This is a genomic window from Curvibacter sp. EU05-FHT14A10, from assembly GCF_058791075.1.
The window spans coordinates 391,110-502,434 of sequence record NZ_JBYTDE010000003.1 but is presented as its reverse complement, the minus strand read 5'-3'; the positions used below and the strand labels follow the sequence as shown (position 1 = coordinate 502,434).

Here is a 111,325-nt window from a genome sequence, read left to right as displayed (position 1 = left end):
CCGATGCTTGCCGACACCATGGGCCGCCTGTTCACAGAGGCACTGCAGAAAGGAAAGAAACAAGGCCGCAAAGAAGGGCGACAAGAAGGACGCGATGAGGGGGTAGCCTGGACGTTGACCCAGCAGATCGAACACCGCTTCGGCCCCATCCCTGAATGGGCCCTCGCCCGCATTCAATCAGCCCAGGCCAATCAACTGGCGAGCTGGGTCTCGCTAATTCTGACAGTGCCCAGCCTTGAGGCGCTGTTCGAGCGCAGCGAGCCAGACCATTGAGGCAAGCAGACCACCAGGGTGGCGCCTACGGCCTCAACCCAAGCGCAACGAGCGCCTCGCCACCACACTTGCCCACCTACCCGATCTGATGGAAGGAACCCCGATGCTTGCCGACACCATGGGCCGCCTGTTCACAGAGGCACTGCAGAAAGGAAAGAAACAAGGCCGCAAAGAAGGACGGCAGGAAGGGCGACAAGAAGGACGCGATGAGGGTCTCAACTCGATGCTGACCCATCTCGTCGAACACCGCTTCGGCCCCATCCCCGACTGGGCTATTACCCGCATTCAATCGGCCCAGGCCGATCAACTGATGCGCTGGGCCCAGTTGATCCTGACGGCACCCAGCCTTGAAGCCCTGTTCGAGCCCAGCGACTCAGCACACTGAGCTCAGCCCCCCCGCAGCCCCTACCCCGCAGGCATCGGCATCGCCAGCAACACCCGCGCCTCATGCGGGCTGCGGTTGATCAGCTGCCGGGCCTCATGGGGCGCCAGCGCCACTGAGTCAAAGGGGTGCAGCTCGGTTTCCAGTGGGTGGCCGCCGGTTTCGGTGATCAGGGTCAGCGTTCCCTGCAGCACCACGTAGTGTTTCTCTAGCGGCGAGGCGTCCAGCGCGGTGTACCCGCCCGGGGCCACGATCGACAGGCCCAGCCACAGCGCGGGCTGGGCCTGCACCTGGCCGGCCTCGTGGCCCTGCAGGCGCAGGCAGCTCATGCCCTCGTGCCGGGGTGGGTGGTAGGCCGGGGCCTGGTTGAAGCGGGTCAGGTTCATTTGGTGCCTTTGAGGGGGGTTGGGCTGCGGCCGATTTCAGGGCTTGAGCACGATGCGCTCGGTGGCCCCGGCCAGCACGCGCAGGTAGGCCGCCTGCGCCTCTTGCAGCGGGTAGCGGGCCTGCTCGCCCACGGCAAAGGGCTGCAGCTCACCGGCCTCAAAGCCCGGGTGCAGTTGGGCCAGGGCTTCGCCGCCGTACTGGCTGCTCAAGGCCAGCGTGTCAATGCCCACATAACGGTGCTGCCCCCGGTAGAACTTAAAGATATCAAAGGGCACGGCGCGCTCCGGGGTGGCAATCAAGATCTGCCAGGCGCCCAGGCCCATGGCCTGGTTGGCAGCGGCAAAGTAGGGGCTGCCAACCGTGTTGAACACCACATCGGCACCGCGGCCCTGGGTGTGCTCCAGCACCGCCTCGGCCAGCTTGTGCGGCTGCAGCACTTGCACGCCCGGCGGCGTCCAGCCGGGCAATGGGCCCTCGGGGCGTTGCACGGCCAGCACGCGGGCGCCGCAGCGCGCCGCAATCTGCACCGCCGCCTGGCCCACCTTGCCATTGGCCCCCAACACCAGCACCACCTGCCCTGGGCCAGGCAAGCCCCCTGCCCGGCTCAGCCCGGTCAGCGCGGTGACAAAGGGCACGCCCACGGCACCGGCTTCATCCATGCTCAGGTGGGCCGGCTTGGCCTGCAACGAGGCCACCGGCACGCTCAGGTAGCGTGCATGGCTGCCATCAACACTCATGCCCAGGTCACCGCCCGAACCCCAAACCTCGGCGCCCACCCAATCGCTGGGGCCATCGACCACCACCCCTGCGTAGTCACGCCCCGGTGTGCGCGGCCAACACACATGCGGCATCAAGCCCAGGGCCGCTTTCACGTCGCTGGGGTTGACGGCCGCGCTGCACACCCGCACCACGGCCCAACCCGAACTGGCTCGCGGCGCCGTGCCCTTGCCAAGCCGAAATTGAAGCAGCTTGGGGTCAGACACCGCGGCCTTCAGCCGCAGCGCCAACTGGTCTTCCTTGAAACCAACCGCCCCCTGAGACGGGGCCGGTGCTGTCGAAGATCGTGTGGAGCTCATGAGAAATTCCTTCGCTTGGATGGGCTGCAGGGCAGCAACGCCCGCAACCGCTGAAAATCGAAACATTGATCAGATAAAAAGCAAACCGCCGGTGCCATGCCTGAGGCGCCGGCGGCGCTTCAGGCACCGCATCTGCCCTAACCCGCCGGCCGCAAGCCCAGGGCCGTGCGCATCTCGGCGGGGCTGGCCAGGCTGCCCCCCAGGTCGCTCACCAACTCGCGGGCCTTTTTCACCAGCTCGGCGTTGCTCAAGGCCAGCTCGCCCTTGGCCAGGTACAGGTTGTCTTCCATCCCCACACGCAGGTGGCCATCCAGCAAGAAAGCCTGGGCCAGCATCGGGTACTCGTGCCGGCCGATCCCGAAGGCCGACCACACCGCCCCGGCGGGCAACAGACTGCGGGCATACATGAGCGTGGCCGGCGTGGCCGCAAAGCCATAGCGCACCCCCAGCACAAACGACCACAGCCCCGGCCCCTGCAGCACGCCGCGGGCGATCAGATCGGTGGCCAGGTGCAGGTCACCCGAATCGAAGATCTCCAGCTCGGGCATCACCCCGCAGGCGCGAATGGCCTCGGCCATCACCTGCACCGTGCGCGGGGTGTTGATCACCACCTCCTGGCCAGAATTCATGGTGTTCAAGTCGAGGGTGCAGATGTCGGGCCGAATCAACTCGATGTGACGCAGCCGCTCCAGCGGCGGCAACAGCGTGGTGCCCGGGCCGGCCTCACGGGGTTGCACCAGGCCGGGCACAAAGCGCCCGCCCGGCCCGGTGGTCAGGTTGATCACCAGGCCTTTGTTCTGCTGCCGTATCAGCTCAACCACCTCTTGGTACAGGCCCACCTCCATCGAGGGTTGGCCGGTGGCCGGGTCGCGCACATGGATGTGCACGGCCGCCGCCCCCGCCTCGGCGGCATCCAGGCTGGCCTCGGCAATCTCGCGCGGCGTGATCGGCAGGTACGGCGATTGGTCGGGCCGGGTCAGGTTGCCGGTGATGGCACAGGTCAGAAAGGTCTTGCGCATGTCAGGTCCTTTGGCTGTCACAGGTGGCGCCCGCCGTCCACCACAATGCGCCCGCCCGTGGTGTAGCGCAGCGTGGTGGCGCAGGCTTCTACGGCGGCCGCCACGTCGTCGGCCGTGCCCACGCGCCGCAAGGGCAGGCTGGCCGCGGCCTTGGCATTGAAGTCGTCGGCCCGCCCCGGCACAAATCCGGTGTCGATCACCCCCGGCGACACCGACACCACCCTGATCCTGGGCGCCAGCGCACGGGCCAGGGCATCACCCACCACATCGATCCCCGCCTTGGCGGCCACATACGCCAGGTTGCTGCCCACCCCCGTGAAGGCAGCAATCGACGAGATGTTGACGATCAGGCCATCGCCCGTGGCCTGAAGCAGCGGCACAAAGGCGCGAATGGTCGCCAGCACGCCCCTGAAGTTCACCCGCAGCATCTCGTCGATCAACTCGTCGCTCAGGGCATTCAGGTCGGCGGTGGGCACGGCCCGGGTGTACCCGGCGCTGTTCACCAGCACATGCACCGGCCCCAGCAAGGCACTCACCTGCTCGGCCGCGGCCAGCAGCGAGGCCGTGTCGGTGATCTGGGCAGGCACCACCCCATGGCCCTGGCCGGGCAAGGCCGCCGCTTGCTGGGCCGCGCGGGCCCGGGCCGGGTCGTCGGCCTCAGTCCGGCCGGGGGTCGGCAGGTACAGCAAAACGCAGCGCGCCCCCAGGCGGCCCAGGCGGGCGGCCGTGGCCAACCCGATCGCACCGGTGCCCCCGGCAATCACCACGTGGCGCCCCTCCAGGCTGCGCATGGGTTTGAATTGAGAATGTTCCATGAAAGGCTTTCAAAAAATAAAAACAAAACAGCGCCACGCCCCCCAGGCCGCCGGGGGGCAGGCCGGCCCTCAAGGGATGGGCGGCGCCGGGAACACCGGCACACCGGGCAGCAGGTGAAAGTCCTGCGCCAGCTCGGCCTGCTCAAGCCCCTGCTGCAACACCGTCTTGAAGTGCCCCACCAGGCCCTCGGTCACGCCAAACACCGGGTCGCTGCCCAAGGTGGCGGCATCGTCGGCAAACACCTGCGACACCAACACCTTGTGGCCCGGGGCCGACACCATGAAGTGCAGGTGCGCCGGCCGATGGGGGTGGCGCTGCTGCAGACGCAACAGCTCGCCGCAAGGCCCATCGGTGGGCACCGGGTAACCCGCGGGCCGCAAACTGCGAAAGTGGTAGCGCCCCTGCGCGTCGGTCAAAAACCGCCCCCGCAGGTTCATGTCGGGCTGGCTCGGGTCTTGGTTCTCGTACAGGCCCACGGGCGAGGCCTGCCACACGTCGACCACCGCCTCGGCCAGCGGCTGCCCATCGGCGCCAAACACCCGCCCACTCACCTGCAGGGGCATGCCCCGTGCCGGATCACGGCTGGCCTCGGGCGCGTCACCCTGGGCCTGGTCGATCGACGTGCCCAGCGGGTAAAACGGCACGTTCGCGCGCCAAAAAGGCCCCAGCAACGCCGCCTCTGAATGCCCCTTGAGCGGGCGGTTGTTGATCAAGGCCACCAGGGTGGACAAACCCAGCAAATCGGCTGCCAGCACCACCTCATTGGTGTTCTGGCCCGTGGCTTGGCCCAGGCGCACCACGAAATCAAGGGCCTGCTCAAACTCGGCCTCGGTCACGGCGTGCGCCAGCACAAAGCGGTGCAGGCACTCGGTCAGGCCCAGCAACAGCGTGCGGGCCCGCGGGTCGGGCGTGCCTTGCATGGCCTGCTGCACCAGCGGCCACAACGATTCGGGGGTAGTGGGCAGCACCAGACCCTGCAGGCCGGCTGCGCCTGTCGGCTTGAGGTCCGGGGCGCTCATGGGGCCACCTCGGCACGGCGGTCACCAATCACCGCCACGGCCTGGATCTCGACCAAAATGCCGGGCTTGGCAAAGTTCGAGACAGTGATCAAGGCACTGCCCGGGTACCGCCCGTCTGGCCACAAGGCCTTGCGCGAGGCCACCACCTTGTCGCCCAGCCGCGGGTCCAGCAGGTACACCGTGATCGTCACCACGTCTTTCAGGCGGCCGCCCTGCAAGGCCAGGGTCTCGTCGATCTGCTCCCACACCCGCTTGAGCTGCGCATCAAACTGGTAGGCGATGTCGTTGCCCTGCGCATCCTTGAGGGCCGACGAGCCCGCCAGCCACACCGTCTTGCCCCCTTCGGTGACCACCCCTGGCGAAAACGCCCGGTCGGTCTGGTAGGCGTTCTTGCGCAGGTGCTCGGCCCCCTGGGCCGTCCCTGCCAGGCCGAAGGCCAACGCCAGCCCCAGTACCTGCCCCAACGTTGGCCCCAACGCAAGCCCCAATCTAGGCCCCATCGGCCGGCGGCCCCGCCGCCCGGCCCGCGCCCACAAGTTGGTCTGGTTTGATTTGAATTGACTCATCACTCGCTCCCTTCAGTACAGCTTGAAAAACACACAACCCCGCCACTCACCTGGCCTGGCGGTTCGGCCCCCGGGTGCCCCGGCACATCACCCCCTGCGGTGCGGCCCCCGGGCGGGGCCTCCAGCTGCAGGGCTTGCCACCAACGCAAATCCACCGGCACCGCGGGCGGGGCCTTGCCAGCCGGGCCGTTGGGCTGCGCCGGCCCGTGCACCTGGCGCAGCTGCTGCACCGCGGCCAGGGCCTGCAGGTCGATGACCATCGAAAAGTTCAGGCCCCCTTGCGGCGCCAGCAGGTCGGCCAGTACCGCAGCCGCATCGGTGGCCAACAGCTCAGCAAAGTGCTGCTGCAACAAGGCCTGCGCCTGCGCCCGGTGGCCCGGCTGCTGCAACCAGTGCAGGCCGTCGCGGTAGGCCCGCAAAAAGCCCATCACGGCCTGCGGGTGGGCCTGGGCCCAGGGCGCCCGCACCACCCCCACCGTGCCCAGGTAATGCGGCGCCACATCGGTGCCCCTGGCCAGCACGCCAAAGCCCTGGCGCTGCGCCAGCCGCTCGTAAGGGGGGCGCAGCAAGGTGGCCTCAAAGCGGCCTTGCACCAGTTGCTGGTAGCGCTGCGCAGTGCCCCCTGCGCTCAGCACCTGCACCTGCTGCGGCCCGGGGCCTACCGCCAGCCCGGCGCGGGCCAGCAGCTCGCGCGCCACAAAGGCAAAGCCGGTGGTCTGGGCATCTACCGCCAGGCGCAGGCCCTGCAGGCCGGCCACGCGGCTCACGCCGGGGCGCGCCACCAGCGACAACAAGCCGTTGTCGCCCGCCATGAAAGCCACCAGATCTGCCCCGGCCCGGGCCTGGGCCGACTCGCCCTGCCCGCCGGCATAGGCCAGCACGTTGTCCACGCTCATCAAGGCCAGCTGGGCCTGCCCGGTGTGCAGTGCCTCCACCACCTGCACCGAGCCCCGGGCCGGCTGCAAGGTGATCTGCAAGCCTTGCGCCGCAAAATAGCCCTGCTTTTGCGCCACCCACAGCGGCAGGTTGAAAGCGCCCTCAAACACCATCACCTTCAGCGCCTCGGGTTCGGCGGGGGGCGCTGTTGCCGTCTGGGGCAATGGGGCAGGCGGGCCGGGCTGGGCCACCGCGCAGGCGACCAGCCCCCAGGCCAGCAGGCCCGCCACGGCCCTCCGGCAGGTTCTCCGCCAGGCCCAGCGGCTTGGGGCCCGCGCGCTCATGGTGCCCCCCCGTGCTCGGCCGCCTGGCGCAGCCTTTGCTGCAGCTCTTCCCGCGTGAGCACGCCGTTCCAGCGGGCAATCACCAGCGTCGCCACGCCATTGCCGATCATGTTGACCAGCGCCCGCGCCTCGCTCATGAAGCGGTCAATCCCCAAAATCAAGGCCATGCCCGCCACCGGGATGCTCGGCACCACCGACAAGGTGCCCACCAGCGCAATGAAGGCCGCCCCCTGCACCCCGCTGGCCCCCTTCGACGTCAGGGCCGCCACCAGAAACAGCGACAACTGCTGCTCAAAGCCCAGCTCCACCCCCATGGCCTGGGCCACAAACAGGGCGGCCAGGGTCATGTAGATGCTGGTGCCGTCGGTGTTGAAGGTGTAGCCCGTGGGCACCACCAGGCCCACCAGTGATTTGGGCAGGCCCAGGGCCTCCAGCTTTTGCATCAGGCTGGGCAGCGCCGCATCTGAAGAACTGGTGCCCAGCACCAGCAAGATCTCTTCTTTGATGTAGCCCAGAAACCTGAAGATGCTGAAACCCACCCACCAGCCAATGCCGCCCAGCACCACCACCACAAACAGCAGCGAGGTCAGGTAAAACGTGCCGATCAGCTTGAGCAGCGGCCCCAGCGAGGCCAGGCCGTAGCGCGCCACCGTGAAGGCAATCGCCCCAAAGGCGCCCAGCGGGGCCAGCTTCATGATCAGGTTGACCAGCGCAAACGCTGCGGCCGACACGCCGTTGATGCCCTGCAGCACCCCATGCCCGCGCTCGCCAATGGCCGACAGCGACACCCCGCACAACACCGCCACCAGCACCACCTGCAAGATGTCGCCCTTGGCAAATGCATCCACCAGGGTGTTGGGGATCACATTCAGCAAAAACTCGACCACGCTTTGCTGTTTGGCCTGCCCGGCGTAGCCCATCACCTCTTTGGCGTTCAGTGTGGCCGGGTCGACATGCAGGCCGGCACCCGGCTGCAGCCAGTTGGCCACCCCCAGGCCGATCAGCAACGCAATGGTCGACACCACCTCAAAGTACAGCATGGCCTTGGCCGCCGTGCGCCCCATGCTCTTGAGGTCTTGCATGCTGGCAATGCCCGACACGATGGTGCAAAAAATGACCACCGCAATCACCATCTTCACCAGCTTGATGAAGCCATCGCCCAGGGGCTTCATCTGCACGCCCCAGCCCGGCATCAGGTGGCCCAGCACAATGCCCAGGGCCATGGCCAGCAACACCTGGATGTACAACACCCGGTACCAGGGCTTGCGGCCTGGCTTGGCGCCCATGCGGGCCCCCATGGTGGCAGCGTGCGGGCTCATGAGGCACCCCCTGCTTGGGCGTGCAACTCGGCATCCAGCCGCTGCGCCGACTGCATGGCCTCGGCCAACACGGCATCGGCGTCCAACTGGGTAAAGCGGCCCTGCCGGCGCAAAAAGCGCCCGCCCACCATCACCGAATCAACATTGCCCGGTGCCCCCGAATAGACCAGCGAGTAGTACGGGTCAAACACCGGGGCAATGTTCATGTCGGTGCGCCGCACCAACAGCACATCCGCCTGCTTGCCCGGTGTCAGCGAGCCCGTGACTGCCCCCAGGCCCAGGGCCTTGGCCCCCTCAAGGGTGGCAATTTCAATGATGCGCCTGGGCGTCAGCTTGACCAGCCTGTCTGTGCGCTGCTTGTGCGCCCACAACAGGCCCCGCAGCAGCACAAAGTAGTCAGCCGTGGCGCTGGCGCTGGCCGAGTCAACCGACAAACTCAGTTGGGCGCCCAGGGCCTCGAGTTCGTCAAACTGGATAGGGCCGTTGCGCGCCACCGAATACGGCAGCTCGATGGCGGGCGACACACTGAAATTGACCCCCGCCTGCACCAGGGCCCGGCGCTCGGGCGGCGTGAAACCCTGCGGGTGGATCAGCAACAGATCGGCCCCCAGCAGCCCGTGCCGCTGCAACAGGCCCACCAGGCCAAAAGCATGCTTGCCATAGTGCAAGGACACCGGCAAACCCAGCTTTTGTGCCCCCTTGAACTGCGCCACAAAGCCCGCCGCGTCGCCCCCTTCGGTCAGCACCTTGGCGGCGGGCAACTGCAGGTTCACCCCCAGCGTCAGCAAAGGCTGGCCGCGCAGCCACTGGGCCTGCACCCGGGCCACGTCGGCCAGGTCAAGCACCGGCGCCTGGGCGGGGGCACCCGGCAAGGCCGCCAACTGAAAAGCCGGCGTACCGTAAGAAAACCGCCCCCGCACGCCCAGGCTCAGCATGGCCTCAATCTCGGCATCGGCATGCGCCGGGCTGGCCGTGTTGTGCGAGTAATTGTTGACGGTGGTCACCCCAGACATCAGCCCCTCAGCCAGGCCAAAGCGCACCGAGCGGTAAGCATCCTGGGGTGTGCACAAGGGGCCAGCCCGGTGGGTCACGGCAAAGTAGCCCCACACCGGGTCATCGCCCCGCACCGAGCCCCGCAAAAAGTTGTTCCAGAGGTGCGAATGCCCATCCACAAAACCCGGCATCACCAGCATCTGGCGGGCATCTACCACCTCAGCCCCAGGCGCCTTCAAGCCTTGCCCCACGGCCTCGATCACCCCGTTGCGCACCAGCACATCGCCCACCGGCATATCGGGCCAGGCCTTGTCCATGGTCAGCACATGGCCACCACGCAGCAGGTAGTGGCCACCGCCGCCCAGGCCTCCGTCTGCCCCGGCCTGCCCCGATGGCGCAGCCCCGGCTGCCGTGTGTTGGGCCAGGCTGTGGCCCGCCAACGGGGCCGCCAACGCCAAAGCAGCCCCCTGCAACCATTGGCGCCGGGCAAAGCCCTGGGGCTTCATAAACACATTGCTCATCACTGTCTCCCTTTGAAAAACCCAAGCTCAAAACGAGTAAGACCAACCCAGCTCAAACCCGGTTGATGCGGCGTTGGCCTGCCCTGGCACCAACGCACTGACCGCCATGCCTGCCCCGCCCTGGTTGCGGATGCGCGCCACCGTGGCGTAAACCTCAAAGCGCTTGGCCAGTGGCAGCACATAGCCCAGCGCCCACTTGCTGACCCGCGGCGTTGGGGCCAGGGGCGCGGTGGGGCCCATGTCAAACACCGCCCGGGCCAAGCTGGCCTTCAAGGCACCGCGCCCCAGGGGCAGCGACGCCCCCACCATCAGCCCCTGGCTGCCGCGGCGGCCATCGGGCAGGCGGTAGCGCTCGTGCAGCAGCTCGCCCATCACCGTGGCCTGCGCCCAAGCCGGCAGGGCGTAACTGCCCGCCAAGGTGACGGTCTGCACCCCGGGGCTGGGCTGGGCCGCGGGGGCACCAGGTGGCGAGCCTTGGGGCCCGCTTTGCGCTGCGGTATGGGCCACCGCCAGCGCTACCGCCGCCCCACCTGCCTCGTAGCCCAGCCGCCCTGCCGCATGCCGGCCCACCGTGGCCTCGCCCGTGGCCAAGTGGTTGGGCAAGGCCACCTGAAAGCGCCCCGACCACCCGCCCAGGCCCGGCGGCAGCAAGTACGTGATGGCGTTGTTGGCCCGGATGAACACCGGGTTGTTGGCGGCAAACCCCGCTGAAATCGGCGCCCGCCCCGGCCCGGTGCCACTGCCGCGCACCTGCAACAGCAGGTTGGTGCCCACCCCGGTGGCATTGAAGGGGTCAAACAGCGCATCGCTCAGGTGCACCGGCGTGAAGTCGCGCCCCAGCCGCAACTCGCCCGCCGGGCCCCCCAGGCTGAGGGTGGAGCGCCGCTCAAACCCAAACGCCCGGCTGTTGCCATTTTCAGCCTCGACAGCGCCCTCCAGCCAAAAACCGGCCCAGGCGCCCTGCCCCAGGTCTTCTTGGCCCTTGAACCCCAGGCGGCTTTTGGCGTGGTTGGAGTTGCCCATGGCGGTGGTGCGCGGCCCGCCCTCGCTCAGGTACTGGCCCACCGACACATCGATCAAGCCAAACAACTGCACCGAGCCCTGGCTGCCGGGGGCCGGCGCCAGAGCCGCTTGCGATACCGGCTGTTGAGCCTGCGCAAATACAGCCAGCGGCCAAAAAACGGCAACAGAAATCCCTACCTCTTGAAAGAAGCGTTTCATAAAAACCTTGATTCACTGGATTGCAAAACAGCCCCGTCAAACGGGGTGCGGAACCCTTTGCGCCTTGGCCGCAACGCATTCAGGTTGGTGCAAGGCCCTGGTCATGGCCGTGCTGAAGCAACAAGCTCTGGCTCAAAAATCCAACGCGGGTTGGACAATCAGCCGCCAGACAAGCAATCCGATTTGCACAACTCAAGTTGGAGGTACGAATGGAAATTGCCGTGGCATTTGGCTTGGCGTTGAAGCAGCGCCGGCAGGCTGCAGGCCTGAGCCAAGAAGCGCTGGGCTTTGAAGCAGGCTTGAGCAAAAACTACATCAGCCTGCTTGAAAACGGCCAACGCCAGCCCACCCTCACCAGCCTGCTCAGCCTGGCCCAGGCCCAGAAGCAGGCGCCGTGTACCCTCATCGACGACCTGCTGGCCCTGCAAGCGCAGGCACGCGCTCAAGGCGGGTAAGGCGAGCGGGCCAAGGCGCAGGGCTTGGCAACAAGAGTTGGGGGATGGGGGGCGGCAGCAGCGCGACTGCTGTGCCGGGGGGGCGCAATAGACATGGTTCAGAGCTCCACTGTGAGACTCAAAACCACCGGCCGCCTTACTACGGGCGTTGGGTGGACGGGATGTTAGTAACACGTACAGAGCCGTGCACCAGGCGTTACCGTTCTGGTCATCCCGTCCGAAAGTGAAGCCTCCGGCAAAACCGAAGACCATGAATTCTGACGTGATTAACCTCGCTTTCGGGGAGGTTGCGCCGCGCTGTACAGGTGTTACTAGCACCAACCCTTTCGGGCTGCAGCGACTATGCGGCACAGAGGCCGAGATATCGGCAACCCTGGGCCCAGTGGAGGATCAGGGGCAAGTCTACATGGGCGAATGGCTGGCCACGGTGTCAACCCAGGCCTTGGCTGCGCGCTGCATCCTTGCCTTCAAACCCTCACACCTCATGGGCGCAAGGCCCTGCGGACGGTGGCAAGGAGTGGGCATGCGCTGCTTTGGCCGGCACTTTTCGCTAAACTGTTGGGAACACTTCACCGGGTTCAAGCCATGCCACCGCGCCCCACCAACGCCCGCAAAAAGCCCAGCATGGCCGCAGTGCGTCGGGCCGTGGCCAGCTCAACCGCCATCGAAACGGGCCAGAACATTCAGAAGCTGGAGCAAAAACTGCAGCAACCCAGCCAGCAGCGGTTTGCCCACATCAAGTTGGCGGCGTAGGGCTTTCGGCCCACAGGTTCAGGGCGGTTCGAACCCAAAACTTCATGGGTTCGTAGTTCATGGCCACCCCGGCATGGATGGCGCTCAAATACCCATTCTGGTGGGTTTCCCAACTGCTGTAGTCCAGCGGGTTGTGCCCCGCTTGCACCGCCATTGCATCGGCCAGCAAGCGTGAAAGCCGGCCGTTGCCCTCACGAAACGGGTGGATCAAGATCAATTCGACATGCGTTACGGCAATGGCTTCGACCAGGCCCGCTGGCGTGAGGCGGTCGCAAGGCGTGTAGCGCCTGAGCACATTCTTTTCAAAGCCCACCAACAAGCGCGGAATCTGCCCCGCCGCCGCAAAGCTGAAGCCCCCCTTGCTCATGTTGACCGAGCGCTCTTGCCCCGCCCAGGCATACACATTGCCAAGCCAGCGCCGGTGCCATCGCTTGATGTCGGCCACCGACAGGGCCTGGTCTGGCAGTTCGTCAACCAGCACGTTTTGATAAAGCTGGGCCAGCAACTGCAGCTCAAGGTCGTTCATGTCGTCAACGGCCGTGATGCCCGCCAGATTGCGCAGCACCAGCCCACCCGAGCCGGGCTGGGCCTCGTTGTCTGCAGCATGTAGCGCGTACCGGCCCATGCGGCCAGTATCAGCAAGCAGTGCAAGCCCCTGCGGGCCCCGGCTTGCCGTACAGGGCTGCATCTGCCCGACGGCGTGTTCTGGGGTAATGTGCGGGGCCTGGGCCTCAGCCCCACGGCCCAAGCCGCAGCCCTTCTTGCCTGCACGATGCCCGCCTTGAGCATTCTCGGGCCGGCACTGCGCCTAAAAATCACATGGCGCTGCACGGTGAACACGCCGGGTGTGTAGTCCAGCTTCTCGCTGACGTCTTCGCCGACGCGTTTGAGTTGGCAGCCACACCCTGGGGTGGTGCACACCGTGGCGCGGGGCTCGTGACTGATGCTGATGCGGGGCAGCTCGGGCGGCAAGGTTAGGCGCTTGGGGATTTGCTTGGGCGCCTGTGCAGCTTGAGGTGCGGCCTTCAACTCGGCCAGTTCTTCTTCCAGCGCCGCGATGTCGGCTTGAACGGCTTCTTCAAACAAGGGGCGTGCTTCGTCTGTTCACCTGTGCCCGACGCTCGCCCACGCCCCATTCCTGGGATTCGTCTCGCTCAACTACAAAAAACTCATAAACAATGAAATTTCATAGGTTAACAAGCCAAGTTAGTTCAAGGACTGGAATTTCATAGGTTAAATCACCATATGCCTGCATAAGCCATGAGATAAACTATTATTTTTCATAGTTTGATCCAGTTTTTTCTAGATAAACCCTGCTATGTCATCACTTGTTGATCTCAATGCTTCTCCAGCCGAGCTCGAAGCTTGGCTTGGTGAGCAGCTCCGGGCTGAGCGGCTGCGCAAGAACATCACGATGGCCGACCTTGCCATTCGCGCCGGGGTATCTGACCAGACCATTCGCGCCTTGGAGGCGGGACGCGGCGGCCGTGTGGAGTCGCTGATCCGGGTGGCTGTTGCGCTAGGGCGCAAAGACTGGCTAACCAGCTTTCGCCCCCCGGTGAAGATCAGTCCCTTGCAGATCGCCCAAGGAACGCCCCGACGTCAACGGGGCTCCCGCAGCGTCCTCACCTCCAGCCAACCGAAGGATCGCTAGATGGCATCGTTCAAACCCGTGGAAGCCGTCAGCGTTGAAATATGGGGCCACAAAGTCGGCGCTGTTGCGTTCAACCCCGAATCAAGGTTCTATGCATTCGAGTATGAGCCCAGGTTTCTTCGCTCGGGCATCGAGCTCGCTCCGCTGCAGATGCCCCTCGCACTGGGTAGCGAACCCTTCGAATTCCTGAGTCTGCCAACGGAAACCTACCACCGCTTACCGGCAATGATCGCCGACGCCTTACCCGACAAATTCGGCAACGCCCTGATCAACGCCTGGATGGCCGACCGTGGCATGAATATCAACAACATCACGGCGTTGGATCGGCTCGCTTACATGGGCCAACGCTCCATGGGTGCCTTGACCTTCAGACCCAATCGCGGGCCATCAAAGACTCAACCCTCGGCACTGCAGATGTCCGCGTTGGTGACCCAGGCCCGCAGTGCCATCAGTGGTGACTTCGACAACAGTGACCATACGAGCGACGTACTGCGCCAGATCATCCAGGTCGGCACCTCGGCCGGTGGAGCCCGAGCCAAGGCAACTATCGCCTGGAATCCTCAAACCCAAGAGGTACGGACGGGCCAGTTCGACATACCCGATGGTTTCCAGGCTTGGCTGCTCAAGTTCGATGGCATGGGGGCCGATGCACAGTTGGGCCTGGGCCGCCATTACGGCCGGATCGAATACGCCTATTCGCTCATGGCCAAAGCTGCGGGCCTTGACATGACCGAGTGCCGTTTGCTTGAGGAAGAAGGCCGGGCACACTTCATGACTCGACGCTTTGACCGCAGCGGCAACGAACGCCACCACATGCAGACGCTGTGCGCCATGGCACATCTGGACTTTAACCAGATCGGCACCCATAGCTATCACCAACTGTTTCAGACAGCCCAGATGTTGGAACTGGATCGGGCATCCATGCAAGAGATCTTGCGCCGCATGATCTTCAATGTGCTGGCGGCCAACCATGATGATCACACCAAGAACTTTTCCTTTCTCTTGCGCCGGGGCCATGCCTGGGAACTGGCTCCCGCCTATGACATCACCTTTGCCTTCAATCCCGAAAATAAGTGGCTCAAGCAGCACCTGATGTCGGTGAATGGCAAGTTCGAGGGCATTACCGAGCTGGATTTTCGAGAGGTCGCAGATCGCTACGAACTGCTGGGTGTCTGCAAGGACACCATTGCGGACATACGCGCAGCGGTGGCGCGATGGCCGCAGTTCGCGAACGAGGCCGGCGTGCCGCCAGCCTTGGCCGAAGAGATAGCTCAGTCGCTTACTGGACGTTGATGTCAGGTTTGCGCACGGTATTGACTCGTGTCCCCAAGGGGGGGTACCAGCACTAAATGTTGGGCTTGCTTATATCGACCCACTGCTCAATCACAGAAGGATTTAGTACCTACGCCCCGGCTGGCCTCGAAGGCCGTGGTCTTGCCTTGCATGATGCGCAGCACCAGCCCACCCGAGCCTGGCTGGGCCTCGTTGTCTGCAGCATGTAGCGCGTACCGGCCCATGCGGCCAGTATCAGCAAGCAGTGCAAGCCCCAGCGGCGTGTTTTGGGGTACTGTGCGGGGCCTGAGCCCCACGGCCCAAGCCGTAGCCCTACTTGCCTGCACGATGCCCGCCTTGAGCATTCTGGTGGTGGCAATGCGCCTAAAAATCAATGCGCGTGCGGGTGGACGTACTGGTGGGCGTGCGGGTGGGCGTGCGGGTGGGCAGGATTTTCAGGGCAACGAATCAAGACCCAAATCAAGCAACCCTTGGCCATTCAACCCCCAATCAAGGGCATTCAAAATGGTCTTGATTCAAGCAAGCATTGAATTGCAAAAACATGGGTTATGAAAACACCGATTCAACCGCTTTTAAACCATTAAATGCGCAGCCCCATGCGTTGATGGGCCCATGCCCGGGTCAGTGGGTTGATCAACAGGTTGTGGCTTTAAAACAAAAACCTTGACGGCCTGGGTTGAAGTTTTGTGAGCACCACTCAAGCAGCCCACGATGAGCCCCCCCGGGCACCGGCGGCCACCAGGCAACGCATTGACTAGCTTGTTTTTAGCGACTTTTGAACTATAAAAATCAATAGGTTTTGTGCACCACCAACTAAAAGCCAGCTTTCTTTGTGGGCCCTCACTGATGATTTCTATGCCACGCCGCCAAGACATTGGCAATAATGACAAAGCGTGAAATATTAAACAAAAATAGGGAAATCAGGGATGAGTTCTAACAACGAACCGTGTATAGGCGCGCCTGCCCACCACCGCACACGGGGCCCGGTGGATGCCCCGCCGTGCCCCTTGCACACTGCCGCCGCCGAGCCTGCCAAGCCAGGCAGCCCCCGCGGCACGGGCCACCACCCCACCTTGCAGCGCCCAAGCCTGGGCCTGCAAGCGCCAGGCAAGCCCTCTACCCGGCCCCGCACCAGGCACAAGCCGTGCTGCCACGCGGGGCGCGCCGGCACCACCCCGGCCCACCACCGCCGAAAATGACAACGGAGAAGACCATGACAACGCACGCCATGTTTTTGCTCTATGTGTTCATTGGGCTGCTGGGTTTTATCATCAATATGGTGCGAGAGGCAAATAACCATATCAGCGAATGGAAACACTCGTCGATTGATCTGCCCGACGATCTTGAAGAAAAAACCGGAAAACTGCTTTTTTGGAAAATACTCAACAAAGTCATTTCGTTGGTGTTTCAGCTTTTGCTTTACATCGGCTTATGGCCTGCGATATTGGTTCTTTATGCCAGGGCCAAGCTGAGATCACCCAAGCAAGAAGCAGAATTTCAAGAAACCAAGTATTTTGAGGAATGACGTTTTAAACCGAGATGGGCTCAGTCCGCTTGGTTTGCAACCCAACCAGAGGGTGGCATTTTCAATCATATTGAATTTCTTCACGGACATCGCAGCCGCAGCAGCCATGTTCTGCCCACCCCCTGTAGCCCCAACGCCAGCTCACAGTACCACCGCCCTGCATTGCCCGCTCAGATCGATCGCGCTGACCCCCGCCTGCCCCACCCCAAACGACTTGAAGCCTTGCACCGCCCAGTGAGCACTCGAATCCAGGGCATCGTGATGGTGACCATGCACGCTCAGGCGCGCGCCCATGGCACGCGCCAAGGTGCTCAGCGCCTCAAAGCCGTGGGGGTGGTAGCCAGGGGCCTCGTGGCTGATCAACACATCGGCCTGCTGCACGGCCAAGCCCGCAATGTCATCGGGGTAGATCGTGGACCAATGCCGCAGCGGCGGCCCATCGCGCCACCGGCTTTGCCGGGGCGTGCGGCTGCCATGCTCCGCAGCGTTGCGGTAACGCGGTGGCCCAGCCCACTCGCCCGGGTCAAAAACAGAATGGCGAAACACCCCGCCCAAGCCGGCCAGGCGGGTGCCATCGGGCAATACCACCACCCGACCATGCACGTTTCTGTCGGCCAGGCGGCTGTCCCACAGGTGTTCAAAATCGGCTGGCGTGTCGGTGTCGTGGTTGCCATGAATGAACCACACCCGGTCTTGAATCGGCTCCAGGGCCAGGTGCAGGGCCTGCGGCGACTGGATGTCGCCCAGCAGCACCACCGCACTGGCGTTTTGGCTTTGGGCGCACGCCACGATGTGCCCCAACTGGCCATGGGGGTCGCCCACATACAGAACCGGCCCGAATGGCATCGAGACTCCTTTGTTGGCACTGGGCCTGCTTGCTGGTGCCAGGCTGAGCCAGGCGTTTTTGCACAAAGCTCCGAGCGGCCTGCACGGAACATCAAAACGCGCCAGGGATGAACGGCCATCAACCCAACGACTTGGTAATAATGCTTGGTTTCAATGCTTCCAACAAACTCGGGTGTGCACGGAATGAGCGCTGACGCGAACCAAGCAAAAATATACGTGGCGGGCCACCGTGGTCTGGTGGGCTCGGCCCTGGTGCGCCGGCTGCAGGCCCAGGGCCAGCCCGTGCTGGCCCGCACCCATGCCGAGCTGGACCTGACCCAGGCTGATCAGGTTGAGGCCTTTTTTGCTGCCGAAAAGCCCACCCAGGTGTACCTGGCGGCGGCCAAGGTGGGCGGCATTGTGGCCAACAACAGCTACCCGGCCGAGTTCATTCGCGACAACCTGGCGATTCAAACCAATGTGATCCATGCGGCCTGGCGCCATGGCGTGCAGCGCCTGCTGTTTTTGGGCAGCAGCTGCATCTACCCGCGCGAGTGCCCGCAGCCCATGCGCGAAGAGCACCTGCTGACCGGCTCGCTAGAGCCCACCAACCGCCCCTACGCCCTGGCCAAGATTGCAGGCATCGAGATGTGCTCGGCCTACAACCGGCAATACGGCACCCGCTTTTTGGCTGCCATGCCCACCAACCTGTATGGCCCCGGCGACAACTACCACCTGCAAAACAGCCATGTGCTGCCGGCGCTGATCCGCAAGTTTCACGAGGCCAAGCAACGTGGCGATGCCACCGTGCCCGCCTGGGGCACCGGCACCCCGCTGCGCGAGTTTTTGTACAGCGACGACATGGCCGACGCCTGCGTGTACCTGATGAACCTGCCCGACGACCGCTTTGACAGCCTGCTGTCGGTGTACCCGCCCCTGGTCAACGTGGGCTGCGGGCACGACCTGAGCATCAAGGCCCTGACCGAGCTGGTGCGCGAGGTGGTGGGCTTTAACGGCGAAGTGGTGTGGGACACCACCAAACCTGATGGCACCCCCCGCAAACTGATGGACGTGGGCCGTCTGACCAGCATGGGCTGGCAACCCACGGTGGATTTGCGCGAAGGCATTGGCCGGGCGTATGCCGACTTTTTGCAACGCCAGGCCGCTGGCGAATTCAACAGCTGAACAATGCAAAGCCCGTGATAACCATCACGGTTGCAAACCCGCCCCACCTGGCAGGCCGCCGTCAAACAGAACGCCGCACCGAAGCACAGCAGCCCCCAGTTTTTTGAATCACAGAGATAGCGAAGAGAGCACAACAAATGGCAAATCAGGGCAACACCGATCGCAAAGTGGCACTTATCACCGGGGTGACCGGCCAAGACGGCTCGTACCTGGCCGAACTGCTGCTTGAAAAGGGCTACGAGGTGCACGGCATCAAACGCCGCAGCAGCCTGTTCAACACCGACCGCATTGACCACCTGTACCAAGACCCACACGTGAAGGGCCGTACTTTCATCTTGCACCATGGTGACCTGACCGACTCGACCAGCCTGATTCGCATCATTCAACAGGTGCAGCCCGACGAGATTTACAACCTGGCCGCCCAAAGCCATGTGGGCGTGAGCTTTGAAGAACCCGAATACACCGCCAATGCCGACGGCATTGGCGCCCTGCGCATTCTGGAAGCCATTCGAATCTTGAAGCTGGAGAAGAAAACCCGCTTTTACCAGGCCAGCACCAGCGAGCTGTATGGCCTGGTGCAAGAGACTCCGCAAAAGGAAAGCACCCCCTTCTACCCCCGCAGCCCCTATGCGGTGGCCAAGCTGTACGCCTACTGGATCACGGTGAACTACCGCGAGGCCTATGGCATTTACGCTTGCAACGGCATTTTGTTCAACCACGAAAGCCCTGTGCGTGGCGAAACCTTTGTCACCCGCAAGATCACCCGCGCCATTGCCCGCATTGCCCTGGGCCTGCAAGACTGCTTGTACCTGGGCAACATGAGCGCCCTGCGCGACTGGGGCCACGCCAAAGACTATGTCGAAATGCAGTGGCTGATGCTGCAGCAAGAGCAAGCCGAAGATTTTGTGATTGCCACCGGCGTGCAATACAGCGTGCGCCAGTTTGTAGAGTTTGCCGCCGCCGAACTGGGCGTAACCCTGCGCTTTGAGGGCGAGGGCGAAGCCGAAGTGGGCGTGGTGACTGCCGTGGCCGGCGACAAGGCCAAATGCAAGGTTGGCGACGTGGTGGTGCGCGTAGACCCCCGCTACTACCGCCCCACCGAAGTCGAAACCCTGCTGGGCGACCCCACCAAGGCGCACGAGAAACTGGGCTGGAAACCCAAGATCACGCTGGCTGAGTTGGTCAAAGAGATGGTGAATTCAGACTATGACTCGGCGCGTAAGGATGAACTCGTCAAGAGGGCTGGGTTCAAGGCGTACGATCGTCATGAGTAAGCGCTTGCCCTGACATGGATGGCGTCTGGGTCAGATTCATTTTGGGCCACGATTTGGGATCGCCGCAGGCTTCTTAGAAGACCCTGCCACACCAAGAACACCAGGCACGCCCTGTACTAAGGGCCTAAAGAATTGGCCCCTATCTGGCAGGCCAAAGAGCAGCGGCCATCATGAGCCTGATCCAGAGCGCCAAACTCAACGGACTTGACCCGTACGAGTACTTGCGCGACGTGCTGACCCGACTGCCCACGCACAAGGCCGGCCGGATTGCGGAGTTACAGCCCCACCAGTGGGCTGGTGTACGCGAAGGCTGAATTCAAGAGAGAAATTGAAGTGGACTCATGTCCGCGCTGATTGGCGTGGACATGAATACGCTATGGCAGGCCAACTGTGAAGATGGATTGCCTGAACGCTTACACTGCACACGCCCGGTTCAGGACAAAGTGGGCCAAGCCAGCAGTACCCGGCAAGCGCAAAAAAGGAACAACGCCCTTCTTGGCAACATCCTCAGCAGCCGCCGCAGATTGTAGTCCTCGGACCTTTGAGGTGGCAGCGGTTCAATCCGTGATCGGCCTTGAGGTGGCCGATGATGGGTCCGATTACATGTCTACGTTTGAGCCGTGCCTTGTCTTGGTTTGCCCAATGTCTTGAACTTACCCGGTACTAAATGCTCAGCCCTGGGTTGTCTTTGTTCACCCCGCGATAACCTAAGTCCATCAAGGCCATTGGCGGCTGGATACCGATGAAGTGCATCACCTCGATGGTTCGAGCCAGCGTTCTTCCGCGCCTTCTTCACCCGGCAGCTCGCAAAACTTGACCAGTTGAGTGGGGTCGCAAGGCCAGCGGTGCTCGAAATACTCGTTGCCCGAAAAGTATTGCCAGGTTGAGGTCTCGCCCCAGCGCTGCACGACCTCTTCGTCACTTTTATTGAAAGCATGCTTGAGGTACAGCAGCGCCACCATCAGCCGGGTGGGCAAACGTGGGCGACCTGCCGCAGCCACACCCGAGCCTACCACTGAGACGCTGCGGCCGAACAAATCCATGTCCTCGATGCGCTTGCCGGCGCGCACCTGGCGTGCAAACCGGTGAGCCAAAGTGGCCTCCAGCTCTTGCCAGGGCACGCGGTTGGCCAGCACCGCCAACGGGTGGCGCAGATCAATCATCTGATCGAGGCGGTTGCAGAAGAAGTCCGCGGTCATGGAGATCGGGTCTCAGGCAAAACTCCCAGGAATTGGGCTGTGGTGAATATTAAATTGGGAGTTCTGGGCTGAGGCAATGTCCTGCGGGGCTAATGTTCACGCGGGTTGCTAGGGTTTGGCAGAGACGCTTATTTACTCCCCCAAAAAAACCAGCACAAAAAATTAATCAAGAGTTAACCAAACAGACCAAACGAAACCTAAACCCAGCCCAACTATCGGCTAAAACTACAATACCCCTCAAAAAAACCAACAGCCGCAGGCTTCATATATAAACATCCCTCAACAAAATTATCCGCACCCAAAATACGAAAGCCAGGATCTATTTTATATATCTCATAAGAACCAGAGAGCGACGATCTAAAAATATTACCACGCAGCAACATATAGCCCTCAACCCCTCCAGAAAGCTCAATAAAAGGAAAATGATCCTGCGTGAAATTATTATTATCAACCCTCACAGCCCTCATATTAATTGACGAGTATGGAGTTTTCGCAATGGATAACAAAAATCCCCGAAAGAAATTTCCGCTAATATTAACATCCTCCCAACACCCACCAAAAACAATGCCATTCCCATCGGAAACACCATAATCACTCGGCATGACAGGATTATTATCATAACCAACATCCACAAAGGCCTCAAATCCAGAGTAATCCTTGAATTTCGCACCAAAAACACCCAAGGATGTTTTTTTAAATATATTACCGAAAATTTGAAATCCACTACTTATATTAGTACAACCATCGGGCACCTTACGAAATTCAGTCGCTGAGGCCGTCGGAATTTTCATTTTATCATTTAGATTTGGCTCTAAATAAGAATACAAAACCAAAGCAGAATTATCCAAATTTGGATAACCGAATAGCTTTGGTTGAACAATATCAGATATCAGATTGCCTGAAATTATCACATCGTGCTGTGGTATATAACCCTCACCTGATTGCCTATCAGCACCAACAAATACACCATACCCCTTTACCCATTGAAGCGTGTTATTAACAATTTTAACCGAACGCGCACCGAGCACTTTAATACCAAAAGCATCGACGATATGAACGCCATCAATCAATAGATTACGATCATATGGCGCAATCTCATTATCAGAGCCTTCAAAATGAGCGGCAACGGCATCATCACCAACATGTTCAATAGCCCCACCGATGATGGAAATATTTCTTGACCCACTCACATTAATACCGTCACGAGCAGTTCTATTTATCTTCACATTTAAAAATGAGACTCTAGAATAAGCAGCAACTCTAATACCAAAAAACTGTGAATCCGAAAAAGTCACATTTGAAATCTCAAGAGACTTACCCCATCTCAGAACAACCAAAGACCTGCTCCGAGCTTGTTTGGGGTCTTTTTTCAGACCACCATAAATTGCAACATCTTTAATTACAAGATGATCATTTATGGACCGTTCATCCTCCCGAATAAATGCTCCCTTTTCGGCATTTATTACCGAATCAGCACCGTCACCATAAATTGAAAAATTTCGTCCAGCAGGAATAATGATTGGAATGGAAATCTTATAGATCCCTCTTGGGATATAAACTGAATCTTGCTCAGTGAATGCCTTATTAAAAGCTGCCGAACTATCAACCATCCCAGAATCATCAGCTCCATAGTCGCGAACACTACAGACAACTGTCGAATGCACACGAGAATCACAAGCGAACGCGGGTGCGATAAAAAAAAAGAAAGAAATGAAAATAAACGAAAATACCTCAACTGCTTGAAGCCAAATCCATGACAGATGACAACGCATTCGAAATACTCCTTTCATATGCAGCTACTGAATACTTATCCAGAATCGAAACAACATCAGATGTCCATGTTGTGTAGTTTTCCTGCACATACTTCAAAGATTGAAATGCAGTCCCCCAAGAATCGACGGAACCCAATTTAACAAATACAGCAGTCTGGCCCAACACCTCCCGCAACACAGGAATATCAGAGGCAATTACAGGACACCCATATGAAATCGCCTCTAATGGTGGTATACCAAACCCCTCCCACTTTGAAGGATAAACAAGTGCTGCAGCACCTTTATAAAGGCGTACCAACTCCTCTTTTGGAATATTTTCCAAAAACTCAACCCGCCCGAACAAATCAAACTTCGCCAACAGGTTATTAATTAATTTCCTATAATCACCAGTACAATTCACCACCACCAACCGGTAGTTCTTGCTCCACAGTTCGTGACGATCAATCAACTCACCAAGATTTTTATGAGGATAACGAGCGCCAACAAATAGCAGATATGGGTTAATCTTATTTAAAGATCGTCGATCAATATTTTCATCATCGGAAAACCGCTCAACATCAATGCAATTGGGTACAACATATATATTTGAATCCTTCAATTTATATTGATTAATCAAATCAACCTTAGTCGTCTCGGACACAGTAAATATCGCACGACACCGCTTCAAAACGCGAGGGAGGGCAAATCTAAAATAAAGATATTGAAAAAAATGCTGCCTGGGAAATTTAAGAGCAATTAAATCGTGTATTGTTATTACATTATTATAACCGCGAGCAATATAATGATGCGTAGGTGAATAGATCAAGTAGCCATCTTCAACCCTCTGCTGATTTGCCCAAAAAAACCGATAAAATGCGCCCTTTAGACCGGATCCGATACCTATTCCATCAGGAACATCACGACATGAATTTAGTTGACCGGAATACTTCTTTGATATGAGAAATTCACAATCACCACTTTTAGAAAGTACTTTCAATGCTCGATTTGCATAAGCATTCAAACCATTAGGAACATCACTCAACATTGCGAAATTTGCTAGTATTTTCATGATTAGGAATTCCTTCGATAGGTCAACACCCACAAATGCAGAGAAAAAGCAGACGCGATTAAAAGCAAAACAACACCAAAAGGCAAGTACAAATAGTTAAACCGGGGATATTCAAGTATTTGAATCGTAAACAGTGGCGCCAACGCCAAACAAGGCAGCGACCGCCAAGCTCCGAAAATAAAAAAAGCACTGATGGTGAATTTCACATAAACCACCACCATAAAAAAATACACTCCAAAATCAGAATAATCCTGAGAAAAGCCTCCGGGATTATTCAATCCGGAAATAAATTTTTTATTATCAAAAAGATCACCAAAGAAAATCAAATCACGTCCTTGATCAATCGCAATTTCAGCTCCAGTAATCTTTCTAATTACCGCATCATACGAAGTAAATGAGTAACTATAATTGTAAAACATCATTTCGTACAGTTTATTCTGAACGTCAGCATAATAGGTCATCAAAGTTTGAAAGACGCCAACATTCTCGACGCCAAGCATGGAGCTATCCAAGTACTCGATTGTTGACAACCTTATTATTTGAACAAGCCAGAAGACAAGAGAAAGAGCAACAACTATTTTAAATAGTGAAGAAAAACTAGGCTTGTATCCAGTTGCCTTTGCACAAAACCAGGCAGATAGGAAAAACTCAAATATTGCAAGTCGTTCACTAAGAACAAACACTCTCAGTAAGATGAGCAATACAAGGAATGCGAGCATACGCTTAAACAAGAGGGATGGTTGACTAATGCAGAAAATAACAGGAAGAGCAAACATGTAGAGTCGCATTGGCACACCAACACCTGAATAACTTTCCTCTCTCGCACCCACAAATCCTCCAGAGGAATACCCAGAAATAATGCTTGGTATAATTAAAATATGCGCGACTATTGATGCATAGAATAAAAGAGAACAAGTGAAATAAATAACTCGCCTAGTTCCCAGCGGGATACGACTAAAATCAGACCCTTGCCCTATAAAAAGGTCCACTAGAATGCGACCTGAGAGCATGGCAACGCAAATAAGCGATATCAGAGCACCTGATACTAAAATATGGTCCCCGATTCCTATTACTCTATCAATGGGAAACAATGAAGTAGGTTCAAAAATTGCATATGGTATTAAAATTAAAAAGAAAAGAAGATAGAAAAATATACTATCTCGCCACAACAAAGAATTAGCCCAACCCTGAAATTTACTCTTGCTCATATCCTTGCGGCCTGATTGCAGGCATATTTAATAAAATTCATAGAAAACCGATAGGGAGATATAACTATGAATACACACCACAACAAAAATGAAAATTTAAAAAGAATACCCCTATCCTGATCACGCATCAGAATGTGCAATAAAGCAGACCAATTTTCAAATAAAATTCGACATCTACCCGAAAAACTTCCAGCGTTTGCGACAGAAACACCAAAATACACTTTAAATGTTGTTAGAGAGTGAAGAACTCTACCTTCAATCTTAGCAATAGAAAATCCCGCATTACTAATAACTTGTTTTAATCGCGTATCTCTAGCGCGAATTTTAACAATCTCATTTTTTTGCGATGCCGAATTTCCGAAAATTAAATTATCGCCTGCAGCCTCCAGTAAGCGGTATGATCCATTGACCTTATCAAGCGATTTAATAGCACCATTAATTGCGGAGAAATTTATCAGAAAAAAATCAGCACCATGCCGATCAAATTCGGAATACGGCAATGGAAATGCGGCTTCTATTGCTGATCGGCGATAAGCATTACCAGATGCAGGTGGAGAGTAATGAAGAATTCCATGATTTAGAAGCCGTTCCGAAAAAAACCCGTCACTCAAAATCCGGGGAACAGATGCATTAATCTCTTTGCCAGCAGCATTAATTAATCTCATTCTCCAATGCACTTTTGACACACGAGGATCTGAAAACGCCTTTTCCAATGATTCAATCAAATCCGGATCTGCAACATCATCAGCATCCAAGAAATATATAATGTCACCCGTTGAGCTCAAGAAGCCATCGTAATATGAGCAGCACTGACCTCTATTGCTCCTTGAAATTACTTTAATATCATCAATACGCATCAGAATACTCTCTGTGTCATCTGACGATCCATCATTAACTACGATTAATTCGTGTGCACTGCGCGATTGGCACTTAATTGAATTAATAGCATCCTCCACATACTTACCATGATTGTAAGAACAAATAATGACGGAAATTTTATTCATTTCTCTTCCCTACGCGATCAAAAGTCAAAAAGAACAGAAATATCGACAACACAACAACTTCGTAAAGAGGCAAAGCTGCTGAATAGTAGGCGAAGGCAATCGGACTCACCAGCAAATACAGCAGCATCAGAAATCCACCGCCCCAATAACCAAAAAACAAAGCCTTTATCATTGATCTGGGGTAAATAAAGAAATATAGCACCGATATTTCCATTGATGAAACAAAAGGATAAAACATCATAACCCTCAGACAATCAACCGCGCCGGGGAATGTTTCACCATATAACGCCTTGATTAAATAATCATCAAAAAGGTATATGAATAATGCCGACCCAAACCCAATAATCATCATCAAAATTAACGGCGCAAATATTGCACGAAAGACACCGTCATGCAGATGATTATCATTATCTTTCCAAAAAATAACCGCACGAGAATAAAATATTTGACCAATAGGCCATATGCACGCGTGTGCAGCTCTAACAATTTTTTCAGCAGATGAATATAGCCCAACTGCAGCAACATCCATTTGATGCTTGATGAAAATCGGCAGCAGTGCCGAAAACGCTATGGAACCCAATCCTCCACCCCAATTTTTTAGAGACAAAAAAAATAGTTTTTTCATCAAAGATGAATCTGGCATAACGAAGCCATGATCTAGTTTTCTTATCGACTCGAAAAATAAAAATATGGCCGAAAGAAATTCCGTCGAAAAAACAATAAAGGCTGCGAGCGCGAAATCATCTTTCGATTTCACGAAGAAATACAAAAAAATAATGCCGATAGTTCTAACTGTTTGAGTGAAGAAATAATAATATCCAACTACGCCATTCGCCTGCATATACCACAAGGGCGAGACTATGGAAGCCATCAGAAATATAATAGAATTAAGAACTGCAATCCTGATAAGTCGGTCATCCTCGTAGGCCAAATATAAAAATATTACAACGACCAACCCCAGGCCCATAATTAATTTATTCAGCAAAACTGTACAAAACACTTTCGCTTTCTCTTTCGGGTTGTCAGCATCAATAAAGCTCTTCGCCCCAGATATAGAATATCCCATATCAATTGCGCTTACTGCAACATTTGCTATTGCTTGACTGTACGCGATGGCGCCAAACCCACCTGCGCCCAGCCTCTCGGAAAGGACTGGGAGGCTCACAAGCTGAATCACCAACCCCCACAAGCGGGATGTGACGAACAGCATCAATTCAAATATTTTTTTTATATTTAATCTCATAGATAATTGGCAATATTTCAAATAGATATGCAGAGGCCTTGGGCAAATGGATGACAGATTATTGCCTTGCAATATCAGAAATTACTTCTAAACTCATCTCCAACGCCCCTCAAGACAATTAAAAATATTTCCCAGACGGTCATCCTGCGTAATTCATGGAATATTCATGATCACAAAATCATATAAATATTCCAACATAGCGTGGTAGCGCTTCGAAATTTTTCCTAATATCTAATGCGGTGGGAAACAGTTGCATGATCATGGTGCAATCTCCTCCTCAAGGTTGTCAGCTAAACATTTAGGGAGCATAAGCAAGCGAGGGACGTGATTGAATCTCAATGGACACGCCTGATAAAACAATCTCGTCTTTCCATTTAAAACACGTCGGCCTGAGCCAAAGGCACACCCTGTGCATCCTTGGCCGACAGACGAGGGGGCTCGCCCAGATCGGGCCACTGAACCCCCAGGGTGGGGTCGTTCCAGGCAATGCAGCGCTCGTATTGCGGCGCATAGTAGTCGGTGGTCTTGTACAGAAAGTCGGCGCTTTCACTGGTCACCACAAAGCCATGGGCAAAGCCGGCCGGCACCCACAGCTGGCGGTGATTGTCCTCACTCAACTCCACGCCCACCCATTGGCCGAAAGTGGGCGAGCTTTTGCGGATGTCCACCGCCACATCGAACACCGAGCCGTGCACCACGCGCACCAGCTTGCCCTGGGCCTGCTGCAACTGGTAATGCAGCCCACGCAACACGCCCTGGGTCGATCGGCTGTGGTTGTCCTGCACAAATTCGACTTGCAGGCCGGTGGCCTCGTTGAAGGCCTTCTGGTTGAAGCTTTCGAAGAAGAAGCCTCGGGCATCGCCAAATACTTTGGGCTCAAGGATCAGGACTTCGGGAATGGCGGTTGGGATGACGTTCATGATGGGGCTTAATCTTTGAGCAGGCGCAGCAGGTATTGGCCGTAGCCGTTCTTGGCCAGGGGCTGGGCCAGGCGCTCAAGCTGTTCACTGGTGATGAACCCGTTGCGCCAGGCAATCTCTTCGGGGCAGGCCACCTTCAGACCCTGGCGGCGCTCCAGCGTGGCGATGAACTGACCCGCCTCCAGCAGGCTGTCGTGGGTGCCGGTGTCGAGCCAGGCGTAGCCACGCTTCATGATCTGCACGTTGAGTTGGCCACGCTGCAGGTAGGTTTCATTGACGGTGGTGATCTCCAGCTCGCCGCGGGCGCTGGGGCGGATGCTCTTGGCAATGTCCACCACCTGCTGGTCATAGAAGTACAAGCCCGTGACCGCGTAATTGCTCTTGGGGACCGGGGGCTTTTCTTCGATGCTGCTGGCCTTGCCACTCTTGTCAAAGGCCACCACGCCGTAACGTTCAGGATCGGTGACGTGGTAGGCGAACACGGTGGCACCGGCCGTCTGCGCATCGGCATTGGCCAACAGGGGGCCAAAGTCATGGCCATAGAAGATGTTGTCGCCCAGCACCAGGGCACTCGGGTGGTTGCCGACAAACTGCTCACCGATGATGAAGGCCTGGGCCAACCCGTCGGGGCTGGGTTGAACGGCGTACTGCAGGTTCAGACCCCATTGGCTGCCGTCGCCCAGCAGTTGCTGGAAGCGGGGGGTGTCTTGCGGGGTGCTGATGAGCAGGATGTCGCGCATGCCCGCCAGCATCAGGGTGCTGAGCGGGTAGTACACCATGGGCTTGTCGTACACCGGCAGCAGCTGCTTGCTGATGGCCAGCGTGGCCGGGTGCAGTCGGGTGCCGGAGCCCCCGGCGAGGATGATGCCTTTGCGTTGCGTGGTCATGATTAAATTCCCCTATAAGAACTATTTCCACTCGGAGGGCAGATCCTTTTGCCAATCACTCAAAGCAGAGTCGAGGTCATAACTATATTTGTACCCATTTGAGACTAAAAAACCTGCGCGCACATTGTTTGATCGCGTGATCTTACGTACACGGACTGGATCAAGCGCCTTCCCAATTTTGGTAAAGCCCAGAACACCATTAATGAAATAGGCAGCCCACAACACTAAAAATGAAGGCACCTTCAATACGAGGGCATTCTTGCGAGTCACACGTTTAATTGCCTCAATATAATCATCAAGCGTAGGACCCGGGTCAAATGTTATATTTGCAATCAATTCTTTATATGACTCACGAGAACCCAGATCAAGCAACCAACAAACGGCACAACAAAGCTCTTTAACGTAAACTCCAGCTTTTCGAACATCTCTACCACCAACCCTTACAAAAAATCCATACCTAGCTACCGCCTTAACCAATCTCGAAACATTTCCACCTTCGCCTGGCCCAAAAATAACTCCCGGCCGAACTATGGTTAGCTGTCGATCTGAATTTTCTTGCTTCCATAGCTTATGGATATATTCTGCGGCTAACTTTGATGAGCCATACGGGGTTTCTGGAGCCGTCAGACTACTTTCAAATATTTCATTTTCGCTAGGCCCATATGGCGAAATGCTGCTGGTAAATACAACATTCAAACAACCAACATCACCAGCGAACTTGGTAACATTTTCGGCACCGCGAATATTGGTTTCAAAATACTCTAACCGAGCATGCCCCGGCTCACGATGAATAGCAGCCAAATTAAATATCAAATCTACGGACTTCCCATTCAAAAAAATGAGATCGATAGGCAAACGAACATCGGCGTTTACATACGTTACCAATCCGGCCTTGCAGTAACGATTAACAAAGACATGAGCGGGATGCCAGTCTATGGGTTTAATATCCAAAAGATAAACATGCTCGGCAATTCCATTGGATAAAAGATGTTGCGTCATGTGAAGGCCAACAAAACCCGTACCACCAAATATCACTACATTTTTGTACATATCCGCCCCTTAAATCCATCCACGAATGATTGAAAAGCTCAGAACCAATCGATCCAAAAATCGCCTACGTCCATTGTTAAAAATCCAAATAGAGTTCCTCAACCGCCCACTCAAAGATGGATTATCAAAAAAATTCTTTTTTACATCATCCAAGCTTGAGCACTGCCCCTTGCTGAGAATTAATATATTAATCAATGAATGCAATTGACTCGAGTACCAACCCACTCTTATTTTTTCAAAGCGCGCAGTAATACCCGAAAGAGAACCACGAGCCCCAGTATCATTTAATGCGTGCTGACGATATTTAAGCATCGGAATAGCATCAAAGAACCAATTCAACGAGTTGTTCCTGGCAAACGCATAGATCAGCCAGTCGTGATAATGTATATTTTTTAAACCATTTTTATTGGCAAGCAAAAACCCAACAAAATCAATGAAGAAATCCTTCTTCAGCACAAAAGTACAGCCCTGCCCCGCACCTTCAAAAATATAATCATACCTTCTGATTTTTGGATTTTGCCTCATCACTTTCTCGCGTCCATCTGGCCAAAAAGCAGTCGTGGCGCACGAGTAGCCCACACAATTCTCATTGTGCAAAAATTGGGCGGCACGACTCAGCTTCTCTGACAACCATATGTCATCTTGATCCGAGAAGGCGACATAATCAAAATCAGAAACATTCACAGCCATCATCAACCGGAAAAAATTAGCTGATGCAGAACCAGCTTTCTGATCAAACGAAATGAGATTGATACGATCGTCTAAAGATCTCATCTCATTAATCAGCTCAACAGTTCGGTCAGATGATGCATCATCAGCAATAAAGACCTTTAATTCAACAGCCACCTGATTGAGTATCGAATTAACCTGTTCAACAAGCCAAGGAGCGCCATTAAAGGTCGCCATCAGAACGCATACACGTGGTGTGTTGGAAATCATTTGCTGTGACTATTAATGAAGATTTTTTATCTCGTCGAGCATGCGGGCCACGCCCTGCTGCCAGTCGGGCAAGGCCAGGTCAAACGCGCTTTGCAGTTTGGCCGTGCTCAGGCGCGAGTTGTTCGGGCGCCGTGCTGGCGTGGGGAAGGCACTGGTGGGCACAGGGGCGATACCGTCTTCTGGCGTCTTGAGGGCCACACCAGCACGGCGTGCATGCTCGATCACAAAGCGGGCATACCCATGCCAGCTGGTCTGGCCTGCGGCCACGGCGTGGTACAGGCCTGAGAGTTCGGGGCGTACTTGCACGGCACGGATGGCGTGGGCACTGAGGTCGGCCAGCAGGTCGGCCCCGGTGGGGGCGCCGAACTGATCATCGATCACGGTCAGGCGTTCGCGCTCGGCCGCCAGGCGCAGCATGGTCTTGGCAAAGTTGCCACCGCGTGCGGCGTACACCCAGCTGGTGCGAAAGATCAGATGGCGGGCACCGCTTTGCTGGATCAGTTGCTCGCCTTCGAGCTTGGTGCGGCCATAGACGCTGAGCGGGCCGGTGGCATCGCCCTCGTGCCAGGGCGCATCGCCGCTGCCGTCAAACACATAGTCGGTGCTGTAGTGGACCAGGGTGGCCCCCAGTTGGGCCGCCTCGCGGGCCAGCGCGCCGGGGGCCAGGGCGTTGAGGGTTCGCGCGAGTTCGGGCTCGCTTTCAGCACGATCGACTGCGGTGTGGGCGGCGGCGTTGACGATGACGTTGGGACGCAAGGCACGCACGGTGGCAGCCAGGTCGTCCAGCCGGCTGAGGTCGCCGCAGTGTTCGGTGCTGTGGCGATCCAGTGCCGTGATCCGGCCCAGCGGGGCCAGGCTGCGTTGCAGCTCCCAGCCCAGTTGTCCGTTTTTGCCCAGCAGCAGGATGTGCAGGCTCATACAGCCCCTTCGCTGGCGTACTGTTTTTGCACCCAGTCGCGGTAGGCGCCGCTTTGCACATGGCTCACCCAGTCCTCATGGCTGAGGTACCACTGCACGGTTTTGCGGATGCCGGACTCAAAGGTCTCTGCCGGCTTCCAGCCCAGTTCACGCTCAAGCTTGCGGGCGTCGATGGCGTAGCGGCGGTCGTGGCCGGGGCGGTCTTTGACGTAGGTGATCTGGTCGCGGTAAGGTTTGCCGTCGCTGCGGGGGCGCAGTTCATCAAGCAGCGCACACACGGTGTGCACGATGTCGAGGTTGGGCTTTTCGTTCCAACCGCCCACGTTGTAGGTCTCGCCCACGCGCCCGCCCTCGAGCACACGCCGGATCGCGCTGCAGTGGTCTTTCACATACAGCCAGTCGCGCACCTGCTGGCCATCACCATAGATGGGCAAGGGCTTGCCCGCCAGCGCGTTGACGACCATCAGCGGGATGAGCTTTTCCGGGAAATGGTAGGGGCCGTAGTTGTTGGAGCAGTTGGTGGTGAGCACCGGCAGCCCGTAGGTGTGATGCCAGGCGCGCACCAGGTGGTCACTGGCAGCCTTGCTGGCCGAGTAGGGGCTGTTGGGCTCGAAGGGGTTGTCTTCAGTGAACGCGGGGTCGGTGGGCGACAGTGACCCATAGACCTCGTCGGTCGAGACGTGCAGAAAACGAAAACTGGCTTTTTGCTCTGCAGCCAGGCCATTCCAGTAGCCGCGCACCGATTCGAGCAGGCGCAAGGTGCCAACAACGTTGGTCTGGATGAAGTCTTCCGGGCCATGGATGGAGCGGTCCACGTGCGATTCGGCCGCAAAGTTGATCACGGCCCGGGGCTGATGCACCCGCAGCAGCTCGTCGACCAAGGCGCTGTCGCCGATGTCACCGTGCGCGAAGTGGTGGCGGCCATCGCCTTCGAGCGAGGCCAGGTTCTCGCGGTTGCCCGCGTAGGTCAGCTTGTCGAGGTTGACCACAGGCTCATCGCTCTGAGCCAGCCAATCGAGCACGAAATTGGCGCCAATGAAGCCTGCGCCGCCGGTTACGAGAATTTTGTCGTTGATCTTCATGCAACTCCCTTCCGATTTTGAATACTTTTAATAAGCGTTTTTATTAAAAAACCCTTTAAAAACCGTCATCAATATGATTTTTAAATCCAGCCATACTGACCAGTTTTCAATGTAAAAAAGATCGGCCTGAACTCGGGCTTCCATCTTGTCAACCGTATCGGTTTCACCGCGCAAGCCATTCACCTGTGCCCAGCCCGTGATACCTGGCTTGACTTTGTGCCGAAGCATGTAGCGGGGGATCAGTTCGCGGTACTGCATATTGTGTGCCACTGCATGGGGGCGCGGGCCCACGATGCTCATGCGGCCTTGCAGCACATTCACAAACTGAGGCAGCTCGTCCATGCTGCTGCGCCTTAAAAAGGCACCTAACGGGGTAATGCGCGAATCGCCCTTTTTAGCCTGGGTGACATGGCCCGTGTGCTCGTTGTGCACCACCATGCTTCTGAACTTGTAGACCTCGATCTCTTCACCGTTCCAGCCATGGCGTTTTTGTTTGAAGATGACAGGGCCCGGCGACGTTACTTTCACGGCAATGGCAACCGCTGCCAAAATGGGCGAGATCAAGACCAAGATCAGGCTGGCCACAATCTTGTCTTCAAGCCACTTAACAATCAGGTTAAAGCCCGACATGGGCGAGCTAGAGATGTCGAGCATGGGCATGCCCAGCACCACACTCAGGCCGTTGTTCACCATTTGAAACGCGCCCATGTCGGGCACCAGGCGAATGTTGGCGGTGCTGTGGCGCAATTCGTTGAGCACGGGCTGGATGCTGCTCATGTCGTTGGCGGGTGGGCAAATCCACACCTCATCAGGGTCCAGTTGGCCCAGTGAGTAATGCAGGGCATCGATATCGTCCATCGACACCACACCCGTCAGGTCGTAACCTGTCCAGGTGCTGGTTTTAACGCGGCGGCGTATGGCGGCCACTGGCCCCCCTCCGCCCACCAGCAACACCCGCATGTGGTTAACCTGGCGGCCGCGCATGTAGCTCATGAACAAAAACACGCCCAAGCGTGCCAGCCACGAGATGACCAAAGATGCGCCGCCCCAGGTCAGCAGCCAGATGCGAGAATATTCAGCACTGCTTTTAGTCAATACCAACCAGGTCATCAGCAAGGCCCAGGTAATGACCCAGCTCACCCCCACGCGCCCCAGCATGGCCTTGAACTGCCCCCCGCGCCAATTGCGGTACACGGCCGACGACACCAGGGTCATCAAGGTGGCCATCTGGATGATCAGCAGCGCATACACCTGGGGCAATGGCAGCACGGCCTCGCCATCAAAACGCCACAAATAGGCGGCCAGCCCCGCGCCTGCAAAGGCAAACCAATCGACCGCATGCACAGCAAAGCGCATGAGCGAAGCTGAACTTCTCATTGAGAACGTAGCCAAAAAATCCCTCCCTCGGTTGTGATCAACCAGATTCACGCTACAAAATAAAAAGGCTGCCCTACTGCAGCCTTGGCATGGGCACTAGGCCTGCCGGCCGTAAACGTCTTGAAACCGAACAATGTCGTCTTCGCCCAGGTAGGTGCCGCTTTGCACCTCGATCATCTCAAGCGGCAGCTTGCCGGGGTTCTCTAGCCGGTGCTTTTCACCCAGGGGTATGTAGGTGCTTTGGTTTTCGCTGACCAAAAACACCTGATCGCCCCGGGTGACCTGGGCTGTGCCTTGCACCACAATCCAGTGTTCGGCACGGTGGTGGTGCATTTGTAGCGACAAGGCCGCACCGGGTTTGACCACAATGCGTTTGACCTGAAAGCGCTCACCCGCGTCCACACTGTCGTACCAGCCCCAGGGGCGGTGCACCTTGCGGCTGCTGCCGGCCTCGGTGCGGCCCGTAGCCTTGAGGTGGTTAACCACGTCTTTTACTTTTTGAATGTGGCTGCGGCTGGCCACCAGCACGGCGTCGGGGGTTTCGATTACCACCGCATCGTCCAAACCCACACAGGCCACCAGGCGCGATTGCGCCATCACCAGGGTGTTGCGGGTGTCAATGGCCAGGGCGTCACCTTGCAGGGCGTTGCCGTTGGCGTCTTTGGCGCTGATGTCCCACACCGCGTTCCAGGCGCCCACATCTGACCAATTGGCGGCCAGGGGCACCACCACCACCTCACCGGTGTTGTGCTGGGCGCTGGCCAGCTTCTCCATCACCGCGTAGTCAATCGAGTCTGACGGGCAGGCCGCAAAGGCAGCCTTGTCGGGGCGGATAAAGTCGGCATCGGCCTTGCGGGCCTCAAAGGCCTGCTGGCAGGCTTGCAACATGGCGGGTTGCAGGCTTTGCATTTTGGCCAACCACACAGAGGCCTTGATCACAAAAATGCCGCCGTTCCAATAAAACTGGCCGCTGGCCAGGTATTGCTGCGCGGTGGCAGCATTGGGCTTTTCTACAAACTCGGCCACGCCGTAGGCACCTGCGCTTTCGGCCAGTGCAGCGCCCTTGCGAATGTAGCCATAGCCGGTTTCGGGGGCCGTGGCCTCAATGCCAAAGGTCACCAGTTTGCCGGCCTGGGCCAGGGGCACACCCTGCAGCACGGCGGCCTTGAAGGCTGCCTGGTCTTGAATCACATGATCGGCCGGCATGACCACCAGCACCGGGTCTTGCCCGTTGGCCGTGGCGGCCAGGGCGCCCAGGGTCAAGGCCGGGGCGGTGTTGCGACCCATGGGCTCTAGCACCAGGGCCGCCGGCTCAATGCCCACCTGGCGCACCTGCTCGCCCAGCAAAAAACGATATTCGTCGTTGCCCACCAGCACCGGCGCAGCCAGGGCCAGCGCCCCGCCCTGCTGCAGCGGGCCCAGGCGCAGGGCCGTGTCTTGCAGCAGGCTGTTGCTGCCCACCAGTTTGAGCAATTGCTTGGGGTATTGCTCGCGCGACAAAGGCCACAGGCGGGTGCCCGAGCCACCGCACAAGATCAAGGGTTGAACCAAAGTTGTCACAACTATCCTCCGCTTTTTATGTCTGCTGGGTGCCACCAGCACCATCCACACCCACCGGCTTACCCCGGCCAATGCCGTGGTATTCAAGCCCCGCGGCAGCCACGGCCTCAGGGTCGTACTGGTTGCGGCCGTCAAACACGATGGGCTGGCGCAGGCTTTGGCGCATCTGCTGCAAATCAAAGCCCCTGAACTCTTTCCACTCGGTCACCAGCAACAGGGCATCGGCCTGTTGCAGTGCATCTGCCGCGGCGTCTACAAAAGCCACGCGGGGCAGCAACTCGGGCACGCCTGCAAAGTCAAGCGCAATGCTGCGCTGGGCCTCGGCCTTGGCCACGGGGTCGTAAGCGCGCACACTGGCGCCGCGGTTCAGCAACTCTTTGATGATGTGGCGGCTGGGGGCCTGGCGCATGTCGTCGGTGTTGGGTTTGAAGGCCAGGCCCCAGATGGCAAAGGTTTTGCCACGCAGGTCGTCGCCCAGGCGGGCGCGCAGCTTGCGCACCAGCACATCAAACTGGTGCTGGTTGGCCTCTTCTACCGCCTCTAGCACGCGCATGGGGTGCCCCCACTCGGCAGCGGTGCGGCGCAAGGCCTGCACATCTTTCGGAAAGCACGAGCCACCATAGCCCGTGCCCGCGTACAAAAAGCTGTAGCCAATGCGGCTGTCGCTGCCAATACCAATACGCACTTGCTCGATATCGGCGCCCACCTCGTCGGCCAGGTTGGCCAGTTCGTTCATAAAGCTGATGCGCGTGGCCAGCATGGCGTTGGCAGCGTATTTGGTCAGCTCGGCGCTGTGGATGCTCATGCGCATCAGCCGGTCGTGGTTGCGGTTGATGGGGGCATACAGCTTGCGCATCACCTCAAACGCCTGGTCGCCCAAGGGGCCCTCTGCCGCGCCCACCACAATGCGGTCGGGGCGCATGAAGTCGTCAATGGCCGCGCCCTCTTTCAAAAACTCGGGGTTTGACACCACGGCAAAATCAACCGCCACGCCACGCTCTTGCAGCACCTGGGCTACCGCAGCGGTCACTTTGCCAGCCGTGCCCACCGGCACTGTGGATTTGTTCACGATCACCGTGAATTCGTTCATGTGCTGGGCAACGCTGCGGCCTGCGGCCAACACATACTGCAAATCTGCAGCCCCGTCTTCATCGGGCGGTGTACCCACAGCAATGAACTGCAGCGGCGCATGGGCCACGCCCTCGGCCATGCTGGTTGAAAACTTCAGGCGGCCTGCCGCCCGATTGCGGGCAATCAAGGCGTCCAAGCCAGGCTCGTAAATGGGCACACCGCCCTTATTCAACAAATCGACCTTGGCTGCATCCACATCCACGCACATCACATGGTGGCCCAAGTCTGCAAAACACACGCCGCTTACCAAGCCCACGTAGCCTGCGCCAATTACTGTTACGTTCATTTTAATAAACCTCCGTGTAGGAGGATAAGTTCAAATAATGACCTACCCTTGACTGCAAGCGCCTGGCGCCAGTGCACACAGACTTAACCCACCACCGGCACACATGCCTGTGCCCATCAGTGGCACCTGCTTGCCACCAATTCATTCGGTAATGCAACCCCGGCGGCGGTGTAGGCAACGGCTCGGCAATCCCAAAAATGCCCTTTGGCCTGCAAATCGGGCTGGGCACTGAGCTTGGCGGCCAAGCCAGCGTTCTGCGCAAAATCGGGCGACATGGGCCGCAAAATGGCTGCCTGGCTGAAGTTGGTGTAGGCCTGCTGGTAAAAATCACGTGCCAAATCAGGGGCCCCTTTGGCTTGCAAGGCATAGGTGCCATACAGGTAGCCCATCAGGTCGTGCAGTTGGGCATCGCTGGGCGTCAGGGCAATTCCAGCAATCAAGTCAGCCCGCCAGGTGCCCCATTCTTTGAGCGGCACGGGCCGTGGGTGGGTGCGCCACTGCTCAACACCCGCACGGGCGCGGACAGTGCCCAAGTCGGCCTGGGCTGCAGGCCACAGGGTGCGAGCGGCGGCTACCAACAACAGCAAGCCTGCCAGCAACAACGCCCACTGTAGGTATTGGCGGGGGTGCGGCTTGATCATGTCAGCCCAGCCCCAAAATACTGGCCGCTGTGGCCCTGAACAGGCGATCGGCCCGGCGGGCACCGTATTCGTCTTCAACCGCTTGGCGGGCCGCCGCCAAATGCGGGGGACGGCTGTCCAGGTTGTGGGCATCGCTGGCCACAACAGCCACGGCGTCTTGATCCATCAGGGCCCAAGCGGCCTTCTCGGAGGTTTTGCCAAAATCACCCAGCAGCGACCCGCCGGTCACCTGCAGCCAGCAGCCCGCCGCAATGTAGGGCTGAATGCGGTCTACATCGGCCATCACATGCTTGTTACGCTCGGGGTGGGCAATCAAAGGGCGAATGCCCTGCTCCAGCAGCTTGTACACAAAGCCCAAGCCCCAAACAGGCAGGCCCTGGTGTGGAAACTCAAGCAACAACACCTTCATGCCCTTGTGCTCGCCCAAAAACGGCACCTCGTGGTCGGCCAGTTGCTGCAGCGATTCATCAGACGCACGCAACTCGGCCCCCGGGTACACCGCCAGCGGAATGCCCTGCTCGTTCAGCACCTGCTGAAAAGCCTGCACATGCATGGCAATGACAGACTTTTGGTTGGGGTAGCGGCCGGGGTGGATGTGCGGCGTCATGGCGCTGGCCGTGATGCCATCGGCCACCGCAGCCCGGGCCAAATCGAGCGACTCGGCCAGGTTGCGGGCACCGTCGTCTATGCCATGCAAAAAATGGCAGTGCAGATCGATGATGCCAGTGGGTTCAGTCATAAATCAGCTGGTTACAAAAGGTACGGTGCAAGGGCATGCAACTTAGGCCGCCTTCTTTTTGCCAGTATTGGCTTCGGGTTCGCTGCCATAAGCCTCGCCGTAGCCACCCTTGCCATAACCGTATTTGCCATAGCCCGAGTATTCGCCGTAGTACTTTTCGGCCTGCTTGAAGTCGAAGCGGTTCAGCACCACGCCCATGATCTCACCCTCGGCACGCCGAATGCGTTGCAGGCCCTTGCGTGCCAGCGGGTACGGGGTGTCTGCAGCTTTAACCGCATAAATCACACCGGTGGCATGCGCGCTGATCACCAGCGCATCGCTCACCAACTCTACTGGGGGCGAATCGATCACGATGATGTCGTAAATGGCAGCCAACTCGTCTAACGTGGCCTTGAACTTTTGCGACAGCAACAGTTCCAGCGGGTTGGGCGGGATTCGGCCCGAGCCCAGCACGCTCAAGGTACTGCCAGGCACAGCCTGCAAGCATTCATCCAACACCGCAGTACCCGCCACCAATTCAGACAGGCCCTTGGCGGCAGGTGCCAAATCCAACCCCTTGGTAATGGCAGGCCGACGCATGTCGGCATCAATCAGCAGCGTGCGCTTGGTTTGCGAATGTGCCAACGCCAGGTTGATCGAGAAGGTAGTTTTACCCTCACCCGGCAGGCTTGATGTCACCAACAAAATGCGGTTGGGCACATCAATGGCCGACAGCAGTACCCCGGTACGCGCCGTGCGAATCGCCTCCGAGTAGATGGATTTAGGGTTATCCAAAAACAGGCGAGCACTGGCCACCCGGTCAGTATCGCCCTTGTCAAGCAGTGGCAAAGTGGTCAACAACGGGGCTTTGAGCTTGGATTCGACGTCTTCTGTGGTCTTGATGGTGTTGTCCAAACGATCAAGCAACAACGACACCAACACGCCAATGAACAAGCCCAGCACAAAAGCAATGCCGATGATTTGGGGCTTTTGCGGTTTAACGGGTTTGATGGGCACTACCGCAGGGTCTACCACCCGCGCTACTGCACTTTGCAAGTCACCCGACACATTGGTCTCTTTGGCCCGGGTCATGAACATGTCGTAGATCTGGCGGTTCGAATCCACCTCACGCTCCAACACGCCCAATTCAAACTCTTTGCGGTTCAAGTTTTGGATGCTGCCACGGGCACTGTTAAGTGTGCCCTCCAAAGCGCGCTCGGTGCCCACAGCCACTTCGTACTCGCGGGTGACGCTGCCGACAACAGATTCAACCTGGCGTTTGACGTTATCACGCGAACTTTTAAGCGTGGCTTCCGCAGCGACGTACTTCGGGTGCTCGAAACCATAGCGCTGGGCCACCTCCGACATGGTTCGCTCGGCCTCAGCCTGAGCCTTTAACGCCTCTGAAACATTACTGTTGCGCACCACAGCGGGCAAGCTGCTGTAGTCACCATTTTTACCCACTGACTTGATTTGGTTGTAGGCATTTTCTGCCTCAGCACGCCGCAAACGTGTCTCTACCAAGCGCTGGGTTACTTCTTCAATCTGCTTGCCGGCACCACTTTGGGCTGCACTCTTCACATCCACAATGCCGGCCTTCTCGCGATAATTCTGCAGATTGCGCTCTGACTCGTCGAGCTTGGTCTTGAGACTAGACAAACGCTCTTGCAACCAGCCGCTGGCCTGCTTGGTCATTTTGTAGCGAGCATCCAAATCGTTTTCGATGTAGGTGTTTGCGATGGTGTTGGCAACCAATGCAGCCAATGCGGGGCTACTTGATTCAAAACTAATTCTGGCAAGTTGACTCAAGCGAACAGGCTCAATCGTCAGCCTCTTACTAAACTTCAAAAAAACAGCATCGGCCAAGGATGTGTCTGTCCAATCCTTGCCCTCGACCTCGTCACTGACACCCAGCTTCTCTGACCATTCTTGCAGTTGGCTTTTCTCTTTAGCACGGGGATCAAACTCTGGATAATCCCAAAGCTTCAGCACCTGGATGGTACGAATGGCGACTTCGCGCGATTTGATGATTTCAACCTGGGTTTGAAAATATTCACGATTCTGGCTGATACCGCTGTACACGTCTTCAATCGAAACCACCTTGTTTTTGTTGGCTTCGATCAGTACAGTCGACGTGCCCCGATAAACGGGGGTAAGCGCAAAAACAATCACACCCGCCAGCAAGGCCACGACTAACCCAAAGGCCAAGATAGCCCACTTGCGCTTAGTGATACTGCGCCAGTATTCCACCAGGTCAAGCTTGCCGGCTTCGTCATCCGGGTCGTGCAATGAAATCTGCTTGTGCTTATGGGGCAACTCGGCAGACGGCTGTGTAATCAAAGACATGTGTGACAGACTCAATTCAGGCAACCTCACCCATGGGCATGAGGCCATATTTATCAATTACAGATACAAGCAGAGCCTTCACAAAAGGCTCAAGCATCTGTGACGCAGGCTTAAAGCTGGCTTAGAAAAAGCTTTCTTCGACCGTTACGATATCGCCCGGCCCAATATAAGTATTCAAATCAACCTTCTGGGCTTTCTGGGTAGGATCGTCTTCGCGAATGACATAAATTTTATTCACCGAGGCTCTCTCCTTGAAACCACCAGCCAATGATGCGGCTTTACGCACCGTCAAACCTGGTTGAAAAGGGTAGCCTCCGGGTTTTTCAACCATGCCATTGACATAAAAGGGTCGATATTCCTCAATTTGCACTGAAACCTTGGGGTTGACCAGAATCCGCCCTTTCAAGCCAGCCACGATGATGGCCTCCAGATCCCCGACGGTGCGACCCAGAACTTTGATTTCACCAATCGCCGGGAAACTAACGGTACCCGCATCAGTCAAACGGATCTTTTCACGGGTGAAGTCATCTTCACCCAAAACCCGAATAGTGATCACGTCACCCGCCGCCAATTTGTAGCTAGACAAGGCAGACACACGAGCACCAGTTTGCGGGTTGAGAGCATAGTCACCGGCTTGGTTCGCAGAAACATCCGCCGCAATGGCTAGCCCCGCACAACCCAGCATCAGGGCACCGGCCACCGCCGCTTTGATTGAGCACAAAAATCGAAACAAAGTCACAGGCCGTGCCCCTTCAAGAATTACAGAGTGCCTTGCAGCGAGAGGAAGGTAGAGTTACGGTTGAACTCGTTAATGACTTGGTTCGATTTGCGCTTGGTGTAAGCCCATTGCGCACCAGCGCGCCAGTTGCGGCCCACCTCGTAAAACACGCCAATCGAAGCGTTGTCGATGTTGTCTGTACGGCCCGCGCCATCGTACTCAGACTTCAGCGTGCCCAGACTGGCCGTGCTGGTCAGGTTGCTGCGCCATTTGTGGTTCCAGTTGACCAAGTTACCCGTGTTGATCAGGTAATTGCCCAAGCCTGTCGAATCTGCCAAGGTGCGGCTGCTGACCAACTCAAAGTTAGAGTAGGTCAAAGGTGACCACTTCACTGAGCCCTCCCAGGCCGTGCCGGTGGCCTTGCCAAAGCCACCATCAGTGAATGTTTTTTGGGCAGAGCCAATCTTGAAGGCGCCCGATGTCTTGGCCGTAGCGTCCCACACCACACCCACATAAACGCGGCGATCGTTGTTGCTATAGCCTGTGTTGTTAACGTAATTGGCATGCACCTGATTCAGCTCAACCATCATGCTGGTGCGGGGTGCCACACGATAGTAAAAACGACCGGCGATACCCGTCTTGTCGTTATTCAAAACCGACGTGACGGTCAGGTTATTTTGGTATCGCTTAGAGATGTAGTTACCCTCAACCTCAATGCGGCCTTGTGCCTCTTTGGCACCGTAAGCGTAAATGGCACGGGCTGTTGGTGCATTCCAACGATTGGGGGTAGACGTGGCGGTGGTGTTGGTGGTGCCACGGGCATCAGATGTTTCGATATACCCAACATCCCAACCCAGGCTGGATCGGCTGCTGAAATAATTATCACCCGCTAAATCAAAATTATGGTGATTAAAATTATCAGCAGAGCTGGCGGTGTATTTGGTGTAATTACCCTGATAACGCAGGGTATAACGGTCACCACGGGTTTTAAGCTCGCCCACAATATCAGGCTGCAGAGAATAGAAATTAGATGCCACGCCACCGCTGGTAGCCGCATTCACGTTGCTGTTGTGACCAAAGCCTGCAAGGGCCGATGCATACACAAAAATGCCGTTGTTGAAACGAACTGGCAGACCATTGACGGGCGAGGTCAAGATGGTGGTTTGCGTGCTGTCGCGGCGGCCAATGCCGGCCAACTCGTACGAGGGGGTGGCGGCCAACTGGCCCAAGCTGCCCGTGGTGCCGGGGGCACTGAACATACCACCCATGAAGCCTGCATCACCCGCCGGCGCCGAAGGCGCCGTGGGGGTGGCGGCACTGCTGTCTGCAGTGGCGCTGGCCTTGCTGGCAGCATCGTTGGTAGATTGGGCTTGGGCCGAGATGCAGAAGCAAAGGGTTGCAACCGCAAGGGCCAGAGGGTGGGTGTGATGTTTGTTCATGTCCGTGGCACTCTACAAAAGTGTTGATAGATGTCGCGGTGTTGCCGCGCCTCGCCTGCACGCACTCACCAAGGGAAGTGTCAATGGCAAATGTGTGAAGATGTTAACACGGGCCCTTTTTTTTCCAGTACTAACCCTAATAATGAGTTCAGAAACTTTGTAACGCCTTGTCCGGTGCTGAGCATTCGAACTTGACGTTACCCAATCTGTACCATCAAACGGGGCCTCCACCCTTCCCCCATTTGGGTGAGGGGCGCGCTTTTTAGCGATGTTCACGATTCCGCTGGGCATTAAAAATCAAAATGATCAAATATGAGAGCATTAATTGAAAAATATGATTTCAATTTGTTTCAAATCAAGTCGAAACCACGGGGGTAGCCTTGCTGGCATTGGGGGTTGATCGCGGGCGGCCATGGCGCTGACATCGTTGTCTTGTGCGCATAGCGACCAAAATGGGCTGGGCGGGGCTGCCAAATGGCCACCGTAGATGTATCAGCCATGCAACACAATTTGCCTTCGTGGCCCGCCCAGGGCCCAGGCTTGGGGTCGGTTTTTGCGGCACTGCACACAAACCGCCCCGCACCAGAGCACAGACGCTACCATTTCAACCCGATGCACCAGCCCACCCTTACAGCCCCACCCCGCCGTGCCCAGGCCGGCGACAGGCAAGGTGCCTTTGAGTGGGCGGGCAGGCTGCGTGCCTTGCGCTGGCCCCAACGCATGGTGGGCTTGTTGTGCCTGGCCCTTGCGCTGGCGGCAAGCCAAAGCCAGGCCGAGTTGGTTGAGTTTTCGCGCAACCTGCTCAGTTGGGCCGAGCAACGCTGGGGCGCGGGGGCGCCAAGCCGCATGCTGACCTGGCAACGCCTGGTGCGCGATGCCCAGGCCCAGGTGGCGGCCAACAAGCTGGACGCCCCGCAGTTGCTGCTGCGCTCAAACGACTTTTTCAACCAGATCCCGTACATGACTGATGCGCGGCATTGGGGGGTGGAAGATTACTGGGCCACACCGGTTGAGTCGCTGGGCAGCCTGGCGGCCGATTGCGAAGACTACGCGATTGCCAAGTACCTGACGCTGAAAGAGCTGGGCATACCGATTGACCGCTTGCGCATCACCTATGTGCGCGCCTTGCGCCTGAACGAGGCGCACATGGTGCTGGCTTACTACCCCAGCCCAGATGCCGAGCCCCTGATTCTGGACAACCTGAACCCCGTGATTCGCCCCGCATCGCAGCGCACCGACCTGGAGCCGGTGTACAGCTTCAATGACGACGATCTGTGGTTGCCCAATGGCTCGACGCGCAAGGGGGGCTCAAGCCAGGTGCGTTTGTGGAAAGAGCTGCAGGCCAAGCTGCAGCGCGAGCAGCAGATGTAAACCACCGCGGGTGGCAGCGCAGCCACCGGGTGGCCAAACCAGCCCCAGCCAGGGGCGGGGCGCCATAGGCGGCCTTGGCCTTTTTAGGCAGGCCGTGGCACAGGCCCAAACCAGGGCCAGCCCAGATCAACCTGGGCAGAGCCCCGGCCGGGTTGATGCCTCAGCGGCGGCGCAGCAGCATGGGCACCACCCAGCTGGCCAGGCGCAGCAGCCGCGCGGGGCCCACCATCAGCAAAACACCCGCAGCCCCAGCCACCAGAGCAGGTTGGCTGGTGATCAGGCGCAATGTCTTGCTGCGCGGAAACCCGGTGTCGTCAGCCGATGCGCCCTGCCCTTTGGCGTGCAGCCGGGCGATGGCGGCCTGGATGCTGCGGGTTTGCCGCAGCAGGCGTTGGCGCTCGATGCGCTCGACCAGTTGGGCCTTGCGTTCGGCCAGGCTGAGGGATTGATCAGACACATCGGTGATGGGCATGGCGCTGGCAAGCTCGTCTGAAGATGCCACGGCCTCGGCAGCCGGGTGGGGGTGGCCACGGCGCGGGCGATTTTGAGGGCGACCGTGGGGGTGATCGTGGGTGCGGCGAGGTGTCACAGCCCCTCCTTGAGGTCGGCCCAGTCGCGGCCCAGCTCGCGCCGGGTCAGGGCAAAGGCTTGCTGGCCCTGGCGGGCCACCCGTACAAGGGCCACCAGCACCCCACCCCAGGCCAGGGCCCAGGCTGCGGCAACGCCCCACGCGGCGCCAAGGCGCCAGGGGGTGTCCCAGAACTGCACCAGCACCGCAGCCGACAGCACGATGAACAGCACCACGGTGAGTGCCGCCGCAGCCACGGCCAGCACCAGCAGGCGGCGCAGGCGCTGCTTTTCTTCGGCCCACTCGATGCTCAGCAGCTCAACCCGGTCTTCGGCCGCCAGGGCGGTCTCGGTGACGGTGCCGCGCAGGCGTTGCAGCGGGGCCTCAAGCCCCAGCAGCGACAACCACCTGAAGCGGCCCGCCGGGCGAGCGCCGGGCTGCGCATCAGCCATCAGCGGCGGCCCAGCAAATAGCCCACCAAGGCGCCCACGGCCAGGGCGGCACCTGCTACACGCCAGGGTTCGTCGTGGGCGTAATCGTTGGCCACGCGTGCGGCTTCGCGGGCCTGGCGGGCGGCCTCTTGGGCGGCGCGCACGGCGCTGTCGCGCACGCTTTCAATGCCCGACTCCATGCGCTCGCGCAGGGCACGGATTTCTGGCACCGAATCAAGCTCTTTGCGGCCGATCAGGCTGCGCAGATCGGCGACCAGGTTCTCAAGTTCGGTCTGGGTGGAGTTGCCGGTAGATTCGTGTGTGCTGGAAGACATGTTCTCTCTCCTGGGGACAGGCTCCGGTCGGGCCATATGCCAACCGACGAGCATGTGCACATATTAAGCACAGTCGGTGGCATGGCATTGAGCGGGGTCAATTAGAAAGGCGCTACCGACCCGTGGTTCGTTAACAGATGTAAGTATGCCGAACGGCAGGGCCAAGGCTCTGGGGCGCAGCGCAGGCCTGCGACAGCAAGCTGGGCAGCCAAGGCAGGCAGGCATGGCGCATAAGGCATCACGACACCACCCGATACAAATGGGGTGCGACACAGGCTGCACCGAATGCGGCCCAGCACAGGCCCCGAGGGGCCAGAAAACGGCGTTGCACGGCACGGCGCGCGGCCCAACGATGGCAGCCACAGCACCCGATGCCGCACGCAGCACGGCCAAAATCAACGCAACGCCCCAAGCCACCAACCTGAGCGCCCAGGGTGGTTGCAACAGGGCCGACCCGCCCACTGCCACAGATTTGCCGCAGATCTGCCGCCCCGAAGGGCATGGCCCCAGCACAGGGGTCGGCCGACGATCTTCAGTACTTCAGGTTTCTTTTTCTGCCCGTTCCGCGCTGGGTATTCAACAAACCCCCGAAGACCTGCATGTACACCGCCGCACAGTAGTCACACTCATGTCGTTTTGAACCCGGGATCAATCGCATCCACAAAGGTCTTTTCATGCGGGATAGCCCGCTGCCGCACTGCCGGCATACCAAATGGTATTTGCTGCTGTTTTCGAAATTCATAAAACTTTCACACCGATTGAAGTCAAAGAAAACTGGCTTTGCGGGTGCCCACCAGGCGTTTAAAGGCCTGGCGAGCACGCACCAAAATAAAACAAACCAGGGGTTGGGAGTTATTTGCGAGAGGTGTTAAATACCCAGAGAGTTGGTTGCAGGTTTTGGCTACTCATGTCTCCTGCCTCTCTACCGCGATGTGACTTCTGGCCACCTGGGGGCTTAAAGCCTGATTATTTTTTGCTTGGCTTGATGAATATTGATGGGCCTGCGAGGTACGCGCAAAAGGCGATATCCTCTGAAAATCATTCAGGCCCGGCAGTGATTGCGCCATCATCACTCCGACAATGGGCAGATGACTGACATCGGTGAAAAGCAATAGGCTGCCATATTTAACAGAGCCCAGTTCGCACCGAACGACCTGCATCAATCGTTTTTCAGGCAGGCTTATCTTGAAAACACAGCTGTAATTTTTGTTTTGTGCGGGTTTGTTGAATATGTCCATCGACAGATAGCTGATCTGAGGAAAGTCGCCCTCCAGATCGCAGGCCAGGCTGATGGTGGCCAACACCTCTTCCGGTGAACACCCGCGCACGTCTTCTTCCTTCAAGCCAAACTGAGAGAAAAACATCCGATTGACTTTGGTGGCATGGTCAAGGTGGTCAAAAAGAATCCAGCCGTCATGGGCGTTCTTTCTGGAGCGCACGTACTTGAGCAGGCGCTCGGCCAGTTCTTTCTCTGAGGGCGGCACATCACCGGCAATGAATGGGCCGGAGGGTGGAAACCCACTTTCAGAGGTGTGCAAATGCGCGGCGTGATCAGCATGGGCCCTCGATGGCTGGCCCGTATTGCGGCCCAGGCGCGCCCAAAAATGAGACAGCCACCCTGCCCCGGGAAGCCGTTGCACCCATCTGGTGATGCCACCGGCACTGCGAACAGACCCCGAGCGCGGCGCTGCATTCAAACGTGACGTTGGATCGGGCTTGTCCACAAAGCGGTTCTCCGTAAATAGTTTTTTGCGCACTATCAGTCTTTTTTTATCACTGATGATGTTGATGACATTTCGTTATCGTTTATATATTTTAGAATTAAATAGTAACAGAAACACCAAATGTTGTCTTCTTGTGCAAAACTTCACGTAAATGTAAAGATTTTCCATTTCTAGGCTGTGACGCCATGAGAAGGATTAGCAAAGGCCCAAAACCCACAAGTTCGGGGGGGGCAGAGCCTGAAAAGCACGTGCCACGCTGGCGCACGGTGTGGCTCTGAAGGTGGCTTGGGTAGAACTGGCGCCAACTGCGCTGAGTGCGCCGCATGCGCTGAATGCGCCAGTGCATGAGCCAGCCGGGTGCTGAGGCAGCTAGGCCAGGTGTGCACGGCTTACAGAAGGGGCTTGGCACGACGGTGTGGCGTCGTGCGCGGTGATACACCCCCGGCCAGGCTGGGGGGGCGGATCGTGCTGGTGTCAGCGTTTCAGTGCTTGCCGTGGCATGGCCGCTCGATGGCGCAGGAGGCGGCCTGGGTTGAAGCGGGCAAGGCCCGCTTCATTCAATGAATGGCTTGCGACCGGCGACGGCGACGCAGGCCCAGCATGGCAAGCCATCCCAGCCCGCCAGACAAGCCCAAGGTGGCCCATTCGGACAAGGTGGGCACGCTGTTGAGCGAGTTGTCGATGGCGGGGCCACCAGGATCGGTGATGACGCCGTCCAGCGTACCGTCGTCGTCACCCTGACCACCGTCGACCAAAGGCAGCGTGATGGTGTTGGTGCCGATCTGGGCCGCCGTGAAGCGGTACCAATGCGCCGTGTCGGTGGGCGAGGTTTTGCCGTACTTCATGTAGACCGTGCCCGTTGGCAGTGGGTTTGAGAAGGTCAGCACCAGTGTGGTCGAACCGCCTTGAGGGCCCGTCAAAGTGACGTCAAACAAGCCCTGCGGAAAGGTGTAACCAGCAGGAGGTGCCACCAAGGGCGATTTGGCATGACCGGTGACTGGAATGAAGCCCGCCGAGTTGGGGGTATCAATCGCCCACCCGTTGCTCACCGACTGCGTGGCTCGGCCCGTGGTGGTGCCTGTGACCGACGAATTGGGTGCCGAACAGGTGGGTGAGCTGCTGCCACCATTGCTGCCTTGGCAGGTCCAGGTCCAGGGAGACCCCACATTGACGACCGAAGCCGCGCCAGGGGTCAGGCAAAGCCCTGCCCCAGTAGGCATGAAGGGTGTGGCAGCCACCGTGCCGCACTGCCCGTTGATGGCGGCGGCCAGCACTGCGGCAGAGGCGGTCGAACAGGCTTGCACCCCTGTGGTGGTGCCAGCCGATGCCACCGGGGTGACGCAGAAGAACAAGTATTTGCCCACATCGCCAGCCACTGGCGTGTAGTTGAGGCCTGTGGCCAGGTTGATGGCGGTCTTGCCCGAGCCATTGCTGTTGGCCCCCACGTACCAGGCGTACTGGCTGGTGCCCTCGGCGTTGCTCTCTGCGTCGCTGTAGGTGTAGGTGCCTGTGAGTTGCACGCCCACCTGTGCGGTGCCGGTGATGCCCACGGTGCTGGCCACCGGCACCGCATTCAAGGTTGGCAGCGTGAAGTTGACGACACTGGCCGCAGCATTGCCGGCCTTGTCCACCACGTTGGCGGCGGTGATCGCCAAGGTGTCGCTGTTGGCTACCGTGGTGCCGCTGCCCAACGTCAGCAAGTAGCTGGTGGCGTAGCCATTGCTGGCCGATATCGGGGTCAGCGACGGTGTAGCGCCCAACGATTTGCCGCTGACCGACAGGTTGCCGACGGCCAGGCTGGCCGTGGCCACCGGCTCGCTGAAGGTCAGGGTCAGGGTGTCAGCCACTGTGTAGCTGCCCGTGGCATCGGCATCATTGGCGGTGATGGCGCCACTGCTGGCTTTGTCGGGTACGGTGGTGTCCACCAGCACCCCGCTCAAGGTGGGCGGGGTGAAGGTCAGGGTCGGCGTTTGGGAGTAGGCGTCTTGAATGGTGCCGCCGTTCAGTTGCACCGGGCTGCTGATGCTGATGCCTGAGGCCGCGGTGTCGCCACTTTGCACGGTGTAGCTGAAACTCAAGGCGCTGGTACCGCTGCCCGAGGCGTAGTTGGCATACACGGTCGAGCCCCCCAGGTTGACGGCAATGCGCGGCGTGCCTGTGACCGTGACAGCCGCCCCCAGGTTGACCGTGAAGGTCAAGGTTGTGCCGGCCTTGTAATAGCCGTTGCTGGGCGAGTTGATGCTGCTGATGCTGGTGGCGGCAGGCGCTGCCACCTGGCTGCTGGCAGCGCTGCAGTCCTCAGCCCCCGTCGTGATGCCCGTGTTGGCGACCGGCGTCACGCAGTAGAACAGGTACTTGCCCACATCGCCGGCCACCAGGGTGTAGGTCTGGTTGGTGCCCAAGGTGAAGCCGCTGCTGACCGCAGTGTTGTCGCCGGTGGTGGCCACGCTGTTGTCCGTGGAGCGCACCCAGCGGTAGCTGGTGCCGCTGCCGCTGGTGTTCTGCGTGTCGCTGTTGGCATCGCTGTAGCTGTAGCTGCCAGTCAGCGCATTGCCCGCCGTGGTGGTGCCGCTCAGGCTGACCGAACTGGCGGTGGGGGCCGTGTTGAAGACTGGCAAGGTGAAATTGACGGCCGCCGAAGCCGTATTGCCGGCCCGGTCTACCACGTTGGCGGCCGCAATGGTCAGGGTGTCGCCAGAGGCGACGCTGGTGCCGGTGCCCAGGGTCAGCACGTAGGTGGTGGCATAGCCGGCGTTGGGTGACTGCGCGCTCACCGCCGCGCCTGTGCCCAGGCTCTTGCTGCTGACCGACAGGTTGGCCGCCGTCACGCTGCTCACCAGGACGAGCTCGCTGAAGGTGAGGGTGATGGTGTCGTTGAGGCTGTAACCGCCGCTGCTGTCGACGTCGCTGGCGGTGATGGCGCCGCTACTGGCTTTGTCGGGCGCGGTGGTGTCGATCACCAGGCCGCTGTAGGTGCCTGTCAAGCTGGTGTTCGCGACGCTGTTGGAAGTGCCGTTCTTGATGGAGCCGCCGTTGAGGTCCAAATTGGCCGAGGCGCTGACCGTGCCGTTGGCCCCGGCCGAAGGGGTGTACCGGAAGGTCAGGGTGGTTGAGCCGGTTCCCGACAGGTAGTTGGCGTAGTAGCTGGGGGTGCCACCCACCTGCAAGACCACGCGGGGCGATCCCGAAACCGTCACAGCCGCCGAGAAGGAGACCGTGAAGTCGACATTTTGGCCCGCCTTGTAGTAGGTGCTGCTGGGGCCAGCGAAAGTGCCGACGGTAGGTGTCGCTGGTGCTGGTGCTGGTGCTGGTGAACATTGCGCCGGCGCACTACAAGGGCTCCCGGCATTGGTGCCACTGCTGCATGAGATGCCATTACAACCTGCCGAGGCCACTTTGAGGCTGCCCAGCAAGGCCCCCTGACGCCGGGAATGGGCCGTGAACAAGCCCAGGTCACCGCTGGCACGGCCAGATCGGCTTGGAACCGCCTCATCCTGTGTTGAAACCGGGGCGCCTGATGAGGTGGAGGACTGGCCGGTCCGCACCTGGGCCATCAGGCGTTGGGCCGTGTTCAGGCGGGTGCGCTGGATGGCTTCGGCCCCAGGGCTGTCGTCGAGCGCGAATGAGTCGGCGGAGGTCCCTTCGGCCAAAGGGGCCGGGGCGGGTGCAGGTTGGATCTGGGCCTGGCGCCGCGAGGCTGATGAATGCGAGCGCACAGCCAGACCCGCCCCGACCAGGGCACCAGCGACAGCCGCGCTGGGCAAGGCCACCTTCACAAGGGCCGCTGCGAGTTTGTTGGAGTTGTTCATGTTGGGGGATCCGTGCTGGGTTTTCAGACAGTGAGCGGTGGAAAATGAAAACGATGGCCAAAGTCTTCGTCGGACCAGGCCATGACATGGGGAAAGCGAGCCTGCTCGATCAAGGCCAGGTCGTAGATCTGGTCGATGTCGCCGGTGAAGATCAGCCAGCCTTGTTCATCGAGCTTTTCGAGGTCGATCACCCAGAAGCCGCTGACGGTGGTGGGATGGCTCGCCAGCAGGGGCATGGGGGGGGCGTTCTCGGAGAACCGCACCCGCGACAGACCGACGAACAGCAGCGAACCAAGATGGGCAAGCCCACGGGTGTAACCAGGCAACTCGGCCACCAAGGTGGATTCGCTGCCGTCTTCGCGGCAACGCCAGACCCGGCCATGGCCCGATTCGCAGTAGTACACCCAGCCATCGATCCAGCGTGGGGAATGCGGAAAAGACAAGCCCTCGGCAAGCACTTTGCCCTCGGGCACCGTCATCAGCATGCCTTCGCTGCGGAAGCTCTTCCAGCCCAAAGGGGTGTCGTCGCGCGAAAAGGCGGTCACAAAGGCCGGCCGACCGCCGCGCATCGCCATGCCATTGAGGTGGCAGCGATCTTCATGCGCCAGGCTGCTGATGAAGTGGGGTTTCCAGCGGGGGACGAAGTGGTAGGCAGGGTCGAGGGTGGCCAGGCATGAGAAGGCCGTGTTGACCATCCAAAGCGTGCCGTCATGGCCCCTGGCGATGTCATGGATGTTGATGTCGCCGGTGACACGCGTCGCATGCGGCACGTAGCTGGCATCGACCGGGCAGCCCGGCTCGACGCTGGCATTGAGTGCATCATGCCGGCGGTACTCCAGCACCTGGGCCCAACTGCCCAGCAGCATCTGTTGCGGCTCGATGAGCAGGCCCATGGGCCGGGGCACCTCGCGGAACAGGACGTCCACCGTGGCGCCTTCGCTGCGCACCAGCATCAGACGGTTGGCCTGAAACGAGGTCAGGGCCACACTGACATCCAGGCGCTGAAGCAGGGCCGGCAGGGTGTCGGAGTGCAGCGTGCCCGGGTCGAACGGGGCATCAAGGTCGCGACTGGCGTGTTGTGTCATGTCAGGGTGGGGTTTGCAAAGCCAATGCCAGGGCTTGATCGGCGCGCACCGCACCGTGGCCTTGCTGCTCATTGCGGCCACCGGGCCAGCGCAGCGCCGGGTCGCGGTAGGCACTGCGGGCCAGCCATTGACGGACCTGGGCCAGGGTTGATTGCGGCCGTGCTGCCAACAGCAGAGCGCTGATGCCACTCACCACGGCCGCTGCCGCCGAGGTGCTGCCCAGGGTCTGGTAGTCAGCACCGAGCCCCGGGCTCAACAGATCGCCCGGGGCCGTGAGAAAAACATCCTTGCCCGAGGCCGTCCAACCGGTACGGCCCTGGTGGTCAGAAGCCGTGACGGACAGGACGGCGGGGTGGTTGGCCAGGCTTTGGCGGCCGTTCAGGCTCTCGGCCAGATTGCCGGCCGCCACCACCACCACGGCCCCCTTGCCCTGCCGGCCCTCGCGGGCCAGCGCATCGATCAGCAAGGCCACGGGATCGGGCAGCCAAGGCAGCTGGAAGCTGCAGTTGATGACATCGGCCTGGGCCTGATGGGCCATGCCCAAGGCCATGACGAGGCTCGATGTCCAGCCGCTTTGCAGGCGGATGTCGATCAGGCCGGCCTCAGGGGCAATCCCCTCGAAGGTGCCGCCATCGGGTCGGGCCACGGCACGACCCAGGATCAGTCCGGCCACGCCGCTGGCATGCGCTTCCATGCCTGAGGGCGAATACCCAGGCTCGAGGTCGGCATCGGCATCGAACCGTGCCAAGGGCTGCAGGCCCTGCAAAGCGGCGGCTCGCAGGTCCACCCCCGAATCGATCACCGCGACCCGCACCCCCTGCCCCCGGCTGATGGCCCGGCTGGCACGCACGCCGGTGGTGGCCAGCACGTCAAAGACACCGGGTTGCCAGAACCCGCTGCGAGGCATGGTGCGCGCCATTTCCCGGATCTGCTGCCTGGCCCGCTGGGCCGGTACCGAGCCCGTGGGCCAAGGCAGGTTCTGGCTGATATCGACTTGAACCGACAACACGCCAAGCTGGCGCTGCAGTTGAGGAAGCCAACGCAGAGTGGTGTCGATGTCGGGCGACTCCAGGGCGTCGACCTGCAGGTCGCCCACACGGGCCAGTGACAACAGCGGCAGCGGCGTGGCCACCCCAGGCAGGGACGGCGCTGGGAACGTGGCCCTGCGCGCAATGAGCAAGCGATGGGTCAGGCCCCACAACTGCCCCTCGGGCCCTTCCACGTATCGCAGCTCGAGGGATTGCGGCAGCGCGCCCAGCTCATGGGGCGCCACGGTGCGCAGACTGAGGACTCGGCCTTGGTTATGGATGCTCACGCGGGCGGGCTCGGCCTGCCCCCCCGAGGCCCGGCCGACAAGGGCCAGGGCTGCCCCGATCAACAGCCACCGCCCCAGGGATCTGCGACCTGGGCTCAAAACCGGCCTCCGGCAGCTTGCTGATCAACACTGAACAGCCCACTCAGGGCCTGCAGCACCTGGTCAATGCAGTGCGCCGGGGAAGCGCTGGACGTGTCAAGCACCAACTCGGGCTGAAGCGGTGCCTCGTAGGGCGAAGTGATGCCCGTGAACTCGGTCACCTGACCAGCTCGCACACGGCGGTAAAGCCCCTTGGGGTCACGCGCCTCGCACACGCTCAGCGGGGTGTTGCAGTAGACCTCGACAAATGGCCTTGGCGCCACGCGTTGACGGGCACGCAGGCGTCCATCAGCAAAAGGCGCAATCAGCGCCACCAAGACCAGCAGGCCGGCCTCAGCCATCAGGGCGGCCACCTCGGCAGTCCGGCGCACGTTCTCGACACGGTCGGCTGCCGAAAACCCCAGGTCGGCACACAGGCCCGTTCGCAGCAGATCGCCATCGAGCACGGTGCTGGCCAGGCGCTGCTCACGCAGGCGCGCATGCACGCCCTGGGCCAAGGTGGATTTGCCGGCACCCGAAAGACCGGTGAACCAGACCACGGCACCCCCGTGGCGCCCCCCCGCGGGCCCGGGTACGGACGGATCCAGCGACGGAAAGACGATGGGGGAAGCGGGGTGGGAGGAGGCGGACACCTTTGAATTTTCTCAGCATTCCTTCACAAAAAATTGCAAAAGAAGACAAATGAGACATGATGATTTCCCCACCCCCGAGGCTGCAAACACCGACCGGTACGCGCATGTTCTGTCATAGAAACAGCGGTCAATAGCCCCGCAAATCCCGTATCCGATGCAGCAAGCCACCCCCGCAAATCGTCTGCAAAGTACTGGTCAATAATGGAATGTCGTTGTCAAAGCAGCCGTGGCTGGCGGGCTGCCTGAGGTCGGGCAAGGCCGTCAGCACCTTGTCGTCGTGCAGCACCTGCAGGCGGTTCAGCAGCTGGCTGTCGGCCACGGCGCGGTGCCAGGCGCGCAGGGTTTCGCCGGTGGCGGCGGCGCCGTCCCAGGCGTGTTCGTCTTGCTCGGTATCGAACACGCGCTGCAGGCCCAGGATGGGCGTGCGGCGGTCGGCCTCCAGGGCGTTCGACACGAGGTACAGCAACGACTTGCGGTACACCAGCGCGGTGTTGTCGGCGCGCTCCAGGGGGTCGCTCAACAGCGCCAGGTGGGTGCGGGGCAGGATGTCAGTGGCCGCGTAGTGCTGGTTGGCAAAGGCCACCGTGCAGGCCGGGGCGTAAAGGTGCACGCTGGGCACGGCATCGAGGGCCGGCCGGCCGGTGGCTGCGCGGGTGGCCTGCAGGGCCGAGATCAGGTGGCCCAGCCACAGGCTGCCGGCCGAGTGGCCCACCAGGTGGATTTGCAGTTGATCGCCCCACAGCTGGATCAAATCGACCAGCGCGTGCACCAGTTGGTCGCCCGCCCGGTGGCTTTGCCAGGCCAGTTGGGCGTTTTCTTTGATCTCTGACCAGATGGGGCGGGCCAGGGGGCGGCCCACAGTGGATTCGATCAGGGCATCGGTTTGCGCCCACAAAGCCTGGCCCCAGCCGGTGGCGGCGGGCTGGCGTTGGCGCCATTGGCTGAACAGGTCGCCCAGGCTTTCGAGCAGGCCGGTTTTCCAGACCACAAACAGGGGGTAGCAGCCATTGCGCTCAAACACCTGGCCCAGGGCTTTGCAGCGCTTGAGGCCGTCGGCCTCGCTGTTGAGGCCCCCGTGCACATAGATCAGCAAGCGTTTGGGGCTGTCGGCCGGCTGGGCCCGAAACCAGCGGTCGGGCAGCACGGTGGCCTGGTAGGCCAGGCTGCGGCTGCGCTCGTCGGGGGTGAGGTAGCGGCTCATGCGGCCGTCGTTGCCCACCATCAGGGCGTGTTCGGCCAATTGGGCGCTGTTCCAGGGTGGGCTGCCGGCGCCCTGCCCCGATCCGCTGTTGGCACTGTGGTGGGGCCGGCGCTGGGCTGCCGCACCGCCGGCCACCAGGCCGGGCACCCCCAGCGCCACCACCCAGGCGTCCATGCCGTGGGCCAGCCAGTCTTCGTAGCTGATCACGGCAAAGCCATGGGCGCCCCAGTCGGCACCCCACGAGTTTTGCAGCACAAAGCCGCGTTCGTTGAAGCCCACCAGGGCACAGGCGTGGCCGGCGTCGCGGCGCACCACGCCGTCGAAGGCGATCACGGGCAGGTCGTGGTGGCCTTGGGGCAATTGGGTGATGGCGGGCAGATGGGCCCAGCCCTCGTGCACAAAGCACGACGCATACACCGCACCCACGGTCTGGATGGCCGCCTGCAGGTCGGTGATGGCACCAATCTGCACCCGGTAGAACACGCCCAGCGTGTGTTGCTGGGCCTGCTGGGCATAGCCGAAGCGGGGCGAGCCCTGGTCCAGTGCCTGATAGGGCCACTGTGAATCAAGGCACACACCGTGGTTGAACCAGCCGGTGATGGCGCTGCGGCAACTGGCCCCCTGGTTGTTGTCGCCACTGTTTTCGTCGTAGCGGCGGGCCATGTTGTAGAGCATGCGGGGGCTGACCGACTCGAACTGCGCGGGGTAGCCGGCCTGGGCCCAGCGCAGGTAATTGACCACGCCAGCCAGGCCAAAGCCGGTGCAGGCGCCTTCGTGGCCCTGGTTCAGGACCAGGCCGGCCTGGGCATACACGGGCAGCAGGCGCTGCACGTCGGCCTGGGCGGGCCATTGGGCCAGCAGATTGACGGGGGGCGGGGTGTAGGGGCGGTCGTTGAGGTCGGGGGTGTCGGGGCGGGCATTCAGGCGACGGCGGGCATGGTGATGGTGGTGCGGGCTGGGCTTGGACGTGCCGGCAGGGCCGGTGCCCGGTATGGAGGGCCCGGTGGCGGTGGCGGTGCCTGCGGGGGTGCTGGCCAACGCTGCTGCCCCAGCGGGCCCGGCCCCCCAATCGTTGGCCTGCGCCAGGGCAAAGACACTGCTGAAGCGGTCCAGCCCATGGGTACCGCCATTGACCAGCCGACGGGCGGCAGCGTAGTTGCCCTGGGCCAGGGCCTGCTCCAGGGCGGTACGGTGGCGTTGCAGAAACAGCGCCAACAGCAGGGCCGCCACCTCGGGGGCGTTGGCCAGGTCGGGCTGGGCCAGCAGATCAAGGCCCAGCGCGCGGCCATAGCTGTCGTAGTTGCTGCGCCCCGTGAGCTGCACAAAGCCCCGCCCCTTGTACAAGGCGCCCTCGCCCCGGCGGTTGCCCAGGCGCCCGTCGTACAGGCCGAAGGGGGGGCCACCCGGGGCGGTGTTGTACTTGGACGGAAACTCTGAAATGGGCACAAAGCCCGAGGTCTCGGCCCGGATGGTGCCCAGCGTGGCCAGCACCAGGGTGCGCGAGCACAAGCCCGTGGCCCGCAGTGCGGCCAGCACGTAAGGCAGAAAACACGACACCGCCGCAGCCTTGGCGCCCGGAAAAAGGGCCTGAGCCGCGGTGGCCTGAAGTTCAAGATCAAGCCGGGGCTGGCCCGGGGGCGCAAGGCCCAGTGCCTGCAGGTTGCGCGGGCCCACGATGCCGTCGGCGATCAACCCGCGCCCGGCCTGCCAGCAGCGCAGCGCGCCCCCCAGGGGAGCATCGAACAGCTCGCCCCCGGTGGCCAGGCCGGCATAGGGGGCTGCGGCCGGGCCCAGGGCCTGGCACAGGGTGGTTCGAAGCGCCGCCACGCTGGGGTGGGTGCAGCCTTGCTGAAGCAAAACCAGGGACATGGTGGGGCCCTTTGTGCCGAGGGGTGAGACAAAACCGAAGGCATTATTGGCAAGCCCGGCCCCATGTCGGCGCCCGCTGCCGCAACGCAGGGGCAGCAGCATCAGCGGCTGCCACCGTTGGCCCAAGACAACGGACCGCGCAGCCGCTGAGGCGGTGGGCCAGCAGGGCGATCAAGTGCCTGATCTGATCGGTTTGCTCGCCAAAGGCCGACCGCGTGCGCTGGGCGGCCAAATCTGCCCGCCGATGTGGGCAAGTGCAAGACCCACGACACTTTGTGGTGGCAGCGACCAACGCGCCGGCTGGCGCACTGACTGGGCACTGACTGGGCGCTGATTGGGCCCTGGCTGGGCCGGGGCTGAAACACGGCCTGAGGTGTTTGCTGAAGTGCTACCTGAGGCGCCGGCCAAGTTCAGTTGCGGGCATGCGAGAGCTGAAAGCGCCCGATGTCGGCGTGGTTCTGGAGCGCGTTTGCCAACGTGGGCAGGGCCACCCCGGCGTCGCGATTGATGGCCACGGCCACAAAGCTCCATTCGAACTGCTGGCCGCTGGCCACGATGGCGATCGATTTTTCGGCCAGCGCGTAGCCGTTTTGCCGGAGCAGTTCTGCCACGTGGGCCTGGGTGGGCTGGCAGCCAGCCACAAAATGCAGGTTGACGCCGATCGCATGGCGCGAGGGCAGCCGCGCCTCCAGGGTGGCGCCCCAGAGCATCAGGCTGGACGACAGCAGCGTGAGCGAGATGGCTGCGCCATAAAAGCCGATGCCCACCAGCACCCCGATGGCCGACGAGGCCCAGATCGATGCCGCGGTGGTGAGGCCGCTGATGTTGAGGCCTTCTTTCATGATGACGCCGGCGCCCAGAAAGCCGATGCCGGTGACGATGCCCTGCACCACCCGGGTGGGGTCGACGCTGGCCGCATGCAGGCCATGGCCGGCATACCAATATTCGGGGTAGCCCACAAACACGGTCAGGGCCGCCGAGGCCATGCACACCATGCCGTAGGTGCGCATGCCGGCGGCGCGGCCGTGATACGAGCGCTCATACCCCACGAGCAGGCCCAGCAGCAGGGCCCCAAAGATGTTGCAAAAGATGACGAGATTGGCGCGCAGCTCGCTGATGGACCAATAGGCATCCAGCCACTCTTTTGACATCAGGTCCATGTTTGATCTTTGTTGTTGTTCTGGCGCGGTGCGCCGAGGAGTGCCATGGCCGGGCCTGAAACGGACCGAATCAAACCATGACACGCCTTGTCACAAATTTATAACATGGCGCTGGCGGGCGGGATTCAAGCCCCTGGCACGGGCCCGAAATCACCCTCGACCCAGGCGCTGGCGCTGCGCTGATTCAGCTTGAAGTCGGGGCGCACGCGGCGCTGGGCCACGGGCTCGCTGTAGGGGGGCAGATCGGGGTGGGCGTAGGCGGCCAGGGTGGCGTAGGGCTCGAACTCGTCGGGCACGATGTCGAGGGTGACCTGCCAGCGGGCGTCGCCCAGGTTCAGGTCCACACTTTTGTGCAGCTGGGCGCGCAGCTGCTGTTCGTGGCGGCGCAGCACCTCGCTGGCGGTCTTGACCAGGGTGTTGAAGGCGTTGGTGTCGAGCGGCTTGGGGTTTTTCTTGTCGCGCCCCATGGTCCAGGGGCCAACCAGGGCGGGCTCGGGTTCGCGGCCTTTGTACATGGCGACGGCCCAGCCGTCGTCGTCGTCATTTTTGATGACGCGGGCCGTCCAGCCGTTGTCAGCCCACAGACGGGGCTCTTTTACCACCGGAGTGTCATCGGGGGCGTCGGGGTCTTGGAGGTCGGGGTCGTGCGGGTCAGAGAGGGACAAAACAAAAGCCAGGGCAAACAGGGAAAGCGCTGCATCTTACGCGCTGCACCGCCCCCCTGCCCCGGCAAGCCGGTGTCGCCCAACCGGTATTGCGCAACGGGTGTCGCCCCACCGGTATCGCCCAACGGGTCTAGCCCAGCAGGCCGGCCACCCGCTCGCCGATGGCCAGCGAGCTGGTCAGGCCGGGTGACTCGATGCCGAACAGGTTGACCAGGCCAGGCACCCCATGCACGGCAGGCCCCTGGATGACGAAGTCGGGTGCGGGCTGGCCCGGGGGCGCGATCTTGGGGCGCATGCCGGCATAGCCCGGTTGCAGGGCGCCGTCGGGCAGCTCGGGCCAGTACTGGCGCACCTCGGCATAAAAGGCGTCGCCCCGGGCGGGGTCGACCACCAGGTCGTCGGGTGAATCGACCCACTGCACATCGGGGCCGAACTTGGCCTGCCCACCCAGGTCGAGCGTGAGGTGCACCCCCAGGCCGGCGGCCTGGGGCACGGGGTAGATCAGGCGGCTGAAGGGCGCGCGCCCGGCCAGGGTGAAATAGTTGCCCTTGGCGTAATAGGCCTGGGGCACATGGGCTGCGTCAAGCCCGGCAAAGCGGCGCGCCAGATCGGGGGCGGCCAGGCCGGCGGCATTGACCACGCTGCGGGCACACAGGGTGGTGCCGTCGGCCGCCTGAAGCAGCAGCCCTTGCGGCGTGACCTGGGCACTTTGCAGGGCCGACTGCACGGCCAGGGTGCCGCCTGCGTTTTCAAGATCACCCAGCAGGGCCAGCATCAGGCCGTGGCTGTCGATGATGCCGGTGCTGGGCGAGTGCAGTGCCGCCAGGCACTGCAGGCGCGGCTCCAGGGCCTGGGCCTGCTCACGGCTGAGCCAGGCCAGGTCGGTGACGCCATTGGCGGCCGCCTTGTCGACAATGCCCTGCAACTGACCGAGTTGTTCGGGCTGGGTGGCTACCAGCAGCTTGCCGCAGCGTTGGTGGGCGATGCCGCGCTGCTGGCAATAGGCGTACAGCAGCTCGCGCCCGCGCACGCAAAGTTGGGCCTTGAGCGAGCCCTGCGGGTAATAGATGCCGGCGTGGATGACCTCGCTGTTGCGTGCGCTGGTGCCGGTGCCAAAGGTTTCGGCGCTTTCCAGCACCAGCACCTCGCGCCCTTGCAGGGCCAGGGCACGCGCCACGGCCAGCCCCACCACACCGGCCCCGATCACAACGCAGTCGACGGTCTCCATCACAGGGCCCGGGGGTCGACCGTCAACAGGCGCTGCACCAGGCCTTGCAGATGGCCGCGCAACTCGCCAAAGCCCGCGGTCGGGGCCAGGGTGGCCTCGTCCATGTAGAGCTTGCGGTTGATCTCCAGCTGAAGGCTGTGGCGATGGCTGCTGGGGTGGCTGTAGCGGCGCACCAGCTCCACGCCCTTGTAGGGGTGATTCAGGGCCACGCTGTAGCCCAGGGCGCGCAGGTGTTCGCAGATCAGTTCGGCCAGCGCGGGGCTGCTGGTGCTGTGGTCGCGGTTGCCCACCACAAAATCGGCGTGGGCCTCGCCCGGGAACTCGGTGGCGTGGCTGGAGGCCACGGCGGGCATGGAGTGGCAATTGATGTGAAGGCTGTAGCCATGGCGCGCGTGGGCGGCGTCGATGGCCTGGGCCACGGCCGCGTGGTAGGGCACCCAGCAGCGCTCGATGCGGTCTTGCACCTCGCCCACGCTCAGGCGGCGTTGGTAGATGGGCTCGCCGCCATCGGTGCTGCGCCAGATCAGGCCTTTGCCCAGGCGCACCTTGCTGAGCACCTTGGGGTCGGTGGCCACCGGGCCGGGCCAGGGCGTGTCGAACAGGGTGGTGTCGATCTCGGTGGTGTCGCGGTTGGCATCGAGGTAGCTGCGCGGAAACAGGGCCTCGACCCAGGCCACGCCAAGGCCCGGAGCAAAGTCGTACAGCTTCTCGACATGGGTGTCTTCGGCCTGCCGCAGGATGGGCAGAGGCACGGCATGCTGAAAGTCGTCCGGGTAGAAAGTGCCGCTGTGAGGCGAATCGAGCACCAGTGCGGTGGTGCCCTCCAGGGTACGGATCAGGTCTGCAGTCATGCCTGGATTGTCTCGCAGCCAGAGGGCCCTGCCCAGGGGCCCAGACACGGTTCTTGAATTCACCGCTGAACCGCACCGGGCTGCATTTAAACTTCGGGCCATGCAATGGCTTCGCACCTCCCGCTCACTGACTCACCTGGCATTGGTGTGGTTTGTGCTGGCTTTCGGGGCGGCTGTGGCCTCGCCTTTGCTCAAGCCTGAGGCGCTGACCCTGGTGTGCTCGGCCAATGGCGGTATGAAGCTGCTGGCCAACAGCCCCGATGGCGACGATCAGCCGACCAGCCAGAGCGGGCACGCGCTGGATTGCCCGTTGTGCCTGGCGCTGGATGTGCCGCTGGTGTTCGCCAGTCTGTTTGCGCCTTTTGAATCGCCGCTGGCCCCTCAATTGCAGCCTGCGCTGGTGGCCCACCTGGCGGTGGTGGCCGGCGCCCCTTTGCCGCCACGCGGCCCGCCAACTCAGGCCTGAGCCTGGCATCGGGGGCGTTGCGCCCTCTTCGCCCCTTCCCTGTTCTTGTTGCTAGCCCCTGGGCACCGGCTTGGCCGTGCCGGGGCCGCCTTGTCTTTTGATCTGTTTGCCGAGGGCTCTGGCCCTTGCGGCGGACGGTCTTGCACCGACCATGCCCTGAGCATGGACGGCTGCATTTTTGCGAATGCTTTGAAATGACCCCTCTTGAAAATCGAAACTTGCGCCGCCCCGTGGCGCTGGCAGCGTTGCTGGCCCTGAGCACAAGCCCTGGCCTGAGCGCCTGGGCCCAGACCCACCCCGACAGCGCCGCCGGGGAATCCACCCTGACGCTGGGCACGGTGCAGATCACGGACAAGGCCCAGGGCCCGCTGACCAGCCGCAACGTGCTGACGTCGGTGGACGTACTGGGCGGCACCGCGGTGCAGGACACCTCGGTGGATTACAGCTGGGTGCTGCTGCAGCGCGCCCCGGGGGTGCTGGTGACGCCGTTTCGGCAGGGCACGGATGCCGGGCGGTTTTCGTTCCGAGGCTTCAATGGCGAAGGCCGGGTGAATGCGGTCAAGCTGCTGATCGATGGCATCCCCTCCAACGACAACGCGGGGGGCATGCCGTTTCTGGACGCAGTGTTTCCGCTCGACATCGAGAGCATCGAAGTGGTGCGCGGAACCAACGACCCGCGCTATGGCCTGAACAACATTGCTGGCAACGCCAATGTGATCACCCGCACGGGTGGCAACGAGACCCAGATCAACACCACGCTGGGCAGTTTCAACACCCGCGAGGTGCAGGTGGCCAAGGGCATTGAGAACGCCAACTGGACGCAGAACTACTTTGTAGCCTCGCGCGACTCAGACGGCTACCGGGACCACGCGAATGCCCGCAAGCTGGCCCTGGCAGGCAAGTGGTTCTACACCACCGATGATGGCCGCTACCGCACTGGGCTGAGCCTGCGCCACTTCGAGAACGATGCGCTCGAATCGGGCTACCTGAGCGCATCGGCCGCGGCCAGCAGCCCGCGCTCATCGCCCAGCTATGCCTCGGCAGACCGCAGCACACGCCACACCAACCAGGTGGCCGTTTTCCATGACGAGCAACTCGGTGATCACCTGTCGTGGAGCACCCGCGCGTACCGCAACACCTACACCAACCAGCGCTGGGTTCGATTCACCCAGGCGGGGGTGCAGCAAGAGCGCGATTCGGACGAGAACCAGGACGGCGCCATCAGCACCCTGACCTGGCGCCCGAAGGTGAGCTGGGCGCATGAGTTCGTGTTGGAAGGCGGGGTGGACTACCAGCGCCAGAGCAATCTGAGTGATCGTTACCGCACGATCGAGCGGGTGCGCACCTCGCAGATCCGCGGCTGGGACTACACGCTCAGCAACCAGGGAGCCTATGTGCAGGCCATGATCCGTCCGGTGCCCGAGCTGAAGATCGTGCCGGCCCTGCGGGTGGACCATTTCAGCGGGCATCTGGTGGACCAACTGGCAGGCACCACCCTGCCGCTGAACGCCTACGGCACGGTACCCCAGCCCAAGCTGAGCGTGGTGTACGCCCCTTGGGAGCAGGCCAGCGTGTACGCCAACCTGGGGCGCACGTTCCAGATCGGCACGGGCATCGACGCCTACCGCGCCAGCACACAGAAGAGCGACCTGTCGGCCTCACTGAACGATGGCTGGGAACTGGGTGTGAAGTTCTCGCCGCTCGAAGGCCTGGATGGCCGGGTAGCCTACTGGGAGCAGCGTGCCAGCGGCGAAGTGGCGCGCAAGCTGGGCGTGGACGGCCTGGTGGACAGCGGCGGCCAGGCGAACGTCGCCCGCACCCTGCGCAAGGGCTACGACCTGCAACTGAACTTGCGGCCCACCGGCAAGGTGTCGGGCTGGGTGAGCTACTCGCACCAGCAGGCCCTCATCACCGCGCCGGACCCCAGTGCGCCGACCACCCTGGGCAAGGAGATCGAGAACGTGCCGCACTATGTCGCCTCTCTGGGCGCCGACTACCAGCTCAGCAGCGACTGGAAGCTTTCGGCTTGGGGCACGGCCCAGGGCAGTTACTACGTGGAGCGCACCAACACGCTGGGCAAGTTTGGCGGCAACGTGCTGCTGAACCTGTCGGCGCAATGGCGCATCCAGCCCGATCTGACGCTGCAGTTGCAGGTGCGCAACCTGACCAACCGCTTTTATGAATACGTGTGGTACGACAGCGGCTCGTGGGGGCACTCGCCCGGTGATGGCCGCGCCTTTTACGCCACGCTGGCCTGGAAGTTCAGATGAGCGTGGCGACCGCTGCGCCCCCCGCCGAAACGGGCGCGCCCGAGCCACGGGCCGGCCTGCTGTACCGCTTGCTGTGGCGTTGGCATTTTTATGCCGGTTTGCTGGTTTGGCCGTTTGTGCTGTTGCTGTCACTGACGGGGGGGCTGTACCTGTTCCACGACCAGGTGGACGTGTGGTGGCATCGCGAACTGCTGACCGTACCCTGGCACCCGCGTGAGGCAGGCGGTGACTTGCCGCCCGAGCGCCTGCTGGCCGCTGCCCAGCAGGCCGTGCCCGGGCAATTGCTGCACTGGAACCCGCCCGAATCGCCGGGGCGATCGGCCCGCATCGACCTGCTCACCCCGCAAGGGAAGCGCGTGTGGGTGTACCTGAGCCCGGCGGATGGCCGGGTGCTGGGCCAATTGCCCGAGCGCGGCACCCTGGGTTGGACGCTGAGGCACCTGCACAGCCTGAAGATCGTGGGGCCATGGGCACGGGCGCTGATCGAGATCGCCGCGGGCTGGACAGGTCTGCTGGTGCTGAGCGGCGTGTACCTTTGGTGGCCCAGGGGTCGCAGGCAAGGTGTTTGGAGCCTGCGCCGCTGGCACCCCGGTCAACGCGTCTTCTGGCGCGACCTGCATGCCGTGGGGGGCGTGGCTGTCGGCGGAGTGCTGCTGTTTCTGGCGCTCACCGGCATGCCCTGGTCGGGGGTGTGGGGCGCTTGGGTGAACCAGTGGGCCAATGGCGCCCATTGGGGCTACCCGGCGGGCCTGCGGGTGCAGTTGCCGATGTCGGGCCAGCGCCTGGCCGACCACACAGACACGAATTGGTCGCTGGCCCAGGCGCGGTTGCCGCAATCCACCCCCACGGGTGAGCATGCCGGGCACGCTGCGGCGCCCGGGGCAGCCCCCCAGGCGCCAGGCCAAGACGAGGGCCACCTGCCACCGATGCTCGGTCTGGACCCGATCTGGACTCGGGTACAGGCGCTGGATCTGGCACCTGGCCTGAGCTTGAGCGCTCCGGTGGGCCCCCGCGGCGTGTGGACTGCCTCGGTCTACCCGGCCGACCTGAGCCGTCAGCGCGTGGTGCATCTCGATGCCTACAGCGGCGAGGTGCTGCTGGACATGGCCTGGCGCGACTACGGCCCGGCAGGCCGATGGATGGAGTGGGGCATCAACGTGCACCTGGGCCAGGAGTGGGGTTGGGCCAACCGCTGGGGCCTGCTGCTGGTGTGTGGCGTGGTAGCGCTGTTGTGCCTGGCGGCCCCACTGATGTGGTGGCAACGCCGGCCAGCGGGACAACTGGGCGTGCCCCGGTTGCGGGCTACCTCGCCGCTGTACTGGCGCATGCTGGCCTGTTTGCTACCAGGCTGCCTGTTGTTTCCACTGGCCGGTGGCGCCTTGCTGGCGGTGCTGCTGGTGGATGCGGCAGTGCTGAACCTGACGGAGCGGACCCCGCGGGCAATTCCGCACTGATGCTTTTTTAAGCAGCGTAACAATTGCCCTTATGAATCAATCACTTGACGCAGTGCTCCTGCCTCGGCACACGGCTTGTCCACAGGCTTGTCCAGAAAAGGCGGGGATATCCAACAGCTCGCGCGGCGGGGTCAGGCCGCGTCAGGCCCTTGCGCCAGGTAGTGCAGAAAGTCATCGAGCGTCATGGGCCGGGCAAAGTGGTAGCCCTGCCCATAGCGTGCCCCCATCTCCAGCAGTTGCCGGGCCTGCAGGTCGGTTTCGATGCCCTCGGCGATCACCTCGCTGCCGATGGCTTTGGCGATGGCAATGATCTCGGGGATCAGGGTGGACCGGATGGTGGCGTCGGCCATCTCGAAGACAAAGGACTTGTCAATCTTCAGGTAGTCGGGCGCGACGCGCTTGACGATGCCCAGATTGGAGTAGCCGGTGCCAAAGTCGTCGATCGAGATGGCAAAGCCATCGGCCTTGAGGCGGGCCAGCTCGGGCACCAGGGCACTGGAGAAGTCGTACTCGGTGACCTCCAGTTCGATGCGCAGGTCGCTGCGCCCGCTGTCGTGCTGCGCCGCCTTCAGGTGGGGCAGGATCAGGTCGCGGCGCAGGTTTTGCGGAAAGAAATTGAGCGCCACCGAAAAGTGGGTCTGGGGCGGCAGTGCCGCGCCCAGCTCAAGCAAGGCGTGGCGGCTGACGGCCGCATCAAAGCGCCAGCCCAGTTGCTGCTGGGTGAGCGCCGGGATGAATTGATCAGGGTACAGCAGGTTCTGGCCGTCTTGCAGCCGGGCCAGCACCTCGCAGCCCATCACGCGGCCCGTGCCCAGCTCAAGAATCGGCTGGTAGTGACACACCACGTTGGCCGGCTGGCAAAGGTGGCGAATGAGGAACTGCATCGAGCTGAGGTAACGGCCCATTCGAACCAGCGCCGCGCCGGCCAACCAGCCCAGCACGATGCAAAGCACCACATAGCCGGCCGCCATCCAGGGGTGCCGCTGCAGCAGGTCCCCCAGACCCAGCACCGATTGCACCGAGATCGGACTGACCCCAGGCACGGAGTTGGTCACCCGCCACACGCGCTGCGGCCAATCGAAGCTGAGGTGCGGGGTGTCGAGCGAGGCCATGGCGTCGGTCTGCGCACCGCGGGCCCCGACAAAGGCCCGGCGCCGCTGGTGGATGTTGCCGGCCCACACGCCGTCGGCGTACTGGGTGAACACCTCCTGGGTGGGGTTGTCGTCGATCATCACTTGAAAACGCCCCCGCTCGATCACGGTGCCACACAGCTCGGCCGGCGCCTGGGGCGAGTACGCCCGCAGCGGTGTGTTCAACAGGTAACGCCCCACCGACCCATCGATCCCTTGGGTGCTGCGCGGCCAGGGCTGGGGCAGCAGACCCGAGACCGTGCTGCAGTACAGGCGGCCCTGGTCGTCCAGCAGGCCGATCTGGCGCACGTCGCGATTTTTGAGCAGCAGCACCCGCAACTGGCTGAGGTTGTCGGGCGTGCATTCAGCACTGTGTGACGCGTTGAGCACGTCCAGCATGTGCCGCACGTTGTCTTGCAGGACATGCATGCGTTGCAGCACTTTGGCGTGGCCCTGGTCAATGGCCTGTACTCGAACCTGCAAGGCACCCCAGGCGATCAGAGCGGCCACGGCACCGGCCAGCAGACCGCCCCCCAACCAGCCGACCAGGGCCGCGTGGCGCCCCAGCCAACGGCAGACGGGGACAAGCAGGCTGCGCCTGGCAGGGGAGAGGGTCATGTTGAGGCGGATAGGGAGTTCCGCAGTATATGAGAGAGCACAACGTGCTACCGGGCGCCACAAAGGGTGAAAACCCGGACGCCAAGGGCGCCGTGGTCAGTCTAACGTGATCTTGGCGTAGGCGCTGACGCGCTGCATCTTCTCGATCTCGGACTTGATCTCGGCCCCGAACTCTTCAGGGCTGGTACCGGTGGCAAACAGGCCCTGGGCGGCGAGACGCTCGCGCACGGCGGGCTCTTTCAGGGCCCGCACCACGGCCTCTTGCACGCGCACGATGGCAGCCTTGGGCGTGCCCGCCGGGGCCACCAGACCGAACCAGGAGGGCTCGTTGCACACGTTGAGGCCCAGCTCGCCATAGGTGGGCACATTGGGCAGCACCTCCAGGCGCTTGTTCCAGGACACGGCCAGGGCACGCAGCTTGCCCGACTGGATGTGGGGCAGCGAGGCGGCCACCTGGTCAAAGTAAACCATCACCTGCCCGCCCACCACGTCATTGAGCGCGGGGCCGGCCCCGCGGTAGGGGATGTGCAGCATGAAGGTGCCAGTGGCACTCTTGAACAACTCGCCCCACATGTGGCCGATGGTGCCCGTGCCTGGGGTGGCGTAAGAAAGCTTGCCTGGGTTGGCCTTGAGGTAGCGCAGGAACTCGGCGTAGTCTTTGACAGGCAGGCCGGCATTGACCACCAGCACCCCAGGCGCCTTGACCAGTTCGGTGACAGGGGCAAAGTCTTTGATGGGGTCGTAAGGCAGCTTCTTGTAGACCGCGGGGTTGACCCCGTGGGTGGACACGGTAGCCACTGCCAGGGTGAGCCCATCCGGGGTGGCACGGGCCACTTCGGCCATGCCGATCGAGCCCCCTGCCCCCCCTTTGTTGTCGACCACCACGGCTTGGCCCAGCAGGCGGGCCAAAGGCTCGCTGATGGCGCGCCCCGTGATGTCGGTGGCCCCACCGGGCGGGAAAGGCACGACCAGACGAAGCGGCCGGGTGTCGGCAAAGGCGGGGGCCTGGCTGGCGGCAGCCGCGGCTGCCAGGGTGAGCAGATGACGTCGTTGCATGGGAGGCGGAATCCTTGATGAGGGCTGTCAGTGACAGGCCTTACGCAAAATGCGAGCCAGATGAGTATGCCGCGTGACAGGCCATGGCGCCCGATCTTCAGAAGCGGGCCGCATTCTTGCTACATTCTGTTGCTAACGCACCATGAACCCACGTCCTGCTGCCACGGGCCACCCCGCCTTGACCCGACTCCACCAGTCCTTGTGGACCACGGGGGTGATGGCGCTGCTTTTCATGGGGCTGTTCGCTTACTACGTGCGGGCCGAGAAGGCGATCGACCAGGCCAACGAAGAGCGCCTGCAGTCACTGGGCCTGGCCACCGAGTTGCGGCAATCGTCGGACGACCTGACCCGCATGGTGCGCACCTATGTGGCCACGGGCAATCTGGTTTACCAAAAATACTACCTGGAGATTCTGGCCATCCGCGATGGTCAGAGCCCCCGACCGCTCGACTACCGCAATGTGTACTGGGATCTGGTGCTGGAGGATGGCCGCCGCCCACGGGCCTTTGGCCCGGCAGTGCCACTGCTGACGCTGATGGAGCAGGCCCACTTCACGCAGCCCGAGTTCGCCAAGCTGGCCGAGGCCAAGGCCCAGTCGGACGCATTGACCGGCACCGAGTTTGCGGCGATGGTGCTGGTCGAAGCCTCCGGCGGCGATGTGGCGGCTCGCCGCTTGCAGGCCATCACCATGCTGCATGACACGGCCTACCACCAGGCCAAGGCCCGCATCATGCGCCCGATCGCCGAGTTTCAGCAGATGGTGGAACTGCGCACCACGGCGGCGGTGCAGAACGCCGCGCACTATGCCGTGGTGGTGCGGTGGGTGTTTGCAGGGGTGGGCCTGCTGCTGGCCATGACGCTTTGGCAGACCTACCGGGCGCTGCACCACACACTGGGCGGCAAGCTGGAGGAGATTCACCGCCAGATCGAACGGTTGGGACGGGGCGATTTCGCTGACCCCATCGCTGTGGCGCCCACGTTGCAGCACAGCGTGCTGGGCTGGCTGGCCGAAATGCAGCGTCAGTTGCAGGTCGCCGACACCGAACACCAGCGCTCGGCGGCGCAGATCAACAACCTGGCTTTCTTTGACCAGCTCACCGGCCTGCCCAACCGCGTGCTGCTGCTGGACCGGCTGCGTCAGACGCAAGCCATCAGCCAGCGCACCGGCCAGTACGCCGCCCTGCTGTTCATCGACCTGGACCACTTCAAGACCTTGAATGACACCCAGGGCCACGACATGGGGGACCTGCTGCTGCAGCAGGTGGCCGACCGACTGCGGCAAGGGGTGCACCCCGATGACACGGTGGCACGCATCGGTGGCGATGAGTTTGTGATGGTGCTGGGCGGGCTGGGCGAGACACCGCGCGATGCGGCCAGCGCCACCGAGGCGATTGCCGAGCGCCTGCTGCGCTCGCTCACCCAGGCCTACACCCTGAAGGGCTTCGTGCACCACAGCAGTGCCAGCCTGGGGGCCACGCTGTTCCTGGGCAAGGGCACTTCGATGGACGAGCTGATGAAGCAGGCCGACCTGGCCATGTACCGCGCCAAGGATGCCGGGCGGCAGGCCCTGCGCTTTTTTGATCCGGCCATGGAAGCGGTGGTGAAGTACCGCGCAGAAGTCGAGAACGACCTGCGCCAGGCCTTGGAGCAGCATCAGCTGGTGCTGCATTTCCAGCCGCAGGTGAACAGCGACAGCGAACTGCTCAGTGCCGAAGTGCTGGTGCGCTGGCAACACCCCGAACGGGGGCTGGTGCCACCGGGCGAATTCATCGGCCTGGCGGAGGACACCGGGCTGATCGTGCCACTGGGGCGCTGGGTGCTGCAGGCCGCCTGCGAGCAGTTGGCCCGCTGGGCCGGCCGCCCGGGCCTGGGTCAGTTGAGCCTGGCGGTGAACATGAGCGCCAGGCAGTTTCGCGACCCCGGGTTTGTGGCCATGGTGCTGGAGGTGGTGCAGCACACCGGGGCCGACCCGCGTCGCCTCAAGCTGGAGCTGACCGAAAGCCTGCTGGTGCACGATGTGGACGAGATCATTGCCACCATGCATACGCTGCAAGGGCATGGCATCGGGTTCTCGCTGGATGATTTCGGCACCGGCTACTCGTCACTGACCTACCTGAAGCGCCTGCCGCTGAACCAGCTGAAGATCGACCAATCGTTTGTGCGTGACCTGCTGCATGACGCGCACGATGCCGCGATTGCCAAGACCATCGTCACCCTGGCCCAGAGCCTGGGTCTGCCCGTGATTGCCGAAGGCGTGGAGACAATGGCTCAGCAGCGGTTTTTGCAACAGATCGGCTGCCACGCCTACCAGGGGTTTCTGTTCAGCCGGCCGGTGCCGCTGAGCGTGTTCGAACCGCTGGCGCTGGCGGGCCGCCTGGGCCCGGCTCACGAGGGGCCCGGCTGAGCTTACTTGCCGATCTGCTTGCTGACGGCGTTTTCCTGCTGGTTGAGGGCGTGCTGTTCGGCCTTGGTGATGTGCCCGCCGTTTTGCGAAGCCATCACGCGCTCTTCCTGCCGGATCTGGTGGTCTTCGTGGTGCAGTGCTGAGGCCTGCTGGGGGGTGATTTCGCCGCTCTTGACCTCATGGTGGATGCGCGCGTTCTGGCGATCCAGGCGGGCATTGACCTCGGCCCGCCGCGGGTGGCTGGCTTTCCAGCTCTGAGCGGGTGTCTGGGCTGCTGCGGCGCCGCAGAGAACGAACAGGGACAAGACGGTGACCAGGGATTTGTTTGACATGCATTGCTCCTCGAAGGGTTGGGTTTCAGACGGCTCCCGAGGATGACAACGGCACATGGCCGGGCCTTGTTGACGACGACTTTGTAGCGGCGATGTAAAGACGGCTGGGGTGTCGCGCCCTCTCCCCCCACGGGCAGCGTCGGGCCATTTGGGGCGGGTTCAGGGCGAAGCGCCCTCACGCGCCAGCGAGCTGGACCGCCAGCGCGCCAGGTTGGCCTTGATGATCTCGTCGAGCACGCCGCTTTTTTTGAGCTGCACCAGCTTGGCGTCGATGGCCTCCAGTTTGTCAGCACACGCCCCCTTCAGCGTGAGCGCCAGGTAGTTGGGGGTGTCGGCCAGGTAGGTTGACGGCACCACGAAGCTGCTTTCGTCGCTGCGCTTGAGCAGGTAGGCCATGCCGACAAAGTAGCCGGTGAGAAAGTAATCGATGCGCCCGACCTTGAGCTTGTTGAAATTGCTTTCCGGGGTGTCGGCCTCTTCGATGTCGAGCGATGCCTTGGCGAAGTCGTCCACATCGGCCCCGAAGCGGTTGCCGCGGGTGATGCCGCCGCGGTGACCGACCAGGTCTTGTCGCGCGTGAAAGGCGAAGGCGCGGTCGCGGGCCTGGAACACCGCCACCGGGTTGGACAGCGCCATCGCCTTGGGGAACAGCAGAAACTGCTCGCGCTCGGGGGTTTTCTTGAGCGTGGCCACCATGTCGATCTCGCCACGCTCGGCCAGTTTCATGATGCGGGTGAAGGGCCCCTGGTAGCGGATCTCGTAGGCAATGTGCAGTTCGTCGAGCACGCGCCTGGCGATATCGACGCTGGCGCCCAGCATCTGGTGGCCGTCGTACCAGTGCAAGGGGGGGTAGGCCGGGTCGGCGCCGATGCGCATGCGGGTGCAGGCCGCCTGGGCCGGCACGAGCAGGGCCGGGGCAAGCAGCCAGGCCAGCGCCAGCACCCACGGGGGCCGGCCCCTGGTGAAGTGGTGAACACCATGCCGTGCACCGGGTTGCGGCTGGGTCTGATGGTTTTTCATGTGGTCCCCCTTGTCAGAAAGCGGCCCCTTCAATTCATCTCGGCATAGCGGTTGTAGATGCGCTCCAGGGTGCCGTTGCGCTTGAGTTTGACCAGGGCCCCATCCAGACGCTTGACCAGGGCGGGCTCGAGGTGCCGACCCGCCCAGAAGTGGCTGGGCGTTTCGCCCATCACCCCAGGCACCAGGCGCAAATCAGGGCTCATCTGCCCGGCCCTGATGTAGTAGACGCAGGTGAGTTCGCTGCCGTAGTAGTAGCGCACCCGGTGCCTCACGATGTTGCGCAAGGCCGTCACCGTGTCGGTTTCGTCGACGGCCACGCCATGGTGGCGCAGCTTGTCGGCATAACTGGCGCCGGCCTGGGTGGCCACCAGCCCGCCAGAGCGGGCCAGGTCGTCGAAGCCTGTGGGGCTGAACGCGTCGTCGCGCAAAGCCACCAGCCGTTCGCGCACGGCGTACACCGGGGTGGAGAGGCGGTGGGCGATCTGGTGGCGCCTGGGGGTTTCGAGCAAGGCACAAAGCACGTCCAGCCGCCCCTCTTGAAGGGATTTCTCGATGCGCCGAAGGGGGGTGGGTTTGAGGTCGACCTCGAAGTGGATCTCGGGCTCAACCCCCTCGATGGCCCGCAGGATATCGGGGCACAGGCCGCGCCCCGCCGCCGCACTGGAGCCGAGCAGGTATTTGGGGGCCGAGCCCTCCTGAGCCGCCGTGCGCAGCACCCAGCGCGCCGTCGAAGGGCTTGTTGCGGCTGCGTTTGAAGTGGCTGTCGCGACCTCATTCGCGGCCACATTTGCAGCCCTGCCTGTGCCGCCCAGTAAAAGCAGCAGTGCCAGAGAAGTCGCGATGAAGTTCATGGCGGGGTCGGGTGTGTCTGACAGGATCTGCCCGGGCCCATGCGGTGGCAATGGGCATCCGATGGCTTGTTCATTCAACGCCGCCGCGGCGCATTTGACAAGCAGGGGCAAACGCCAAGGCGGCCCCGTTTGATCGACGTCATCTCTGCGAAACGGCCCCTGGCAACACCGATTGACCGCACCGGGCCTGAGGGCAACAATTTGCCGATGTGTCTTCTACAGACCCTGGTCCCGGACTGGCACCCCATGGTGGGGGGCATCCGCGCGCGCCGGTCAGGCCCAACTGGTCATGAATGATCGGCCCCCCCTGGACCCGGCCCGGCCCCCTGCCGCCGCCCCCAACAAAAGCCTGCGCCGCCCCTTGTTCGTGGTGCTGCTGCTGGCCTTGTTGATTCCGGCCGCGCTGGCCACGCTGATCCTGCTCGACCTGAATCTGCAAAAAGCGGTGGACGTGAACGCGCGGGCCCGGGCCGAACAATTTGCCGATCTGCTCAAGGCCGGCCTGGTGCTGCCACTGTGGAACGTGGCGATCGATACCGGCCGCCCTCTGGTGAACGCCGTGGTGGCCGACGCCTCGATCGTATCGGTCGAGGTGCGTGATGCCGATGGTGAGTCGCTGCTGTCGTTTAGCCGCACCCAACCCAGGCGGGGCAGCCGGATCGAGATCAGCCGCAGCATCGACAAGGAGGGAGAACACCTGGGCGAGGTCAGCCTGTCCTATGCCACCACCTTGGCCCAGGACGAGGTCTGGAACTCGGCCTGGGTGCTGGCCGGGGTGGTGGGCTGCCAGCTGGTGGCCTCGTCGCTGCTGATCGGGCTGTGGCTGCACCGGCGGGTGCTGCGCCCCCTGTCCCGGCTGGGCAACAGCGCGGCCAGGATTTCGGCCGGTGATTTGCAGACGGCCTTGCCAAAGTTGCGGCCTGACGAGTTTGGGGTGCTGGCCCAGCAACTCGACTTCATGCGGGCCTCTCTGGGCCATTCGGTTGAAAAGCTGGAAGAGCGCGTGAACAACCGCACCGCCGAGGTGCGCCAGGCCCACGCCGAGCTGCAAGGCGCGATGGACCACCTGCGTCAGACCCAGGAGCGGCTGGTACAGACCGAGAAACTGGCCTCGCTGGGCGCCCTGGTGGCCGGGGTGGCCCATGAGCTCAATACCCCCATCGGCAACGGCGTGCTGGTGCTGAGCACCATGGCCGACCAAAGCCGCGCATTCAAGAGCGACCTGGCCAAGGGCCTGACGCGTGCCCAGCTCGATCAGTTTGTAGGCCACCTGGACGAAGGCCTGGCCATCGCCTTGGGCAGCCTGAACCGGGCGGCCGAACTGGTGCAGGATTTCAAGCAGATGGCGGTGGACCAGACCAGCCTGCGCCGGCGCAGCTTTGATCTGCGCGAGCTGGTGAGCGAGACAATGACCACGATCTCGGTGGTGCACAAGCATGGGCCGGCCCGCTACGCCATCGACATACCCACCGGCATCCGCATGGAAAGCCACCCGGGTGCGATCAGCCAGATCGTGAGCAACCTGTATGAAAACGCCATGATCCACGCCTTTGGCGAACGCGGCGGCCTGCTGACCCTGTGGGCCCGGCAAGACGGCGCAGAGGTGCTGCTCAAGGTGAGCGATGACGGGGCCGGCGTGGCCCCTGAGAACCTGGCCCGGATCTTTGACCCGTTCTTCACCACGCGCCTGGGCCAGGGCGGCTCGGGGCTGGGCCTGAGCATTGTCTATGGCCTGGTTTCTGGCCTGCTGGGTGGGCAGGTGGAGGTGAGTTCACAACGGGGCCAGGGCACGTGTTTCAGCTTTCGGCTGCCCCTGACCGCCCCGCCGCGGGCCGAGGGCGAGCCCGACGCGCCCGCCAGCCAGATCTGAGCAGGTCCGCATCGCGCGGGCTTGACTCAATATGTTGCTTTTGGCAACATGGTCATGCCTTAAGCATCAAAACCATGACCAACCACCCAGACATCCTTCCAGACCGCATCGTGGCGGTGCGCCAGTTCAACCGCTTTCACACACGCCTGGTGGGCGCACTTGGGGATCGGGTGCTGCACTCGGACTACAGCCTGCCGCAGCTGCGCCTGCTGTACGAGATGGCCCACGCGCCCGCGCAGGCGCCGGCCTCGGCGGCGCAGCTGGGGCGTGATCTGGGCATGGACCCGGGTTACCTGAGCCGGCTCATCAACAGCCTGGAAGAGCGCGGCCTGGTGCAGCGAGAGGCCTCGCCCGACCATGGCAAACGCCTGGCCCTGCGCCTGACCGACGAAGGCCGTCGCGTGTTTGCCGAGCTGGAGGCGGCGTCTGCCGCCGAGGTGGCGGCCCTGCTGCAGCCGCTGAGCGAGTCCGATCAAACCCGCCTGGTGGGCGCCATGGCCCAGGTGCGGCGCCTGTTGGGTGACGCCGATGCAGCCCCCAAGGCCTTCATCCTGCGCGACCCGCGCCCAGGCGACTTGGGCATCGTGATCCAGAAACAGGCCGAGTTGTACGCGCATGAATATGGCTGGGACTGGACCTTTGAGGGCCTGCTGGCCGAGATCGTGGGCCAGTATGTGAAGACCTTCGACCCCCGACGCGAGCGCTGCTGGATTGCCGAGAGCGAGGGCGAGGTGGTGGGCTCGGTGTTCGTGGTGCAACAAGACGAACAAACCGCCAAGCTGCGCATGCTGTACGTGGATGCCAGTGCCCGCGGCCTGGGCCTGGGCCGCCGCCTGGTAGACGAATGCCTGCACTTTGCACGGGCCCAAGGCTACCGCCGCATGGTGCTGTGGACCAACGACATCCTGGTGTCGGCCCGCCGCATCTACCAGGCCGCCGGCTTCGAGTTGATCGAAGAGGACAAGCACCACAGCTTTGGCAAAGACCTGGTGGGCCAGGTGTGGGCGCGGGATCTTTGATCAGGCCGCGGCCGGGACCGAGCGCGCCACCAAGCGCACGATGGCCTCGCCCGTGGGCGCAGCGACCATGTCGGCCAGGGTGTATTGATTGAGGCTGGCAAAAAAGGCCTGCTGGGCCTGGTCGAGCATGCCCTTGAGCTGGCAACGCCCGGCCAGGGCGCAAGGCGGGTCGGCGCAATCGATCATCTGGGTGACGCCCTCCAGGCTCTGGATCACGTCGCCCAGGCGGTACTCAAGCAGCGGGCGGGCCAGGGCCAGGCCCCCGCCCTTGCCCCGGGTGGTGGCCAGCCATTGGTTTTGGCCCATGAAGTGCACCACCTTGACCAGGTGGTGGCGCGACACGGCAAACTGCTCGGCAATTTCGGAGATGGTGGCGGGCGTGTCGCGCTTCTGATGTGTGAGGTACATCAGAACGCGCAGACCCAGGTCGGTGAAGTGCGTGAGCTGCATGGTGTGGCTGAGGGCTCAGATCACCGCAGCATAACGCCTTTCACTCAAACGCCACCCGTGCCGAAGGCCTCGGCGTGGATGTGTGCATCGGGCACGCCCGCGGCCTGCAGGGCCTGGCGTTGCGCCTGCATGAAGCCGCGCGGGCCGCACAGGTAGAACTGCGAGCCGGTGCCCAGGGCGTTGACCTGTTCGGCCGACAGCTCGATGCGGCCCGCCTGATCGTAGTGCTGGCCCAATTGATCCTGGGCCCGTGGGTGTTCGTAGTGGATGCGGGCCTTGAGGGCCCGATGACGGCCTGCCAGTTCACGCACCCGGGCGCCAAAGGCGTGGGCGCCACCGTGGCGGGCCGCATGCAAGAAGTGCACGGGGCGCTGCGGGGCGCGCTGCACCAAGTGCTCCAGCATGGCCATCATGGGGGTGATGCCCACGCCGGCACTGATCAACACGGCAGGCGCCTCGGCCTGGGTGTCCAACACGAAATCTCCCATGGGCGGGGCCACGTCGATCAGGTCGCCCTCTTGCACCTGGCTGTGCAGCACGTTCGAGACCATGCCGGCCGGGGCGATGGCCGCAGCGCCCTGCCCGGCTTCGCGCTTGACCGAAATGCGCAGGGCCTGCTCGCCCGGCGCGGCCGACAGGCTGTACTGGCGCGGTTGATGCAGGCCCAGCTCAGGCACAGGCACGCGCACGCTCACATACTGGCCCGGCTGGAAGCCCGGCACCGGGCCACCGTCGGCAGGCACCAGGTAGAAAGAGGTGATCTCTTCGCTCTCGGCCACCTTGCGTTGCACACGAAAGCCGCGCCAGCCCGTCCAGCCGCCGGCCTGGGTGGCCGCGGCCTGGTACAGGCCCTCTTCCATGCCGATCAGCAGATCGGCCAGTTGCCCGTAGGCGGCCGCCCAGGCAGCGATCAATTCATCGGTGGCGGCTTCGGCCCCCAGCACCTCGCGGATCGAGGCCAACAGGTGCTTGCCGACGATGGCGTAGTGCTCGCGGCGAATGCCCAGGCTGACGTGCTTGTGCGCAATCAGCTGCAGCACCGGTGCCAGCACGCCCGGGTTGTCGATGTGTTCGGCATAGGCCGCCACGGCCATGGCCAGGGCCTGTTGCTGGGCGCCCGAGCGCTGGTGGCCCTGGTTGAAGATGGCCTTCAGCTCAGGGTTGTGCTCGAACATGCGGGCATAGAAGTGACGGGTCAGGGCCACGCCGTGCTCCTTGAGCACGGGGGCGGTGGCTTTGACGAGGGTGCGGGTCTGGCTGTCGAGCATGGGGCTTCCTTTTTAAGATGCATTTATTTTATATCTTCAAATGCTCACGTTGAAGATGACCCCAAGCGATCTGAGGGCACTGCGTCTCAGGGTTTCCACCTTTTTTGAAATTACGCATTGCGGACTATAGTTACGCTATTCAAAATACCCACGGCGCCATGACCACCCCCCAAGACACCCCGGCCCCCGCCGCCCGCTGCCCCATAGACCATGCCGCGCTGACGGGCCAGCGCGCGCCCACCGGCTGCCCGGTGAGCCCCGCCGCCGCGGCCTTCGACCCGTTTTCAGACGGCTACCAGCAGGACCCGCCCGAGTACGTGCGCTGGGCCCGCGAGCAAGAGCCGGTGTTCTACAGCCCGCAACTGGGCTACTGGGTGGTGACGCGCTACGACGACATCAAGGCGGTGTTCCGCGACAACCTGACCTTCAGCCCGTCGATCGCGCTGGAAAAGATCACCCCCACGGGTGACGAAGCCAACGCGGTGCTGGCCCAGTACGGCTATGCCATGAACCGCACCCTGGTGAACGAAGACGAGCCCGCCCACATGGCACGCCGCCGTGTGCTGATGGAGCCCTTCACACCCGAGGCCTTGAAGCACCATGAGCCGCTGGTGCGCCGCGTGACGCGCGAGTACATCGACCGCTTCGTCAACGATGGGCGCGCCGATCTGGTCGATCAGATGCTGTGGGAGGTGCCGCTGACCATCGCCCTGCACTTTCTGGGCGTGCCCGAGGAAGACATGGACCAGTTGCGCCAGTACTCGATCGCCCACACCGTGAACACCTGGGGCCGCCCGCGCCCTGAAGAGCAGGTGAAGGTGGCCCATGCGGTGGGCAATTTCTGGCAACTGGCCGGCAAGATCCTGGACAAGATGCGGCAAGACCCCAGCGGGCCGGGCTGGATGAAATACGGCATCCGCAAGCAGGCTGAGTACCCCGATGTGGTGACCGACTCTTACCTGCACTCGATGATGATGGCAGGCATCGTGGCGGCCCATGAGACCACCGCCAACGCCACCGCCAACGCCCTGAAGCTGCTGCTGCAACACCCCAGCGCCTGGCGCGAGTTGTGCGAAGACCGCAGCCTGATCCCGAGCGCGGTGGAAGAGTGCCTGCGCCACAACGGCTCGGTGGCGGCCTGGCGGCGCCTGGCCACGCGCGATGTGCAGGTGGGCGGGGTGGACATTCCGGCCGGCAGCAAACTGCTGATCGTGATGGCTTCAGCCAACCACGACGAGCGCCGCTTTGCCGATGCCGACCTGTTCGACATCCGGCGCGATGATGCGAGCGAGCACCTGACTTTCGGCTACGGCGCCCACCAGTGCATGGGCAAGAACCTGGCCCGCATGGAGCTGCAGATCTTCATCGACGAGTTTGCCCGCCGCCTGCCCCACATGCGGCTGGCCGAGCAGACCTTCAGCTACGTGGCCAACACCTCGTTCCGCGGCCCCGAGCACCTGTGGGTGGAGTGGGATCCGGCCGCCAACCCCGAACACCACCGACCCGAGCTGCACGAGGCCCTGCAGCCTGTGCGCATTGGCGAGCCCTCGCGCCACGCCACGGCGCGCCCGGTGCTGGTGGACAGCCTCACGCCCCTGAGCGCCGACACCTTGCGCCTGCGCCTGCGCTCGGTGGACGGCCAGCCTCTGCCACGCTGGACGCCCGGCGCGCACATCGATGTGGCCTGCGGCAGCACGGGCCTGTCGCGCCAGTACTCGCTGTGTGGAGACCCGGCCGATGCGTCGGTTTACGAGATTGCGGTGCTGCGCGACCCCGCCAGCCGGGGCGGCTCGGCCTGGCTGCACGAACACTTGCGTGTGGGCGAGCGCCTGCGGATCCGCGGCCCGCGCAACCACTTCCGGTTCGACGAAGCGGCCCAGCGCGTGATGCTGCTGGCCGGGGGCATCGGCATCACGCCGATCCGCGCCATGGCCCGGCGCGCCGCCGCCTTGGGGATCGATTACCAGGTGCACTACTGCGGGCGTTCTCGCGCCAGCATGGCCTACCTGGCCGAGATGGTGGCCGACCATGGCGCGCGCCTGCACGTGCATGCCAGCGACGAAGGGCAGCGCCTGGACCTGGGCGCCCTGCTGCACGCCCCCCAGGCCGGTACCCAGCTGTATGCCTGCGGCCCCGAGCGCTTGCTGCAGGCCCTGGCCGAGGCCGGCGCCCACTGGCCCGAGGACAGCCTGCACACCGAGCACTTTCACGCCCAGCCCACTGAGCTGGACCCGAGCCGCGAACACGCCTTCGAAGTGGTGCTGAAGGATTCGGGCCTGACGCTGCCGGTGCCGGCCGACCAAACCGTGCTGTCGGTGCTGCGCGCGGCCAACATCGATGTGCAAAGCGATTGTGGCGAGGGCCTGTGCGGCTCTTGCGAGGTGCGGGTGCTGGGCGGCCAGGTCGACCACCGTGACGTGGTGCTGACCCGCGGCGAGCGCGAGGCCCACAACCGCATGATGGTGTGCTGCTCACGCGCCTGTGGCGGGCAGCTGGTGCTGGAACTCTAAGCCCCTCCCCCCCTGCCAAGGCCCTTCGTTGAAGGGCTTTTTTTCTTTCAACGCTTTATCAACGCTTGATCTGAACAATGCAGATGTGCTCAGGGAGAAGAGTGCAGCTGTCGGCCCCATTTTGGGGGCCGACAGCAGGCGCTGATGCCGCAAGGCCTTTGTTGAGCCCATCTTTGAATTGTTGATTTGCGAGGATTTTCATGGCGGGTGTTTCCATCGTCTACAGTGCTCTGGCCGGCAGCACTGCAGCCAGTGTTCCCACATTGGGCACGCTGGCCACCATCGGGCTGTCCGTGTTCACAGCGGCGGCTGGTGCCTACGCAGTGCGCGGCAAAGGCCAGCGCATGCTGGCCGTGGCAGCCTGCGCCGGCACCTTGACGATCTTGCTGGCCAGCGGCACAGGCCAGTCCGCCTGGGCCAGTGTGCGTGACTATTTTTCTGACCCCGCCGGCGCCACCCTGATCTATGACTCTGACGACAACCCGGCCGACACCTTGACTTCGCTGGGCACGCTGCCCGGCTCGGGTGGCACGATCTGCGCCGCCACCACAGGGGCATTGCTCAACGGCACCAGCGCCACCCTGAGCATCGACTCCGTCACCGCCGTGCCGCTGCTGGGTGACTACAGCGTGCACACCAACGACACGAACTACAACTCGAGTTTCACAGGCTCAACCGCAGGCCGCTGCAAACCCGGGGTCACCCGCCTGCTGCCAGGCCAATCGTGCCAGGTGATTCTGGAGACCTCGGTCTGCTGATGGCAGACTTGGAGGGGACTGACAAAACACAAGAGATGCAGAAAGGGGCATCGGGCCGGCACTGACTATTGCAATAATCGGCGGGTTTTGCATTTGTTTACCAAACACCATGCCGCACCGCCTCTTCCAGCGCCTACTCCCGGCGCTGCTGGCCGCCCTGCTCGGCGCCTGCTCCGCCCCTCGCTACACCGTGGACGACGGCCGCAAGGTCGACGAGGCATTGCTGGGCCGCATCCGGGATTTCGGCGCCGGCGAGCAGGCCTTGCGGCCCGCCATCGCCCAATCGGCCGCCCTCAAGAACCCTGACTGCGACAAGCAATGGGAGCTGCCCTTCTCGGTGGCCACCAGCGACGGCCTGAGCGCCGACGACCGCGTGGCCTGGGTGCGCGGGCTGGGCGTGGACGAGCGCCTGACTGTGATCGGCGCCGCCCCTGGCAGCCCCTTGCAGATCCGGGACAAAATCAAGCAGATCGCTGGCTACAGCCGCGAAGACACGGTGAAGATGCTGGAGGCCCTGTCGGAAAGACGCGATGCAGGCCGCCCCTTCGACATCACCCTGAGCATGGGCAAGACCGTGAAGGTGAGCCCTTTCGAGGTCTGTCGGGGCTACACCCGCCTGGCCTCACCCGCCACACCGCAGGCCCAGGACTACCACTGGCTGATGAGCCTGCACCCTTTGCAAGTAGCCCAGGCCGATTTGAGCGAAGACGAGGCCCTTTGGGTGGTGCTGTGGACGCAAGGGCTGTCTGAAGAAGGCGGCGCCCGCATGAAGCTCTACCACTACTCGGTCAAGACGGCGAGCGCGGCCTACAACCTGTTCACGCTGGTGTCGGGCATCAAGGGGGCCGCGCTGGCAGCAGAGTCGGCCATCCGCACCGCCCAGAGTGCGGCAGCCAGCGCGGCCACCGAGGTGTTGCGCCAGCAGGCGCTGAGCCTGGCCAGCCAGGCCGCGCAGGACAAGATCCGCGACACCCTGAGCAGCGCCGGCCAGAAACTCACGCAGCAACAGATCTTGAATGAAATGCAGTTGGCCGCCGCCAACCGGGGCAGCCTGAGCGGGGTGGCCCGCATTGCCGGCACGGTGTTCGACAAGGCCGATCTGTGGGCCTACGAGGCCGCCCGCAAGCTGGGCGCCAACCCCTTGGCCGGCTTCACGCTGCACCAGAAGCTGCTCGAGCGCCAGTACACCGCCAATGCGCTGATGCTTGACCCCGAGCGCCTGCCCTTGCTGAACCAGCGCGCCGAACGCGATGGCCGCGCAGACGAGGTGGTGGCCATTCTGGACGGCCTGCGCCCCAGCGAGCTGGATCTGGCCCTGGGCGAGATGCCGCTGGCCTCGGCCCACACAGGCTTCAGCTACGAAAGCACCGATGACGCCCGCAGCAGCGCCGACCCGTTCGCCAACGGCCTGATCGAAGGGCTGTTGACCATGCCCATGGAAACCAGCCGCTGAACCTCGGCAACACCGCCGCCCCGCCCACCCCGCCAACCGATCACTCCATGCCTGCCCTGACGACAAAGCCACTGCCTGCGCTGTTCACCCTGACCACCCTGACATGGGCCCTGCTGGCCGGCCCCACCTGCCTGGCCCAGAGCGCCGCGCCCGAGCCCGCCCTGGCAGCGACGCCGGACGATTGCAGGGCCCTGAGCGACAAGGCCATGGCGGCCGACGTCGCGGCGGCAGGGGCCCTGTCGCGCAAGCAGGAGCCGGCCAGCCTGGTGCCGCTTTACGAACAGACCATCACGCTGTGGGCCCAGGCTGTGCCGCACTGCCAGGGCCGGGCGCGTGAACGCGCCGAACGCAATCTGGTGGAGGCCCAGCGCGTGCGCCAACGCCTGAGCGCCGATCTGGGCGACAGCAGCGACTGCCAGAACGGGCGCAAGGAGGCCGAGGCCATGCAGGAGTTGGCACGCCAGGCGCTGGGAGAGCGCCGCTGGGCCGATTCAGCCACCTTGTTTCACAAGGCCGAAGACCTGTGGGATGTGGCCAGCGAACGCTGTACCGGGCCGCAGCGCCAATTGGCCGAGAGCCGACGTGATCAGACCGCGGTGGACGGACACAACGCAGAGCACTGCGCACCGCTGTTTGAAAAAGCGCGCCACCAGACCCAGCAGTTTCGCAGCCGCGCGGCGGGCATGGCCCGCACCGAACGGCAGGAGGCCTCGCTGGAGGCCGAGGGCCTTTGGCGTCAGGCCCAGGACCAATGCCGCGGCAGCGTGACCGATCTGGCGCGCAACAACGCCCAAGCCCTGGCCAAGGAACGGGGCACCCCCTGGGCCGCCAAACCAGGGACCGATGGCGCCCCCAAGATCGCCCATGCAGCAGCTGCGCCCGGCGTGGCGGCTGCGGCGGCTGCAACCACCGCCCCAATGGCCCGCCCTGGTCAAGCACCCGCCCCCTCTTCGGATCCCCAGGCCGAACCCCAACAGGCCGAGTTCACGGTGGATGGCACGGTCTTCAAGGGCCAATGGGTGCGCGATGCGGGGCGCACCAGCCTGTCCGGCCAGGGCCTGGTGCGCTGGGCCAATGGCGACAGTTTTGAAGGCACCCTGGTGAAGGGCCTGCGCCATGGCCACGGCACTTTTCAGTGGGCCAATGGCCAACGCTACGAAGGCGACTGGCTGAACGACCAGCCGATCGGGCAGGCCAAGGTGCACTTTGCCAACGGCAACGACTACGACGGCGCGGTGCAGGCCGGCCTGCCCCAGGGCCAGGGCCGCATGCGCTATGCCTCGGGCGACCTGTACACCGGGCAGTTCAAGGCGGGCGTGCCTGAAGGCCGAGGTCTGTACCTGTGGAAAAACGGCCAGCAGTTCGAAGGCGACTGGAAAAACGAACAACCCCATGGCGAGGGGCGGCTGCAATTTGCTTCGGGTGCGATTTACACCGGGCCGGTGCAGGGCGGCGTGCCGCACGGGCGCGGTCGTTACACCTGGCCTTCGGGCGATCGCTACGAAGGCGATTGGCAAGCCGGTCTCAAGCACGGCCAGGGCACCTTCTTTTGGGCCAACGGCGACCGCTTTGAAGGCCGATTCGAAAACGACGCGCAAGGTGAGGGCCAGTTGATCCGGGCCGAACCCCGGGCCGAGACCAGCACGGCCGCCCGCTGAAGCCGACGCGGCCGCAGCAGCCGCCTCACCCCACCGGCATGGCCCCCAGGCTCACGCTGATGGCGGCGGCCTCGCGCAGCACCAGCGGTGCAATCGGGCCCGCCAGGCCTGGGTCAAAGCCGCCGCTCGCGCCCAAAGCGGTCAGCACGGCCACCACCCGCCCGCTGTAGTCGGTGATGGGCGCCGCCACCGCGCTGATACCCGGCAGCAGCGAATCGCGGGCGATGGCGCAGCCCTGCGCCCGCACCTGGTCGCGCAACTGCTCCAGGCTGTGCACGCCCAGGTGGGCGCGCTGCTGCGGGCTGGCCTGGGCCAGTTCGTCTTGCAGGCGGCGCCATTGGGCCGCGTCGTCCAGCGTACTCAGAAACACCTGCCCGGTGGCCGACCACAGGGCCGGCAACACCGAACCGGCGCGCACATTGATGGTGACGGGCAACAGCGGCTCTTCGAAACGCATGATGGTGGGGCCCAGATTGCCCATGATGGCCAGGAAACAGGTCACCCCCAGTTCATCGCGCAGGCGGATCAGGGCGGGCTCGCTGCGCCGCACCGGGTCGTTTTGGCGCATCGCCGCCAGGCCGATCTGGATCGCCTCGGGCCCCAGGCGGTAGTGCTGGGTGCTGCTGTCCTGCACCACCAGGTCTTCCTGGATCAGGCTGGCCAGGTAGCGATGCACCTTGGCGGTGCTTTCGTCAACCGCCGTGGCCACGGCCGTCAAGCTGGCCGTGCCGCCCAGGCGCGCCAGGGCTTTGAGGATGCCCATGCCCATTTCAGCCGATTGCACGCGTTGGCGTCGCTCGGGGGTGCGGGGTGGGCTGGGGTCTTCGCTCATGTAGGGGTTCCTGGCCAGGGGGCGGCGTTGCAAATCAACATTATGGGCAGACCCCGGCCCGGACCCGCGCCCGCCATCGCCTTGGTGAAAGCCCTAGCGGCAAATTACGCATTGCGCAGTAATCTTACGCATTAACCATTGATAACCCACAAACCGCCTTCCGGAGCCTTCCTGTGAAAAAATTCGTCCGTGCCTGCCTGCTGGCCCTGCCTGTTTTGCTGAGCCTTCACGCCGCGCCCACCCTGGCCCAGGCCAACTACCCGAACAAACCCGTGCGCTGGATCGTGCCCTATCCGGCCGGCGGTGGCTCCGACTTTCTGGCCCGCACCATCAGCCAGGCCTGGTCGACCAGCAGTGGCCAGACCGTGGTGATCGACAACAAGCCCGGCGGCAACACCGCCATCGGAGCGGTCGAGACCGTGCGCTCGGCGCCCGATGGCTACACCGTTCTGTCGGCCGACAACGGCACCATGGTGTTCAACCCGGCGCTGTACTCCAAACTGTCGTACGACCCGGTCAAGGACCTGGCCCCGGTGACGCTGATGGGACGCTTCCCGATGATCCTGGTGGTGGGGCCGGGCTCGGACGCGAAGGACGCCAAAGATTTCATTGCCAAGGCCAAGGCTCGCCCCGGCAGCGTCAACTACGGCTCGGCCGGCGCCGGCAGCCCGCACCACCTGGCCATGGAAATGCTCAAGGTCGAGGCCAAGCTGCACTTGGTGCACATCCCCTACCGCGGTGCGGCGCCAGCCCTGGCCGATCTGGTGGGCGGGCAGATTCCCGCCATGATGGTCGACATGGCCGCAGGCGCAGGCTTCATCAAGGCCGGCAAGGTGCGCCCGCTGGCAGTGGCCAACCCCACCCGCCTGCCGCAACTGCCTGATGTCCCCACCTTTGCCGAAATCGGCCTGAAAAACGTCGAGGCCGCCGCCCTGGTGGGCCTGGTGGCCCCGGCCGGCACCCCGACCGAGGTGGTGAACTCGCTGCAGAAACAGATCGCGGCCGCCATCGCCCAGCCAGCGGTCAAGCAGCGGCTGATCGATTTCGGTGTGGAACCGGTGGGCAACACCCCGCGCGAATACACTGAATTGCTGCGCAAGGAAACCGTGCGCTGGCACCGCATCATCAAGGACCAGGGCATCTCGCTCGATTGAGCCGGCCATGCCGCCAGCGCGCTGTGGCCGGGATCCCGGCACGGCGATTGCTTAAATGCGGCATGCCGACCCTGGTGGCTGGTGTGCGCCAGCCGCCCCATGCAGCGGCCAGACCGTCCCCGGACGATCTGGTCGTTTTTCATTCCAATCCCAGACCCTGCACGATGTTCACCACCCGCCTGTCGATCGCCAAAAAGCTGGCCTCTCTGCTCTGCCTCATTCTTGCGCTGTTTCTATGCAGCGGGCTGTATGGCATCTTCAAGCTGCGCGCCATCACGCAGGAGATGAACACCATGTTCGATCAATCGCTGGCCATCGAGCGCATTGCCAGCGACTGGTACCGCAACTTCACCAATGCCGTGCAACGCACGACCGCCACGGTGAAAAGCAGCGACCCGGCCCTGGCCACGCTGTTCAGCGCGATTGCCATCGAAGGCAGCAAGCAGTCCAGCGTGCAGCAGCAACAGATCAAGGAACGACTGGTTGACGAAGGCGACAAGCAGCTGTTTGCCGAGATCGGCGAGCACCGCAAGGTCTTTCTGGCCGTGCGCGACGAGATCAACAAGCTCAAGGCCTCGGGCGACGCCGCGGGTGCCGAGCAGATGTTCAACGACAAGTACCTGCCGGTGTCCACGGCCACTGACGGCAAGATCAAGGAGTTGCTGTCGCGCCAGCGCCAGCGGCTGGACGACGCGGGCGAGCGCATCCGTTCAGCCAGCACCCAGGCCACCACCTTGCTCACCGCGCTGTGTGCCGGTTCGATCCTGCTGGCGGCACTGCTGGCCTGGCGCATTTCGCTGAGCATCACCCGCCCGCTGCAGGACGCCCGTGAAGTGGCCCACAAAATCGGCAACATGGACCTGTCCGGCAACGTGATCCAGGTGCACAGCGGCGACGAGACCGGCGAACTGCTGCAGGCCCTGTCGAGCATGCGCACGGCACTGGAAACCACCCTGCTCGATGTGCGTCAGGTGGCCGACCACATCGCCACCGCCACGGGCGAGATCGCCTCGGGCAACGCCGACCTGAGCCACCGCACCGAGGACACGGCCACCCACTTGCAATCGACCGCCAGTGCCATGGAGCAACTGAGCGCCACGGTGCACCAGTCGGCCGATGCCGCCAGCACGGCCAACCAGTTGGCCAGTACTGCGGCCTCCGTGGCGGCGCGGGGCGGTGAGGTGGTGTCCAAGGTGGTCTCGACCATGGACGAGATCAACCAAAGCTCACGCAAGATCAACGACATCATCGGCGTGATCGACGGGATTGCCTTCCAGACCAACATCCTGGCGCTGAATGCGGCTGTGGAAGCGGCCCGTGCCGGCGAACAAGGTCGGGGCTTTGCCGTGGTGGCGGGCGAGGTGCGCAACCTGGCCCAGCGCAGTGCCCAGGCAGCGCGCGAGATCAAGGGCTTGATCAGCACCTCGGTCGAGAAGGTCAGCGACGGAACCCGCCTGGTCCAGGAGGCTGGCAGCACCATGCAGGACATCGTCAACAGCGTGCAGCGGGTGAGCGACATCATTGGCGAGATCACCGCCGCTTCGGTGGAGCAATCCAATGGCATCCGCCAGGTCAGCACCTCGGTCACGCAGCTCGATCAGATGACCCAGCAGAACGCAGCGCTGGTGGAAGAATCCGCCGCAGCGGCGCAAAGCCTGCGCGAGCAGGCGGCCCGGCTGGCCGACACGGTGGGCCGTTTCCGGCTGCGCCAGGGCGCCCCGGCGCTGGCCCAGGGCTCGCACCAGCGCCCGCTGCTGCGCTGACGCCCGGCGCCGGACTGTTCGAGTCCGGTCGGGTTCAGTCGGGCTTGGACGCCTGGGTGTCGGCCGCCCCCGGCGACCCGGATGAGGCCTGATCATGCTGCCGGCGATGCAGAGACAGGGCCTTGAAGTCGCCCAGCTTGAGCCCCTTGGGCAGCCCCTGCAGCACGGGCAGGCGCCACTTGCCCTGCCCCACCCGCTGCGAGCGGTAGATACCGGTGTGGCCGGAGAACAGATAGGCCATCACGCAGGCCAGCAGCGCATAGACGCCGATGTCGGCGCCAAAAAGCTCCATGGCCATGAAGGTGCAGGCCAACGGCGTGTTGGCCGCGCCGGCAAAGACGGCCACGAAGCCCAGCGCCGCCACAAAGCCCAGCGGCAACTGCAGCAGCGGCGCCAGCGCATTGCCCAAGGTGGCACCGATGTAGAACAGCGGCGTCACCTCCCCGCCCTTGAAGCCACTGCCCAAAGAGACGATGGTGAAGGCCATCTTGGCGGCGAAATCCCACGGGGCCAGGGGGTGCTGAAAGGCCTCGACGATCACCGGAATGCCCAAGCCCGCATAGCGCCAGGCATCCAGCCACCACAGTGCCGCGGCCACCAGCAGGCCGCCCACCAGGGGGCGCAGCGGTGCATAGGCCACGTGCCTGCGGAACAGGCCCGACAGCGCATGAGTGCCATTGGCAAACAGCATGCCCACCAGCCCGAAAAGCCCCCCCGCCAGCAACACCGCAGCCAGGCTCCAGCCCCCCAGGGCCGGGATCAGGCCCGCCGCGTAATGGGTGTGGTGAACGCCCCACAGCGTGGTGACCTGATCGCCCACCACGGCGGCCAGCGCGCAGGCCAGCAGGGCATCGTGGCGCAGCCGGCCGATGGCCAGCACCTCGAGTGCGAACACGGCCCCCGCCAACGGGGTCCCGAAAACCGAGGCAAAGCCCGCGCTGATGCCCGCCATCAGCACGATACGGCGCTCGGTGGCCTGCAGCTTCAACAGGCGGGTGATCTGGTCAGCCAGCGAGCCTCCCATCTGCACGGCGGTGCCCTCACGCCCGACCGAGGCACCAAACAGGTGCGAGATGACGGTGCTCAGGAGGATCAGCGGCGCCATGCGCAAGGGCACCACCTGGCGGGGATCATGGATCTCGTCGATCAACAGGTTGTTGCCCGCCTCAACGGGCTGACCCACGCGCAGATAGACCCAGCCCACGGCAAAACCCGCCAGCGGCAGGCCCCAGACGATCCAGCGATGGGCTTCACGCCATTGGGTGGCGGCCTCCAGCAAGACCAGAAACAAGGCCGAGGCCGAGCCCGCCAGCAAGCCCACCACGCAAGCCAGCAACAGCCAGCGCAGGGTGAGCGGAAAGAGTGCAAATTGCTCGTTCATCGTGGAAGGCTTCGGTGAGCGGAAGGAGGGTCGGGGCTCGCAAGCCGGCGCCGCCGGATCTTAGCAAAGGGCCCGGGCAAATCCATAGCGCCGGCAGGGCTTGCTTCGCTCGGAACGGTCAAAGTGCAGTGTAGGATGGAGGAAACACTTAATTACAGTTTGCGAAGAGGCCGAGCCCTGAAAGCCCCCACGACCTTGACCGCATCCGACAGCCCACCCACCCCGGGTCTGACCGAACCGCCCGCCCAACCCAGACGCCAGCACGGATTAGGCAAGACCTGGATTGCCTTCATGGTGTTGCTGCTGGCCTGCGCCGTTTACTGGGTGCAGTTGTTGCACGAACAGTCAGAGCAACTGGACAACGCACAGGCCCAGACCCGCCTGCGCGCTGCCCAACTGTCCAGCGCCATGGCAACCCAGGTGGCAACGCAGGTGGCTGGCCTGGACTACCTGGCCCGGACGTTGGCCCAGTTGGAGGGCGAACCCGACCCGGGCCACACCCGGCGCATGCAGGCCGTGCAATCGGCGATGCAGAGCTTCCCCGAGGGCAGCCTGGTGCAGATCGCGGTGGCAGACGCCACAGGCCAGGTGGTGTATTCCACCCAGAGCCAAGGCACGCCTCGCCCGGCGGTCTCGATCGCGGATCGCGAACATTTCCGCGCCCACACCCGAGGCGCCCCACCCGCGCTGTTCATCAGCCATCCGGTGCTGGGCCGCATCTCGGGGCGTTGGACCTTGCAGTTCACCTACCCGGTGCTGCGCCAGGGCAAATTCAACGGCGTGGTCGTGTTGTCCGTGCCCCCCAGCTACCTGTCTGCCAAGCTGCGCGAGGCCCTGACCGGCGGCAACGATGTGGCCCTGCTGGCCCATCGGGATGGGGCCTACCTGGCCCGCTCGCGCCAGGAAGATCTGAGCATGACGCGCAGCGTGCCAGCCGACCGCGCTTTCATGACTCACCCGGAGCTGAGCCATGGCGAATACCAGATCACCTCGGGTATCGACAACGTCGAGCGCTTCTATGCCTGGCAGCGTCTGCGCGACTATCCGATGCTGGTAAGCGTGGGGCTGGAACGTGAGAGCGCCCTGGCCGGGGTGGACCGCAACATCCGCGACAGCCGTCTGCGCAACGGCCTGGCCACGGCCTTGCTGCTGGCCAGTGCCGCGTGGATTGCCTGGTTGTTTGCCCGGATCCACCGAGAGCAGCATGCACTGCAGCTGCAACACCAGCGCTATGAATTGGCACTGGAGGGAGGCGCCCTCGGGGCGTGGGCGCTGGACGTGAAGACTGGCGCACTGTGCCTGGACGCTCGCCTGGGTGGCACCCTGGGCCTGGAACCCGGTGAACTCGAACCCAGCCTGGAGGGCCTGTCGCGCCAGGCCGATGCACTCGAGTGGAGCCGCTTTCGGGCCGCCCTGGAGGCCCATCTCAGCGGCAGCAACGAGCGCTTTGAACACGTGATCCGCATGCGGGGCCGGCATGGCATGGCGTGCTGGATCCAGTGGCGGGGCCGATGCACCCAACGCGATGCCGACGGAACGCCACAGCACGTGCACGGCACACTGCAGGACATCACGGCCCAGCGCGACACCGAAGCGGCGCGCAACGAACTGCAAAAACGCCTCAGCAAGCTGATGGCCCAGGTGCCCGGGGTGGTGTACCAATATCGGCTGGACCCGCAACAACGCGCCAGCATCCCGTACGCGAGTCCAGGCATCGAACGCCTGTTCGGCCTCAGCGCCGAGGCAGTGCTTTACGACGCCAGCCCCCTGTCCAGACGGATTCACCCGGCAGACCAGAAGGCCATGGTGCAGGCGATTGCCCAGTCGGCACGGGATCTGACGCCCTGGCACGGAGAGTACAGGCTGCTGCTGGAAAACGGCGGTATCCGGTGGCTGGCCGGCAGCGCCAACCCCGAGCGCGAGGCCGATGGCGGCACCTTGTGGCACGGGTACAGCCAGGATGTGACCGAACGCCATGAGGTGCTGGAGGCCCTGCGCCAGAGCGAAGCGCGCCTGCGCCTGACGGTGGCTGCGGTGCGCGATGGCCTGTGGAGCTGGGACAGCGTGAAAAATCACGTCCAGCTTGACGCACGGTGCATGGAGATCCTGGACCACCCGGCCCAGGGCCACCGCATCCGGTTCGATGCCTGGGCAGACCAGCTGCACCCGGAGGATCGCGAACGCGTGATCGGCCAGCTGCAGCACCAGATGGCGCTGGGCGAGGTCTTCGGCTTGGAGCTGCGCATGCGCACCGCGGGCGGAGACTGGCGCTGGGTGGAGCTGCGTGGCCGGGTCGCACAAGGTGGGCGCCAGCCAGCCACCCTGGTGATTGGCACCCTGAGCGACATCAGCCAGCGCACGGCCGACGCCCAGTTGCGCCAGGCCTTGCTCGACAACGCCGGGGCCATCCTGTTCATCGTGGGCCCGGATCGCCGGATCCAGCTTTGCAACCAGCGGGCAGTCGACACCTTCTCAGACGGTGGCTTGCCCTTGGTGGGGCGCGATATCCGCTTCATCCACCCCGACGAAGCCTCGTATGACGCGTTCGGCCTGCAGTACCCCGCGGTACGCACCGGCCAAGAGGTGCAGGTGGACAGCCCACTGCGCGTGGCCGGCGGTGGATTGCGCTGGTTCTCGATCCGCGGCACCTTGCTGAACCCACTGCAACCCGATGGCGCGCTGATCTGGACCCTGGTGGACACCACCGAGCAGCGCCAGGCCGAGCAGGCCCTGGGGGCGGCCCGCACCCACCTGCTGGAGGTGATCCGACACTTCCCCGGCGGCGTGCTGGTGCAAGACGCCGACGGTTCGGTGCTGACCGTGAACCCGGCACTGTGCGAACTGATCGGCGACGGTTGCACGCCTGAGGAACTGATCGGCCTGTCGCGGGTGGATGTTCGTCGGCGCGTCGGGCGCTGCGTGCTGCGCAGCCGGCCGCTGCGGCAGACACTGGAAGGCTCGCTCAATGGGCAGGAGCTGGAGTTGCCTGATGGCCGCACGATGAGCATCGAGCAGATCCGCCTGGGCCATGAAAGCGCGGAACAAGGCTGGCTTTGGATTGTTCACGACATCACCCGGCACCGGCGCCGGGAGCGGGATCTGCGCCGGCTCGCCGCCACAGACTCCCTGACCGGGCTGAGCAACCGCGGCAGTTTCGTCGAGCAGATGGAGCGGGCCGTGGCCGCGGTGACCCAAGGAGGCGATGGGGGCTGCTTCCTGATGCTCGACCTGGACCATTTCAAGCTCATCAACGACAGCCGAGGCCATGCCGCGGGCGATGCGGTGCTGGTCCACTTTGGGCGCTTGCTCCAGCACCATCTGTTGCGCGAAGGTGACCTGGCCGGCCGGCTTGGAGGCGAGGAGTTCGGCGTGCTGCTGCCCCAGACCACCGCCGAACAGGGTCTGGCCATTGCCGAGCGCCTGCGGGCCGCGGTGGCCGACAGCCCGGTCGACGTGGGCTCGGCCGTGCCGGTGCGGCTGACCGTGAGCATCGGGCTGACCCTGCTGCACCAGGATTCGGCCCACGTGCTGGCCCTGGCCGACAACGCGCTCTACCAGGCCAAGCACCAGGGACGCAACCAGGTGGCGTTCGAGGCCCCACACTGAGCCCGGGGGACGCCCGCCCAGGCACGCCATGGGCCCCGCGGCACGGTGTCCGGCGGCACCGTGTTCGAATGCCGGTCAGGCCGGTCAGACCCGTCAGCGCGGCAGCACCAGGGTGGACGCCGTGTCGGCACGCAGGCCCGCGTCACCGAGATCAGGCTCGGACCGCAACTCAAAGCGGATCGGCACGATCTGGCCCGCCAGCGACAAGGCCTGGGCTGAGGCCATGCGCACCCGCACCGACTGGGTCTGGGCACCGGCAGGCGCCAGCAGCACCGGCTCGGCATCGAGCAGGGTCAAGCCCTGGGCCCCGCTGACGTGCAGCATCACGCGTTGGGGCTGGCCGCTGGCGTTCATCAGTTGCAGCCGGTACAGGTTCTCCACCTCGCCCTGCCCCACCTGGCGCGTCATCACGCTGCGGTCGCGCATGGCGTTCAGGCGCAGGGTCGGGCGCTGCAGCCAGCCCCACACCAGGGCCACGCCCACCAGACTCAGCAGCCCGCCATAGACCCAGACCCGCGGGCGAGCCAGGGACCGCCACCGCGGGGCGCCCGGTGGGCTGACCCGGTCGCCTTCCAGGCTGCGCGGCGTGCTCAGGCGGATCAGGCCACGCGGGGCCTTCAACTGGTCCATCACGCGGTTGCAGGCGTCGATGCAGGCCCCGCAGGCGATGCAGGCGGCCTGCAGGCCCTGGCGGATGTCAATGCCCACCGGGCAGACCTGCACGCACAGGGTGCAATCGACGCAGGCACCCTGGTTCAGCACCCGGGCATCGGTCCCGCGCGGGCGCGAGCCTCGCGGTTCGCCACGGGGGCGGTCGTAGGCCACGATCAGGGTGTCGCGGTCCATCAAGGCGGCCTGAAAGCGCCCGTAGGGGCACATGTGCTGGCACACCTTCTCGCGCAGCACGCCGGCATGCAGGTAGGTGGCGGCCCCATAGAACAGCACCCAGAAGGCCTCCCAGGGGCCCAGCGTGGCCTGGACCACGGCGGGCAACAGGCTTCGGATGGGCGTGAAATACCCCACCAGGGTGATGCCCGTCCACAGGCCGATCAGCGCCCAGACACCGTGCTTGCCGCCACGCCGCAGCAGCTTGCGCGGGCCCCAGGCGGTGGCATCCAGCCTCAGGCGGGCCTGGCGGTCGCCCTCGGTGTGGTGCTCAACCCATTGGAAGATCTCGGTGTACACGGTTTGCGGACAGCTGAAACCACACCACACCCGCCCGGCCAGGGTGGTGGCCAGGAACAGCAACAAGGCACTGAACACCAGCAAGCCGGTGAGGTAGATCAGATCTTGCGGAAACAGCACCGCCCCCAGCAGATGGAAACGGCGACCGTCCAGATCAAACCAGACCGCGGGCTGCCCCTCCCAGAGCACCCAGGGCAAGCCGTAGAACAACAGTTGGGTGGCCCACACAAAGGCCCAGCGCCAGCGCGTGAAGGCCCCCTGAACCGAGCGCGCCTGGATGCGCAGGCCGTCGGCCAGACCGGGGATTTCGGGGGGCAAGCCGGGGCCGGCAGAACGGGCCAGGTGCAGGGTATGAGCAGGCAGATGAGACAGATCAGACATGCCCCTGATGGTGTAACGTCTTCATCTGATCCTTAAGATGCAGATTTATTGAAATTCAACAAGATCAGATTGGAATGCCCCATGCGCGAGTTGCACCGCTACGAACAACTGGCCGAAGCGTTGGCCGAAGGCATTCGCAGCGGTGTGCTGCGCGCGGGCGAGCGACTGCCCTCGGTGCGCGAAACCTGCCAGCGCCGCGGCGTGAGCCCGTCCACCGTGTTCCAGGCCTACGCGCTGCTGGAGTCGCGGGGCCTGGTCGAGACCCGCCCACGCTCGGGCTTTTTCGTGCGGGCCCAGGCCCGGGCGGCCCGTGCCATGCCCCTGACGGCAGCACCCCAGGCCGAAGCACAGCCGGTGGCCGTGAGCGAACTCGCGTTTGCCCTGCTGGGCAGCACGCGCGACGCCGAGGTGGTGCCCCTGGGCTCTGCCTTTCCAGCGCCCCACCTGTTTCCTTTTGACAGCCTGGCGCGCTGCGGCGCGCGGGCGATGCGCCGGGTCAAACCGGTGCAGATCACCAACGCCCTGACCGCGGGCGATGAGGGGCTGCGCCAGGCCCTGCTGCGGCGCTACACCTTGCAGGGCATTGCGCTGGCCGAAGACGAGCTGGTCATCACCAACGGTGCCATGGAGGCCTTGAACCTGTGCCTGCAGGCCGTGACGCAGCCCGGCGACGTGGTGGTGGTGGAGTCGCCCACGTTCTATGCGGCCCTGCAGGCGCTGGAGCGGCTGAACCTGCGCGCGGTCGAAGTGGCGACCGACCCGCAACACGGCGTGGACCTGACCGCACTGGAGGAACTGCTGCAGCGCCAGAAAGTGGCGGCCTGCTGGTTCATGCCCAATTTCCAGAACCCGCTGGGGGCCCTGATGCCGACGGATCGCAAGCAGGCCCTGGTGGACCTGCTGGCGCGGCACCACGTCGCCCTGATCGAAGACGATGTGTACGGTGAGCTGCACACCGGGGTGCAGCGCCCGCTGCCCGCCAAGGCCTTCGACCGCCAGGGGCTGGTACTGCACTGCTCATCGTTCTCGAAGTGCCTGGCCCCCGGTTACCGGGTGGGCTGGGCCGCTGCCGGCCGCCACGGGGCCGCCGTGCAAAGGCTGAAGATGATGAGTTCGCTGGCCACCTCGCTGCCACCTCAGCGTGCCCTGGCCGAGTACCTGGCGCAGGGCGGCTACGACCGCCACCTGCGCCACCTGCGCGCGGCGCTGGCGGCCCAGCACGCCCACGCCCTGGCCTTGATCGACCAGAGCTTTCCAGTGGGCACGCGGGTCACACGCCCGGCCGGCGGCTATTTTCTTTGGCTTGAGTTGCCGCCTCAGGTCGATGCCCTGCGTCTGCACGAGCTGGCCCGCCTGCAGGGCATCAGTTGCGCGCCCGGCGTGCTGTTCTCGGCCGACCGCCGTTTCAGCCACCACCTGCGCCTGAACATCGGCCACCCCGGAGACGCGCGCTTTGACGGCGCGCTGCGCACCCTGGGGCACCTGGCCACGGGGCTGTGCCGCGCCCTACCCGGGGCTGCAGGTGCGGCATCGCCGGCGAGCTGATCAGGGCCCCAGCCGCTCGATGCCCAAGGCCTTGAGCATGTACTTCTCGTACACCGGCTCGGAGCTGCCGGTTTTCATTTTGTACAGAAAATATTTCTCGAACGCGATCTTGGCCAGGTGCACCCACTTGCCCTTCTTGAACCAGTTGACGTTGCGCGGCGGAATCTGCGGCAGAGCGACGAATGCGGCCCCGGTATCGCCCATGTCGGCCAGGCAGATGGCGTTCCAGCTGCCTTTGGCCTGGGCAGGCTGGCCAGCCAGCTCAGCGGCGATGTTGTGCACGATGGCGGTCACCATGGTCTCGATCATGTAGCCGGTCTTGGGCGCGCCCGTGGGGACCGGCGTGACTTCGACAGGAGGAATGGCCACGCACACGCCGGCCGAGAAAATATTGCGGTAGCGTTTGCTGCGCTGGTGTTCGTCGATCAGGACGAAGCCGCGCGGATTGCACAGGCCTTCGACGGCGGCCACCGCCTCAACACCTTTGAAGGCCGGCAGCATCATGCTGAAGGCAAAAGGCAATTCGTGCTCTTTCTTGACCTGCCCCGCATCGTCAAGCTCAGTGACAAACATGCGCCCGGCGTCGACCCGGGTGACCTTGGCATTGGTGATCCATTTGATGTCGTTGTTGCGCAGCTCGCTTTCAAGCATCGATTTGGAATCGCCCACCCCGCCCAGCCCCAGGTGGCCGATATAGGGCTCGCTGGTGACATAGGTCATGGGCACCTTGTGGCGCAGGCGACGCTTGCGCAGGTCCCGGTTCAGGATGAACGCAAACTCGTAAGCTGGTCCGAAGCAGGACGCGCCCGGCATGGCACCGACCACCACCGGCCCAGGGGCTTCGAGAAAGCGCTGATAGTCCCCCCAGGTCTGCTCGGCGTGATCGACGCTGCAGATGGAGCGGGTATGGCCCTCCGGGCCGGAGCCGGGTACCTCGTCGAAGGAGAGCTTCGGCCCCGTGGTGATGACCAGGTAGTCATAGGCCAGGCTGGCGCCATCGGCCAGGGTCAGGCTGTTGCCCTCGGCATCGATGCGGGTGACCTGCTGGGCCACGAAATCGATGCCCTTTTTTTCAAGGTAGGGCCGAATCGGGAAGGTGATGGCTGCGCGCTCACGCCAGCCCACCGCCACCCAGGGGTTGGAGGGCACGAACTGGAAATAGTCCAGCGCATTGATCACCGTGATGCGGTGTTCGGATGGAAGTTTTTCGCGCAGCTCATAGGCCGCCGGCATGCCGCCGGTCCCTGCGCCAAGAATCACGATATGGGCCATGGTTTGTCTCCTGAGGTTGCTTGCACAGGCCTGTGCACGGACTGGGCTGCAGCTCTGTGGCTGCTGATCCCTGATGACGACTGATTGCTTACGTAGCCATTTGCTTGATCAATTAAATAAAAGACAGCAAAAAGGCACCCAGGGGTGCCTTCAGTTCAAGGGTCAGCCGAATGCAGGTGACGCCGGCTTGTTGACCGGCTTGCCGGCCGCAGCCCAGGCGTCAAAGCCACCGGCAATCGACTGGACATGGACATAGCCCATGTCCAGCAGCGAGGCGGCCGCCAGTGCGGCACGCCCGCTGGTCTTGCAATACAGCACGATCTGCAGGTCGCGGCGCTGCAGCGAAGGGTCGGCGGCCAGCTTGAACTCCAGCATGCCACGCGAAAAATGCACGGCGCCCGGAATGTGGCCGGCGGCAAACTCGTCGGCTTCGCGCACGTCGATCAACACGTCAGCGTCACGCAGAGCCTGATCGGCCGTGTCGACGCTGATTTCGGTGATGCGGGCCTTGGCGGCCTGGACCAGATCCAGAGGGGTTTTCATGAGAAGCTCCGTTGAGAAAAGCAGGCAGGGATCACTTGAGGCGCTGGCCATCGGCGTCCAGCACCTCCACCGTGATGGGAATGGCGGCCCGCACGCTTTGCGTGACGGTGCAGAAGGATTCGAACTGGTCCAGCACCCGATCGAGGTGCTGAAGCTGTGACTGAGGGACGCCGAGCTGCAAGGTGGCCTGCATGCGCAGCACGCGCAGGCGGCCATCAGGCGAGCGGCCGATTTCGGCCTGCACACGGCTTTGGATGGGCTCAGGCGCCTGCTTGAACTTGCGCAAGGCAAACAGCAGCGAATCGCTCAGGCAGTTGCCGACGGCCGCCGCCAGCAACTGCGCCGGCGTGGGGCCGGCGCCCTGCCCCAGGGGCGGAGGTTCGTCGCCCAGCAGCGGCGGTAGGGCAGGCCCGAAATGGATCTGGAACTGGTAATCGCTTTGCTGCCGCAGTTCGACGGTGGTCAAGGTGTTTTCAGACATGGGCACTCGCAAAAAATGGACGGGGGATTCAGTTGCGAACGATGGGCCTTTGCAGCCTGAGGGCCACAGCACCGGGGCTGCGCCCATTGAAGAGCCCGGTGTACCCGCAGCTTTGCAGGTACTGGCGGGCGCTTTCCGAGCGCATGCCCGATTGGCAGTAAAGCACCAGAGGCCGGCCCTTGTCGGGCAACTGTGAGCCTGCCAGTCTAGGCAGCTCATTGAGGGGCAGGTTCAGGGCCCCCTCGACATGGCCCGACTGGAATTCGCCAGGGCTGCGCACATCGACGATCAGGGCCTCTTCGGGCCAGGGTTCAGCGGCCGCACGGTCTCCGCCACCGAGTATTTTCGAAAACCAGTTCATGGCAAGACACTCCGTCAAAGATCAGGGTTGAGGGCCAGCCGGGCGTTCAATCGGGCGAGGCTGCCCTCGTCGAGGCGGCCCAGCAGGGCGTCCAGCGCCAGGCTCTGCTGCAACACTTCGATGCGCCCTTGCATCAGGCCCAACTCGGCCGCCATGTGGTCATTTTCGGCATTCAGCAGATCCAACGTGGTGCGGTCGCCCACGCTGCGCCCCAGCCGTGTGGCCGCCAGGCGGGCATTGGCGGCCTTGAGACTGGCCTGCAGAGCGGCCAGGCGTGCCGGCGCGGTGCTCAAGGTCAGCCAGGCCGAGCGGCTTTGCTGGCTGATCTGCAGGCGGGCCTGATCCAGCTCCGCGCGGGCCTGCTCCACGCCGCGCAAGGCCTCTTGCTGGCGGGCATCACGCCAGCCACCGGTGTACAGGGGCACCCGCAGTTGCAGGCCGATCATCTGCTGGCGGGCATCGTTGCTGGCCTGGCCATAGTCACCCGACCCCGTCAGGTGCTGACGCGTGGCCTGGGCCACGAGGTCCAGCGAGGCCGAGGCGCTTGCGTCAAGGCTGCGCACCTCGGCCTCGGCCACGGCCACGCGGGCCTGCAGCAAAGCCAGGCCCGGGTGGCCGGCCAAGGCCTGATCGCGGACCTGCTCCAGCGCTGCCGGCGGCACCGGGAGGTCGGCCGCCGAGGGCTGGGCCAGGGGCAGTTGCAGGCCGGGAAGCCCGCTGGACTCACGCAGCGCGGCCAGCGCCACCTGCAAGGCGTTGTCGGCCTCCAGGGCCTGGGCCTGCAGGCCTTGGGCCCGGGCCTCGGCCTCGTGGATGTCGGTGACCGGGGCATCGCCCAGGCGAAAGCGGTCTTGGGCCTCGGTCAGCATGCGCTGCACGGCCTGCTGCTGCTTTTGCAACAGCCTCAGGCGCCGGGCCGCCAGCACGGCGTCGAAGTAGCGCTGGCTGGTGTGGAGCATCAGGTCCTGACGCGTGAGGCGGGCCTCCAGTTCGGCGGCCTCGGCGGCCTGCTCCAACTGGGTGCTGCGGGCAGCGCGCTCGCCGTTGATCAGGGGTTGGCGCAGGCCCAGCGTCCATTGACTGGCCCGGCCACCGTTCACCGAGGTACCGAACGCGACCCCGGTGGACTGGCCAAAGCCGGGGGCCGAAAAGCTCGCACCGTTCATGGCCGAACTGGCCGTCATCAGGCCGGCGCCACCCGTGACTTCAACCCCAGGTCGCCACAGTGCCCGTGCCTGCTCACGCCGGGGCGCGGCCTGCCCGCCCTGGGCCAGCGCCCGGGCCGCTTCGGGATCGTTCTGGCTGGCGGCGCGCCAGACCTCCAGCAGATCGGCAGCCGGGGTGGACAGCGAGGCCAACAGGGCCGCCGCTGCCAGCAGGGTTTTGGCCGTTCGCATGGCTCAGCAGCCGCCCGGCACACCCAGCTTGCGCAGGATGCTTTCCATCAGACACCAGCGGGTGATGGCGCTTTGCAGCAGGTTGAGGCCCACGAAGGCGGTGAATGCCAGCCACCACGTGCTGAGGAACAAGGGGCTGCCAGGCACCCCCAGGGCCAGTGACAGCAGGATGAAGGTGCCGGCGACCAGGCGCACGATTTGCCACGATTTCATGAGAAAGCTCCTTGGATTCAGGTCGAAGGTCAGGTCGAGGTTCAGCTCGAAGAAGGCGCTGCGAAACGCCGCCGGTAGGCCGCGTAGTACAGCGTGGGAATGAGCACCAGGGTCAGCAGCGTGGAAACGCCGATGCCGAAGATCAGCGAGATGGCCAGGCCGTTGAAGATGGGGTCATCGAGGATGAAAAACGCACCCAGCATCGCGGCCAGCCCGGTCAACAAAATGGGCTGGGCCCGGGTGACAGCCGAGTGGACGATGGCTTGCTTGAAAGGCACGCCCTCGCCCACTTGCAGGTGGATGAAATCGACCAGCAAGATCGAGTTGCGCACGATGATGCCGGCCAGCGCGATCATGCCGATCATGCTGGTGGCGGTGTACTGGGCCCCCAGCAAGGCATGCCCGGGCATCACGCCGATGATGGTGAGCGGGATCGGCGCCATGATGATCAAGGGCGTGAGGTAGGAGCCAAACTGGGCCACCACCAGCAGGTAGATCAGGATCAGGCCCACGCCATAGGCGGCACCCATGTCGCGGAAGGTCTCGTAGGTGATCTGCCACTCGCCATCCCATTTGAGGGCGTAGTCGCGCTGCGACTCGGCTGGGGCCTGGATGAAGTACTCCTGCAAGGCACCGCCGCCGGGTGACACCAGGGCCCGGATGTCACGGCGCATCTTGAACAGACCATACAAGGGGCTGTCGATGCGGCCGGCCATGTCACCGGTGACGAAGTTCACGGGCTGCAGATCCTTGTGATAGACCGGCTGCTCACGCTGGCTGTCGCTCAGGCGGACCAGCTCGCGGATGGCCACCGCCCGGCCCGAAGGGCCGCGCACCTGCAACTGCAGCAGGGCCTCAAGATCGCCCTGACGCTCGGGGGGCAGGCGCAGCAGCACCGGCGTGGGGTACTTGCTGGCATCGCGCAGGTAGGTGGCGGCTTCGCCACTGAGGCCAGCGCGCAAGGTGGCCACGATGGCGGCCTGCGGGATGCCCGCGGCGGCGGCCTTTGGCCGGTCGATCAGCACCAGCTTGCGCGGGGCCGCGGCGATGGAAGAGTCGTCGACATCGACCACCGATTCGGTCTGGCTGAAGATGGCTCGCACCTGCCGTGCCAGGCTGAGCCGGCCTTCAGCCGTGGGGCCATAGATCTCGGCCACCAGCGGAGCCAGCACCGGGGGGCCCGGGGGCACTTCGACCACCTTGACGTTGGCACCGAAGCGTTGGCCGATCTGCTGCAGCGCCGGACGCAGGCGGCTGGCAATCGCATGGCTTTGCTCGCTGCGGTGGTGCTTGTCGACCAGGTTGACCTGCAGATCGCCCAGCTCGCTGCTGGCGCGCAGGTCGTACTGGCGCACCAGGCCATTGAAGTTGATCGGGGCCGCGGTGCCGGCATAGGCCTGGTAGTCGGTGACCTCGGGTTGCTGGGCCAGAAAGACCCCCAGCTCGTGCAACACGGCCGCCGTCTGCTCAACCGGCGTGCCAGCGGGCAGGTCGACCACGACCTGGAACTCGGACTTGTTGTCAAAGGGCAGCATCTTGAGCACCACCAGGCCCGCGACCGGCAAGGCCACCGACACGGCGATCAGGCCGGCCACCGCCAAGCCCAGCAGGCGGCGGTTGCGGGCGCCCCGCTGCTCGTCGAGCAAAGGGGTGAAGACGCGATGAAAGCCCTGCTCCAGGCGCGATGCGAGGCCGGTGGCGGAACCCTGTGCGCTGGCCGCCCCGGTGCTTGAGGCATGGGGCTTCATCCACAGGCGCGACAACCACGGCGTGACGATGAAGGCGATCAGCAGCGACAGCAGCATGCCCATGCTGGCATTGATGGGGATGGGGCTCATGTAGGGGCCCATCAGGCCGCTGACAAAGGCCATGGGCAGCAGCGCGGCGATCACGGTGAAAGTGGCCAGGATGGTGGGCCCCCCCACTTCATCCACCGCGCCAGGAATGAGTTCGGCCAGGGTCTTGCCGGGGTGCAGCAGTTGGTGGCGGTGGATGTTCTCGACCACCACGATGGCGTCATCGACCAGGATGCCGATGGAGAAGATCAGCGCGAACAGCGACACCCGGTTGAGGGTGAAGCCCCAGGCCCAGGAAGCGAACAGGGTGACGGTGAGGGTGAGGATCACGGCGCTGCCGACGATGGCCGCCTCGCGCCGGCCCAACGCGACGAACACCAGGGCCACCACCGAGGCGGTGGCGAACAGCAGCTTCTGGATCAGCTTTTGTGCCTTGTCGTTGGCGGTGGCGCCGTAGTTGCGGGTTTCAGCCACCTGCACGGCCTCGGGGATGAGGGTGTTGCGCAGCTGGGCCACGCGGGCCATGACGCCGTTGGCCACGTCGATGGCGTTTTCGCCAGGCTTCTTGGTGATGGCCAGCGTGACAGCAGGGTATTCGCTGCCGACCGCCTTGGCGTCAGTGCCCTGCCCTGCGCCCAAGCCATGCCACACCAGGCTTGTGGCCGCCGGGGCGCCATCGCGCACCTCAGCCACATCGCGCAGGAACACAGGCCGGCCTTCTCGCACCGCCACCACCAGATCGGCCACTTCACGGGCACTGCCCAGGTAAGGGCCGGCTTCGATCGCCAGCGCTTGGTTGGCCTGCAGCAGATCACCCAGAGGAGCGCCCTGGTTGGCCCCTTGAAGGGCCCGGCGCAGGTCGTCCAGGGTGATGCCCAGGGCGGCCATGCGCGCCACGTCCAATTGCACCTGCACGGCATGACCCGGCCCCCCCAGGGTGCGCACCTCGCGGGTGCCAGGCACGCGCTTGAGTTCCAGCTCCAGGCTGTGGGCGACACGCTCCAGGTCGTAGGCACCGATGGCAGGATCGGGGCTGTACAGGGTCAGGCTCACGATGGGCACATCGTCGATGCCTTTGGGTTTGATCAGGGGTTCGAGCACGCCCAATCCGGGCGGCAGCCAGTCGTTGTGGCTGCGCACGGTGTCGTGCAGGCGCACCAGCGCCTCGGTGCGCGACACGCCCACCTTGAATTGAACGGTGACCACGGCCAGGCCGGGGCGCGACACCGAGGTGACGTGCTCGGTGCCGGCCATCTGCGCCAGCACTTGCTCAGCCGGCGTGGCCACCATCTGCTCGACATCGGCCACGCTGGCCCCCGGGAAGGGAATCAGCACGTTGGCCATGGTGACGTTGATCTGGGGTTCTTCCTCGCGCGGGGTGACCAGCACGGCGAACAGGCCCAGCAGCAAGGCCACCAGGGCCAGAAGGGGGGTGATCTGAGCGCTCTGGAACAACGCTGCGGTGCGGCCCGCCAGACCCAGGCGGGGGGTGTCATGCTTGGGGTGTTTCATGTCAGCGCACCTGGGCCGCAGCCTGGGGATCGAGGGCCACGGATTCGCCCTCGCGCAGGCCTGACAACACTTCCACCTGATCGCCGCGGGCTTCGCCCAGGCGCACCTGACGCAGCACCGGGCGACCCTGCGCCGCGAGGACATACACCGCCTGCAACTCTGCCCGCCGCAGCACGGCCGTTTGCGGCACATACAGCCTGGCAGGTGCCGCACCGGCCCCTGCGACTGGCAGCCAGACGCGGGCAAAGCGGCCCGGGGCCAGCGCGCCAGACCGGTCGGCAGGCAGGGTCAGGCGCAGCGTGCGGGTGTGGCTGACCGGATCGACTGCGGGCAACCACTGCCATTGCGGCGCCACAAACGCCGGCACGCCGTCCACCAGCACCCTGATCTGCCCCTGCAAAGCGCTGGAAGCGGTCAGGCCGGAGGCGAGCGACTCGGGCACCTGCACGCTGATGCGCAGTGAGGCCGGTTCGAACAGGGTGAGCAAAGGTCGCCCTGGCGAGGCCAGGTCGCCAAGGGACAGGGGGAGCTCGCTGATCACGCCCGCATAGGGTGCGCTCACGCTGTAGTAGCCTGACTGGGTGTGCGCGGCCGCAGTCTGTGCAGAGGTGGCACGCACCTGGGCCTCGGCCGCCTGCAGGGCGGCCTGGCTGCGCTCCAGGGCGGCCTGGCTGACGTATTGCTGCTCGAACAAGGCTTTCTGCCGCTGGTGTTCACGCAGGGCCTGGGCGGCCAGGGCCTTGGCCGCTTCCAGCTGGGCCTGGCTCACGTCCACCCCCGATTGGGCGCCCCGAGCGTCCAGGCGCATCAGCAACTGACCGGTCTTGACGGTGTCACCCGCCTTCACCGGCAAAGCCACGATGGCCCCCTGGACCTGGGCGGCAATCACGGTCTGGCGCCCGGCCTCCACCACCGCATCAAGGGCCGTGGCCTGGGCCGCGCCGTTCACCGCCGCGACCGGCACCGACCGCAGTGCCACCCGCTCAGCCGCCCCCAGCGGAAGGGTGGCAAGCAGGCCCAGAGAGAGCGCCAAAGTGGCAAGGGGTCGGAGTTTCATGGACAAAGGCTTTCGACGAAGAGAGGCATGGCGATGCGCTTTATTCATTATTTAGCTATTCAGTTAAATAAGCAAGTGATAGTATTCAAAACCAGTGAAGCTGGCCGCCATGGCCGGCTGCTGGTCATGGAAGAACTGACGATGGAAAACATGCCGCAAGAGGCCCTGGAAGAGGTCGCCGCCTACTTTCAGGTGCTGTCGGAACCGACCCGCTTGCAACTGCTGAACCTGCTGCGCGGTGGTGAGCACAATGTGGGCGACCTGGCCCAGGCCTGCGGCTTCACGCCGGCCAACATCTCGCGCCACCTGAGCCACCTGACCAAGCACGGCCTGGTCAGCCGCGAGGCGCGCGGCACCAGCGTTTACTACCGCATTGCGGATGAATCGGTCTACCAACTGTGCGATCTGGTGTGCGGCAGCATCGCGCGCCAATACGAGCGGGCCCAGAAGCGACACACCGTGTTCGCGCGCGACGCCGATTGAGCCCCTGTGCACCCCGGGTCACATTGAAGCCGATACCAACGGCAGGCAAAATGGTGCGCGCCCGAAGCGGCGCGGAGAAACACCATGGAAAAAAGAGACTTCATGACCCTGGCCGGCCTGACCGGCCTGGCCCTCGGCACCCTGAACGCACCGGCCCGGGCCCAGCCTGCGGCCAACGCAGAGCCCGTGCTGCTGACCGTGACAGGTGCGGTGGGCAAGCCCAACCGGGGTGCCCTCGACCACGCGTTGGACCAAATGATGGCCAAGCAAGGCATCGAGTTCAAACAGGCCACCACCTTCACCGCCAGCAGCCTGGCCCGGCTGCCAGCGATCAGCATCCGGCCCCGCCTGGAATACGACAGCAAACCCCATGAGCTGAGCGGCCCGCTGCTGACCACGGTGCTGGAAGCCGCCGGTGTGACCTTGCAGGCCAACCGCCCGATCGAACTGCGGGCCGTGGACGGCTACAACGTGACGCTGACGGTGGCCGAGATCCGCGACCGCCAGATGATCGTGGCCACCCACCTGGATGGCAAGCCGATGGGCCTGGGTGGGCTGGGACCGCAATGGGCGGTGTACGACCCCGAAAACATCCCTTCACTCAAGGGCAAGCCGCTGAACGAAGGCTTTGCCAAGTGCCCTTGGGGCCTTTACCACATCGGCGTCAAGCCTGCGTGAACGATGGCTCGCGGGCGCTGGGTTTAGCGCCCGCTGGGCAGATGGGTGGCAGGATGGCGCAATAATGCCGGATGGGGCTCAGCCCTCCAACCTGTCGGCTTCATCGTTCCCATGACCCTGTTTTCGTTGCCGCCTGTGCATCTGGCCCACCGGGCCGCCCTGCCCCTGATCCTGCTGCTGGCCTTGTCGGGCTGCAGCCTGTTGAGCGGCAGCAAACCTGCGCCGGGCCACTCGGCCTACCAGGCAGAGCAGTTTCAGCCCAACGAGAATTTCTCGCGCCTGTTTGATGCCAGTGCGGAGACCACCTGCGAAGCGGCTCGCCGCGCCTTGTTGAGCCAGGGCTATGTGATCACCCAGGCCAAACCGACCAGCATCAATGGGCAGAAAAGCTTTCAGCCCGATGGCGACACCCATCTGGAGATCACCTTCACCATCGTTTGCGTGCCAGACGGACGCGACAAGAACATCGCCACCGCCTATGTGACGGCGCAACAAGACCGCTATGCGGTGAAGAAAAGCAGCTCGGCCACCAGCGTGGGGGTGAGCGCGATCGGCTCCATTTCACTGCCGCTGTCGTCAACCCAGGACTCGATGGTGAAGGTGGGCTCGGAGACGATCCTGGCGGCCACGTTTTACGACCGGTTTTTTGGACTGGTGAGCCGCGAGGTCAAGGACCTGCGATGAAGCCCGCGGCCGGCAAGGCCGGGCCCGGCAGTTCGGCAAGCCCCGGGGTACCGACCACCGGCGCGTGCAAGGGCAGATCGATGCAGAAGCAGGTGCCCTGCTCCAACTCACTTTGCACGGTGATGTTGCCCCCCAGCACACGGGTCACCAGGGTCTGGCAGATGGCCAGCCCCAGGCCGGTGCCGCCCCGCCCCAGGCGGGTGGTGTAGAACGGATCGAAGATGCGCCGCAGGGTGTCGGCCGACATGCCCCGACCCTGGTCGCGCACCTCCAGGCGCACCCGGCCCTGCGGCAGGCTCCAGGCCCGGATCTGCACCTGCCCAGGGGGGCGGTCTTCGTAGGCATGCTCAATGGCATTGCTGAGCAGATTGAGCAAGACCTGCCCCAAAGGCCCCGGGTAGCTGTCGAACTGCAGATCGCCAGGCACCTGGGCCACCACCTGCAGACCGCCGCGGCGCAGCGTGGGCTGGTGCATTTGCAGGATCTCGCGCACCACCTCATCCAACATGAAATGGCGCCGCTGCAGGCTGGTCTGGTCGGCCGCCACCTGCTTGAAGGTGGCAATCAGATCCGCGGCGCGGCTGAGGTTCTTGAGCAGCATGCCCACCGCTTCGTGGGTCTGGCTGACGTGAAGGGCCAGGCCGCTTCGGGTGAGCCCCTGGCTGGCCACACGCCCGAATTGCTCGACCTCGGAGCGCAGCGTGGTGGCGACCAAGACACTGTTGCCGATCGGGGTGTTGAGCTCATGGGCCACCCCAGCCACCATGCGCCCCAGGGCCGCATGCTTTTCCGATCGCAGCAATTCGTCCTGGGTGCTGTGCAGCGAAGCCAGTGCCTCGGTCAGCTCGTGGTTGGCTTGGGTGAGGGCCTGGGTGCGTTGGGTGACCGCGGCCTCCAGAAGGTGGTTCATCTGCTCCATCTGTTGACGGGCTCGGCGTTGGTCGGTGATGTCCACAATGCCGAACAGGTAGCTGCGCTGGCCTTCAAGATCGAGGGTGCGGCCGGAGGCCACACAGTCGAGGACCTCGCCATTGCTGCGCCGAAGGGCAATCTCCAATTCGTCAACTGCGCCGTCACGGCGCAAGGTTTCATACAGACGGTCACGGTCCAGCGCCGAGACAAACAGACCGAACTCGGTGGAACCATGGCCGACCACCTGTTCGGGCGCATAGCCAAACAGGCGCAGCCAGCTGCGGTTGACGTCGAGGTAGAGCCCGCTGTCGCCGATCACGGCCAGGGCGGCCGGGGAATCCTGGAACAGCAGTGCCAGGCGTCGCTCGCTGGCTTGCAGCGAGGCCTGGGCCATTTTTTCTTCGACGATGCTGCGGTTGACCCCCAACAGGCCGGTGAGCTCGCCGGACTCATCGAACAACGGGATCTTGACGCTGTGGAACGGCACCATGGCGCCATCGGGTCCGGCCAGCTCAGCCTCAGGCTGCACCAAGGTCTGCCGGTGTTGATAGACCCAATCATCGTCGTCGAGTGATTTGCTGCGCACCCGCTGGGCCACAGGCAGGGCATTGGTGTGCTGCAGCAATTGTTGCTTGGTGCTGCCCATGAAGTTGGCCATCCACTGGTTGACCAGCAGGTAGTTGGACTCGGTGTCCTTGACGAAGATGCCCATGGGGATGGCGTCGACCACGCGCTCCAGCAAGCGCCGGCTGTTGCGCAGCTCTTCTTCGGCCCGTTTGCGCTCGGTGATGTCCACCAGTTGGCTTTGCCACGCCGCCTGCCCTTGCCAGGACACGGGCTGCATGTAGGTGAGCACGGTGCGAACCTCACCCGAAGGGTGGCGCAGGTCCATTTCAAGCCCTTCGATCCGCCCTTCGCGTTGCAGGCGCTGCAGCAAGCGGTCTCGCGCCGGTGTGTCCGCATGCAGGTTCAGGTCACGGATGTTGTGGCTGAGCAATTGCTCGCGGGAGTGCCCCACCAGGCGGCACAGGGCGTCGTTGCAAGCCAGCGTGTGCCCGAAATCGAGGGTGGAGAAAATGCGGGCCGGCGTGGGGCTGCCATAGAAGGCCGATTCAAAGCCTTGCTGCAGCGCACGCAAGGCTTCTTCGGCCCGATGCCGCTCGGTGATGTCGATGCCCATGCACACCAGACGCACCTGGCCATCGAACTCGGGCAGGCGAAACAGCGAACACAGCTGCCAGCGAGGCTCACCGTCGGGGGTGGTGATGCCCAACTCAAAACTCTGCGCCGGGCCTTCGTGGCACAGCTGCTGGAAAGCCTGCTGCCATTGGACGCGGCCGGCCGAGCTGGCGTCGGCCCAACCCGGCACCAGGTCTGGCAGGGTCTGCCCCAGGGCCCTGGGATTGGCGATCCCATAGAACTGCTCGGAGGCACTGTTCCAATACAGCACACGGCCTTGCAGGTCGTACTGTTGCACCGCCACCGCGGGCGTGTTGTCCAACAAGGCCTGCAGCCGGGTTTCACTGAGCACCAGGGCCTCTCGCGCCAACTCTGCAGCCGTGATGTTCTGCCACACGCCTACCATGCGCGCCCCATCCGGGTCACGAACAACCTGGGCCCTGACCAATGCCCACTGAAGGTCACCCGTGGGTGCAAGAAGGCGGTACTGGGTGTTCAGAAGACCACTGATCCAGGCCTCTTCGACCGCCCGTGCAACGGCGGGCTGGTCATCGGGGTGGATGAACTGGCGAGAGAACTCAGACCAATTCCAGGGCGACACCAGGCTGGCCAACGGGCTGTGGCTCATGCGCAGGGGTTGCTCGTCATCGGCGCCCCAGCGCACCAGATCGGTGGCACGGTCCAGCTCCCAATAGATCAGGCCGGCCACTTCAACGGCCAGCCGCCAGCGTTGGCGGCTTTCAAGCACCAGTTGGGCCTGACGGTGCTGCCGCGTGATGTCGCGCATCTGGCCGAACCAGCCGATCACGGCGCCTGGGACCTGAGCTGGCTCCCCCTCGCCTGCCGCCTGAGGGAGGGAACCCGCACGCTCGGGCACCAGATGCAACAGGATGGTTCGGGGTGACTGCCCCCCCCAGGACACGACGATTTCCTCACGCACGTCCTCGCCACGCAGCACGCGCTCGATCAAGGGACGCATCGTGTCGCAGATGTCTGCATCCCACAGATCTTGCATGCGGCAGCCCACCAGCTCTGTCGGATGCCGGCCCAGGGCCTTGGCATAGCGCTGGTTGACCCACCGGCAGCGCCCGTCCTGACCCCAGTGCGAGAGCATGGAGGGCACGTGTTCGGCGATGTTCTCGAAGTGACGGCTGCGCGCCTCGTAGCGTTGACGGGCCAGGGCCAGACCGATCAGTTGCTGTTCGCCATCGCGAAACACCTGGTAGAAAAGATAGGCGCACAGGCCAAACGCAAGCACCCAGCCGGACAAGGTGCGCTGCAAGGTCAATAGGGGCAACTCAGCAAAAGAGCCCAAGCCTTGCAGCTCGAACGCCAGCATGGCCCCCAGGGACAGCAGCATTGACGCCAGCATGGTCCGACGGCCCAGCATCCAGCCACTCAGGGCTCCGATCATGATGTAGGCGCCGGCCAGCAAAGAGCGATCCAGCGCGGTGAACACGGCGGCACACGCCATCCACGCCATGACCCCCACCCATAGGCACCAAGCTGCAGCACGCCAGGCTGCGGCGCGCAAGCACAACAGCGTGCCAGCGGCGCCCAACAGGGCTGCCAGCAGGCCGGGCGCCGCCAAGGACAACGGTACTTGCGCAATCCACTGGCTCAAGCCCATCAGCAGAGCGCTGCCGGACACCAGCCAGGCCAGGCGCCGCAAATGACGCTCCGCCAAGTCTGCGCGCAGCAAGGCCATGGCGGCACCGGCATCGGACATCAAAGCTTCTTCGTGAGCCATTACACCGTTCCAGGAGAGGGGCCCGGCCCCGAACACATGAAAACAAAGCCGCCCGACAGCAACCCAGGCCCTCAGGCGCAACCTGTCTGAGGGCAGGCAAGCAGATGATAGGTGGCCGAAGACCCCTGAGGGGCCCGGCACAACCCGAATGCAGGGCCGGCGCAGGAAAATGAGGCAGAAAACAAAAAACCCCGAGAAGTCGTTTAGACTTTCGGGGTTTCTGCGCTGACTGCATCGGCATGCAATCAGCAGTGTTGGTGGGCGATACATGGATCGAACATGTGACCCCTGCAGTGTGAATGCAGTGCTCTACCGCTGAGCTAATCGCCCTTGCCGCTTATCGTGTTGCGCTTTACTTATCGTTTAGTGCTTCACCGCGTCAAGAACTCTATTATGGCACAGTTTTTTAGCTGTTTTCGAAAGTTCGCCAAATTGTTTTGCCGCCACTCGATTTATCGAGCTGGGCCATGACATCGGCGTGCGCCGCCAGCTCTTGCTCGCTGGCGTCCAGCACCGGCAGCTCGATGCCGCTCAGATCGAAAGCCACCATCTGGGTCTGGGTTTCCTCCTCGGAGCCGGCATCGATCAGCAAGGCATCCTGGCCTCGCGTCATGTAGACGTACACATCCGCCAGCAGCTCGGCATCGAGCAAGGCGCCGTGCAGGGTACGACCGGTGTTGTCGACCCCCAGACGCTCACACAATCCATTCAGCGAATTGCGCTTGCCTGGGTACATCTCCTTGGCAAGGGCCAGGGTGTCGATCACGCCCGAGACATAACTCTTCAAAGGAGGGCGGCCCAGCAGCTCCAGCTCTTTGTTGAGGAAGCCGACGTCAAAGGCTGCGTTGTGGATGATCAGCTCGGAGCCTTGGATGTAATCCAGGAACTCGTCGACCACCGCCGCGAACTTGGGTTTGTCACGCAGAAACTCGGTGGTCAGGCCGTGGATGCGCAACGCATCCTCATGG

93 protein-coding genes, 1 tRNA gene and 4 pseudogenes (1 of these 98 running past the window's edge) are annotated in these 111,325 nt (G+C 62.8%); 29 read left to right on the top strand and 69 right to left on the bottom strand.

The annotated features are described in order from the left end of the window. Both AC3WUT_RS08330 and AC3WUT_RS08325 read left to right on the top strand, forming a co-directional pair. A pseudogene (locus tag AC3WUT_RS08330) lies at positions 1 to 273 on the top strand (Rpn family recombination-promoting nuclease/putative transposase); the annotation flags it as partial. Between the two features lie 103 nt (positions 274 to 376). After that, positions 377 to 658, top strand: coding sequence for a hypothetical protein (locus AC3WUT_RS08325; RefSeq protein WP_492346601.1), 282 nt, complete (start codon positions 377 to 379; stop codon positions 656 to 658). A gap of 20 nt (positions 659 to 678) precedes the next feature. Here the strand turns inward: AC3WUT_RS08325 and AC3WUT_RS08320 are convergent, their stop codons facing one another. The 10 genes from AC3WUT_RS08320 to AC3WUT_RS08275 all read right to left on the bottom strand — a co-directional run bounded on the left by AC3WUT_RS08320 (position 679) and on the right by AC3WUT_RS08275 (position 10,812). Further along, positions 679 to 1,041, bottom strand: coding sequence for a cupin domain-containing protein (locus AC3WUT_RS08320; protein WP_492346600.1), 363 nt, complete (start codon positions 1,039 to 1,041; stop codon positions 679 to 681). A gap of 36 nt (positions 1,042 to 1,077) precedes the next feature. Next, positions 1,078 to 2,118, bottom strand: coding sequence for a quinone oxidoreductase family protein (locus AC3WUT_RS08315; protein WP_492346599.1), 1,041 nt, complete (start codon positions 2,116 to 2,118; stop codon positions 1,078 to 1,080). A 137-nt stretch (positions 2,119 to 2,255) separates the two neighbouring features. Beyond that, on the bottom strand, positions 2,256 to 3,137 hold the full coding sequence (locus tag AC3WUT_RS08310; RefSeq protein WP_492346598.1) for a beta-keto acid cleavage family enzyme: 882 nt from the start codon (positions 3,135 to 3,137) through the stop codon (positions 2,256 to 2,258). Between the two features lie 17 nt (positions 3,138 to 3,154). Beyond that, complete coding sequence (locus tag AC3WUT_RS08305) at positions 3,155 to 3,952, bottom strand: SDR family NAD(P)-dependent oxidoreductase (protein WP_492346597.1); 798 nt, start codon at positions 3,950 to 3,952, stop codon at positions 3,155 to 3,157. 69 nt (positions 3,953 to 4,021) lie between these two features. Further along, on the bottom strand, positions 4,022 to 4,972 hold the full coding sequence (locus tag AC3WUT_RS08300) for a dioxygenase family protein (RefSeq protein WP_492346596.1): 951 nt from the start codon (positions 4,970 to 4,972) through the stop codon (positions 4,022 to 4,024). After that, entirely contained in the window at positions 4,969 to 5,436 is a 468-nt protein-coding gene (locus AC3WUT_RS08295) for a RidA family protein (protein WP_492346595.1), read from the bottom strand. Before AC3WUT_RS08295 ends, AC3WUT_RS08300 begins: the two co-directional genes overlap by 4 nt. Positions 5,437 to 5,537: 101 nt before the next feature. Then, positions 5,538 to 6,704 (bottom strand): ABC transporter substrate-binding protein, encoded by a 1,167-nt coding sequence (locus AC3WUT_RS08290; RefSeq protein ID WP_492346594.1) that lies wholly within the window; start codon positions 6,702 to 6,704, stop codon positions 5,538 to 5,540. Positions 6,705 to 6,754: 50 nt separating this feature from the next. Next, positions 6,755 to 8,044: a dicarboxylate/amino acid:cation symporter gene (locus AC3WUT_RS08285; RefSeq protein ID WP_492346670.1), complete on the bottom strand. Its 1,290-nt coding sequence runs from the start codon at positions 8,042 to 8,044 to the stop codon at positions 6,755 to 6,757. Between the two features lie 29 nt (positions 8,045 to 8,073). Continuing rightward, positions 8,074 to 9,591 carry an amidohydrolase family protein gene (locus AC3WUT_RS08280; RefSeq protein WP_492346593.1) on the bottom strand — a complete coding sequence of 506 codons (1,518 nt, stop codon included), beginning with the start codon at positions 9,589 to 9,591 and terminating at the stop codon, positions 8,074 to 8,076. 27 nt (positions 9,592 to 9,618) lie between these two features. Beyond that, the gene (locus AC3WUT_RS08275; protein WP_492346592.1) at positions 9,619 to 10,812 is read right to left on the bottom strand and encodes a porin; all 1,194 of its coding nucleotides are present in this window, start codon (positions 10,810 to 10,812) and stop codon (positions 9,619 to 9,621) included. A 209-nt stretch (positions 10,813 to 11,021) separates the two neighbouring features. Here AC3WUT_RS08275 and AC3WUT_RS08270 point away from each other — a divergent pair, with 209 nt between their 5' ends. Together AC3WUT_RS08270 and AC3WUT_RS08265 are read left to right on the top strand one after the other, a co-directional pair. Next, on the top strand, positions 11,022 to 11,267 hold the full coding sequence (locus tag AC3WUT_RS08270; RefSeq protein ID WP_492346591.1) for a helix-turn-helix domain-containing protein: 246 nt from the start codon (positions 11,022 to 11,024) through the stop codon (positions 11,265 to 11,267). A gap of 585 nt (positions 11,268 to 11,852) precedes the next feature. After that, positions 11,853 to 12,020, top strand: a complete 168-nt coding sequence (locus AC3WUT_RS08265; RefSeq protein ID WP_492346590.1) for a hypothetical protein — start codon at positions 11,853 to 11,855, stop codon at positions 12,018 to 12,020. Here AC3WUT_RS08265 and AC3WUT_RS08260 read toward each other — a convergent pair. Together AC3WUT_RS08260 and AC3WUT_RS08255 are read right to left on the bottom strand one after the other, a co-directional pair. Then, positions 12,004 to 12,645, bottom strand: coding sequence for a Fic/DOC family protein (locus tag AC3WUT_RS08260; protein ID WP_492346589.1), 642 nt, complete (start codon positions 12,643 to 12,645; stop codon positions 12,004 to 12,006). The two genes, AC3WUT_RS08265 and AC3WUT_RS08260, sit on opposite strands and share 17 nt — an antisense overlap. Before the next feature lie 191 nt (positions 12,646 to 12,836). Beyond that, a pseudogene (locus tag AC3WUT_RS08255) lies at positions 12,837 to 13,082 on the bottom strand (IS66 family transposase zinc-finger binding domain-containing protein); the annotation flags it as partial. A 256-nt stretch (positions 13,083 to 13,338) separates the two neighbouring features. On the opposite strand from AC3WUT_RS08255, the gene AC3WUT_RS08250 reads away from it, so the two are divergent. Further along, a complete protein-coding gene (locus AC3WUT_RS08250; protein ID WP_492346588.1) occupies positions 13,339 to 13,674 on the top strand; it encodes a helix-turn-helix transcriptional regulator in 336 nt (111 codons plus the stop codon). Next, positions 13,675 to 14,967: a type II toxin-antitoxin system HipA family toxin gene (locus AC3WUT_RS08245; protein WP_492346587.1), complete on the top strand. Its 1,293-nt coding sequence runs from the start codon at positions 13,675 to 13,677 to the stop codon at positions 14,965 to 14,967. Positions 14,968 to 15,053: 86 nt separating this feature from the next. On the opposite strand, the gene AC3WUT_RS08240 is transcribed toward AC3WUT_RS08245, so the two are convergent. Beyond that, a complete protein-coding gene (locus AC3WUT_RS08240; protein WP_492346586.1) occupies positions 15,054 to 15,191 on the bottom strand; it encodes a hypothetical protein in 138 nt (45 codons plus the stop codon). A gap of 112 nt (positions 15,192 to 15,303) precedes the next feature. Between AC3WUT_RS08240 and AC3WUT_RS08235 the strand changes: the two genes are divergently transcribed. Both AC3WUT_RS08235 and AC3WUT_RS08230 read left to right on the top strand, forming a co-directional pair. Beyond that, entirely contained in the window at positions 15,304 to 15,519 is a 216-nt protein-coding gene (locus AC3WUT_RS08235) for a hypothetical protein (protein ID WP_492346585.1), read from the top strand. 661 nt (positions 15,520 to 16,180) lie between these two features. After that, positions 16,181 to 16,492 (top strand): hypothetical protein, encoded by a 312-nt coding sequence (locus tag AC3WUT_RS08230; RefSeq protein WP_492346584.1) that lies wholly within the window; start codon positions 16,181 to 16,183, stop codon positions 16,490 to 16,492. Between the two features lie 141 nt (positions 16,493 to 16,633). Here AC3WUT_RS08230 and AC3WUT_RS08225 read toward each other — a convergent pair whose 3' ends face one another. Continuing rightward, entirely contained in the window at positions 16,634 to 17,338 is a 705-nt protein-coding gene (locus AC3WUT_RS08225) for a metallophosphoesterase family protein (RefSeq protein WP_492346583.1), read from the bottom strand. A gap of 183 nt (positions 17,339 to 17,521) precedes the next feature. On the opposite strand from AC3WUT_RS08225, the gene AC3WUT_RS08220 reads away from it, so the two are divergent. From AC3WUT_RS08220 to AC3WUT_RS08210, 3 genes and pseudogenes are all read left to right on the top strand, one after another. Continuing rightward, on the top strand, positions 17,522 to 18,502 hold the full coding sequence (locus AC3WUT_RS08220) for a GDP-L-fucose synthase family protein (RefSeq protein WP_492346582.1): 981 nt from the start codon (positions 17,522 to 17,524) through the stop codon (positions 18,500 to 18,502). 137 nt (positions 18,503 to 18,639) lie between these two features. Beyond that, positions 18,640 to 19,776 (top strand): GDP-mannose 4,6-dehydratase, encoded by a 1,137-nt coding sequence (gmd, locus tag AC3WUT_RS08215; protein WP_492346581.1) that lies wholly within the window; start codon positions 18,640 to 18,642, stop codon positions 19,774 to 19,776. A 134-nt stretch (positions 19,777 to 19,910) separates the two neighbouring features. Further along, positions 19,911 to 20,090: pseudogene (locus AC3WUT_RS08210) on the top strand (transposase domain-containing protein); the annotation flags it as partial. A gap of 462 nt (positions 20,091 to 20,552) precedes the next feature. On the opposite strand, the pseudogene AC3WUT_RS08205 reads toward AC3WUT_RS08210, so the two are convergent. The 20 genes and pseudogenes from AC3WUT_RS08205 to AC3WUT_RS08110 form a co-directional block, all read right to left on the bottom strand. Continuing rightward, positions 20,553 to 20,975, bottom strand: a pseudogene (locus tag AC3WUT_RS08205) (transposase); the annotation flags it as partial. A gap of 212 nt (positions 20,976 to 21,187) precedes the next feature. Beyond that, complete coding sequence (locus AC3WUT_RS08200; RefSeq protein WP_492346580.1) at positions 21,188 to 22,747, bottom strand: glycosyl hydrolase family 28-related protein; 1,560 nt, start codon at positions 22,745 to 22,747, stop codon at positions 21,188 to 21,190. After that, positions 22,707 to 23,795 carry a glycosyltransferase family 4 protein gene (locus AC3WUT_RS08195; protein WP_492346579.1) on the bottom strand — a complete coding sequence of 363 codons (1,089 nt, stop codon included), beginning with the start codon at positions 23,793 to 23,795 and terminating at the stop codon, positions 22,707 to 22,709. Before AC3WUT_RS08195 ends, AC3WUT_RS08200 begins: the two co-directional genes overlap by 41 nt. Positions 23,796 to 23,797: 2 nt before the next feature. Then, positions 23,798 to 25,003, bottom strand: a complete 1,206-nt coding sequence (locus AC3WUT_RS08190) for a hypothetical protein (protein WP_492346578.1) — start codon at positions 25,001 to 25,003, stop codon at positions 23,798 to 23,800. Then, positions 25,000 to 26,007, bottom strand: coding sequence for a glycosyltransferase family 2 protein (locus tag AC3WUT_RS08185; protein WP_492346577.1), 1,008 nt, complete (start codon positions 26,005 to 26,007; stop codon positions 25,000 to 25,002). Before AC3WUT_RS08185 ends, AC3WUT_RS08190 begins: the two co-directional genes overlap by 4 nt. Continuing rightward, positions 26,000 to 27,217 (bottom strand): oligosaccharide flippase family protein, encoded by a 1,218-nt coding sequence (locus AC3WUT_RS08180; RefSeq protein WP_492346576.1) that lies wholly within the window; start codon positions 27,215 to 27,217, stop codon positions 26,000 to 26,002. Before AC3WUT_RS08180 ends, AC3WUT_RS08185 begins: the two co-directional genes overlap by 8 nt. Positions 27,218 to 27,624: 407 nt before the next feature. Beyond that, positions 27,625 to 28,170 (bottom strand): dTDP-4-dehydrorhamnose 3,5-epimerase, encoded by a 546-nt coding sequence (gene rfbC, locus AC3WUT_RS08175; RefSeq protein WP_492346575.1) that lies wholly within the window; start codon positions 28,168 to 28,170, stop codon positions 27,625 to 27,627. An 8-nt stretch (positions 28,171 to 28,178) separates the two neighbouring features. Continuing rightward, positions 28,179 to 29,057, bottom strand: coding sequence for a glucose-1-phosphate thymidylyltransferase RfbA (gene rfbA, locus AC3WUT_RS08170; RefSeq protein ID WP_492346574.1), 879 nt, complete (start codon positions 29,055 to 29,057; stop codon positions 28,179 to 28,181). A gap of 21 nt (positions 29,058 to 29,078) precedes the next feature. Further along, complete coding sequence (locus AC3WUT_RS08165; RefSeq protein ID WP_492346573.1) at positions 29,079 to 30,107, bottom strand: NAD-dependent epimerase/dehydratase family protein; 1,029 nt, start codon at positions 30,105 to 30,107, stop codon at positions 29,079 to 29,081. Positions 30,108 to 30,116: 9 nt separating this feature from the next. Next, a complete protein-coding gene (locus AC3WUT_RS08160) occupies positions 30,117 to 31,046 on the bottom strand; it encodes a glycosyltransferase (protein WP_492346572.1) in 930 nt (309 codons plus the stop codon). A gap of 12 nt (positions 31,047 to 31,058) precedes the next feature. Further along, entirely contained in the window at positions 31,059 to 31,958 is a 900-nt protein-coding gene (gene rfbD / locus AC3WUT_RS08155) for a dTDP-4-dehydrorhamnose reductase (protein WP_492346669.1), read from the bottom strand. A 2-nt stretch (positions 31,959 to 31,960) separates the two neighbouring features. After that, positions 31,961 to 33,046 carry a dTDP-glucose 4,6-dehydratase gene (gene rfbB, locus AC3WUT_RS08150; protein ID WP_492346571.1) on the bottom strand — a complete coding sequence of 362 codons (1,086 nt, stop codon included), beginning with the start codon at positions 33,044 to 33,046 and terminating at the stop codon, positions 31,961 to 31,963. Positions 33,047 to 33,073: 27 nt separating this feature from the next. Beyond that, on the bottom strand, positions 33,074 to 34,402 hold the full coding sequence (locus AC3WUT_RS08145) for an undecaprenyl-phosphate glucose phosphotransferase (protein WP_492346570.1): 1,329 nt from the start codon (positions 34,400 to 34,402) through the stop codon (positions 33,074 to 33,076). 117 nt (positions 34,403 to 34,519) lie between these two features. Further along, the gene (locus AC3WUT_RS08140) at positions 34,520 to 35,983 is read right to left on the bottom strand and encodes a mannose-1-phosphate guanylyltransferase/mannose-6-phosphate isomerase (RefSeq protein WP_492346569.1); all 1,464 of its coding nucleotides are present in this window, start codon (positions 35,981 to 35,983) and stop codon (positions 34,520 to 34,522) included. A gap of 16 nt (positions 35,984 to 35,999) precedes the next feature. Next, on the bottom strand, positions 36,000 to 37,400 hold the full coding sequence (locus tag AC3WUT_RS08135) for a UDP-glucose dehydrogenase family protein (RefSeq protein WP_492346568.1): 1,401 nt from the start codon (positions 37,398 to 37,400) through the stop codon (positions 36,000 to 36,002). 116 nt (positions 37,401 to 37,516) lie between these two features. Continuing rightward, a complete protein-coding gene (locus AC3WUT_RS08130) occupies positions 37,517 to 38,041 on the bottom strand; it encodes a hypothetical protein (protein WP_492346567.1) in 525 nt (174 codons plus the stop codon). A gap of 1 nt (position 38,042) precedes the next feature. Continuing rightward, entirely contained in the window at positions 38,043 to 38,780 is a 738-nt protein-coding gene (locus AC3WUT_RS08125) for a tyrosine-protein phosphatase (RefSeq protein ID WP_492346566.1), read from the bottom strand. A 42-nt stretch (positions 38,781 to 38,822) separates the two neighbouring features. Continuing rightward, positions 38,823 to 41,105: a GumC family protein gene (locus tag AC3WUT_RS08120; RefSeq protein WP_492346565.1), complete on the bottom strand. Its 2,283-nt coding sequence runs from the start codon at positions 41,103 to 41,105 to the stop codon at positions 38,823 to 38,825. A 121-nt stretch (positions 41,106 to 41,226) separates the two neighbouring features. Then, entirely contained in the window at positions 41,227 to 41,844 is a 618-nt protein-coding gene (locus AC3WUT_RS08115; RefSeq protein ID WP_492346564.1) for a polysaccharide biosynthesis/export family protein, read from the bottom strand. Positions 41,845 to 41,864: 20 nt separating this feature from the next. After that, on the bottom strand, positions 41,865 to 43,262 hold the full coding sequence (locus AC3WUT_RS08110) for an outer membrane beta-barrel protein (RefSeq protein ID WP_492346563.1): 1,398 nt from the start codon (positions 43,260 to 43,262) through the stop codon (positions 41,865 to 41,867). 702 nt (positions 43,263 to 43,964) lie between these two features. Here AC3WUT_RS08110 and AC3WUT_RS08105 point away from each other — a divergent pair. After that, positions 43,965 to 44,633, top strand: a complete 669-nt coding sequence (locus AC3WUT_RS08105) for a transglutaminase-like cysteine peptidase (protein WP_492346562.1) — start codon at positions 43,965 to 43,967, stop codon at positions 44,631 to 44,633. A gap of 160 nt (positions 44,634 to 44,793) precedes the next feature. Here AC3WUT_RS08105 and AC3WUT_RS08100 read toward each other — a convergent pair whose 3' ends face one another. The 13 genes from AC3WUT_RS08100 to AC3WUT_RS08040 all read right to left on the bottom strand — a co-directional run bounded on the left by AC3WUT_RS08100 (position 44,794) and on the right by AC3WUT_RS08040 (position 61,605). Next, entirely contained in the window at positions 44,794 to 45,135 is a 342-nt protein-coding gene (locus AC3WUT_RS08100) for a hypothetical protein (protein ID WP_492346561.1), read from the bottom strand. Positions 45,136 to 45,218: 83 nt separating this feature from the next. Beyond that, complete coding sequence (locus tag AC3WUT_RS08095) at positions 45,219 to 45,653, bottom strand: phage holin family protein (protein WP_492346560.1); 435 nt, start codon at positions 45,651 to 45,653, stop codon at positions 45,219 to 45,221. Then, positions 45,653 to 45,967 (bottom strand): DUF883 family protein, encoded by a 315-nt coding sequence (locus tag AC3WUT_RS08090; RefSeq protein ID WP_492346559.1) that lies wholly within the window; start codon positions 45,965 to 45,967, stop codon positions 45,653 to 45,655. Before AC3WUT_RS08090 ends, AC3WUT_RS08095 begins: the two co-directional genes overlap by 1 nt. A 905-nt stretch (positions 45,968 to 46,872) precedes the next feature. Then, positions 46,873 to 47,724 (bottom strand): hypothetical protein, encoded by an 852-nt coding sequence (locus AC3WUT_RS08085; protein ID WP_492346558.1) that lies wholly within the window; start codon positions 47,722 to 47,724, stop codon positions 46,873 to 46,875. A 524-nt stretch (positions 47,725 to 48,248) separates the two neighbouring features. Beyond that, complete coding sequence (locus AC3WUT_RS08080) at positions 48,249 to 51,500, bottom strand: beta strand repeat-containing protein (RefSeq protein WP_492346557.1); 3,252 nt, start codon at positions 51,498 to 51,500, stop codon at positions 48,249 to 48,251. A gap of 23 nt (positions 51,501 to 51,523) precedes the next feature. Further along, the gene (locus AC3WUT_RS08075) at positions 51,524 to 52,585 is read right to left on the bottom strand and encodes a TIGR03032 family protein (protein WP_492346556.1); all 1,062 of its coding nucleotides are present in this window, start codon (positions 52,583 to 52,585) and stop codon (positions 51,524 to 51,526) included. Position 52,586: 1 nt separating this feature from the next. Further along, entirely contained in the window at positions 52,587 to 53,900 is a 1,314-nt protein-coding gene (locus AC3WUT_RS08070; RefSeq protein WP_492346555.1) for a S8 family peptidase, read from the bottom strand. A 95-nt stretch (positions 53,901 to 53,995) separates the two neighbouring features. After that, positions 53,996 to 54,631: an adenylyl-sulfate kinase gene (gene cysC, locus AC3WUT_RS08065; RefSeq protein WP_492346554.1), complete on the bottom strand. Its 636-nt coding sequence runs from the start codon at positions 54,629 to 54,631 to the stop codon at positions 53,996 to 53,998. Between the two features lie 127 nt (positions 54,632 to 54,758). Then, on the bottom strand, positions 54,759 to 57,701 hold the full coding sequence (locus AC3WUT_RS08060; protein WP_492346553.1) for a C1 family peptidase: 2,943 nt from the start codon (positions 57,699 to 57,701) through the stop codon (positions 54,759 to 54,761). 410 nt (positions 57,702 to 58,111) lie between these two features. Continuing rightward, positions 58,112 to 58,861: an MgtC/SapB family protein gene (locus tag AC3WUT_RS08055; protein WP_492346552.1), complete on the bottom strand. Its 750-nt coding sequence runs from the start codon at positions 58,859 to 58,861 to the stop codon at positions 58,112 to 58,114. A 125-nt stretch (positions 58,862 to 58,986) separates the two neighbouring features. After that, positions 58,987 to 59,526 (bottom strand): hypothetical protein, encoded by a 540-nt coding sequence (locus AC3WUT_RS08050; RefSeq protein WP_492346551.1) that lies wholly within the window; start codon positions 59,524 to 59,526, stop codon positions 58,987 to 58,989. Positions 59,527 to 59,656: 130 nt separating this feature from the next. Then, entirely contained in the window at positions 59,657 to 60,754 is a 1,098-nt protein-coding gene (locus AC3WUT_RS08045; RefSeq protein WP_492346550.1) for an NAD(P)/FAD-dependent oxidoreductase, read from the bottom strand. Beyond that, complete coding sequence (locus tag AC3WUT_RS08040; RefSeq protein WP_492346549.1) at positions 60,754 to 61,605, bottom strand: N-formylglutamate amidohydrolase; 852 nt, start codon at positions 61,603 to 61,605, stop codon at positions 60,754 to 60,756. Before AC3WUT_RS08040 ends, AC3WUT_RS08045 begins: the two co-directional genes overlap by 1 nt. Positions 61,606 to 61,705: 100 nt before the next feature. On the opposite strand from AC3WUT_RS08040, the gene AC3WUT_RS08035 reads away from it, so the two are divergent. From AC3WUT_RS08035 to AC3WUT_RS08025, 3 genes are all read left to right on the top strand, one after another. Further along, positions 61,706 to 62,071: a DUF2946 family protein gene (locus AC3WUT_RS08035; RefSeq protein ID WP_492346548.1), complete on the top strand. Its 366-nt coding sequence runs from the start codon at positions 61,706 to 61,708 to the stop codon at positions 62,069 to 62,071. A gap of 194 nt (positions 62,072 to 62,265) precedes the next feature. Further along, a complete protein-coding gene (locus AC3WUT_RS08030) occupies positions 62,266 to 64,341 on the top strand; it encodes a TonB-dependent receptor (protein WP_492346547.1) in 2,076 nt (691 codons plus the stop codon). After that, positions 64,338 to 65,795 carry a PepSY-associated TM helix domain-containing protein gene (locus tag AC3WUT_RS08025; protein WP_492346546.1) on the top strand — a complete coding sequence of 486 codons (1,458 nt, stop codon included), beginning with the start codon at positions 64,338 to 64,340 and terminating at the stop codon, positions 65,793 to 65,795. Before AC3WUT_RS08030 ends, AC3WUT_RS08025 begins: the two co-directional genes overlap by 4 nt. 131 nt (positions 65,796 to 65,926) lie before the next feature. Here the strand turns inward: AC3WUT_RS08025 and AC3WUT_RS08020 are convergent, their stop codons facing one another. Together AC3WUT_RS08020 and AC3WUT_RS08015 are read right to left on the bottom strand one after the other, a co-directional pair. Further along, positions 65,927 to 67,543, bottom strand: a complete 1,617-nt coding sequence (locus AC3WUT_RS08020; RefSeq protein WP_492346545.1) for an EAL domain-containing protein — start codon at positions 67,541 to 67,543, stop codon at positions 65,927 to 65,929. Between the two features lie 96 nt (positions 67,544 to 67,639). Further along, entirely contained in the window at positions 67,640 to 68,599 is a 960-nt protein-coding gene (locus tag AC3WUT_RS08015; RefSeq protein ID WP_492346544.1) for a tripartite tricarboxylate transporter substrate binding protein BugE, read from the bottom strand. Positions 68,600 to 68,741: 142 nt separating this feature from the next. Here AC3WUT_RS08015 and AC3WUT_RS08010 point away from each other — a divergent pair, with 142 nt between their 5' ends. Then, on the top strand, positions 68,742 to 71,003 hold the full coding sequence (locus AC3WUT_RS08010) for a putative bifunctional diguanylate cyclase/phosphodiesterase (RefSeq protein ID WP_492346543.1): 2,262 nt from the start codon (positions 68,742 to 68,744) through the stop codon (positions 71,001 to 71,003). A gap of 2 nt (positions 71,004 to 71,005) precedes the next feature. On the opposite strand, the gene AC3WUT_RS08005 is transcribed toward AC3WUT_RS08010, so the two are convergent. From AC3WUT_RS08005 to AC3WUT_RS07995, 3 genes are all read right to left on the bottom strand, one after another. Continuing rightward, on the bottom strand, positions 71,006 to 71,335 hold the full coding sequence (locus tag AC3WUT_RS08005; RefSeq protein ID WP_492346542.1) for a hypothetical protein: 330 nt from the start codon (positions 71,333 to 71,335) through the stop codon (positions 71,006 to 71,008). Positions 71,336 to 71,494: 159 nt separating this feature from the next. Continuing rightward, positions 71,495 to 72,355, bottom strand: coding sequence for a substrate-binding periplasmic protein (locus tag AC3WUT_RS08000; RefSeq protein ID WP_492346541.1), 861 nt, complete (start codon positions 72,353 to 72,355; stop codon positions 71,495 to 71,497). 29 nt (positions 72,356 to 72,384) lie between these two features. After that, positions 72,385 to 73,206: a substrate-binding periplasmic protein gene (locus AC3WUT_RS07995; RefSeq protein WP_492346540.1), complete on the bottom strand. Its 822-nt coding sequence runs from the start codon at positions 73,204 to 73,206 to the stop codon at positions 72,385 to 72,387. A gap of 289 nt (positions 73,207 to 73,495) precedes the next feature. On the opposite strand from AC3WUT_RS07995, the gene AC3WUT_RS07990 reads away from it, so the two are divergent. Continuing rightward, positions 73,496 to 75,076 carry a sensor histidine kinase gene (locus AC3WUT_RS07990; protein WP_492346539.1) on the top strand — a complete coding sequence of 527 codons (1,581 nt, stop codon included), beginning with the start codon at positions 73,496 to 73,498 and terminating at the stop codon, positions 75,074 to 75,076. Positions 75,077 to 75,150: 74 nt separating this feature from the next. Next, positions 75,151 to 76,095 carry a bifunctional helix-turn-helix transcriptional regulator/GNAT family N-acetyltransferase gene (locus AC3WUT_RS07985; protein WP_492346538.1) on the top strand — a complete coding sequence of 315 codons (945 nt, stop codon included), beginning with the start codon at positions 75,151 to 75,153 and terminating at the stop codon, positions 76,093 to 76,095. On the opposite strand, the gene AC3WUT_RS07980 is transcribed toward AC3WUT_RS07985, so the two are convergent. Both AC3WUT_RS07980 and hmpA read right to left on the bottom strand, forming a co-directional pair. Then, positions 76,096 to 76,545 (bottom strand): RrF2 family transcriptional regulator, encoded by a 450-nt coding sequence (locus AC3WUT_RS07980; RefSeq protein WP_492346537.1) that lies wholly within the window; start codon positions 76,543 to 76,545, stop codon positions 76,096 to 76,098. 44 nt (positions 76,546 to 76,589) lie between these two features. Further along, entirely contained in the window at positions 76,590 to 77,813 is a 1,224-nt protein-coding gene (gene hmpA, locus AC3WUT_RS07975) for an NO-inducible flavohemoprotein (protein ID WP_492346536.1), read from the bottom strand. Positions 77,814 to 77,971: 158 nt separating this feature from the next. On the opposite strand from hmpA, the gene AC3WUT_RS07970 reads away from it, so the two are divergent. Then, complete coding sequence (locus tag AC3WUT_RS07970; RefSeq protein WP_492346535.1) at positions 77,972 to 80,323, top strand: cytochrome P450/oxidoreductase; 2,352 nt, start codon at positions 77,972 to 77,974, stop codon at positions 80,321 to 80,323. A 58-nt stretch (positions 80,324 to 80,381) separates the two neighbouring features. Here AC3WUT_RS07970 and AC3WUT_RS07965 read toward each other — a convergent pair whose 3' ends face one another. Then, positions 80,382 to 80,525, bottom strand: coding sequence for a hypothetical protein (locus AC3WUT_RS07965; protein ID WP_492346534.1), 144 nt, complete (start codon positions 80,523 to 80,525; stop codon positions 80,382 to 80,384). On the opposite strand from AC3WUT_RS07965, the gene AC3WUT_RS07960 reads away from it, so the two are divergent. From AC3WUT_RS07960 to AC3WUT_RS07950, 3 genes are all read left to right on the top strand, one after another. Further along, positions 80,524 to 81,081, top strand: coding sequence for a hypothetical protein (locus tag AC3WUT_RS07960; protein WP_492346533.1), 558 nt, complete (start codon positions 80,524 to 80,526; stop codon positions 81,079 to 81,081). The two genes, AC3WUT_RS07965 and AC3WUT_RS07960, sit on opposite strands and share 2 nt — an antisense overlap. Before the next feature lie 109 nt (positions 81,082 to 81,190). Next, positions 81,191 to 82,534, top strand: a complete 1,344-nt coding sequence (locus AC3WUT_RS07955) for a hypothetical protein (protein WP_492346532.1) — start codon at positions 81,191 to 81,193, stop codon at positions 82,532 to 82,534. Positions 82,535 to 82,581: 47 nt separating this feature from the next. Further along, positions 82,582 to 84,192, top strand: a complete 1,611-nt coding sequence (locus AC3WUT_RS07950) for an MORN repeat-containing protein (RefSeq protein ID WP_492346531.1) — start codon at positions 82,582 to 82,584, stop codon at positions 84,190 to 84,192. 25 nt (positions 84,193 to 84,217) lie between these two features. Here AC3WUT_RS07950 and AC3WUT_RS07945 read toward each other — a convergent pair whose 3' ends face one another. Beyond that, positions 84,218 to 85,024, bottom strand: coding sequence for an IclR family transcriptional regulator (locus AC3WUT_RS07945; RefSeq protein WP_492346530.1), 807 nt, complete (start codon positions 85,022 to 85,024; stop codon positions 84,218 to 84,220). Between the two features lie 173 nt (positions 85,025 to 85,197). On the opposite strand from AC3WUT_RS07945, the gene AC3WUT_RS07940 reads away from it, so the two are divergent. After that, entirely contained in the window at positions 85,198 to 86,178 is a 981-nt protein-coding gene (locus tag AC3WUT_RS07940) for a Bug family tripartite tricarboxylate transporter substrate binding protein (protein ID WP_492346529.1), read from the top strand. A gap of 164 nt (positions 86,179 to 86,342) precedes the next feature. Next, positions 86,343 to 87,941 carry a methyl-accepting chemotaxis protein gene (locus AC3WUT_RS07935; RefSeq protein WP_492346528.1) on the top strand — a complete coding sequence of 533 codons (1,599 nt, stop codon included), beginning with the start codon at positions 86,343 to 86,345 and terminating at the stop codon, positions 87,939 to 87,941. 34 nt (positions 87,942 to 87,975) lie between these two features. Here the strand turns inward: AC3WUT_RS07935 and AC3WUT_RS07930 are convergent, their stop codons facing one another. After that, the gene (locus AC3WUT_RS07930) at positions 87,976 to 89,322 is read right to left on the bottom strand and encodes a voltage-gated chloride channel family protein (protein WP_492346527.1); all 1,347 of its coding nucleotides are present in this window, start codon (positions 89,320 to 89,322) and stop codon (positions 87,976 to 87,978) included. 195 nt (positions 89,323 to 89,517) lie between these two features. Here AC3WUT_RS07930 and AC3WUT_RS07925 point away from each other — a divergent pair, with 195 nt between their 5' ends. Further along, positions 89,518 to 92,928, top strand: a complete 3,411-nt coding sequence (locus AC3WUT_RS07925; protein ID WP_492346526.1) for a diguanylate cyclase — start codon at positions 89,518 to 89,520, stop codon at positions 92,926 to 92,928. A gap of 93 nt (positions 92,929 to 93,021) precedes the next feature. Here the strand turns inward: AC3WUT_RS07925 and ccoG are convergent, their stop codons facing one another. After that, a complete protein-coding gene (gene ccoG, locus AC3WUT_RS07920; protein WP_492346525.1) occupies positions 93,022 to 94,494 on the bottom strand; it encodes a cytochrome c oxidase accessory protein CcoG in 1,473 nt (490 codons plus the stop codon). 81 nt (positions 94,495 to 94,575) lie between these two features. On the opposite strand from ccoG, the gene AC3WUT_RS07915 reads away from it, so the two are divergent. Then, complete coding sequence (locus tag AC3WUT_RS07915; protein ID WP_492346524.1) at positions 94,576 to 96,039, top strand: aminotransferase-like domain-containing protein; 1,464 nt, start codon at positions 94,576 to 94,578, stop codon at positions 96,037 to 96,039. Here the strand turns inward: AC3WUT_RS07915 and AC3WUT_RS07910 are convergent, their stop codons facing one another. The 8 genes from AC3WUT_RS07910 to AC3WUT_RS07875 all read right to left on the bottom strand — a co-directional run bounded on the left by AC3WUT_RS07910 (position 96,040) and on the right by AC3WUT_RS07875 (position 104,671). Then, positions 96,040 to 97,311 (bottom strand): NAD(P)/FAD-dependent oxidoreductase, encoded by a 1,272-nt coding sequence (locus AC3WUT_RS07910; RefSeq protein WP_492346523.1) that lies wholly within the window; start codon positions 97,309 to 97,311, stop codon positions 96,040 to 96,042. Between the two features lie 162 nt (positions 97,312 to 97,473). Continuing rightward, positions 97,474 to 97,854: a rhodanese-like domain-containing protein gene (locus tag AC3WUT_RS07905; RefSeq protein WP_492346522.1), complete on the bottom strand. Its 381-nt coding sequence runs from the start codon at positions 97,852 to 97,854 to the stop codon at positions 97,474 to 97,476. Positions 97,855 to 97,885: 31 nt separating this feature from the next. Continuing rightward, the gene (locus tag AC3WUT_RS07900; RefSeq protein WP_492346521.1) at positions 97,886 to 98,335 is read right to left on the bottom strand and encodes an OsmC family protein; all 450 of its coding nucleotides are present in this window, start codon (positions 98,333 to 98,335) and stop codon (positions 97,886 to 97,888) included. A 28-nt stretch (positions 98,336 to 98,363) separates the two neighbouring features. Then, a complete protein-coding gene (locus AC3WUT_RS07895; protein ID WP_492346520.1) occupies positions 98,364 to 98,696 on the bottom strand; it encodes a rhodanese-like domain-containing protein in 333 nt (110 codons plus the stop codon). A 14-nt stretch (positions 98,697 to 98,710) separates the two neighbouring features. Further along, positions 98,711 to 100,093, bottom strand: coding sequence for a TolC family protein (locus AC3WUT_RS07890; protein ID WP_492346519.1), 1,383 nt, complete (start codon positions 100,091 to 100,093; stop codon positions 98,711 to 98,713). A 3-nt stretch (positions 100,094 to 100,096) separates the two neighbouring features. Beyond that, on the bottom strand, positions 100,097 to 100,306 hold the full coding sequence (locus AC3WUT_RS07885; RefSeq protein ID WP_492346518.1) for a YgaP family membrane protein: 210 nt from the start codon (positions 100,304 to 100,306) through the stop codon (positions 100,097 to 100,099). 41 nt (positions 100,307 to 100,347) lie between these two features. Continuing rightward, positions 100,348 to 103,614 carry an efflux RND transporter permease subunit gene (locus AC3WUT_RS07880; protein ID WP_492346517.1) on the bottom strand — a complete coding sequence of 1,089 codons (3,267 nt, stop codon included), beginning with the start codon at positions 103,612 to 103,614 and terminating at the stop codon, positions 100,348 to 100,350. A 1-nt stretch (position 103,615) separates the two neighbouring features. Next, entirely contained in the window at positions 103,616 to 104,671 is a 1,056-nt protein-coding gene (locus tag AC3WUT_RS07875) for an efflux RND transporter periplasmic adaptor subunit (RefSeq protein WP_492346516.1), read from the bottom strand. A 141-nt stretch (positions 104,672 to 104,812) separates the two neighbouring features. On the opposite strand from AC3WUT_RS07875, the gene AC3WUT_RS07870 reads away from it, so the two are divergent. From AC3WUT_RS07870 to AC3WUT_RS07860, 3 genes are all read left to right on the top strand, one after another. Then, complete coding sequence (locus AC3WUT_RS07870) at positions 104,813 to 105,154, top strand: ArsR/SmtB family transcription factor (RefSeq protein WP_492346668.1); 342 nt, start codon at positions 104,813 to 104,815, stop codon at positions 105,152 to 105,154. Between the two features lie 84 nt (positions 105,155 to 105,238). After that, positions 105,239 to 105,832 carry a putative pterin-binding protein gene (locus AC3WUT_RS07865; protein WP_492346515.1) on the top strand — a complete coding sequence of 198 codons (594 nt, stop codon included), beginning with the start codon at positions 105,239 to 105,241 and terminating at the stop codon, positions 105,830 to 105,832. 111 nt (positions 105,833 to 105,943) lie between these two features. After that, positions 105,944 to 106,516, top strand: a complete 573-nt coding sequence (locus AC3WUT_RS07860; RefSeq protein WP_492346514.1) for a DUF2242 domain-containing protein — start codon at positions 105,944 to 105,946, stop codon at positions 106,514 to 106,516. Here AC3WUT_RS07860 and AC3WUT_RS07855 read toward each other — a convergent pair. From AC3WUT_RS07855 to dnaQ, 3 genes are all read right to left on the bottom strand, one after another. After that, a complete protein-coding gene (locus AC3WUT_RS07855; RefSeq protein ID WP_492346513.1) occupies positions 106,500 to 110,357 on the bottom strand; it encodes a PAS domain-containing sensor histidine kinase in 3,858 nt (1,285 codons plus the stop codon). The genes AC3WUT_RS07860 and AC3WUT_RS07855 overlap by 17 nt on opposite strands. Positions 110,358 to 110,612: 255 nt before the next feature. Then, positions 110,613 to 110,687: transfer RNA gene (locus AC3WUT_RS07850), tRNA-Val, on the bottom strand. Positions 110,688 to 110,763: 76 nt separating this feature from the next. Beyond that, positions 110,764 to 111,325, bottom strand: partial view of a DNA polymerase III subunit epsilon gene (gene dnaQ, locus AC3WUT_RS07845; protein WP_492346512.1) — the 3' portion only. The gene runs 149 nt beyond the window's last position; 562 of the gene's 711 nt are visible here — the last part of the coding sequence; its start codon lies off the right edge, out of view; it ends in the stop codon at positions 110,764 to 110,766.

What these genes read in the sequence shown, in the direction of transcription:
- AC3WUT_RS08325 (WP_492346601.1), top strand. Translation starts at nt 377, where the DNA reads ATGCTTGCCGACACCATGGGCCGCCTGTTCACAGAGGCACTGCAGAAA.
- AC3WUT_RS08320 (WP_492346600.1), bottom strand. Translation starts at nt 1,041, where the DNA reads ATGAACCTGACCCGCTTCAACCAGGCCCCGGCCTACCACCCACCCCGG.
- AC3WUT_RS08315 (WP_492346599.1), bottom strand. Translation starts at nt 2,118, where the DNA reads ATGAGCTCCACACGATCTTCGACAGCACCGGCCCCGTCTCAGGGGGCG.
- AC3WUT_RS08310 (WP_492346598.1), bottom strand. Translation starts at nt 3,137, where the DNA reads ATGCGCAAGACCTTTCTGACCTGTGCCATCACCGGCAACCTGACCCGG.
- AC3WUT_RS08305 (WP_492346597.1), bottom strand. Translation starts at nt 3,952, where the DNA reads ATGGAACATTCTCAATTCAAACCCATGCGCAGCCTGGAGGGGCGCCAC.
- AC3WUT_RS08300 (WP_492346596.1), bottom strand. Translation starts at nt 4,972, where the DNA reads ATGAGCGCCCCGGACCTCAAGCCGACAGGCGCAGCCGGCCTGCAGGGT.
- AC3WUT_RS08285 (WP_492346670.1), bottom strand. Translation starts at nt 8,044, where the DNA reads ATGGGCGCCAAGCCAGGCCGCAAGCCCTGGTACCGGGTGTTGTACATC.
- AC3WUT_RS08280 (WP_492346593.1), bottom strand. Translation starts at nt 9,591, where the DNA reads ATGAGCAATGTGTTTATGAAGCCCCAGGGCTTTGCCCGGCGCCAATGG.
- AC3WUT_RS08275 (WP_492346592.1), bottom strand. Translation starts at nt 10,812, where the DNA reads ATGAAACGCTTCTTTCAAGAGGTAGGGATTTCTGTTGCCGTTTTTTGG.
- AC3WUT_RS08270 (WP_492346591.1), top strand. Translation starts at nt 11,022, where the DNA reads ATGGAAATTGCCGTGGCATTTGGCTTGGCGTTGAAGCAGCGCCGGCAG.
- AC3WUT_RS08265 (WP_492346590.1), top strand. Translation starts at nt 11,853, where the DNA reads ATGCCACCGCGCCCCACCAACGCCCGCAAAAAGCCCAGCATGGCCGCA.
- AC3WUT_RS08260 (WP_492346589.1), bottom strand. Translation starts at nt 12,645, where the DNA reads ATGGGCCGGTACGCGCTACATGCTGCAGACAACGAGGCCCAGCCCGGC.
- AC3WUT_RS08250 (WP_492346588.1), top strand. Translation starts at nt 13,339, where the DNA reads ATGTCATCACTTGTTGATCTCAATGCTTCTCCAGCCGAGCTCGAAGCT.
- AC3WUT_RS08245 (WP_492346587.1), top strand. Translation starts at nt 13,675, where the DNA reads ATGGCATCGTTCAAACCCGTGGAAGCCGTCAGCGTTGAAATATGGGGC.
- AC3WUT_RS08240 (WP_492346586.1), bottom strand. Translation starts at nt 15,191, where the DNA reads ATGGGCCGGTACGCGCTACATGCTGCAGACAACGAGGCCCAGCCAGGC.
- AC3WUT_RS08230 (WP_492346584.1), top strand. Translation starts at nt 16,181, where the DNA reads ATGACAACGCACGCCATGTTTTTGCTCTATGTGTTCATTGGGCTGCTG.
- AC3WUT_RS08225 (WP_492346583.1), bottom strand. Translation starts at nt 17,338, where the DNA reads ATGCCATTCGGGCCGGTTCTGTATGTGGGCGACCCCCATGGCCAGTTG.
- AC3WUT_RS08220 (WP_492346582.1), top strand. Translation starts at nt 17,522, where the DNA reads ATGAGCGCTGACGCGAACCAAGCAAAAATATACGTGGCGGGCCACCGT.
- gmd (WP_492346581.1), top strand. Translation starts at nt 18,640, where the DNA reads ATGGCAAATCAGGGCAACACCGATCGCAAAGTGGCACTTATCACCGGG.
- AC3WUT_RS08200 (WP_492346580.1), bottom strand. Translation starts at nt 22,747, where the DNA reads ATGCGTTGTCATCTGTCATGGATTTGGCTTCAAGCAGTTGAGGTATTT.
- AC3WUT_RS08195 (WP_492346579.1), bottom strand. Translation starts at nt 23,795, where the DNA reads ATGAAAATACTAGCAAATTTCGCAATGTTGAGTGATGTTCCTAATGGT.
- AC3WUT_RS08190 (WP_492346578.1), bottom strand. Translation starts at nt 25,003, where the DNA reads ATGAGCAAGAGTAAATTTCAGGGTTGGGCTAATTCTTTGTTGTGGCGA.
- AC3WUT_RS08185 (WP_492346577.1), bottom strand. Translation starts at nt 26,007, where the DNA reads ATGAATAAAATTTCCGTCATTATTTGTTCTTACAATCATGGTAAGTAT.
- AC3WUT_RS08180 (WP_492346576.1), bottom strand. Translation starts at nt 27,217, where the DNA reads ATGCTGTTCGTCACATCCCGCTTGTGGGGGTTGGTGATTCAGCTTGTG.
- rfbC (WP_492346575.1), bottom strand. Translation starts at nt 28,170, where the DNA reads ATGAACGTCATCCCAACCGCCATTCCCGAAGTCCTGATCCTTGAGCCC.
- rfbA (WP_492346574.1), bottom strand. Translation starts at nt 29,057, where the DNA reads ATGACCACGCAACGCAAAGGCATCATCCTCGCCGGGGGCTCCGGCACC.
- AC3WUT_RS08165 (WP_492346573.1), bottom strand. Translation starts at nt 30,107, where the DNA reads ATGTACAAAAATGTAGTGATATTTGGTGGTACGGGTTTTGTTGGCCTT.
- AC3WUT_RS08160 (WP_492346572.1), bottom strand. Translation starts at nt 31,046, where the DNA reads ATGATTTCCAACACACCACGTGTATGCGTTCTGATGGCGACCTTTAAT.
- rfbB (WP_492346571.1), bottom strand. Translation starts at nt 33,046, where the DNA reads ATGAAGATCAACGACAAAATTCTCGTAACCGGCGGCGCAGGCTTCATT.
- AC3WUT_RS08145 (WP_492346570.1), bottom strand. Translation starts at nt 34,402, where the DNA reads ATGCGCTTTGCTGTGCATGCGGTCGATTGGTTTGCCTTTGCAGGCGCG.
- AC3WUT_RS08135 (WP_492346568.1), bottom strand. Translation starts at nt 37,400, where the DNA reads ATGAACGTAACAGTAATTGGCGCAGGCTACGTGGGCTTGGTAAGCGGC.
- AC3WUT_RS08130 (WP_492346567.1), bottom strand. Translation starts at nt 38,041, where the DNA reads ATGATCAAGCCGCACCCCCGCCAATACCTACAGTGGGCGTTGTTGCTG.
- AC3WUT_RS08125 (WP_492346566.1), bottom strand. Translation starts at nt 38,780, where the DNA reads ATGACTGAACCCACTGGCATCATCGATCTGCACTGCCATTTTTTGCAT.
- AC3WUT_RS08120 (WP_492346565.1), bottom strand. Translation starts at nt 41,105, where the DNA reads ATGTCTTTGATTACACAGCCGTCTGCCGAGTTGCCCCATAAGCACAAG.
- AC3WUT_RS08110 (WP_492346563.1), bottom strand. Translation starts at nt 43,262, where the DNA reads ATGAACAAACATCACACCCACCCTCTGGCCCTTGCGGTTGCAACCCTT.
- AC3WUT_RS08095 (WP_492346560.1), bottom strand. Translation starts at nt 45,653, where the DNA reads ATGGCTGATGCGCAGCCCGGCGCTCGCCCGGCGGGCCGCTTCAGGTGG.
- AC3WUT_RS08090 (WP_492346559.1), bottom strand. Translation starts at nt 45,967, where the DNA reads ATGTCTTCCAGCACACACGAATCTACCGGCAACTCCACCCAGACCGAA.
- AC3WUT_RS08080 (WP_492346557.1), bottom strand. Translation starts at nt 51,500, where the DNA reads ATGAACAACTCCAACAAACTCGCAGCGGCCCTTGTGAAGGTGGCCTTG.
- AC3WUT_RS08075 (WP_492346556.1), bottom strand. Translation starts at nt 52,585, where the DNA reads ATGACACAACACGCCAGTCGCGACCTTGATGCCCCGTTCGACCCGGGC.
- AC3WUT_RS08060 (WP_492346553.1), bottom strand. Translation starts at nt 57,701, where the DNA reads ATGTCCCTGGTTTTGCTTCAGCAAGGCTGCACCCACCCCAGCGTGGCG.
- AC3WUT_RS08055 (WP_492346552.1), bottom strand. Translation starts at nt 58,861, where the DNA reads ATGGACCTGATGTCAAAAGAGTGGCTGGATGCCTATTGGTCCATCAGC.
- AC3WUT_RS08045 (WP_492346550.1), bottom strand. Translation starts at nt 60,754, where the DNA reads ATGGAGACCGTCGACTGCGTTGTGATCGGGGCCGGTGTGGTGGGGCTG.
- AC3WUT_RS08040 (WP_492346549.1), bottom strand. Translation starts at nt 61,605, where the DNA reads ATGACTGCAGACCTGATCCGTACCCTGGAGGGCACCACCGCACTGGTG.
- AC3WUT_RS08035 (WP_492346548.1), top strand. Translation starts at nt 61,706, where the DNA reads ATGCAATGGCTTCGCACCTCCCGCTCACTGACTCACCTGGCATTGGTG.
- AC3WUT_RS08030 (WP_492346547.1), top strand. Translation starts at nt 62,266, where the DNA reads ATGACCCCTCTTGAAAATCGAAACTTGCGCCGCCCCGTGGCGCTGGCA.
- AC3WUT_RS08025 (WP_492346546.1), top strand. Translation starts at nt 64,338, where the DNA reads ATGAGCGTGGCGACCGCTGCGCCCCCCGCCGAAACGGGCGCGCCCGAG.
- AC3WUT_RS08020 (WP_492346545.1), bottom strand. Translation starts at nt 67,543, where the DNA reads ATGACCCTCTCCCCTGCCAGGCGCAGCCTGCTTGTCCCCGTCTGCCGT.
- AC3WUT_RS08015 (WP_492346544.1), bottom strand. Translation starts at nt 68,599, where the DNA reads ATGCAACGACGTCATCTGCTCACCCTGGCAGCCGCGGCTGCCGCCAGC.
- AC3WUT_RS08010 (WP_492346543.1), top strand. Translation starts at nt 68,742, where the DNA reads ATGAACCCACGTCCTGCTGCCACGGGCCACCCCGCCTTGACCCGACTC.
- AC3WUT_RS08005 (WP_492346542.1), bottom strand. Translation starts at nt 71,335, where the DNA reads ATGTCAAACAAATCCCTGGTCACCGTCTTGTCCCTGTTCGTTCTCTGC.
- AC3WUT_RS08000 (WP_492346541.1), bottom strand. Translation starts at nt 72,355, where the DNA reads ATGAAAAACCATCAGACCCAGCCGCAACCCGGTGCACGGCATGGTGTT.
- AC3WUT_RS07995 (WP_492346540.1), bottom strand. Translation starts at nt 73,206, where the DNA reads ATGAACTTCATCGCGACTTCTCTGGCACTGCTGCTTTTACTGGGCGGC.
- AC3WUT_RS07990 (WP_492346539.1), top strand. Translation starts at nt 73,496, where the DNA reads ATGAATGATCGGCCCCCCCTGGACCCGGCCCGGCCCCCTGCCGCCGCC.
- AC3WUT_RS07985 (WP_492346538.1), top strand. Translation starts at nt 75,151, where the DNA reads ATGACCAACCACCCAGACATCCTTCCAGACCGCATCGTGGCGGTGCGC.
- AC3WUT_RS07980 (WP_492346537.1), bottom strand. Translation starts at nt 76,545, where the DNA reads ATGCAGCTCACGCACTTCACCGACCTGGGTCTGCGCGTTCTGATGTAC.
- hmpA (WP_492346536.1), bottom strand. Translation starts at nt 77,813, where the DNA reads ATGCTCGACAGCCAGACCCGCACCCTCGTCAAAGCCACCGCCCCCGTG.
- AC3WUT_RS07970 (WP_492346535.1), top strand. Translation starts at nt 77,972, where the DNA reads ATGACCACCCCCCAAGACACCCCGGCCCCCGCCGCCCGCTGCCCCATA.
- AC3WUT_RS07960 (WP_492346533.1), top strand. Translation starts at nt 80,524, where the DNA reads ATGGCGGGTGTTTCCATCGTCTACAGTGCTCTGGCCGGCAGCACTGCA.
- AC3WUT_RS07965 (WP_492346534.1), bottom strand. Translation starts at nt 80,525, where the DNA reads ATGAAAATCCTCGCAAATCAACAATTCAAAGATGGGCTCAACAAAGGC.
- AC3WUT_RS07955 (WP_492346532.1), top strand. Translation starts at nt 81,191, where the DNA reads ATGCCGCACCGCCTCTTCCAGCGCCTACTCCCGGCGCTGCTGGCCGCC.
- AC3WUT_RS07950 (WP_492346531.1), top strand. Translation starts at nt 82,582, where the DNA reads ATGCCTGCCCTGACGACAAAGCCACTGCCTGCGCTGTTCACCCTGACC.
- AC3WUT_RS07945 (WP_492346530.1), bottom strand. Translation starts at nt 85,024, where the DNA reads ATGAGCGAAGACCCCAGCCCACCCCGCACCCCCGAGCGACGCCAACGC.
- AC3WUT_RS07935 (WP_492346528.1), top strand. Translation starts at nt 86,343, where the DNA reads ATGTTCACCACCCGCCTGTCGATCGCCAAAAAGCTGGCCTCTCTGCTC.
- AC3WUT_RS07930 (WP_492346527.1), bottom strand. Translation starts at nt 89,322, where the DNA reads ATGAACGAGCAATTTGCACTCTTTCCGCTCACCCTGCGCTGGCTGTTG.
- ccoG (WP_492346525.1), bottom strand. Translation starts at nt 94,494, where the DNA reads ATGTCTGATCTGTCTCATCTGCCTGCTCATACCCTGCACCTGGCCCGT.
- AC3WUT_RS07915 (WP_492346524.1), top strand. Translation starts at nt 94,576, where the DNA reads ATGCGCGAGTTGCACCGCTACGAACAACTGGCCGAAGCGTTGGCCGAA.
- AC3WUT_RS07910 (WP_492346523.1), bottom strand. Translation starts at nt 97,311, where the DNA reads ATGGCCCATATCGTGATTCTTGGCGCAGGGACCGGCGGCATGCCGGCG.
- AC3WUT_RS07905 (WP_492346522.1), bottom strand. Translation starts at nt 97,854, where the DNA reads ATGAAAACCCCTCTGGATCTGGTCCAGGCCGCCAAGGCCCGCATCACC.
- AC3WUT_RS07900 (WP_492346521.1), bottom strand. Translation starts at nt 98,335, where the DNA reads ATGTCTGAAAACACCTTGACCACCGTCGAACTGCGGCAGCAAAGCGAT.
- AC3WUT_RS07895 (WP_492346520.1), bottom strand. Translation starts at nt 98,696, where the DNA reads ATGAACTGGTTTTCGAAAATACTCGGTGGCGGAGACCGTGCGGCCGCT.
- AC3WUT_RS07890 (WP_492346519.1), bottom strand. Translation starts at nt 100,093, where the DNA reads ATGCGAACGGCCAAAACCCTGCTGGCAGCGGCGGCCCTGTTGGCCTCG.
- AC3WUT_RS07885 (WP_492346518.1), bottom strand. Translation starts at nt 100,306, where the DNA reads ATGAAATCGTGGCAAATCGTGCGCCTGGTCGCCGGCACCTTCATCCTG.
- AC3WUT_RS07880 (WP_492346517.1), bottom strand. Translation starts at nt 103,614, where the DNA reads ATGAAACACCCCAAGCATGACACCCCCCGCCTGGGTCTGGCGGGCCGC.
- AC3WUT_RS07875 (WP_492346516.1), bottom strand. Translation starts at nt 104,671, where the DNA reads ATGAAACTCCGACCCCTTGCCACTTTGGCGCTCTCTCTGGGCCTGCTT.
- AC3WUT_RS07870 (WP_492346668.1), top strand. Translation starts at nt 104,813, where the DNA reads ATGGAAAACATGCCGCAAGAGGCCCTGGAAGAGGTCGCCGCCTACTTT.
- AC3WUT_RS07865 (WP_492346515.1), top strand. Translation starts at nt 105,239, where the DNA reads ATGGAAAAAAGAGACTTCATGACCCTGGCCGGCCTGACCGGCCTGGCC.
- AC3WUT_RS07860 (WP_492346514.1), top strand. Translation starts at nt 105,944, where the DNA reads ATGACCCTGTTTTCGTTGCCGCCTGTGCATCTGGCCCACCGGGCCGCC.
- AC3WUT_RS07855 (WP_492346513.1), bottom strand. Translation starts at nt 110,357, where the DNA reads ATGGCTCACGAAGAAGCTTTGATGTCCGATGCCGGTGCCGCCATGGCC.